This window comes from Phytobacter sp. RSE-02 (assembly GCF_040578655.1).
GTDB classification, from domain to species: domain Bacteria; phylum Pseudomonadota; class Gammaproteobacteria; order Enterobacterales; family Enterobacteriaceae; genus Phytobacter; species Phytobacter diazotrophicus.
Genome location: NZ_JBEULY010000016.1, coordinates 1 through 88,813 on the forward strand (window position 1 = coordinate 1; position 88,813 = coordinate 88,813).

An 88,813-nucleotide genomic window follows, 5' to 3' on the forward strand; every position below is an offset into this window, starting at 1 on the left:
AGGCCCGAAGGTCCCCCTCTTTGGTCTTGCGACGTTATGCGGTATTAGCTACCGTTTCCAGTAGTTATCCCCCTCCATCGGGCAGTTTCCCAGACATTACTCACCCGTCCGCCACTCGTCACCCGAGGAGCAAGCTCCTCTGTGCTACCGTTCGACTTGCATGTGTTAGGCCTGCCGCCAGCGTTCAATCTGAGCCATGATCAAACTCTTCAATTTAAAAGTTTGATGCTCAATGAATTAAACTTCGTAATGAATTACGTGTTCACTCGTTGAGACTTGGTATTCATTTAGTGTCCGAAGACATCAAGAATCCATGTCACTTTGAGTGCCCACACAGATTGTCTGATAAATTGTTAAAGAGCAGTGCAACGCGGCTTTTGCTCACCGTTGCGAGGTGGCGTATATTACGCTTTCCTCTTTCAGAGTCAAGCGTTTATTTTCGCTTTTCTCTGCCGGGACTCTCAGGAGAACCCCGCTGACCCGGCGGCTTGTTTGCCGTTGTTCCGTGTCAGTGGAGGCGCATTATAGGGAGTTCTTGTGAAGTGACAAGCATAAATTTCAAAAAAGTTTTTAACCGTCTCTTTTTTCAACAAGGCGCGGTAAAAAGCACCGTAAAAGGCCTGTTTTGCTGTTTTTGCCACCACAGGAATAGCCCCGGTGGCATACTAAAGAGTGAATAAGAATAAAAGGAAGCGATAAATGTCTTTGAACGCACAACAGCTTGCCGCGCAAAAAAACCTCTCATGGGTGCTGGCGGAGAAACTGGCACAACAAATTCTGAGAGGCGAATATGCCCCGGGCTGCATTTTGCCTGGTGAGATAGAATTGGGTGAGCAGTTCGGTGTAAGCCGCACGGCGGTCAGGGAGGCGGTAAAGACATTAACGGCGAAAGGTATGGTGCTTCCTCGCCCGCGCATCGGTACCCGGGTTATGCCCAGAGAGAACTGGAATTTCCTTGATAAAGAATTACTGGTCTGGTGGATGAGCGAGGATAACTTTCATGAAGTCATCCAGCACTTCCTTATTATGCGTAACAGTCTCGAACCACAAGCTTGCCAGTTGGCAGCACAATTAGGCAGCGCGGAGCAAAAAGCACACCTCAATACATTAATGGAAGAGATGGTGTATCTGAAAAAGCACTTTAACCGTGATCGCTGGATTGAAGTTGATATGTCCTGGCACGAACATATTTATACGATGAGTGCTAATCCTTTTCTTATCTCTTTCGCTACGCTGTTCCATTCTATATACCATACCTACTTTACTTCCATCACTCAGGACCAGGCCATAAAGCTCGATCTGCATCAGGCTATTGTTGATGCGATTCAGGAAAGTGATGGGGATAGTGCCTTTCAGGCCTGCCAGACTCTGTTGAAGACGCCAAACGCGCCAACGGCAAAATAACAGGACAAAGAATGACTGAAAAGAAAGCTCGCAGTATGGCCGGATTGCCGTGGATTGCGGCCATGGCCTTCTTTATGCAGGCGCTGGACGCCACCATTCTGAATACCGCACTACCCGCTATCGCACAGAGCCTTGATCGTTCTCCTCTTGCTATGCAGTCCGCCATTATCAGTTATACCCTGACGGTCGCCATGTTGATTCCGGCAAGCGGCTGGCTGGCGGACCGTTTTGGCACCCGGCGTATCTTCATGCTGGCCGTCACGCTCTTTACGCTGGGTTCACTGGCCTGCGCACTCTCGACGTCGCTCGGGGCACTGGTATGCTTTCGCGTGATTCAGGGAATAGGCGGCGCAATGATGATGCCAGTTGCACGTCTGGCACTGCTACGCGCCTATCCGCGCAGTGAGCTTCTGCCGGTACTTAACTTTGTCACTATGCCAGGCCTGGTAGGCCCCATCCTCGGCCCGGTATTGGGTGGCGTGCTGGTAACCTGGGCAAGCTGGCACTGGATCTTCCTTATTAATATTCCGATTGGTATAGCCGGAATTTTATATGCACGTAAATATATGCCCAACTTCACCACACCGCGTAAAGGCTTCGATACCGGCGGCTTTTTCCTCTTCGGCCTGAGCCTGGTCCTGTTTTCCAGTGGCATGGAGTTGTTTGGCGAGAAAATTGTCGCAAGCTGGCTGGCATCGGCCGTGATACTGAGCGGCGTGCTGTTATTTCTTCTTTATATTCGCCACGCGCGCCGTCACCCCACGCCGCTCATCTCGCTCAATCTGTTTAAGACACGCACCTTCTCTGTGGGCATTATCGGTAATATTGCTTCGCGACTGGGGACGGGCTGTGTGCCATTTTTGATGCCGCTGATGCTACAGGTTGGGTTTGGCTATCCAGCACTGATTGCCGGATGCATGATGGCGCCGACGGCAATGGGGTCCATTCTGGCAAAATCTATGGTCACCCAGGTATTGCGCCGCCTGGGTTACAGGAAAACCCTTGTAGCCATTACCCTGTTTATCGGTTTGATGATTGCGCAATTTTCTCTGCAATCACCGTCAATGGAAGTGTGGCTGCTGATATTACCGCTGTTCATCCTGGGGATGGCCATGTCCACACAATTCACCGCCATGAATACCATTACGCTTGCCGACCTGACTGACGAAAACGCCAGTAGCGGGAATAGTGTGCTGGCCGTAACGCAACAACTCTCTATCAGCCTTGGTGTCGCCGTCAGTGCGGCAGTGTTGCGGTTTTACGAAGGGTTTGACAGCGCGAATACCGTGGAACAGTTTCACTATACCTTTGTGACGATGGGCGCCATCACCCTGGTATCCGCCCTGACCTTTATGCTGTTAAAGCCGAAAGATGGTCGTAACCTGATAAAAGAAAAGCATTAATACTACGCTGAGCCACGCTCCATCAACACCGGCGTAAGCTGTAGCCGCTGTTGTTGTTGCGTAGGGTCAGAGATACGGTGAATCAGCACATCGATCGCCAGCTCCCCCAGTTCATCTTTCGGCTGATGAATGGTGGTGAGCGGCGGCGTCATATACTGCGCCAGTTCAATGTCGTCATAACCAACAATGGCAATATCCTGCGGCACACGCAGCCCGGCCTGATATAGTGCCAGGTAAGCCCCGACAGCCATCGCATCATTACAAATAAATACCGCCTGCGGTCGCGCTTCCAGTGCCAGCAGCATCTGCATTGCTTCAAAGCCGCCGCTAAACTCAAAGTTGCCAATAATTTCATCACCGTCATGGATGGTCAGGCCCGCGCGAGCCATCGCATCACGATAACCTTCGAGGCGCAGGCGGGCAGGCGTTTTATCTAGCGGGCCAGCAATACAGGCAATATGGGTATGGCCTTTATTGATCAGGTACTGCGTCGCCATGTCGCCGCCGAGCAGAGAATTATCCTGAATAAGGTCACTGTCCCCATCAAACGGAGCCCAGTCCATCATCACCGTGGGCACCGAGGGATAGCGCTGCAGAATTTCCCGGGAAGGCTGATGCGTTTCCGTACATAAAAGCAGCAGACCATCGACACGCTTTTGCATCAGCGTTTCCAGATTGCTGTTCATGCGCTGCTCATCCCCTTCGGTGTTGCATAACACCAGGCTATAACCGCGCTCAAAGCAGCTACGTTCCACGCCACGTACCAGTTCAGAGTAGAAAGGGTTTGTACTGGCGGTAATCAACATCCCGATAGTGCGGGTTTGATTGATTTTCAGGCTGCGCGCCAGTGCAGACGGCGCATAGTTGAGCGCCTTGATCGCGGACTCCACCTTTTCGCGGATGGCTTCACTGACAAAGCGATCTTTATTGATGACATGCGAAACGGTTGACGTCGATACGCCCGCCATCCGGGCCACATCCTTCATCGTAGCCAATCATCACCCCTGCTCAGCCAGGAAATCGTCAATTTCTTTGCGCCACGGAACAGACGGTTGCGCGCCTTTGCGGGTGACAGCAATGGCCGCCGCCGCATGAGCAAAACGAATAGCGTCATCCAGCGCGAGGTCTTCCAGCAGTGCGGTCATCAGAGCACCATTAAAGGTATCCCCGGCTGCAATGGTATCAATGGCTTTCACTTTAAAACCCGGAACACGACGACCGTCGCCTTTCACGCTAGCCCAGACACCACGGCTTCCCAGCGTAATGATGACCGTATCAATGCCTTTGGCGTGTAGTACCTGCGCCGCGCGCGCCGCATCTTCATCGCTGGCAACATTAATACCCGTCAGTTTTTCGGCTTCGGTTTCATTCGGTGTGATGATGTCCACCAGCGCCAGCAACTCATCAGAAAGCTCACGTGCCGGAGCGGGGTTGAGCGCCACAATGGTCTGGTTCGCATGGGCAATACGCGCTGCGGCCAGAACGCTTTCTACCGGGGATTCAAGTTGCATTAACAGCGCGGAAGCCTGTGCAATACGCTCCTGCTGGGCATCAACAAGTGCCGGAGAGAGCGCCGCGTTCGCACCCGCATGAATACCGATCACATTCTCACCTTCGCCATTAACAAAAATCAGCGCCACGCCGGTCGACTCATTAGCAATCACGCTAACAGGCGCCACATCAATGTTGTCGCTAATTAGTTGCTGGCGGACACGTTCACCGGTGTCGTCATCACCCGTGCAGGCAATGAAGGCAATATCCGCACCGCTGCGCCCGGCAGCCACCGCCTGGTTTGCACCTTTACCGCCGAATGCAATCTGATATTGCGTGCCGGTAACGGTCTCCCCGGGGGTTGGGAATGATTCAAGGTTAAGAATGTGATCGGCATTAATACTACCGAGGACAACAAGTTTGCCTGTGGTTTTCATGATGAGCTTGTCCATTAAAATGCGCCACCCGCCAGCGGGTGGCGCGAGCTCTGCTTTTCTTGATGCTTTTTTCAGGCTATCCCGGTGAGATAGCCTGACGATTTTTATTGTTTGATAACCAGTTTCAGGTCTACCGGGATTTTGGCGTGGACTTTTTCACCTTTCAGCACCTGTGCTGCGGTGTCTACGCCTTTCGCGCCAATCATTTCCGGAAGCTGAGCAATCGTCGCCGCCATTTTGCCGTCATTTACGGCTTTTACGCCATCAGGCGTACCGTCAAACCCAACCACCATCACATCTGTTTTACCTGCAGTTTGCAGGGCGCGCATCGCACCCAGCGCCATTTCATCGTTCTGTGCAAACACCGCCTGTACATCCGGGTGCGCCGTCAGCAAGTTCTGCATAACGTTCAGGCCTTTTGTACGGTCAAAGTCAGCCGGCTGGCTCGCCAGGACGTTAAATTTATGGGCGGCAACAGCCTGCTGGAAGCCTTCGCCACGCTCACGGGCAGCAGATGTCCCCGCAATACCCTGCAATTCGATAACTTTCGCGCCTTCACCGGCTTTCTTGGCAATGTAATCGCCAGCAATTTTACCGCCCAGCACGTTATCCGAAGCGATGTGGCTTACCACTTCGCCTTTCGCAGCAGCACGGTCAAGGGTGATAACCGGAATATTTGCCTGATTCGCCATCTTCACGGCGTTACCTACAGCGTCGGAATCAGTCGGGTTGATAAGCAGCAGTTTGGTACCGCGTACCGTTAAGTCCTGAACGTTAGCCAGCTCTTTTGCCGGGTTATTTTGTGAATCCAGCACAACCAGATCGTAACCCAGTTTGTCCGCTTCTTTTTGCGCGCCATCTTTAAGGCTAACGAAGAACGGGTTGTTCAGCGTGGAAATAACCAATGCAATCGTGTCTTTCGCCATCGCGTTCGCGCTTACGGTGGCGCTCAGTGCAACAGCAGAAACCAGAGTAGCCAGTTTTTTCATGTTCATATCATGATGTCCTGTAGTGTAGGTAATTACTGCTTTTTGTTGTCTACCAAGACCGCCAGCAGAATCACCACTGCTTTAACGATCATCTGGTAATAGGAGGAAACACTTAACAAATTCAATCCATTATTCAGGAAGCCGAGAATCAATGCGCCGATCAATGTCCCAACGATGCGCCCTTTACCGCCAGCAAGACTGGTACCGCCCAACACTACCGCAGCGATAGCATCCAGCTCATAGCCAGTACCTGCGGTCGGTTGCCCTGAGGAGAGGCGCGCAACTTCAATGATGCCCGCCAGCGACGCCAAAAGCCCACACAAAGAGTAGACAATCACTTTGACTTTATCGACGCTGATACCGGACAAGCGTGTTGCGGCTTCATTTCCCCCGAGCGCATAGATATAGCGGCCCAAACGGGTGTGATGCAGTAAGTACCAGGTGGCGATAAAGACAATTGCCATGAGCCATACTGGTGTCGGGATCCCCAGCGGGCGACCAATACCAAACCAGCCAAAGATATCTGCATTGTCCGTAAAACCGGTGTTGATCGGGCTCCCATTGGTGTACACCAGCGTCACACCGCGCAGTAAGAGCATCATGACCAGGGTTGCGATAAATGCCTGCACTCGCCCTTTCGCCACGATAGTCCCGGTTACCGCGCCAATAGCAGCCCCCAGCGCCAGAGCGGCGGCGACAGCCACCAGTGCATTCACCTCCATACCGACGAGCGACGCGGCAACCGCACCGGTCAACGCCAACAGAGAACCAACGGACAGATCGATCCCGGAAGTTAAAATGACCAGCGTCATGCCAACCGCCATAATGGCGTTCACAGAGGTTTGCTGCAGGATATTCAACAGGTTATTGACGGTAAAAAAGTTCGGACTCATGGTCGACACAATGGCAATCAGCACCAGCAAGGCGATCAGCGATTTTTGTTCCATCAACCACGCTTTGGTGAAATAGCGGCGACCAGAAACAGCCTGGGTAGTCATCTTTTTTACTCCTGATTCACACGATTAAGCTTGCCCACTGCGGCAGCCATCAATACTTCCTGAGTGGCCTGCTCGCGCGTGAATTCACCGCCGAGATGCCCTTCATGCATCACCATGATGCGATCACTCATACCTAAGACTTCTGGCATCTCCGATGACACCAGAATGATACTCAGGCCGTCGGCCTTGAACTGGTTAATAAGCTGATAAATCTCTTTTTTCGCCCCGACATCAACGCCGCGGGTCGGCTCATCAAGGATCAGCACTTTCGGGCGCGTCATCAAACCGCGTGCGATAGCCACTTTCTGCTGGTTACCACCAGAAAGCAGGCCAATAGCCTGTTCCATTGATGGCGTTTTGACATTGAACAGACGAATGAAATCACTCACCGCCTGCTGCTCTTCTTTATGTTTTAAATTGCCACCCGGACGGCTGAAATAACCCAGCGCCGTCAGCGACATATTCTCTTTAACCGACATACCCAGCACTAAACCATCACGCTTGCGGTCTTCGGAGATGTAGACGATACCGTTCGCCAGGCCATCCTGCGGTGAACGGGTAACAACTTCATGGTCATCCAGCGTGACGCTTCCGCTGGTGCGCGGCAGCGCGCCATAAAGCACTTTCATCAGTTCGGTACGCCCGGCGCCCATCAGGCCCGCCACGCCCAGAATCTCCCCTTTGCGTAGGGTAAAACTCACATTGTTCACGCCTGGGCCGCACAGGTTATCGACTTTCAGACGGATATCGCCCGGCGCTTTATCGAGGCGCGGGTATTGATCTTCCAGTTTGCGTCCAACCATCATTTCGATAAGCGTATCTTCGGTCAGCGTTGCAACTTCACGCTCGGCGATAAACTGGCCGTCGCGGAACACGGTCACATCATCGCAAATCTCGAAGATCTCTTTCATACGGTGAGAGATATAGACAATCCCGCGCCCTTGCGCTTTCAATTCCCGAATGACGCGGAAAAGGGATTCAGTTTCGGTATCAGTCAGGGCATCGGTCGGTTCATCCATAATGATGACCTGCGACTCATAACTCAGGACCTTCGCAATCTCGACCATCTGTTGATCGCCAATGGAAAGCTCCCCCACCAGCCTGTCGCTTTTAAAGCGGAGATTCAGTTTAAGCAGCAGCTTATCGGCTTCGGCATACATCTTTTTCCAGTCGATTTTGCCAAAGCGGTTCACGAATTCACGGCCGATAAAGATATTTTCGGCAATGGTGAGCTGGGGGATCAGGTTGAGTTCCTGGTGGATAATGCCGATGCCGGCTTCTTGCGAGGATTTAGGTCCGGTAAAGGTGGTCTCTTTACCCAGCCACAGTAATGAACCGGCATCACGGGTATAGATGCCGGTCAGGACTTTCATCATCGTGGATTTGCCCGCGCCATTTTCGCCGACCAGCGCCATGACGCGGCCGGGATAAACATTTAACGCGGCGCCAGACAGGGCTTTAACGCCCGGGAACGCTTTATCGATCCCTTTGAGTTGCAGTAATGCGTCCATGATGGCCTCAGAAGGTGACGCCAGCACAGAGAATGATATTCGCATACGGGGAACATTCCCCGCTGCGAATCACCGCCTGACTGTCCGCGGTGTGTTTTTTAAATTGTTCGTGTGAAACATAACGAACTTCTATGGTATTCCCCTGGTGTTGCTGCAGCTGCTCAATGTGATTGAGCAACGTTTCGTGGAGCTGTGGATTCTGCTGTTCGATTTCCGACGCGAGGATAGCTGCTTCAACCTGCATCTCGGCGGTGACCACCTCCAGTACCTGCATAAAGGATGGAACCCCCTGGGTTAATGCCATATCAATACGCGCGGTGCTTTTCGGCACAGGCAAGCCTGCATCACAAACCACCAGCGTATCGGTATGCCCAAGACGGGAGATGACCGACGAGATTTCAGCGTTGAGAACAGTACCTTTTTTCATTTTATGCTCCATTAGCGAAACGTTTCGCTGATCTCAGTGTAGACCTGAGAATGTTCAGAAAACCACCATGGCATTACAGAAGTGTGATCGAAATCGAAACGTTTCGCGCGCGTTGCAGAAAGAAAACACAAGTAATCTTACTTATATAAAATTGCAGACGAGAAATAGCAAAAACCCCTCACGAAGAGGGGTTTAAAAGGCGTTAAATTTCGACCTGTGTACCGAGTTCGATAACCCGGTTGGGTGGGATTTCAAACTGGTCCGGCGCACGCAGCGCATTGCGTTGCAACAGGAGGTATAACTTGCCGCGCAGCCGTAGATACCAGGGCCGTTTACCCACAATCAGCGACTCATGAGACATAAAGAAGGATGTCTCCATCATACGGCAACTGAGCCCTTCCAGACCGCAGCGGTGGAACACCTCTTCCACATTTGGCGTTTCGCGCCAGCCATAGCTGGCCACCACGCGCCAGAACGTCGGCGAGAGTTGCTCAATCTGCACACGACGCACATTGTGCACATAGGGCGCATCTTCTGTACGCAGCGTCAGCAGGATCACGCGTTCATGCAGTACTTTGTTATGTTTCAGGTTATGCAACATAGCAAACGGAATTACATTCAGCGCGCGGGACATATATACCGCCGTACCCGGAACTCGCACCGGCGGCGATTTTTCCAGCGAAGCAATCATCGCTTCCAGTGAGTTGCCATGCTCATGCATGCGGCGCAGCAGGCGGAAACGCTCGCTCTTCCATGTGGTCATCACGATGAACATGACCAGACCCAGACTCAATGGCAACCAGCCACCGGACAGCAACTTATCGAGGTTAGCCGAGAAAAGCGGCACATCTATACACAGGAACATGGTAAGCAACAGACCGACAACCATTTTGTTCCAGTGCCAGTTCTTGCGCGCCACGGTCATAGAAAGAATCGACGTCAGCACCATTGTACCGGTCACCGCAATACCATAAGCCGCCGCCAGGTTACTGGAGTGTTCAAAACTCACGATCACGATAACAACCGCGAAGTAGAGCAGCCAGTTAATAAAGGGAATGTAGATCTGCCCGGATTCCATCTCCGACGTATGGATAATGCGCATTGGCGAGAGATAACCCAGACGCACTGCCTGACGCGTCAGAGAGAACACGCCCGAAATAACCGCCTGAGACGCGATGACCGTCGCCAGCGTTGCAATGATCAACATCGGAATCAGAGCCCATTCAGGAGCCAGCAGGAAGAACGGGTTTTTGATCGCTTCCGGGGTTTTCAGCAGCAACGCCCCCTGACCAAAGTAATTCAGCGCCAGTGATGGCAACACCACGATAAACCACGCAAGGCGAATGGGCAGCTTCCCGAAATGGCCCATATCCGCATACAACGCCTCTACCCCGGTGATAGAAAGCACCACCGCGCCCAACGCAACAAACGAGACGGCTTTGTATTGAAGGAAGAAATTGACCGCCCACGCCGGGTTAAGCGCCTGCAGCACCTCAGGATTACTGATAATACCGCGCGCACCCAGCACCGCCAGGATTAAAAACCAGGCGAGCATAATAGGAGCAAAGAGTTTGCCCACCAGCCCTGTGCCGTGCTTTTGGATCATAAACAGCAGCGTGAGCACCAAAATGGACAACGGAACAATCCACGTATCCAGCGATGGTGCGACGATTTCGAGCCCTTCTATAGCCGACATCACTGAGATGGCAGGTGTAATGACCACTTCACCATAGAAGAAACTGCCGCCAATAAGCCCCATGATAACAAGCACGGAGGTCATTCTGGCGGAGGTATTGCGTCCTGCCAGCGACATCAGCGTTAAGATCCCACCTTCACCCGCGTTATCTGCACGCATAACAAAAGTTAGGTATTTAACCGAGACGACCAGTATCAGCAGCCAGAAGATGAGCGACAAAAAACCGAAGACGGCGTCACGTTCAACCCCAAAACCAAATTGACCTGACAAACATTCACGAAGTGTATAAAGCGGGCTGGTGCCGATATCACCGTAGACAACCCCAATAGCCGCGAGTGTTATCGCGGGCAACGATTGCTTATTATCAGTGCTCATAGACTAATCTTTTGTTTGAATGACAAATGTGTGCTTAGTCCCTTGGCCCACAAAAAGCGCACAGTATGCACGATTATTTATGAAATCGTACCCCCTAATTGCGACCGTATTAACCTGGCGCAAAGAAAATGATGCCGTTGTTCAGTCTATTACAAGCCTTTATCGAAACGTCTATACTCGCAGTTGCAAGCCGGAATCGCGGCGAAAGGATGCAAATCAATTATGGCTCACTCACATTTATTAGCAGAAAGAATTTCCCGCTTAAGTAGCGCGCTGGAAAAAGGTCTTTTTGAGCGTAGCCACGCTATTCGCCTGTGCCTGCTGGCCGCGTTAAGTGGTGAAAGCGTCTTCCTGCTCGGCCCGCCGGGTATCGCCAAAAGCCTGATCGCCCGCCGCCTGAAATTCGCCTTTAAAAATGCCCGCGCTTTTGAATATCTGATGACCCGCTTCTCCACACCCGAAGAGGTGTTTGGTCCTCTTTCTATTCAGGCGCTGAAAGATGAAGGGCGTTATGAACGTTTAACACATGGCTATCTGCCGGAAGCGGAGATTGTGTTTCTGGACGAAATCTGGAAAGCCGGCCCGGCGATCCTGAATACGCTATTAACCGCGATTAACGAACGTCGCTTTCGCAACGGCGCGCTGGAAGAGAAAATCCCCATGCGCTTGCTGGTGGCAGCGTCTAACGAACTGCCCGAGGCTGACAGCAGCCTCGAAGCACTCTATGACCGCATGTTGATTCGCCTGTGGCTCGATAAAGTGCAGGATAAGAGTAACTTCCGCTCAATGCTCATCAGCCAGCAGGATGAAAGCGATAATCCGGTGCCAGTTGATCTGCAAATCAGCGATGAGGATTATGCGCGCTGGCAGCAGGAAATCGTGCAGGTGAAGCTACCCGATGCCGTTTTTGAGCTGATTTTCATGCTACGCCAGCAGCTTGATAACTTACCTACTGCGCCTTATGTCTCTGACCGTCGCTGGAAAAAGGCCATTCGCCTGCTTCAGGCCAGCGCCTTTTTCAGCGGACGCGATGCGGTGGCCCCGGTGGATTTGATCTTGCTGAAAGACTGCCTGTGGCATGACGCTGAAAGCATGCGTCTGATGCAAAATCAGCTTGAAATATTGATGACCGGGCACGCGTGGCAGCAGCAATCCATGCTGACGCAACTGGGCGCGATTGCGCAGCGCAACATCCAGCTCCAGCAGCAGCACAGCGACAAAACGGCCCTCAAAGTTTCGCGCCAGGGCGGCATGTTCAGCCGTCGTCCGCATTACGATTTGCCGGAAGATCTGCAAGACAGCACGCTGACATTGTTGCTCCAGCAACCGTTAAAATTACATGACATGCAGGTCATTCATGTGACTATCGAACGTGCCGCGCTGGCCCAGTGGCTGGCAAAAGGCGGGGAGATCCGAGGAAAACTTAACGGCATTGGCTTCGCGCAGATCCTTAACCTTGAAGTCGACACCAGTTTGCATCTGTTGATCCGCGATATCAGCCTGCAGGGTTCCCGTCTTGCTTTACCGGGTGGAACGGCAACCCATGTGCCGGAAGAGATAAAGCAGCAACTGGAAGCGCTCGACACGCTCTGGCACCAGCAGCACACCCGTTTTAGCGAACAGCAAAAATGCCTGTTCATTCCTGGCGACTGGCTGGGTCGCATTGAAGCCAGCCTGCAGGACGTTCGCGCGCAGATACAACAGGCGCTTCAATGCTGACGCTGGATGCACTAAATGCCCTGCTGGCCATCAGTGAGGAGACGATAGTTGAAGAGCTTATCGTCGCCTTACTGGCCTCCCCCCAGTTGGCTGTTTTCTTTGAAAAATTCCCCAAACTCAGGCACGTCATTACCGAAGATGTCCCCCGCTGGCGCGAAGCGCTGAAAAATCACCTGAAAGAGACACAGGTGCCGCCAGAACTTGCTGAAGAAGTGCTCTGCTATCAGCAAAGTCAGTTGCTTTCCACTTCACAGTTCGTCGTTCAGTTGCCGCAAATTCTGACGCTTCTTGATAAGCTTCGCTCGCCGTTTGCCGCTCAGGCAAACGCAATGGTGAAGGACAACCCGACCTTTACCCCGGCGTTACAAACGCTTTTCTTACAGCGCTGGCGGTTAAGCCTGGTGGTACAGACAACCGCGTTTAATCAGCAACTCCTGGAAGAGGAACGCGAGCAGTTACTCAGTGAAGTACAGGAACGCATGACCCTAAGCGGCCAGCTTGAACCGGTGCTGATTGAAAACGAAAATGCCGCCGGGCGGTTATGGGATATGAGCGCCGGGCAAATTAAGCGCGGCGATTACCGACTTATCGTGCAATACGGTGACTTCCTGACCGAGCAGCCGGAACTCAAGCAACTGGCGGAACAACTTGGGCGATCCCGTGAGGCAAAATCCGTTCCGCGCAAAGATGCCCCCATGGAAACCTTCCGTATGCTGGTGCGCGAACCCTCTACCGTGCCGGAGCAGGTTGACGGGCTGCATCAAAGTGACGATATCCTGCGTCTGTTGCCGCCGGAACTGGCGACGCTGGGTATTACCGAACTGGAATATGAGTTCTACCGTCGGCTGGTAGAAAAACAACTGCTAACCTACCGCCTGCATGGCGATGCCTGGCGGGAAAGAGAAGTTGAGCGCCCGGTTATTCATCAGGATTTCGATGAACAGCCGCGCGGGCCGTTTATTGTGTGTGTGGACACATCCGGTTCGATGGGCGGGTTCAATGAACAGTGCGCAAAAGCCTTCTGCCTGGCGCTGATGCGCGTGGCGCTGGCAGACAAACGACGCTGCTTTATTATGCTGTTTTCCAGCGAGGTCGTGCGTTACGAGCTGACCTGCCAGCAAGGGCTGGAGCACGCTATCCGCTTTCTGAGCCAGCGTTTTCGCGGCGGAACGGATTTAGCGAGCTGCTTTCGCGCCATTATTGAACGCATGCAGGGCGGGGAGTGGTATGACGCCGATGCGGTGGTTATCTCTGACTTTATCGCCCAGCGCCTGCCGGACGATGTGATAGGCAAGGTCAAGGAACTACAGGCTGTACACCAGCACCGTTTTCACGCCGTTGCGATGTCAGCACACGGAAAACCCGGCATCATGCGCATCTTCGATCATATCTGGCGCTTTGATACCGGGATGAGAAGCCGTTTGCTCAGGCGCTGGCGCCGCTAATTACAGCAACGCGTCGACGGTCTCGCGAACCTGTGCAGGCCATACGCCACACTGGACCTGGCCGATGTGCGGCAGTTGCAGTAGCAGCATCGTCAAACGAGACTGGCCAATACCACCACCGATCGTTTGCGGCATCTCACCGCGCAACAACGCCTGGTGCCAGTCGAGACGCAGACGATCTTCATCACCCGTGATGTTAAGCTGACGTTTCAGTGCATCAGCATCTACGCGGATCCCCATAGAAGAGAGCTCAAGCGCATCTTCCAGTACCGGGTTCCATACCAGAATATCACCGTTCAGGCCGTGCAAGCCTGTCTCACCGGGCGTACTCCAGTCGTCGTAATCTGGTGCGCGGACATCGTGTCGCTTACCGTCGCTGAGTTTCCCGCCAATCCCCATCAGAAAGACTGCGCCCAGATCTTTGGCTACTGCGCGTTCACGCCCTTTTGCGTCCAGCCCCGGATAACGGCTCAGTAGCTCTTCGCTGTGCACAAAGTGGATCTGCGCTGGCAGGAAGGGCGTCAGGCCAAACTCTTTGCTCACTGCCGCTTCGGTTGCTTTGATCCCGGCATAGATGGCTTCAACTGTTGATCTCAGCGTGCCGGTGTGGCGTTCGCCATCACCCAGTACGCGTTCCCAGTCCCATTGATCAACATAAACAGAATGGATTGGGGAGAGGCGGTCTTCATCCGGACGCAGGGCTTTCATGTGCGTGTACAGCCCTTCGCCAGCGCTGAAATCGTGTTGTCCCAGCGTCTGACGTTTCCATTTGGCCAGCGAGTGGACAACTTCAAATTGCGCATCCGGCAGGTTTTTGACTTTTACCTGTACCGCTTTTTCACAGCCCGACAGGTTATCCTGAGTCCCATCTCCTACACGGCTTAGAATCGGTGCCTGAACTTCAATTAGCCCCAGTTTTTCTTCAAGCTGGCGGGAAAAATGCGACTTCACGAATACGATCTGACGTTGTTTGCTGATGTAAGCGGATTTCATTTTTTAACTCCTTTGTTCTGTTGCAAACGATTAAGCAACAAAATCTCGCCTTTATTCAATAATCAACAACAAAAAAGCCGGAGGGAGTTTTGATTCGTTAAAATGAGCCGCTAAAATAGGAAGAATGTTTATTCATCATAAGAAAAACCTATGGAAAATTATCAGATCGACAATCTGGACCGAGGCATCCTTGACGCCTTAATGGCGAATGCGCGTACTGCTTACGCTGAGCTTGCCAAGCAATTCGGTGTAAGCCCGGGGACAATTCACGTTCGCGTAGAGAAAATGAAACAGGCGGGGATTATTACCGGCGCGCGAATTGACGTCAGCCCCAAACAATTAGGTTATGACGTCTGCTGCTTTATCGGCATTATCCTTAAAAGCGCAAAAGACTACCCCTCCGCGTTAGCCCGCCTGGAAAGCCTGGAAGAGGTAACAGAAGCCTACTACACCACCGGCCACTACAGCATTTTTATTAAAGTCATGTGCCGCTCGATCGATGCTCTGCAACAGGTGCTTATCAACAAGATCCAAACAATTGATGAAATCCAGTCCACTGAAACGCTGATCTCTTTGCAAAACCCCATCATGCGTACGATCCGCCCGTAACAGGGCGTTTTACCCCACCGTTAATACCCATATTGTCCACAGGTAGATCCCAGCCCATTCACAGCGTACAATACGCAACTCATAACCGGAGTGGACCTGATGGCAGATATTACGCTTATTAGTGGCAGCACCCTGGGTGGCGCAGAATATGTAGCGGAACACCTGGCGGAAAAACTGAAAGAAGCAGGCTTTACAACCGAAACCCTGCACGGCCCGTTACTGGAAGATCTGCCGCAGGCAGGAACCTGGCTGGTGGTGAGTTCTACCCATGGCGCAGGCGATCTGCCGGATAACATCCAGCCGTTTTATGACGATCTTAATGAACAAAAACCTGACCTTTCTGCCGTACGCTTTGGCGCGATTGGCATCGGCAGCCGCGAATACGACACCTTTTGCGGTGCGATTGAAAAACTCGAGGTTTCATTGAAAGCCTGTGGGGCAAAACAGTTAGGTGAAACAGCGAAGATCAACATCCTTGATCATGACATTCCTGAAGATCCGGCTGAAATTTGGCTCGGATCCTGGATTAATTTACTCAATATCGATTAAAGATCGCGCGATCGAGTGTGGATAACTATGCTTAAAAGCGTTGATCAACCGGTAGTTATCCAAAGTATAACCGTTGCTTAGTTTTTGAGTTGTGTATAACTGCCCATTCTGATCCCAGCTTATACTGACCTGGATCACCGATCATTCACAGCTAATGATCCAGGCTAACATCATGATCTTCATATCAGGATCCGGGTTATCCACAAGACAGGGCGATCCTAATAAGAGATCACAGTAAAACAGATCTCTCTATATAAAGATCTTCTTTTTAATACCCGGGATCCTGATGCTTTCTCACTGAGCTAAAGTTGAGTAGAATCCACGGCCCAGGCATCAATCCACTTTCTAACCGCTTTACGCGAGGCAATACACCATGTTTTATCCGGATCCTTTTGACGTCATCATCATTGGCGGGGGTCATGCAGGCACTGAGGCCGCGATGGCCGCAGCGCGTATGGGTCAACAGACTCTGCTTTTGACACACAATATCGACACGCTGGGGCAAATGAGTTGCAACCCGGCCATTGGCGGTATTGGGAAAGGACACCTGGTAAAAGAAGTGGATGCACTCGGCGGTCTGATGGCAAAAGCGATCGATCAGGCGGGTATCCAGTTTAGGATACTAAACGGCAGTAAAGGGCCGGCAGTTCGTGCGACCCGAGCACAGGCAGATCGCGTACTTTACCGTCAGGCTGTGCGTACCGCGCTGGAAAATCAGCCGAATTTGATGATCTTCCAGCAGGCGGTAGAAGATCTGATTGTGGAAAACGATCGCGTGGTGGGTGCAGTTACCCAGATGGGCCTGAAATTCCGCGCTAAAGCGGTCGTTTTGACCGTCGGGACATTCCTTGACGGCAAAATTCACATCGGGCTGGATAACTACAGCGGTGGCCGTGCAGGCGATCCGCCGTCCATTCCCCTTTCTCGTCGTCTGCGTGAACTACCGCTGCGCGTAAGCCGCCTGAAAACCGGTACGCCGCCGCGCATTGACGCTCGTACCATTGATTTTAGCGTCCTGGCGCAGCAGCACGGCGATAATCCGATGCCGGTCTTCTCGTTTATGGGCAATGCCGCGCAACACCCGCGTCAGGTGCCGTGCTACATCACCCACACTAACGAGAAAACCCATGAAGTTATTCGCAATAACCTCGATCGCAGCCCGATGTATGCTGGCGTGATCGAAGGGATCGGGCCACGCTACTGCCCGTCGATCGAAGACAAAGTGATGCGCTTTGCCGATCGTAACCAGCACCAGATCTTCCTGGAGCCGGAAGGGCTGACCTCTAACGAAATTTACCCAAACGGTATCTCCACCAGCCTGCCGTTCGATGTACAGATGAAAATCGTCCGCTCGATGGAGGGGATGGAAAACGCCAAAATCGTTCGCCCTGGCTATGCCATTGAGTACGATTTCTTCGACCCGCGTGACCTGAAACCGACCCTGGAGAGTAAATATATCCATGGACTGTTCTTTGCCGGCCAAATCAACGGCACCACTGGCTACGAAGAGGCAGCGGCCCAGGGGCTGTTGGCTGGTCTGAACGCAGCACGCTTCTCTGCCGAGAAAGAGGGTTGGGCGCCGGCACGTTCTCAGGCTTATCTGGGCGTACTGGTTGACGATCTTTGCACACTGGGTACCAAAGAACCGTACCGCATGTTCACCTCCCGTGCCGAATATCGCCTGATGCTGCGTGAAGATAACGCCGATCTGCGTCTGACCGAAATCGGCCGTGAGCTTGGCCTCGTGGACGACGAACGCTGGGCGCGCTACAACGAGAAACTCGAAAATATCGAACGTGAACGTCAGCGTCTGAAATCTATCTGGGTGAACCCAACCTCGGAAGCTGCGCCGGAAGTGAATAAAAACCTGACGGCACCGCTGTCTCGTGAAGCCAGCGGTGAAGATCTGTTGCGTCGTCCGGAAATGACTTACGACCAACTAGTACAACTGGCACCGTTCGTTCCAGGTCTGAGCGACGAACAGGCGGCTGAGCAGGTTGAGATTCAGGTGAAGTACGAGGGCTATATCGCGCGTCAGCAGGATGAAATTGAAAAACAGCAGCGTAACGAGAATACGCTGTTACCTGCATCGCTGGATTACCGTCAGGTCAGCGGCCTGTCGAATGAAGTGATCGCGAAACTAAACGATCACAAACCGGCCTCCATCGGACAGGCATCGCGTATTTCCGGGATCACACCTGCCGCGATCTCCATTCTGCTGGTCTGGTTGAAAAAACAGGGTATGCTGCGCCGTAGCGCCTGATGCTCTTCACGCAACATGTGCTGACAGAGAGTGCGTTGCCTGTCAGCACAACAGATTTAAAGCCCGGTAAGCGTTAACGCCACCGGGTATATTTTTCAGACAGGTAATCACCGTGCTCAATAAACTTTCTCGTCTGCTCGATGAAGCAGGTATTTCGCTCACCGATCACCAGAAAAACCAGCTGGTAGCCTATGTCGAAATGCTCAACAAATGGAACAAAGCCTACAACCTGACTTCTGTACGTGACCCGAACGAGATGCTGATTCGCCATATCCTCGATAGCATCGTGGTTGCGCCGCACTTGCAGGGGGAGCGGTTTATCGATGTCGGAACGGGGCCAGGCCTGCCGGGGATCCCGTTATCCATTGTTTTTCCTGATGCACACTTCACCCTGCTGGATAGCTTGGGTAAACGCGTCCGTTTTCTGCGCCAGGTTCAGCATGAGCTTCATTTGCCGAACATCACTCCCGTACAGAGCCGCGTCGAAGATTTTCCGGCCGAGCCGCCTTTTGATGGCGTCATCAGCCGGGCATTCGCATCATTGAATGACATGGTGAACTGGTGTCAGCATCTGCCTGGAACACAAGGCAAGTTCTATGCCCTTAAAGGGTTGATTCCAAATGATGAAATTGACACGCTGCCTGCTCAGTTTTCAGTAGAATCTATCGTCAAATTAGACGTGCCTCACCTTGAGGGGGACCGACATCTAGTGGTCATTAAGGCAAACAAAATTTAATTTTTATCAAAAAATGTAGAATTCGTGCTGTTTTCTGAATGTTAAAAAACGGCGTAAAAAACAGTGATACGTTCGGTTACATTTAACGCATATTTCACTTCGTTTTTTCTAAGTTTTAACGCCGTAATTTTGCTTAACCATGAAAATAGTCAACAGCGAAAATATCAGTCTGCTAAAAATCGACATTCGCACGTATTGATGAATGTTAAATGATTATTATAAATGTCAATGAAAGGTTTTTATTGTATACCGAGCTGTTTTAAAAAGAGTTGTCAGTAATCATCTGTAATATCAAAAAGATGAAAAGGCGCAAATTCCCGATGGCAATATTTTGGCGAGAGCATAAATGTTTAATTTGTGATCTGGTGCACGCTTTAGCAACAGGTATTTCGCGTTATTCAACATTGTGTCTGATGGTTCACAGTTTCGCTAAAAGTTGAAAAATAGCCCTCGGGAAAATTATTTAAACATTTATTCACCTTTTCGCTACTTATTGTTTGAAATCACGAGGCCGCACCGTATAATTTGACCGCTTTTTGATGCTTGACTCCGGGCCTTAAAGAACGTTTTATACGACACGCGGCCTACCTCGAAGTGAGCAGGAGTTAAAAGTGATGTCTGTGTCGCTCTTGGGTCGAAATGTTGCTCGCAGGCTTCTGCTTATTCAGTTTCTGGCGGTAATAGCAAGCGGATTGCTGTTTAGCCTCAAAGACCCCTTCTGGGGCACTTCCGCTGTGTGCGGCGGTATGGCAGTCTTTCTGCCGAATATGTTGTTTATGATTTTTGCCTGGCGTCATCAGGCGCATACACCAGCCAGAGGCCGAGTGGCCTGGTCCTTTGCCTTCGGCGAAGTGTTCAAGGTGTTAGCAACATTCGTGTTGCTGGTGATGGCGCTGGCAGTTTTAAAGGCGGTGTTTTTACCGCTGATAGTCACGTGGGTTTCGGTGCTGGTTGTTCAGATACTGGCACCCGCTGTAATTAACAACAAAGGGTAAGAGGCATCATGTCTGCAGGAGAAATCTCAACACCGCAGGAGTACATAGGCCACCATCTGAATAACCTTCAGATTGACCTTCGTACGCTTTCGCTGGTGGATCCGCATAACCCCCCGGCCACCTTCTGGACTCTCAACATTGACTCCATGTTTTTCTCGGTGGTTCTGGGTCTGTTGTTCCTGGTGATGTTCCGTAGCGTAGCCAAAAAGGCCACCAGCGGCGTCCCGGGGAAATTCCAGACCGCGATTGAGCTGGTTATTGGTTTTGTCCACGGTAGCGTGAAAGACATGTACCACGGCAAAAGCAAGCTTATCGCGCCACTGGCCCTGACGATTTTCGTCTGGGTATTCCTGATGAACCTGATGGATTTGCTGCCTATCGACCTGCTGCCGTACATTGCTGAGCATGTACTGGGTCTGCCTGCGCTGCGTGTGGTGCCGTCTGCGGACGTGAACATCACCCTGTCGATGGCGTTGGGCGTATTTATCCTGATTCTGTTCTACAGCATCAAAATGAAAGGCCTGGGTGGTTTTGCTAAAGAGCTGACACTCCAGCCGTTCAACCACCCGGTGTTTATCCCGGTCAACCTTATCCTGGAAGGTGTTAGCCTGCTGTCCAAACCGGTTTCTCTCGGTCTGCGACTGTTCGGCAACATGTATGCCGGTGAGTTGATTTTCATTCTGATTGCTGGTCTGTTGCCGTGGTGGTCACAGTGGATCCTGAATGTGCCATGGGCCATTTTCCACATCCTGATTATTACGCTGCAAGCCTTCATTTTCATGGTTCTGACGATCGTCTATCTGTCGATGGCGTCTGAAGAGCATTGATTTTTAACAACACTACTACGTTTTAACTGAAACAATCTGGAGACTGTCATGGAAAACCTGAATATGGATCTGCTGTACATGGCTGCCGCTATTATGATGGGTCTGGCGGCAATCGGTGCTGCGATCGGTATCGGCATCCTCGGGGGTAAATTCCTGGAAGGCGCAGCGCGTCAACCTGATCTGATTCCTCTTCTGCGTACTCAGTTCTTTATCGTTATGGGTCTGGTGGACGCAATCCCGATGATCGCTGTAGGTCTGGGTCTGTACGTGATGTTTGCTGTCGCGTAGTAAGGGTTGCTTTTTACAGCAAGTATTTAGAACGTTAACCAGATAAGAGGCATTGTGCTGTGAATCTAAACGCAACAATCCTCGGCCAGGCCATCGCGTTTGTCCTGTTCGTTCTGTTCTGCATGAAGTATGTATGGCCGCCATTAATGGCAGCCATTGAAAAACGTCAGAAAGAAATCGCTGACGGTTTGGCTTCTGCGGAACGAGCTAAGAAGGATTTGGACCTTGCACAGGCCAATGCGACCGACCAGCTGAAAAAAGCGAAAGCAGAAGCTCAGGTCATCATTGAGCAGGCGAACAAACGCCGCGCTCAGATCCTGGACGAAGCGAAAGCAGAAGCCGAGCAGGAACGTAACAAAATCGTGGCGCAGGCTCAGGCGGAAATTGACGCCGAGCGTAAACGTGCTCGCGAAGAGCTGCGTAAACAAGTGGCTCTGCTGGCTGTTGCCGGCGCCGAGAAGATCATCGAGCGTTCCGTGGATGAAGCTGCTAACAGCGACATCGTGAATAAACTGGTCGCTGAACTGTAAGGAGGGAGGGGCCGATGTCTGAATTTGTAACGGTAGCTCGCCCCTACGCCAAAGCAGCTTTTGACTTTGCTGTCGAACACCAGGGTGTTGATCGCTGGCAGGATATGCTGGCGTTCGCGGCCGAGGTGACGAAAAACGAACATATGGCAGAGCTTCTCTCCGGTGCTATTGCGCCGGAAACGCTTGCCGAGTCGTTTATCGCAGTCTGTGGGGAGCAACTTGACGACAACGGTCAGAACCTGATTCGGGTGATGGCTGAAAATGGTCGTCTTAAAGTGCTTCCTGATGTTCTTGAGCAGTTTGTTCAATTGCGTGCAGCCAGCGAGGCTATCGCAGAAGTCGAAGTGACCTCTGCGACCGCACTGAGTGAAGAACAGCTTTCGAAAATCAGCGCCGCGATGGAAAAACGTCTGTCACGCAAAGTTAAGCTGAATTGCAAAATCGATAAGTCTGTAATGGCAGGTGTTATCATCCGTGCGGGTGATATGGTCATTGATGGTAGCGTACGCGGCCGTCTTGAACGCCTCGCAGACGTCTTGCAGTCTTAAGGGGACTGGAGCATGCAACTGAATTCCACCGAAATCAGCGAACTGATCAAGCAGCGCATTGCTCAGTTCAGTGTTGTGAGTGAAGCTCACAACGAAGGTACTATTGTTTCTGTAAGTGACGGTGTTATCCGCATTCACGGCCTGGCCGATTGTATGCAGGGTGAGATGATTTCCCTGCCGGGTAACCGTTACGCTATCGCACTGAACCTGGAGCGCGACTCCGTGGGTGCAGTTGTGATGGGTCCGTATGCTGACCTCGCCGAAGGCATGAAGGTTAAATGTACGGGTCGTATCCTGGAAGTTCCGGTTGGTCGTGGTCTGCTGGGCCGCGTTGTGAACACTCTGGGTGCACCGATTGATGGTAAAGGTCCGCTGGAGCATGACGGCTTCTCCGCTGTTGAAGCTATCGCACCGGGCGTTATCGAACGTCAATCCGTTGATCAGCCTGTACAGACTGGTTATAAATCCGTTGACGCCATGATCCCAATCGGTCGTGGTCAGCGTGAACTGATCATCGGTGACCGTCAGACCGGTAAAACCGCGCTGGCCATCGACGCCATCATCAACCAGCGTGATTCTGGCATCAAGTGCGTCTACGTGGCCATCGGCCAGAAAGCGTCAACCATTTCTAACGTGGTACGTAAACTGGAAGAACACGGCGCGCTGGCAAACACCATCGTTGTGGTTGCAACCGCATCTGAATCTGCCGCACTGCAATACCTGGCTCCGTATGCAGGCTGCGCAATGGGCGAATACTTCCGTGACCGCGGTGAAGATGCGCTGATCATTTATGATGATCTGTCTAAACAGGCCGTTGCTTACCGTCAGATTTCCCTGCTGCTCCGTCGTCCGCCAGGACGTGAAGCATTCCCGGGCGACGTATTCTACCTCCACTCTCGTCTGCTGGAGCGTGCTGCGCGTGTTAACGCCGAATACGTTGAAGCCTTCACCAAAGGTGAAGTGACTGGGAAAACCGGCTCTCTGACCGCTCTGCCGATTATCGAAACACAGGCGGGTGACGTTTCCGCGTTCGTTCCGACCAACGTAATTTCGATTACCGATGGTCAGATCTTCCTGGAAACCAACCTGTTTAACGCCGGTATTCGTCCTGCGGTTAACCCGGGTATCTCCGTATCCCGTGTTGGTGGCGCAGCGCAAACCAAGATCATGAAGAAACTGTCCGGTGGTATCCGTACCGCGCTGGCGCAGTATCGTGAACTGGCAGCGTTCTCCCAGTTTGCATCTGACCTTGACGATGCAACCCGTAAACAGCTTGACCACGGTCAGAAAGTGACCGAGCTGCTGAAACAGAAACAGTATGCGCCGATGTCCGTTGCGCAGCAGTCTCTGGTTCTGTTCGCAGCAGAACGTGGTTATCTGGCGGATGTAGAACTGGCGAAAATCGGTAGCTTCGAAGCCGCTCTGCTGGCTTACGTTGACCGTGACCACGCTCCGTTGATGCAAGAGATCAACCAGTCCGGTGGCTATAACGACGAAATCGAAGGCAAGCTGAAAGGCATCCTCGATTCCTTCAAAGCAACCCAGTCCTGGTAACGTCTGGTGGCCTGCCTTAGGGCAGGCCGCAAGGCATTGAGGAGAAGCTCATGGCCGGCGCAAAAGAGATACGTAGTAAGATCGCAAGCGTCCAGAACACGCAAAAGATCACTAAAGCGATGGAAATGGTCGCCGCTTCCAAAATGCGTAAATCGCAGGATCGCATGGCGGCCAGCCGTCCTTATGCAGATACCATGCGCAAAGTGATTGGTCACCTTGCGAACGGTAATCTGGAATATAAGCACCCTTACCTGGAAGAACGCGACGTTAAGCGCGTGGGCTACCTGGTGGTGTCGACCGACCGTGGTCTGTGTGGCGGCTTGAACATTAACCTGTTCAAGAAAGTACTGGCGGATATGAAAGCATGGTCCGATAAAGGCGTTCAGAGCGACCTCGCGATGATCGGCTCGAAAGGCGTGTCTTTCTTTAATTCCGTTGGTGGCAACGTTGTCGCCCAGGTGACCGGTATGGGTGATAACCCATCTCTGTCCGAACTGATCGGCTCGGTTAAAGTGATGTTGCAGGCCTACGACGAAGGTCGTCTGGACAAGCTTTATATTGTCAGCAACAAATTTATCAACACCATGTCTCAGGTTCCAACCATCACTCAACTGCTGCCATTACCGGCAGAAGAAGATGAAGAGTTGAAGCGTAAATCCTGGGATTATCTGTATGAACCTGATCCGAAGGCGCTGCTGGATACTCTCCTGCGTCGTTATGTGGAATCTCAGGTTTATCAGGGTGTTGTTGAAAACCTGGCCAGCGAGCAGGCCGCACGTATGGTGGCGATGAAAGCCGCGACCGATAATGGCGGCAGCCTGATTAAAGAGCTGCAGTTGGTTTACAACAAAGCTCGTCAGGCCAGCATTACTCAGGAACTCACCGAGATCGTCTCGGGGGCCGCCGCGGTTTAACCAGGTTTACGAATTTCGTAGAGGATTCAAGATGGCTACTGGAAAAATTATCCAGGTAATCGGCGCCGTGGTGGACGTCGAGTTCCCTCAGGATGCCGTACCACGAGTGTACGATGCACTTGAGGTAAAGAATGGTGAAGAGCGTCTGGTGCTGGAAGTTCAGCAGCAGCTCGGCGGTGGCGTTGTACGTACCATCGCAATGGGTTCTTCTGATGGTCTGCGTCGTGGTCTGGAAGTAACAGACCTGGCTCACCCGATCGAAGTCCCGGTAGGTAAAGCAACACTGGGTCGTATCATGAACGTACTGGGCGAACCAGTAGACATGAAAGGCGACATCGGTGAAGAAGAGCGTTGGGCGATCCACCGCGCAGCACCTTCCTACGAAGAGTTGTCAAACTCTCAGGAACTGCTGGAAACCGGTATCAAAGTAATCGACCTGATGTGTCCGTTCGCTAAGGGCGGTAAAGTAGGTCTGTTCGGTGGTGCGGGTGTAGGTAAAACCGTAAACATGATGGAGCTGATCCGTAACATCGCGATCGAGCACTCCGGTTACTCCGTATTTGCGGGCGTAGGTGAACGTACTCGTGAGGGTAACGACTTCTACCACGAAATGACCGACTCCAACGTTATCGACAAAGTATCCCTGGTGTATGGCCAGATGAACGAGCCGCCGGGAAACCGTCTGCGCGTTGCGCTGACCGGTCTGACCATGGCAGAGAAATTCCGTGACGAAGGTCGTGACGTACTGTTGTTCGTCGACAACATCTATCGTTACACCCTGGCCGGTACAGAAGTATCTGCACTGTTGGGTCGTATGCCTTCAGCGGTAGGTTATCAGCCGACTCTGGCGGAAGAGATGGGTGTTCTGCAAGAACGTATCACCTCCACCAAAACCGGTTCTATCACCTCCGTACAGGCGGTATACGTACCTGCGGATGACTTGACTGACCCGTCACCAGCCACCACCTTTGCTCACTTAGATGCAACCGTGGTACTGAGCCGTCAGATCGCGTCTCTGGGTATTTACCCGGCCGTTGACCCGCTGGACTCCACCAGCCGTCAGCTGGATCCTCTGGTTGTTGGTCAGGAGCACTACGACACTGCGCGTGGCGTACAGTCTATCCTGCAGCGTTACCAGGAACTGAAAGACATCATCGCCATCCTGGGTATGGATGAGCTGTCAGAAGAAGACAAACTGGTGGTAGCACGTGCGCGTAAGATCCAGCGCTTCCTGTCCCAGCCGTTCTTCGTGGCAGAAGTATTTACCGGTTCTCCGGGCAAATACGTCTCCCTGAAAGACACCATCCGTGGCTTTAAAGGCATCATGGAAGGCGAATACGATCACCTGCCGGAGCAGGCGTTCTACATGGTCGGTTCCATTGACGAAGCCGTGGAAAAAGCCAAAAAACTTTAACGCCTTAATCGGAGGGTGATATGGCAATGACTTACCACCTGGACGTCGTCAGTGCAGAGCAACAAATGTTCTCTGGTCTGGTCGAGAAAATCCAGGTAACGGGTAGCGAAGGTGAGCTGGGGATTTACCCTGGTCACGCGCCGCTGCTCACCGCCATTAAGCCTGGTATGATCCGCATCGTGAAACAGCACGGTCATGAAGAGTTTATCTATCTGTCCGGCGGCATTCTTGAAGTGCAGCCTGGCAACGTGACCGTACTGGCTGATACCGCTATTCGTGGCCAGGATCTCGACGAAGCGCGAGCGCTGGAATCGAAACGTAAAGCCGAAGAGCACATTAAGAGCTCGCACGGCGACGTGGATTACGCTCAGGCGTCTGCCGAACTGGCGAAAGCTATTGCGAAACTGCGCGTTATCGAGTTGACCAAAAAAGCGATGTAACACCGGCTTAAAGTCAAAAAGCCAGTCTGATTATCAGGCTGGCTTTTTTTATGGGCAAATTCTGTACAATTATTGGATACATGAATGTTTTGCTCAGGACTTTATTCATGGCTAAAAAAAATAGCAAAAACATTGTCCTGCTCACGATACCCGTGCAGGAAGCACCATTTTTGAATATAAAGTACCATGTAAAAGCCAAAAAAATGCCCTAAATTACGATCTGGTAAGGCAGGTTGTGCATTTTACTTTCTTGCCATTTTGCGTTGAAAAAAATGTAGAATTTTCAAGGTGAAACAGTAAAACTTCCACTCAAATTAAAGTCAGGACGCGTATGTTGAACACGAAAATGAGCGTGGTGATCCTTGCCGCTGGCAAAGGCACACGCATGTATTCCGATCTTCCGAAAGTGCTGCATACCCTTGCAGGGAAAGCGTTGGTTCAGCATGTCATTGATGTGGCGAATAATCTAGGCGCCGATCATGTACACCTTGTCTATGGGCACGGCGGCGATCTGTTAAAACAAACGCTGCCTGACGAAAAACTTAACTGGGTGTTACAGGCTGAACAACTGGGCACCGGGCATGCAATGCAGCAGGCTGCGCCATTCTTCGCCGACGACGAAGATATCCTGATGCTGTATGGCGATGTGCCGCTAATATCGATCGATACCCTTACCCGTCTGCGTGAAGCGAAGCCGCAGGGTGGCATTGGTCTGCTCACCGTGAAGCTGGATGATCCAAGTGGATACGGCCGTATCACGCGTGAAAACGGTAAAGTAACCGGCATTGTTGAACATAAAGATGCGACTGAGCAGCAGCGCCAGATTCAGGAAATCAATACCGGTATTTTGATAGCTAACGGCGGCGATATGAAACGCTGGCTGAGTCAGCTCACCAATAATAATGCGCAGGGTGAATATTACATCACCGATATTATTGCTCTTGCTTATCAGGAAGGCCATGAAATCGCAGCCGTCCATCCGCAGCGCCTGAGCGAAGTGGAAGGCGTGAACAACCGCCTCCAGCTCTCCCGCCTCGAACGTGTATATCAAACTGAACAGGCTGAAAAATTACTTCTCGCAGGCGTGATGCTGCGCGACCCGGCCCGCTTCGATCTGCGTGGAACGCTGACGCATGGGCGGGATGTTGAGATTGATGCTAACGTGATTATTGAAGGTGACGTCAAACTCGGCAACCGCGTGAAAATTGGCGCAGGCTGTGTCATCAAAAATAGCGTTATTGGCGATGGCTGTGAAATCAGTCCTTATAGCGTGCTGGAAGATGCCACGCTTGAAGCCGCCTGTACGATTGGCCCGTTTGCCCGCCTGCGTCCGGGGGCTGAGTTGCAGGAAGGCGCGCACGTAGGCAACTTCGTTGAGATGAAAAAAGCGCGTCTGGGCAAAGGCTCGAAAGCGGGTCATCTGACTTACCTTGGCGACGCGGAAATTGGCGACAACGTCAATATCGGCGCGGGAACCATAACCTGCAACTACGATGGCGCCAATAAACACAAGACCATTATTGGTGATGATGTGTTTGTTGGATCCGATACCCAACTGGTGGCGCCGGTGAGCGTGGGTAAAGGGGCAACCATTGCGGCAGGTACGACGGTTACCCGCAATGTCGCCGATAACGAACTGGTCTTAACCCGTGTGCCGCAGGTCCATAAAAAAGGCTGGCAGCGCCCGGTGAAGAAAAAGTAATTTTCATGCCGGAGTAATCCGGCAACAGGGGATGAGGGGATAACATAATCCCCCGCCCGACAAGCAGTACCATAAAAATAACCCCACTCTCTACAAGGCTCGGGGCGCCCGTAAAGGGCAAACAGGTCAGCGACAACGCATGGCACAATGCCATAATCAGGAAATCTAACTATGTGTGGAATTGTTGGCGCAGTTGCGCAGCGTGATATTGCTGAAATCCTTCTGGAAGGCTTACGTCGTCTGGAATACCGTGGTTATGACTCTGCCGGTCTGGCAGTGGTTGATGCAGAAGGTCATATGACCCGTCTGCGTCGTCTCGGTAAAGTACAGATGCTGGCTCAGGCTGCGGAAGAGCATCCGTTACACGGTGGTACCGGTATTGCTCACACCCGTTGGGCGACCCACGGGGAACCTTCAGAAGGCAACGCACACCCGCATGTGTCTGAACACATCGTCGTAGTACACAACGGCATTATCGAAAACCACGAACCGCTGCGCGAAGAACTGAAAGCGCGTGGCTACACTTTTGTGTCTGAGACCGATACAGAAGTGATTGCTCACTTAGTGCACTGGGAGCTGGCGAAAGGCGGTACGCTGCGTGATGCTGTGCTGCGTACTATCCCGCAACTGCGTGGCGCGTACGGCACGGTTATCATGGATTCCCGCGATCCGAGTACACTGCTGGCTGCACGTTCTGGTAGCCCGATGGTTATCGGTCTGGGCATGGGTGAAAACTTTATCGCGTCCGATCAACTGGCTCTGTTGCCGGTAACCCGTCGCTTTATCTTCCTTGAAGAGGGGGATATCGCTGAGGTAACACGTCGCAGCGTGACGGTATTTGATAAAACGGGCGAGCTGGTTAAGCGCCAGGAGATTGAATCCAATCTGCAATATGACGCAGGCGACAAAGGCGCTTACCGTCACTATATGCAGAAAGAGATCTATGAACAGCCGAATGCGATTAAAAACACCCTGACCGGGCGTATCAGCCACGGTGAAGTGGATTTAAGCGAGCTGGGCTCCCATGCGAATGATCTGCTGAGCAAGGTTGAGCATATTCAGATCATTGCCTGCGGTACCTCATACAACTCCGGCATGGTTTCTCGTTACTGGTTTGAATCGCTGGCCGGTGTACCCTGTGATGTGGAAATCGCCTCCGAATTCCGTTACCGCAAATCTGCCGTGCGTCGCAATAGTCTGATGATTACGCTCTCTCAGTCTGGCGAAACGGCAGACACCCTGGCGGGGCTGCGTTTGTCTAAAGAGCTGGGCTATCTGGGCTCGCTGGCTATCTGTAACGTTCCTGGCTCCTCGCTGGTACGTGAATCCGATCTGGCCATCATGACGAATGCGGGTACGGAAATTGGCGTGGCGTCCACCAAAGCCTTCACGACTCAGCTAACGGTTCTGTTGATGCTGGTGGCGAAACTGAGCCGTCTGAAAGGGCTGGATGCCTCAATCGAACATAGCATTGTCCATGGCCTGCAGACGCTGCCGAGCCGCATTGAACAGATGTTGTCTCAGGATAAACGTATCGCGCAATTGGCCGAAGACTTTTCTGACAAGCATCACGCGTTGTTCCTGGGGCGTGGCGATCAATACCCGATTGCCCTGGAAGGCGCGCTTAAGCTCAAAGAGATTTCCTACATCCATGCAGAGGCCTATGCCGCCGGTGAACTGAAACACGGCCCACTGGCCCTGATTGACGATGATATGCCGGTTATCGTTATTGCGCCGAACAATGAACTGTTGGAAAAATTGAAATCCAACATTGAAGAGGTTCGCGCGCGCGGCGGTGTACTGTATGTCTTTGCCGACCAGGATGCCGGCTTTGTTGGCAGCGACACTATGCATATCATTGATATGCCGCACGTTGATGAAGTTATCGCTCCTATCTTCTACACTGTTCCGTTGCAATTGCTGGCCTACCACGTGGCGTTGATTAAAGGCACCGACGTGGATCAGCCGCGTAATCTGGCAAAATCAGTCACTGTGGAATAAAGGCGTAACCACGTCATAACGCATAAAAGAGGTTGCCTGGTGGCAGCCTCTTTTTTTTCAGGATGATGATGAATCTGTTGAAACGCATAATCGGGCTTAAATTTTTGGCGCTCATCGACTACTGCGACAAGGTGGAAGCGGGGATATCGGGCCGTAAACTGGCGCAATTAAAAGCGCTGGCGGAGGCCTTTCAGGAAATGCCGAAGGCTTACTATATCCGTGGGACGACATATTTCGCCAGCATATTGGTGTTGTTCTATACGTTGCTGTTGAGCTATGCCTGTCTTGCCATTGCGTTCAGAACCGTTACCGGCGGCTGGGGCGTTATCGCAGGTCTTGTTATCTTCATTCTGCTTGTGGTGGCGTTATCAGGAGCAGAGAAAGGAAGAACATTACCCCTGAGATTATTTTTAGCCGTCTGGTCGGCGTTATGTGTTTGTAATGTACTGGCGGCAGGATGGCTGTTGTTCGCCTCTTTCTCATGGCTAAGTGTCGGGTGTTGGGCCGGGAGTTTGCTTCTCTTATGGCTGACGCGACAGGTCATGAACGGACCAGAACTGACGAAACTAATACGGTGGCGTGCGTCACTCAGAATAGCCCTGTATCGACGTCAGGCATTGACGCAACCCAGGCGAAAATGAATTGATCTAAGGCTACTTTTTATCGCTTTTTTCTGGGACATCTCGTCAGCATCTACTACTTTTTTAGTGTCATAAAACTAACATCTTGCTGACATCTCACGGCCATTAATCACGTTATCTTGCTGATAAATCATACAAGATAGGGTTAATCTACGTGAAAACCGTCATTGTCATCAAACAGTAACAATCATTGCATATAACTGTCATCAAAGTGTCCTATTTTGCTCGTCGTAGCCACTTAAACAACGATTTACGATCCTTGCAGGAGACATTATGAACGTTATGCGTACCACTGTCGCAACTGTTGTCGCCGCGACCTTTTCACTGAGTGCATTTGCAGTTAACGCCGCTGCAAGCCTGACAGGTGCGGGTGCAACTTTCCCAGCGCCGGTGTATGCCAAATGGGCCGATACTTACCAGAAAGAAACGGGTAATAAGGTTAACTACCAGGGTATCGGTTCTTCTGGTGGCGTAAAACAGATCACTGCAAACACCGTTGACTTCGGCGCTTCTGATGCTCCGCTGGCTGACGACAAACTGGCTCAGGAAGGCCTGTTCCAGTTCCCTACCGTAATCGGTGGCGTTGTCCTGGCTGTTAACCTGGAAGGTTTCAAATCTGGCGAGCTGGTGCTGGATGGCAAAACGCTGGGCGATATCTACCTGGGCAAAATCAAAAAATGGGATGATGCGGCAATTGCTAAGCTGAACCCGGGCAAAAAACTGCCTTCTCAGAATATCGCTGTCGTACGTCGCGCTGATGGTTCTGGTACATCTTTCGTATTTACCAGCTACCTGGCGAAAGTTAACGAAGAGTGGAAATCGTCTGTAGGCGCTGGCTCTACTGTTAACTGGCCGACCGGTCTGGGCGGTAAAGGTAACGACGGTATCGCTGCATTCGTACAGCGTCTGCCGGGCTCCATTGGTTATGTTGAATATGCTTACGCTAAGCAGAATAACCTGACCTACACCAAGCTGCTGTCTGCTGATGGCAAACCGGTTAGCCCGACCGAAGCAAACTTCTCCAATGCGACGAAAAACATCGACTGGAGCAAATCCTTCGCGCAGGACCTGACCAACCAGAAAGGTGCTGATGTATGGCCGATTACGTCCACCACCTTCATCCTGGTTCACAAAGAGCAGAAAAACCCTGAGCAGGGCGCAGAAGTGCTGAAATTCTTCGACTGGGCATACAAAAACGGCGGCAAACAGGCTAATGAGCTGGACTACGCTACCCTGCCTGAGAGTGTTGTTGCACAGATTCGCGCTGCATGGAAAACCAACGTGAAAGACAGCAGCGGTAAAGCGCTGTACTAATACCCGCCATACTTCGAGCCGTAGCAGTGTTGGTGTTGGCTGCAACTCGAATTAGTTAGGGTATGGCATTACGTTAGCCAGGAAGCACGATAAAATGCGCGCTTCCTGGCCCAAACTTAAAGAGTGATTTATGGCTGCAACCAAGCCGGCTTTTAGCCCCCCGGGTAAAAAAGGTGACATGATTTTCAGCGCGCTGGTAAAACTGGCTGCGCTGATTGTGCTATTGCTGCTCGGCGGCATTATCGTGTCTCTGATTTTCTCCTCCTGGCCGAGTATCCAGAAATTTGGTTTTTCCTTCTTGTGGAACAAAGAGTGGGATGCGCCGAATGAGACCTTTGGTGCTCTGGTTCCGATTTACGGCACGCTGGTAACGTCTTTAATCGCGCTACTGATCGCTGTCCCGGTAAGTTTTGGTATCGCCCTCTTCCTGACGGAGCTGGCGCCTGGCTGGCTGAAACGTCCTCTTGGGATCGCGATTGAACTGCTGGCGGCGATTCCCAGTATCGTTTACGGCATGTGGGGTCTGTTTATTTTCGCCCCGCTGTTTGCCAAATATTTCCAGGAACCGGTCGGCAACGTTATGTCCGCGATCCCGTTTGTTGGTGCCCTCTTCTCTGGCCCGGCATTTGGTATTGGTATCCTGGCCGCGGGGGTTATCCTCGCCATTATGATCATTCCGTACATTGCCGCCGTTATGCGCGATGTATTCGAACAAACCCCGGTGATGATGAAAGAGTCTGCCTACGGCATCGGCTGCACCACGTGGGAAGTTATCTGGCGTATTGTTCTGCCGTTCACCAAAAATGGTGTTATCGGCGGCATTATGTTGGGGTTGGGTCGTGCACTGGGCGAAACCATGGCGGTGACTTTTATCATCGGCAACACCTACCAGCTCGACAGCGCATCACTCTATATGCCGGGTAACAGTATTACCTCCGCGCTGGCGAACGAATTCGCCGAAGCGGAATCCGGTCTGCACGTTGCAGCCTTGATGGAGCTGGGTCTGATCCTCTTCGTCATTACCTTTATTGTGCTGGCGATTTCTAAGTTCATGATCATGCGTCTGGCGAAAAATGAGGGGGCCCGCTAATGGCTACGCTTGAAATGCAAACCACCGCAGAGCTGGCTGAATCCCGTCGCAAGATGCAGGCGAAGCGCCGTACCAAAAACCGTATCGCCCTGACGCTCTCGATGGCGACCATGGCGTTTGGTCTGTTCTGGCTGGTCTGGATCCTCCTGTCGACCATTAGTCGTGGTTTTGATGGGATGTCACTGGCGCTCTTTACCGAAATGACGCCGCCGCCGAACACGGCGGGTGGTGGGCTGGCGAATGCGCTGGCGGGAAGTGCGCTGCTCATCTTCTGGGCGACCGCTGTCGGTACGCCGCTGGGTATCATGGCCGGGATCTACCTGGCTGAGTACGGGCGTAAATCGATTCTGGCCGAAATTATCCGTTTTATTAACGATATTCTGCTTTCCGCACCGTCTATTGTTGTTGGCCTGTTCGTTTACACCATTGTGGTGGCGCAGATGCAACACTTCTCTGGCTGGGCAGGCGTGATTGCGCTGGCGCTGCTGCAGGTGCCCATCGTGATTCGTACCACAGAGAACATGCTGAAACTGGTGCCGGATAGCCTGCGTGAAGCGGCTTATGCGCTGGGGACACCGAAGTGGAAGATGATTTCCGCCATTACCGTGAAAGCTTCTGTCTCCGGGATCATGACCGGCGTGCTGCTGGCGGTTGCGCGTATCGCGGGTGAAACCGCACCGCTGCTGTTTACCGCGCTGTCGAACCAGTTCTGGAGTACGGACATGATGAGGCCGATTGCAAACTTGCCGGTCACCATCTTTAAGTTCGCGATGAGCCCGTTTGCTGAATGGCAGCAACTGGCCTGGGCTGGTGTTCTGATTATCACGCTGTGTGTGCTGCTATTGAACATTCTGGCGCGTGTCATTTTCGCGGCGAAGAAACACTAATTTTTGCGGCGCGGTGAAACGCGGTGCCGAGTGAGGAAAGAGATAAATGAGTATGGTTGATACAACGCCGGGCAAAATTCAGGTTCGCGATTTGAACTTCTATTACGGCAAATTCCATGCCCTGAAAAACATCAGCCTGGACATTGCTAAAAACCAGGTAACGGCGTTTATCGGGCCGTCAGGCTGCGGTAAGTCCACGCTGCTGCGTACATTCAATAAAATGTTTGAACTGTACCCGGAGCAACGCGCGGAAGGTGAAATCCTGCTGGATGGGGATAACATCCTCACCAATACCCAGGATATTGCCCTGCTGCGCGCAAAGGTTGGGATGGTTTTCCAGAAGCCAACGCCGTTCCCGATGTCGATTTATGACAACATCGCCTTCGGTGTGCGTCTGTTTGAAAAGCTGTCTCGTGCCGATATGGACGAACGTGTGCAGTGGGCCTTGACCAAGGCCGCATTATGGAATGAAACCAAGGATAAATTGCACCAGAGCGGGTACTCTCTTTCCGGTGGTCAGCAGCAGCGTCTGTGTATCGCTCGTGGGATTGCGATCCGTCCGGAAGTCTTACTGCTGGACGAACCTTGCTCGGCGCTCGACCCCATTTCGACTGGTCGTATCGAAGAATTGATCACCGAGTTGAAGCAGGATTACACCGTCGTCATCGTTACCCACAACATGCAGCAGGCTGCGCGTTGTTCCGATCACACGGCGTTTATGTATCTCGGCGAATTGATTGAGTTCAGCAACACGGATGATCTGTTCACCAAGCCGAAGAAAAAGCAAACCGAAGATTATATTACTGGCCGCTACGGTTGATTTGCCATATTGCTTTCAGGCTCTAACTGTGTTGGCTGCCTTTGTTCACCCCGGTCGTGCCATATGATGCGCCCCGGGGATTCGCTCAGTTGCCGCCTTGTTATAGCCCAAAAATAGTTGGGCATCAGGAGACACCATGGACAACCTCAATCTTAACAAACATATTTCCGGCCAGTTTAACGCCGAGCTGGAAAGTATCCGCACTCAGGTGATGACCATGGGTGGGATGGTAGAGCAACAACTTTCTGACGCGATCACTGCGATGCATAACCAGGACAGCGAGCTGGCTCAGCGCGTTGTTGAGGGTGATAAGCAGGTGAACATGATGGAAGTCGCTATCGACGAAGCCTGTGTGCGTATTATTGCCAAGCGCCAGCCGACCGCCAGCGACCTGCGTCTGGTGATGGCGATTATCAAAACGATCGCTGAGCTGGAACGTATTGGCGATGTTGCCGATAAAATCTGCCGCACAGCGCTGGAGAAATTCTCCTCGCAGCACCAGCCGCTGCTGGTAAGCCTGGAATCTCTGGGCCGCCATACCGTGCAGATGCTGCACGACGTACTGGATGCTTTCGCGCGTATGGATATTGACGAAGCGGTACGTATCTACCGTGAAGACAAGAAAGTGGATCAGGAATATGAAGGTATCGTGCGCCAACTGATGACCTACATGATGGAAGATCCGCGCACCATTCCAAGCGTGTTAACCGCGCTATTCTGCGCCCGTTCCATTGAGCGTATCGGCGACCGTTGCCAGAATATTTGCGAATACATTTTCTATTTTGTTAAAGGCCAGGATTTCCGTCATGTTGGCGGTGATGAACTGGATAAACTGCTCGCCGGAAAAGACCCGAAAGAGTGATTTCCGCGCTCAGCAAATAAAAACGCCAGCGACATATCTGCTGGCGTTTTTTTGCTGATTTGCAGGAGAGTGTCAGATGTAACGCACTGTTTATTTATAATCCCCACAGGCCTTCCCATTTCTTTCTCCTGAAAACCCACCGTTCTGATTCTGGAATAAATTAACGACGTTTCTGTATCAGGCCGGAACCGGAATCTGGCCCATAAAAATGTACCGCTGCTGAAATGGTGAACTAAAAACTCGTGGTAAATCACAGTTTATTATTTTGCGCATTGCCGGTGGGTTAAAAATCGCTATGTTGTGGGCTGAAACTGGATTGCTACCGCTTTGCGGGCTAAACCTGACATCTCCCTTCTGGAGGTGCCAGGTTTTTTGTTTTTAGGGCTGAGTAAAAAACAGCCAGCCGCAAAGATGTGTCCAGTACAGGATTGTTACTGCTTTCGACAGGCAAAACCTGAACTCACACCCGATTCATCTCGGGTGGGTTCAGGTTTTTTTTTATCCAAAAAATGGTTGGATGGAAACCATGAAAAAAACAATACCCTTAATTCTGGCATCATCATTTTTATACTCAGTTACCCCTGCGATGGCCGCAACCGGAAATATGACCATCGAACAGCGCCTTGCGGCGCTGGAGAAAGATCTCAGCGAAACAAAAAAGGAATTACAGCGCTACAAGGATGAAGAGAAGAATAAGCAGGCGGTTTACTTTGCGCAGACCGCTTCTGCGCCTGCGCCCGCATCTGCGACGGCAAGTACAGCGAAAACGACATCGGCCCCTGCTGCTGTGCTGGTTCAGACAGCGCCAGCGCCGGGTGCTCAGCCGTCTAAAACTGAAGATGTTTCATCCATGTCGATGAAAGATCTCAGTAAGTTCGTCAAAGACGAAATTGGCTTTAGTTACAACGGTTATTTCCGCTCGGGATGGGCGACCACCACGAACGGATCGCCCAAATCCTGGGCTATCGGCTCGTTGGGGCGTTTTGGCAACGAATACACCAGTTGGTTTGATTTGCAGTTCTCCCAGCGTGTCTATAACGAAAATGGTAAGAGCGCTAAAGCTGTCGTCATGCTCGATGGTAACGTTGGGCAGTCCTATTCTGCTGGCTGGTTTGGCGACAACAGCACCAATGAAAACTACCTGCAGTTCTCTGATATCTACCTGACCACCACCGGTTTCCTGCCGTTCGCCCCGGAAGCGGATATGTGGGTGGGTAAGCACCAGCTTCCCAAATATGAAGTACAGATGCTCGACTGGAAAACGCAGCGTACTGATGCCTCCGGCGGCGTTGGGATTGAAAACATGAAGCTTGGCAGCGGTAAGCTTGATATCGCGCTGCTGCGTGAAGATATTGATCAATACGACCGCTCACTAAGCCACTCACAGAAACTTAACACCAACACGGTTGATGTCCGCTACAAAGCCATTCCGTTGTGGGATAAAGCAGAACTGATGGTCAATGGTCGTTACGCGATGGCGAACTCGACGGATACGCAGAAAGAGAACGTGAACGACAACGGGTATTACAAATGGAAAGACACCTGGATGTTTGGCACGGCGTTAACGCAGAAATTTAAAAACGGTGGTTATAACGAATTTAGCTTCCTGATGGCCAATAACTCACTGGCAAGCAGCTTTGCCCGTTACAGCGGTTCCAGCCCGTACATCGCGTTCAATGGTCGTTACTATGGCGATCACACCAACGGTACGGCGATTCGTCTGGTCTCGCAGGGCGAAACCTATTTGCGTGACGATGTGATCGTGGCCAATGCGCTGGTCTATTCACGAGGCGAAGATGTCTATAGCTATGAGACTGGCGCTCACAGTGACTTCACCAGCTATCGCGCGGTGGTACGTCCGGCGTATATCTGGGACAAATACAACCAGACGGGCGTAGAACTGGCGTATTTCAACCAGCAGAACAAAAATCAATACGGCGCGAAGTTCAAAGAGGCAGGGTATAAAACCACGCTTTACCATACGCTTAAGGTCAACACCAGTATGCTGACATCCCGCCCGGAAATTCGTTTTTATGGTACCTACATCCATGCGCTGGATAACGAACTGGATAATTTCAGCTTCGCTGATGAGAAAAATAACCAGTTTGCCGCAGGCGTTCAGGCTGAGGTCTGGTGGTAATGCCCGCTTAATAACTCTGCATGAACGACAAAAAAATACGAGGGATTTGATATGAAAAGAAACATCGCCTGTCTGACACTCGCCATCACCGCACTGCTTGGCAGCGCGGCGATTCCCGCCATTGCTGCCCCTTTTCCGGCAACCCCGGATTTGTCGGTGCCGGTCAGCCAGTATGTGACCCAGGTGAATGCCGATAAAAGCATTACCTTTCGCCTGTTTGCGCCAGCAGCAAAACGGGTGTCGGTGGTTACCGGTTCCACCCCGGACAGCTTTGTCTCCCATGATATGAGCAAAGATGAGAGCGGCGTCTGGTCCTGGAAAAGCGAATCTCTGGCGCCGAATCTGTACGAATATTACTTTGATGTGGATGGGTTTCGTTCGGTAGACACGGGAAGCCGTTTTCAGAAACCGCAGCGTCAGGTCAATACCAGCCTGATCCTGGTTCCGGGAAGTATTCTCGACGATCGCGCCGTACCGCATGGCGATCTCTTGACGGTGACTTATCACTCGAAAGCATTGAGCTCAGAGCGTCGCGTCTATATCTGGACACCGCCAGGTTATAACGGCAAAGGCGAGCCGCTGCCGGTCCTCTATTTCTATCATGGTTTTGGTGACACCGGTCTTTCGGCTATCGATCAAGGGCGCCTGCCGCAGATCATGGACAACCTGCTGGCCGAAGGGAAAATCAAACCAATGCTGGTGGTCGTGCCGGATACGGAAACCGACATCGCGCAGGCGATTGCGGAAAACTATCCGCCGAAAGAGCGTCGCAAAACTTTCTATCCGCTGAATGCTAAAGCGGCCGATCGCGAACTGATGCATGACATCATCCCGATGGTCGATGCGCGGTTTAACGTGCGCAAAGATGCAAGCGGGCGCGCGCTGGCCGGGTTATCACAGGGCGGTTATCAGGCGCTGGTCTCAGGTATGAACCATCTTGATAGCTTTGGCTGGCTGGCGACCCTGAGTGGCGTAACGACCACAACCGTTCCGGATGCAGGTGTTACCGCTCAGCTTAACAAGCCTCAGGAGATCAACAAGCAACTGCATAACTTCACGGTGGTGGTCGGTGAAAAAGATTCCGTCACGGGCAAAGACATTGCCGGTCTGAAAAGCGATCTTGAGAAGCAGGGCATTAAATTCGACTACAAGATGTACCCGGGCCTGAACCACGAAATGGATGTCTGGCGTCCGGCGTATGCCGAGTTTGTGCAGAAACTGTTTAAGTGATGCATTACGCCTCTCCTGTTAAGGAGAGGCGTTTACCGTTAGCGCGTAATGTTCCAGCCGCGCGCTTTCCACAATGCCGGGAGCTGCGACAGCTCGGTGAACGTGGTCACCTGCGGATGGTCGATCGGTTTGTTATGCGGATCGGCACAGAAATAAAAGACTTCCATGCCTGCAGCAATACCCGACTGTGCGCCCGCCACCGAATCATCAATCAGAATGCAGCGCGTTGTATTCACATTCAGCGCTTTTGCCGCATGGAACATCAGTTCCGGGTCGGGCTTCCAGCGTTGAATATCGTAGCCGCTGAACAGCAGATTCGGGAAATGGTGCAGAAGACCGGTTTTGCCAAGTGAATGCTCCATTTTGCTTACCGGGCCGTTAGAGACCACACAGACAGGCACGGTGACTGCATCAAGCAGCTCTTTCGCCCCCGGAATGATTTCCAGCTCGGAATCAAACAGCCGCGCCACTTCGCTGCGAAATACTGGCTCCAGTTTGGTTTTGTCCAGCGTCACGCCGTGTTCTTCGCCTGTCACCTCGATTATCTCGTAGAGTTTCATGCCTTTGAAACGTTTGAACACCTCTTCAAGATCGAGCGTGATGCCAAATTCTTTAAACATATGCACATATGCGCGCGAACAGATGACTTCACTGTCGACCAGGGTGCCGTCACAGTCGAAAAATACTGCTTCAATTTGGGACATGCCGTTTCCTGTATATTGCAAGTTTATCGTTTACTTAAGGCAGATTACCCCACGCAATCGTTGCCGTATAAGCAAATTCAATGAAAAAAAGTGTGTGATAACCGTCAACATTGTCTCATTTTGGTATAGGATAGCGACGAATTTTCCCTCCTTGTTCGGAAATTGATAATGAGCCAACAACACACTACCCAGGCGTCGAGCCAAGGGTTGCTTGAGCGCGTGTTTAAACTGCGTGAACATGGCACGTCGGCACGCACCGAAGTGATCGCCGGTTTCACCACGTTTTTGACGATGGTCTACATCGTTTTTGTTAACCCGCAGATTTTGGGTGTCGCCGGGATGGACACCAGTGCGGTCTTCGTCACCACCTGTCTGATTGCCGCGTTCGGCAGTATCCTGATGGGTCTGTTTGCTAACCTGCCGGTTGCACTGGCACCCGCGATGGGCCTGAACGCCTTCTTTGCGTTTGTAGTGGTGGGCGCGATGGGGCTCTCCTGGCAAATTGGGATGGGCGCGATTTTCTGGGGTGCGGTAGGTCTGCTGTTGCTGACTATTTTCCGCGTTCGTTACTGGATGATTGCCAACATTCCGGTGAGCCTGCGTGTGGGCATCACCAGCGGTATTGGTCTGTTTATCGGTATGATGGGCCTGAAAAACGCCGGTGTGATTGTGCCGAACAAAGATACGCTGGTGGCCATTGGTAACCTGACGTCTCACAGCGTCCTGCTGGGTGTTCTGGGCTTCTTTATTATTGCTGTTCTGGCTTCCCGCAATATTCATGCTGCGGTACTGATTTCTATCGTCGTGACCACTTTGCTGGGCTGGATGATGGGCGATGTGCAGTATCACGGGATTATTTCTGCGCCGCCGAGCGTGGCGAGCGTAGTGGGTAATGTTGATCTGGCCGGGTCGTTCAACATTGGCCTGGCAGGCGTTATCTTCTCCTTTATGCTGGTTAACCTCTTTGACTCCTCCGGTACCCTGCTCGGTGTGACCGACAAAGCGGGTCTGGTTGATGAGAACGGTAAATTCCCGCGCATGAAGCAGGCGCTGTATGTCGACAGTATCTCTTCCGTGGCGGGTTCGTTCATCGGTACCTCTTCGGTGACCGCCTATATCGAATCCTCATCCGGTGTCTCTGTTGGTGGCCGCACAGGTCTGACTGCTGTTGTCGTCGGCATCCTGTTCCTGCTGGTTATCTTCCTGTCGCCGCTGGCCGGAATGGTTCCCGCCTATGCTGCTGCGGGCGCGCTGATTTATGTTGGCGTTCTGATGACATCCAGCCTTTCTCGCGTGAAGTGGGATGATCTGACCGAAGCGGTTCCGGCGTTTATTACTGCCGTGATGATGCCGTTCAGCTTCTCAATTACCGAAGGGATCGCGCTGGGCTTTATCTCTTACTGTGTGATGAAGCTGTTCACTGGGCGCCTGCGTGACCTCAGCCCGTGTGTGGTTGTGGTTGCGGTGCTCTTCGTGCTGAAAATCGTCTTTATCGACGCCAAATAAGCAGTAAGCCCTTTTCGAAGAAAAGGGCTTTAGTGTTTGCTCCCTCTCCCCGTGGGAGAGGGCCTGGGTGAGGGCATCAGGCCGCACTTCGCTTACGCTTTTACCCGCTGAATATAGTCGCCAAAGGCCGTCAACTGCCCGGTCAGATGATCGAGCGTGCTTTGATCCACCACTTCTCCCGTCTGCTGATCGACTTTGCTTTGAATCACACCGCCCATAAATTCTGGTTTGTTCATTACCATGGCATCAAGGAAGACCAGGATTTGCCGCAGGTGATACTGGCAACGCGCGCCGCCAATTGCTCCCATAGAACTGGTCTGGATAAGTACCGGTTTACCGGACAGCGGCTGTTCAGGAAGACGTGAAAGCCAGTCAATGGCGTTTTTCAGCCCACCGGGTACGGAATAGTTATATTCCGGGGTCACAATGACCACGCCATCCGCTTCGCGAATCTGTTGTGCAATCTCTTCGATACGGGCGGGAAAGCCCTCTTCCTGCTGCAAATCGGCGTCATACAGCGGAATGTCCCCGATGGAAGGCAAAGGTAAGACCTCCATGCCCGCCGGGGCCAGTTTGGGTAGCGTCCGCGCAACCATCGCGTTAAACGATCCTTTACGCAGACTACCCAGTAACGTCACAACGTTAAGTGATGCAGACATAATGACTCCTTGCGATCGGGTCAGTTAATAATAAGGGCTTTTTCTGCTGGCAAACTGGTGAAGCGCATCAGGCGGGAGACGGGATCGTTCGCGCGTGTCTGCACGTCTGGCAGAAAGCGCCACCCATTTTTGCTATCAAACTCCCAGATCTTGAGGCTCTCGATGGCCGGCGTCACCGCAACCGACCAGATCAAGACGTCCTCAGCATCACATAAAACTTCGACCTGAGCCAGTTGGGGAACGCGCAGTCGTCCGGCGCCAGGTAGCAGTTGCAACATGCCGGGGGAATCCTGCATTTGATTGAGAAGCTTAAGCACGCTTTGTCTCAGGGTTGAGAGCTGCGCCTGTGCTTCGTTGGGATCGTTCTGGTTGTTGATCCATAGCTGTTCGTTGCTGCTGAACTGCCAGGATTTTTGTGCATGGGGGCTGTGAAAACTGCGTGTGGCGCGCTGTAACTCCATGTCCAGACCACACTCGCCTTCGGTAGTGATCGCCACGCCAACCATATTTCCGGCGTATGCCAGGGAGAAATGTGGCAGGCCAGGATCGGAAAATTTCGGGCGTCCGCTGGATTCAATTATGATGTCCGGGAGTTCGCTGATGCCATAAAGCATAAACATCATTTCAGCGAGCAGTGCCCGTGAAGCCAGATAGCGCGACTGCTGGTGTTCAGGAAGTTGCCGGGCGCTGTTATGACAGGCCTGGGAGAGTCGCGTTGAAACTAAACATCCCTCCGAGAGGATCCCTCGTGCAAAATGCGTTGCCATTTTCCCTCCGTGATAATGGTCTGATGCAGGAAACGATAATCAACATTATCGCGCATACCGCATAGGTTTTAATGCGGAAAAACGCCGCTGAAAAGGCCAATCTGGCCACATTTACAATAAATTTAGTCAATATGTGCCCATCTACATATTTCCTGCACAATTCATTCAATCGGCAGCACGCGTGTCCAGTTGTAATTCACCTGAGCCAGTTTCAGAGTCCCTTCTACGCTGCCGTAGCGTTGCTGGCGATTTGCGAGGTAAAAGTGCCGTAATGATGGGGGCAGGTATTGTGCCTGATAACGTAATAGCGTTGTGTGCCAGAATGGCGGTGGTAGTGGGGTATGCGCATGGCGGTCAATCAGATGATTGCGCCAGGGGGAGGCCAGTAGTGCGTCGCAAAATTGCTGGCGTGCCTGTTGGCTTTTTTCATCAGGAATACCAGCCAGCAAAATCTGACCCGGTAGCGCAACCAGCCGCAGTTCATTTATGCGAACGGTATGTTGCCGCCAGTGCTGCCAGAGTGTCAGTAAAGAGGCCATATTCTCAGGCGGCTCTGCGGCGGTATAAAGCGGCAGCGTGATCGGGAGAAAGGTAAAGTGCAGGCCGTCGGCGGGCATGACATCGGCCAGTGTATCATCGCTCACTCGTATCGCGAGCTGCTGGCGCAGCGAGGCGATGGCAGTGGGTATGGAGGGCTGAATCCCGCTCGCCAGCGCCAGTTTGTGCGGGTCGTAATATGCTTGTTGCATGATCTCGCCGCAATCAGGCGCCTTCTGCCAGGCGACCAGCGTGCGTTCACTGGTCGCTTCGTAGAGGGCGGACAGGGTATCGGCCGTCTGGCTCATTTACCGATACAGAAGCTGGAGAAAATACGGCCCAGCAGATCGTCGGAGGTAAACTCACCGGTGATCTCACTCAATGCCTGCTGTGCCAGTCTCAGCTCTTCTGCCAGCAGTTCGCCTGCCCAGGCACCCAGTAGCTGCGCTTTACCCTGTTCAAGGTGACTGGCGGCGTCTGAGAGCGCTTGCAGATGGCGACGACGTGCCAGGAAGCCGCCTTCCATATTGGTATCAAAGCCCATGCTCTGCTTGAGATGATTACGCAAATCATCCACGCCTTCGCCAGTACGTGCCGACAGGCGGATAAGTGAGTGACCATTTACATCGCTGATGCCTGGCGTTTCACCGGTCACATCCGCTTTGTTACGCACCACGGTAATGGGCAATTTGGCGGGCAGACGTGCAATAAAGTCCGGCCAGATTTCCGCCGGGTCAACGGCGCTGGTGGTAGTGCCATCCACCATAAACAGTACGCGGTCTGCCTGCTCAATCTCCTGCCAGGCTCGTTCAATACCGATACGTTCGACTTCGTCGCTGGCATCGCGCAGCCCGGCGGTGTCGATGATATGCAGCGGCATGCCATCGATGTGGATATGCTCGCGCAGCACGTCGCGGGTAGTGCCGGCGATGTCGGTCACGATCGCCGCCTCACGGCCTGCCAGTGCGTTCAGCAGGCTCGATTTCCCGGCATTTGGGCGTCCGGCAATCACTACCTTCATCCCTTCGCGCAGCAGGCTGCCCTGGCGCGCTTCGGCGCGCACGGCATCCAGATCGCCCATCACGCTGTTGAGCTGAGCTTCAATTTTGCCGTCAGACAGGAAATCGATTTCCTCATCCGGGAAATCAATGGCCGCTTCCACGTAGATACGCAGGTGAGTGAGTGCTTCCACAAGGTGATTAATGCGTGCGGAAAACGCCCCCTGCAGCGAGTTCAGCGCCGAGCGTGCCGCCTGTTCTGAACTGGCGTCAATCAGATCGGCAATGGCTTCCGCCTGGGCTAAATCGAGCTTGTCATTAAGGAATGCTCGTTCGGAGAACTCCCCCGGTTTCGCAATGCGTACGCCCGGAAGCGTCAGAATACGTTTGAGCAGCAGATCGAGGATCACCGGGCCGCCGTGGCCCTGTAGTTCCAGCACGTCTTCGCCAGTGAATGAATTCGGGCCCGGAAACCACAGCGCAATGCCCTGATCTAACGCGGTGCCGTCGGCATCCCTAAACGGCAGATAATCGGCGTAGCGCGGTTTTGGCAGCTTACCCAGCACGGCTTGCGCGACATCGCGCGCGTTGAGGCCGGAAATACGCAGGATACCAACGCCACCGCGTCCCGGTGGGGTAGCCTGGGCGACGATCGTGTCGTTATGGCTCATGATATGTCTCATTGAATCCCAATAAAAAGGGCGGTCATGAGACCGCCCTGTCATTACTATTCTGATTACCGGGTGGCGCTACGCTTACCCGGCCTACACCGAATCAGGAGCTTTTCTTTTCGCGGCTATGCAGCCCACGTTTCTCCAGACCACGGTAAATTAGCTGCTGCTGAATAATGGTCACCAGGTTGCTGACGATATAGTACAGCACCAGACCTGACGGGAACCACAGGAAGAACACCGTGAAGATGACCGGCATAAAGGTCATGATCTTCTGCTGCATCGGGTCGGCCACGGTGGTCGGAGACATCTTCTGAATGAAGAACATCGTCACGCCCATCAGGATCGGCAGGATGTAGTACGGGTCTTGTGCAGACAGGTCATGGATCCACAGGGCGAACGGCGCATGGCGCAATTCAACGGAACCCATCAGCATGTAGTACAACGCAAGGAAGATTGGCATCTGGATAACCAGCGGGAAGCAACCGCCCAGCGGGTTAACTTTCTCTGCTTTGTACAGCGCCATCATTTCCTGGCTCTGACGCTGTTTGTCATCGCCCAGACGCTCACGCATTGCCGCAATCTTCGGCTGCAGCATACGCATTTTCGCCATGGAGGTGTACTGCGCTTTAGTCAGCGGGTACATGATGCCACGAACGATAAAGGTAATTGCGATGATGGAGAAGCCCCAGTTACCCAGGAAGCTGTGGATCCATTTCAGCAGTTTGAACAGCGGCTGAGAGATAAACCACAGCCAGCCGTAATCCACGGTCAGATCCAGGTGCGGCGCAACGGCAGCCATTTTATCCTGGATTTCCGGGCCGACCCACAGGGTGCTGCCCAGCGTACTGGTTTGACCCGGCTGAACCAGAACCGGTTCAGATTTATAACCGATAGCGGCAATACCGTTGCCCAGGTTCGCCGTGTAGAAGTTATTGGTGCCTTCGTTACGCGGAACCCATGCGGTAGCGAAATACTGCTGCAGCATGGAGACCCAACCGCCTTTTGCGCTGACGTTCAGGTTTTCGTTATCGGCGATGGTGTCAAATTTGTATTTTTCATACTTCGCGTCCGGCGTGGAGTACGCAGCGCCACGGAAAGTATGCAATGCAAAGTTGCTGCTGCCGGTGTCGCGGTGCGACGGCAGATTGATGGACTGTTTCAACTGACCGAAAGTAGCGACTTCCAGCGGTTTCTCGCCGGCGTTCTGCACGTTGTAACCTACGTTCACCGCATATTCACCGCGTTTCAGGGTGAAGGTTTTGGTGAAGGTGTTACCAGCAGCATCGGTATAGGTCAGCGGAATGGCCAGTTCGTTCTGGCCATCAGCCAGCACAAACGCATCTTTTTCGCTGTTGTACAGAGGACGTGGGCCGTTTGCCGGATTATCCGGGCCGTCGCGACCGGTCAGACCGCTCTGCGCCTGATAGATAAACTGCGGGGTCGTTTCCAGTAACTGGAACGGCTCGCTGGAACCCAGCTCTTTCGGATAACCCAAAAGCTGTGCCTGCTCGACATCACCACCACGGGTGTTGATAGTCAATTCCAGCACGTCGGTTTTAACCGTAATCAGTTTCCCCTGGCCACTGGCTGGTACGCCCTGGTCGGCTGCGCTACCCGCTGCGGTGGTCGTAGTCTGCGTGGTCTGCTGCTGAGGCTGAGGATTTTTATCCTGCTCCCAGGCTTGCCAGATCATGAAAGACACGAACAACAAAGCGATGACAAAAAGATTGCGTTGCGAATCCATCGTTAGTGTTCTCTGGTATTAAAGGGTCCTGGCGGGACGGGGTCGTCTCCACCCGGGTGTAAAGGGTGGCATTTTAATACGCGTTTCACTGTCAACCAACTGCCTTTTATCACTCCAAACCTGCGCAATGCCTCAATTCCATAGCGAGAGCATGTCGGGTTGAAACGGCAACGCGGCCCGAGTAGCGGACTAATCAGGATTTGATAGACCCGAATCAGGCCTATCAGGAGCCGAGTGCCAGGCGACAATGGCGGCGCCATAATTTTTCCAACGCTTCCGAAAGAGCACGGTTATCGAGGTCAGCAACCCCCTTTTTCGCCACTACCACGAAATCCATTGCGGGAAGTTCATGTTGACGCAAACGAAAACTTTCACGCGTCAGACGTTTAATCCGATTGCGTTCATGTGCGCGTTTGACGTTTTTCTTAGCGACGGTAAGACCGATACGGGGATGCCCCAGCGAATTCAGGCGGCCGAGGATGGTGATTTGCGGCGTGCCAGCCCGTTGTGGCTGCTGGAAGACGAAAGTGAAATGACTGGGAGTTAACAAACGTAACTCCCTGGGAAATGCGAGCTTAACCACTCAGGGTTAGCTTTATTACTTGGAAACGGTCAGACGTGCGCGGCCTTTAGCGCGACGACGAGCCAGAACCTGGCGACCATTTTTAGTAGCCATACGAGCACGGAAGCCGTGAGAACGGTTGCGCTTCAGTACGGACGGTTGAAAAGTGCGTTTCATGGCGATTTCTACCTAAACTTGAATAAATTCAATGGCTTTTTTGGATACCCGAACGAATATCGTACGACGGACGCCGAAGCCATGGGTGATTAAAGAGGCCGGATTGTAATAATTGTACACTCCGGAGTCAATTCTCTTTCCTTATAACACGCTTATTTTTGCACAGTTTCGCGTAAAAAATAAGCAGTGCTCGACGACTAAAAACGAGCAAAGCACGCCGGGTGGTGGATTATACGGCCTGGCGGGCAAAGCGCAAGGATCCGCCAGGATCTTCATTAGATCGATTAAGCAGGAAATTGGCATTACTCATTAAATTTTCCAATATGCGGCCTAAATCGTCCCGCACTGCACCTGGGATCGATTACACTTACCCGATTCCGAATCCCCCTGTGGATAAATCGTGAAGAATCTGTGATAAACAGAAGATCTCTGACGCAGTTTAGGCTATGATCCGCGGTCCCGATCGCGATCCGTGGATCGTGAACAGGGCAAAGTACACTTTCCTCAACGGTGCAATGATGCAGCCAGAAGGAAGCGTGTAAAACCGCAGATAGCGGTTCGCACGTCACCCTCGTTGGGTCTGATCGACGTGTGTCAACAATCATTAATGTTTCTGCCTTTTATTTATCGATTTTTGTTCGAGTGGAGTCCGCCGTGTCACTTTCGCTTTGGCAGCAGTGTCTTGCCCGATTGCAGGATGAGTTACCAGCCACAGAATTCAGCATGTGGATCCGCCCGTTGCAGGCGGAACTGAGCGATAACACGCTGGCTTTGTATGCGCCAAACCGTTTTGTGCTCGATTGGGTAAGAGACAAGTATCTCAATAATATCAATGGGCTGCTGAACGATTTCTGCGGTGCGGACGCCCCGCAACTGCGCTTTGAGGTCGGTACGAAGCCCGTCACGCAGGTCCACAGAGAACCTGCTCATGTCGCCGCGCCAGTACAGACGACTCACGTTCAGCCGCAGCGCGCTGCGCCGGCAGTACGCCCTGGCTGGGACAACGTTCCCGCACCGGCGGAACCGACCTACCGCTCCAACGTTAACCTTAAGCACACCTTTGATAACTTCGTCGAAGGTAAGTCGAACCAGCTGGCGCGCGCGGCGGCGCGTCAGGTGGCGGATAACCCAGGCGGCGCCTACAATCCACTATTCCTTTATGGCGGAACGGGTTTGGGTAAAACTCACCTGTTGCACGCGGTGGGTAATGGCATCATGGCGCGCAAACCCAACGCCAAAGTGGTGTATATGCACTCCGAGCGTTTTGTCCAGGACATGGTAAAAGCCCTGCAAAACAATGCGATCGAAGAGTTTAAACGCTACTACCGATCCGTTGACGCGTTGCTTATCGATGACATCCAGTTCTTTGCCAATAAAGAACGATCGCAGGAAGAGTTTTTCCACACGTTTAATGCGCTGCTGGAAGGAAATCAACAGATCATCCTGACTTCGGATCGTTATCCTAAAGAGATCAACGGCGTTGAAGATCGTCTTAAATCCCGCTTCGGTTGGGGACTTACGGTCGCGATCGAGCCGCCTGAGCTGGAAACCCGCGTGGCGATCCTGATGAAAAAGGCCGACGAGAATGACATTCGTCTGCCGGGCGAAGTGGCCTTCTTTATTGCCAAGCGTTTACGCTCTAACGTGCGTGAACTGGAAGGGGCACTGAACCGCGTTATTGCCAATGCCAACTTTACGGGCCGGGCGATTACTATCGATTTCGTGCGTGAAGCGCTGCGTGATTTGCTCGCGCTGCAGGAAAAACTGGTCACCATCGACAATATTCAGAAGACGGTGGCAGAGTATTACAAGATTAAGGTCGCAGACCTGCTGTCGAAGCGTCGCTCCCGTTCAGTCGCGCGTCCGCGTCAGATGGCGATGGCGCTGGCGAAAGAGCTCACCAACCACAGTCTGCCGGAAATTGGTGATGCGTTTGGTGGCCGTGACCATACTACCGTGCTACACGCCTGCCGCAAGATTGAGCAGTTGCGTGAAGAGAGCCACGATATCAAAGAAGATTTTTCCAATTTAATCAGAACATTATCATCGTGACGCTATGAAATTTACCGTTGAACGTGAACATCTTTTAAAGCCGGTGCAACAAGTTAGCGGCCCGCTGGGCGGCCGCCCGACGTTGCCCATTCTCGGTAATCTGCTGCTTCAGGTTGCAGACGGTACGCTTTCGCTGACCGGTACCGATCTTGAAATGGAAATGGTGGCCCGTGTTGCGCTTGTTCAGCCGCATGAGCCCGGCGCGACTACCGTCCCGGCGCGGAAATTCTTTGATATCTGCCGTGGTTTGCCGGAAGGCGCGGAAATCGCCGTCCAGCTCGAAGGCGAGCGTATGCTGGTACGTTCTGGTCGCAGCCGCTTCTCCCTTTCCACGCTGCCTGCCGCCGATTTCCCGAATCTGGATGACTGGCAAAGCGAGGTGGAGTTCACCCTGCCGCAGGCCACGATGAAACGTCTGATTGAAGCCACCCAGTTCTCGATGGCGCATCAGGATGTGCGTTACTACTTAAACGGCATGCTGTTTGAGACCGAAGGTGAAGAGCTGCGTACCGTGGCAACGGACGGCCACCGTCTTGCGGTCTGCTCTATGCCTGTCGGCGTGAGTTTGCCAAACCATTCGGTGATCGTGCCGCGTAAAGGGGTGATTGAGTTGATGCGTATGCTCGACGGCGGGGACAACCCGCTGACCGTGCAGATCGGCAGCAACAACATCCGTGCGCATGTTGGTGATTTTATCTTCACATCGAAGCTGGTTGACGGTCGTTTCCCGGATTATCGCCGCGTATTACCGAAAAACCCGGACAAACATCTGGATGCGGGTTGCGACATTCTTAAGCAGGCTTTTGCCCGTGCCGCCATTCTCTCGAACGAGAAATTCCGCGGCGTGCGTCTGTATGTCAGCGAAAACCAGTTGAAAATCACCGCTAACAACCCGGAACAGGAAGAAGCGGAAGAGATACTGGATGTGACCTACTCCGGTAGCGAAATGGAGATTGGTTTTAACGTTAGTTATGTGCTGGACGTACTTAACGCGCTGAAATGCGAAAATGTGCGCATTATGCTGACGGATTCCGTTTCGAGCGTGCAGATTGAGGATGCGGCTTCGCAATCCGCAGCTTACGTCGTCATGCCTATGAGGCTGTAGAAAATATCGGGCTATCTTACTTGTTATTCTGGCTCCGGGCAGTGCTCGCAATCCTCACGTACTTTAGTACGCTCCGGTTGCTGCGCGCTGGCCGTAACCAGACTAACTGCGCCGATAACGCCCTGGTTATGAGCTGATATGTCGCTATCCCGACTTTTAATCAAAGACTTCCGCAATATTGAAAATGCGGATCTCGCCTTATCTCCCGGCTTTAACTTCCTGGTTGGCGCGAACGGCAGCGGCAAAACCAGCGTGCTGGAAGCTATCTATACGCTTGGTCATGGCCGGGCGTTTCGCAGTTTGCAAATTGGCCGCGTCATTCGCCATGAGCAGGAGTCATTTATTCTGCACGGGCGTTTGCAGGAGGCGGAGCGGGAAATCGCCATTGGTCTGACGAAAGACAAACAAGGCGACAGCACCGTGCGTATCGACGGAACGGATGGCCACAAGGTGGCCGAACTGGCGCTGCTGATGCCAATGCAGTTGATTACGCCTGAGGGGTTTACATTACTCAACGGCGGCCCCAAATACAGAAGAGCGTTCCTTGATTGGGGATGCTTCCACAACGAAGCCGGTTTCTTTACCGCCTGGAGCAACCTTAAGCGGCTGCTCAAACAGCGTAATGCCGCGCTACGGCAGGTAAGCCACTACGGCCAGTTGCGCCCGTGGGATAAAGAACTGATTCCGCTGGCGGAACAAATCAGCCTGTGGCGTGCCGAATACAGTGCCGGTATCGCCGAAGATATGGCCGATACCTGCAAACAATTTTTACCGGAGTTCTCTCTGACCTTTTCTTTCCAGCGCGGCTGGGAGAAAGAGACGGATTATGCCGAGGTGCTGGAGAAGAACTTCGAACGCGATCGCCTGTTAACTTACACCGCACACGGCCCGCACAAAGCGGATTTCCGTATACGTGCCGACGGCGCGCCGGTGGAAGATACGCTTTCCCGTGGGCAGTTAAAACTCCTGATGTGTGCGCTACGTCTGGCGCAGGGGGAGTTTTTAACCCGCGAGAGCGGTCGCCGCTGTTTGTACCTGATAGATGATTTTGCCTCGGAGCTGGATGATGCGCGTCGCGGACTGCTTGCCAGCCGCTTAAAAGCCACGCAATCACAAGTTTTCGTCAGCGCCATCAGCGCTGAACACGTACTGGACATGTCGGACAAAAATTCGAAGATGTTCACCGTGGAAAAGGGTAAAATAACGGATTAACCCAAGACAAAATGAGCGAGAAACGTTGATGTCGAATTCTTATGACTCCTCCAGTATCAAAGTCCTGAAAGGGCTGGATGCGGTGCGTAAGCGCCCGGGTATGTATATCGGCGATACGGATGACGGCACCGGTCTGCACCACATGGTATTCGAGGTGGTAGATAACGCTATCGACGAAGCGCTCGCAGGTTACTGTAAAGACATCGTTGTCACGATCCACAGCGATAACTCCGTCTCCGTACAGGATGATGGTCGTGGGATCCCAACCGGTATTCACCCGGAAGAGGGTGTCTCAGCAGCCGAAGTCATCATGACCGTGCTGCACGCGGGCGGTAAGTTCGATGATAACTCGTATAAAGTGTCCGGTGGTCTGCACGGCGTAGGCGTTTCGGTTGTAAACGCCCTGTCGCAGAAACTGGAGCTGGTTATCCAGCGTGATAATAAAGTTCACCGTCAGATCTACGAACACGGTGTGCCGCAGGCGCCGCTGGCCGTGACCGGTGATACAGAAAAAACCGGTACCATGGTGCGTTTCTGGCCGAGCTATGAAACCTTCACCAACGTCACCGAATTTGAGTATGAAATTCTGGCGAAACGTCTGCGCGAGCTGTCCTTCCTGAACTCCGGCGTATCCATCCGCCTGAAAGACAAGCGCGACGGCAAAGAAGACCATTTCCACTACGAAGGCGGTATCAAGGCATTTGTTGAGTATCTCAACAAGAATAAAACGCCGATCCACCCGAATATCTTCTACTTCTCCACCGAAAAAGACGGTATTGGCGTCGAAGTGGCGCTGCAGTGGAACGATGGTTTCCAGGAAAACATCTACTGCTTTACCAACAACATTCCGCAGCGCGACGGCGGTACCCACCTTGCAGGCTTCCGTGCGGCGATGACCCGTACCCTGAACGCCTACATGGATAAAGAAGGCTACAGCAAAAAAGCGAAAGTCAGCGCCACCGGTGACGATGCCCGTGAAGGCCTGATTGCGGTCGTTTCCGTGAAGGTGCCAGACCCGAAATTCTCCTCGCAGACCAAAGACAAGCTAGTCTCTTCCGAGGTGAAATCGGCGGTGGAACAGCAGATGAACGAACTGCTGAGCGAATACCTGCTGGAAAACCCGTCCGATGCGAAGATCGTGGTTGGTAAAATTATCGACGCGGCACGTGCCCGCGAAGCGGCGCGTAAAGCCCGTGAAATGACCCGCCGTAAAGGCGCACTCGACTTAGCGGGCCTGCCGGGTAAACTGGCGGACTGTCAGGAACGCGACCCGGCGCTGTCTGAACTGTACCTTGTGGAAGGGGACTCTGCGGGCGGCTCTGCGAAGCAGGGGCGTAACCGTAAGAACCAGGCGATTCTGCCGCTGAAAGGTAAAATCCTTAACGTTGAGAAGGCGCGCTTCGACAAGATGCTCTCTTCTCAGGAAGTGGCGACGCTCATCACCGCGCTCGGCTGCGGTATCGGTCGCGACGAGTACAACCCGGACAAATTGCGTTATCACAGCATCATTATCATGACCGATGCGGACGTCGACGGCTCGCACATCCGTACGCTGCTGTTGACCTTCTTCTATCGTCAGATGCCGGAAATCATTGAGCGTGGCCATGTCTATATTGCCCAGCCACCGCTGTACAAAGTGAAAAAAGGCAAGCAGGAACAGTACATTAAAGACGATGAGGCGATGGATCAGTATCAAATCGCTATCGCTCTGGACGGTGCGACCCTGCACGCGACCGAAGGCGCACCTGCGCTGGCCGGTGAAGCGCTGGAAAAACTGGTCTCTGAATACAATGCCGCGCAGAAGATGATTGGCCGTATGGAACGTCGCTTCCCGCGCGCACTGCTGAAAGAGCTGGTGTATCAGCCAACGCTGGCCGAAGCCGATCTGAGCAACGAGCAGGCCGTCACTCGCTGGGTGAATGCGCTGGTCACCGAGCTGAACGAGAAAGAGCAGCACGGTAGCACCTGGAAGTTCGATATTCGCGAAAATGCGGAACTGAACCATTTCGAGCCGATTATTCGCGTGCGTACCCACGGTGTCGATACGGATTATCCGCTGGATAATGAATTTATCGCCGGTGGCGAATATCGCCGTCTCTGCACGCTCGGTGAAAAACTGCGTGGTCTGATCGAAGACGATGCGTTTATCGAACGCGGTGAACGTAAGCAGCCGATCGCCAGCTTTGAGCAGGCGCTGGACTGGCTGGTTAAAGAGTCCCGTCGTGGTCTTGCTATCCAGCGTTATAAAGGTCTGGGCGAGATGAACCCGGATCAGCTGTGGGAAACCACCATGGATCCGGAAAGCCGCCGCATGCTGCGCGTGACCGTTAAAGATGCGATTGCCGCCGACCAGTTGTTCACCACCCTGATGGGTGATGCCGTTGAACCGCGCCGTGCCTTTATCGAAGAGAACGCCCTGAAAGCGGCGAATATCGATATCTAATTATCGTTATACAGCTATATCTGAGCCGCGCTTTAAGCGCGGCTTTTTTATGGGATCCGGAAAATCCAGTGACATCGCCGCCGGTAAGCGGCTCACCAGCGTGTCTATGGCAATTCTCACCCTCAGCGGCAGATGCGGCGTCTTCTGCCAGACTGCATGAACGTCAAAGCGCACATTCGGCGCCTGCCTGAAAAGCAGGGCGAGTTTTCCATTTTGAATCTCTTTGCTTGCCATCCAGCAGGGCAACCATGCAATGCCGTGTCCGGCTATTGCTGCGTCGCAGATCGCCTGTAAATCATCCATATTGAGTGATGACCGCAGAACAAGGGTTTGCGGCTTTCCTTCGTTGTCCGCAAGCTGCCAGGGTAAAATTCTGCCTGCCTGCAAATAGTTAATGGCCGTATGCTGACGTAAATCGGCAACGGTTTCAGGATGGCCTTTTCTCTTCAGATAATCCGGCGCGGCGCACAGAACCATTTGGTGCTCTCCCAGCCTTCTGGCGGCCAGCACGGTGCTGTCTGCCAGTGTGCCGTTACGCACCGCCATATCGAATCCTTCCTCCACGAGATCCACCACCCTGTCGCTGAATGACATTTCCAGCTCAAGCCCCGGATGCTCTTGCGCCAGCGTGATCAGCAGCGGAGCGACGCACTGACGACCAAAGAGCACCGGCATCGCTACACGCAGGCGGCCACTCACCTGCTGTTTCCCTGTTTCCAGTAGCGATTCTGCGCTACGGATCTCCTCCAGTGCGCGCAGGCAACGCTCGTAAAAAAGCGCGCCGTTATCGGTCAGCCGCTGGCTGCGGGTGGTGCGCTGAAACAGACGCACCCCCAGCCGTTGTTCAAGCCGGGCGATACTTTTCCCCACTGCCGAGCGCGATAAATGCAGACGGACAGCGGCCTGAGCAAAACTGCCCGCTTCAACGGCCGCCACGAAAACCGGAATGTCCTTTAGCGTATCGCTCATCAATTGTATCCATTATGGCATCAATAAAGAGAAAACTTATCGCCACTGGTGACATTGAGTCAACGATAGACTGTCGATACTGAAACTCATTTGATGGCAGGAGAAATACGATGACAGAGACGATACAACGCTGGTCAATGGACGCCCTCGGGCGCGAAAACCTCAGACTTACCGAGGTACCCCTTCCGCAACCAGGCCCCGGTGAAGTCCGTGTACGGGTGAATGCCGTTGCGCTCAACTATCGCGATAAAATGGTCATTGAAGGCAACATGCCAATTTCGCGCTCCTTCCCCTTTACGCCGGCTTCTGACATGGCGGGCGTCGTGGACAGTACGGGCGAGGGCGTCACACGTTTCAAATCCGGGGCTCGCGTCATCTCCAGCTTCTTCCCGGAGTGGATCGACGGCAAGCCAAAAGCGGACGCACGCCATTTGCCCTACCGAACCCTTGGCGGTTACTTCCAGGGCATGCTGGCTGAGTACGTGATTATGAATGAAAACTGGCTGGTTGCCGCCCCGGAAACTCTGGATGACGCAGAGGCCAGCACCTTGCCTTGTGCAGGGTTAACGGCCTGGTTCGCGCTGGTGGAGCGAGGAAATTTACGCGCCGGTCAGTCGGTGCTGGTGCAGGGGACGGGCGGTGTGGCGATATTCGCGCTGCAAATCGCTAAAGCGCATGGTGCGCACGTGTTTGTCACGTCCGGCAGTGATGAAAAACTGGTGCAGGCCAAAAAGTTGGGGGCTTATCAGGGGGTTAACCGGCTAAAAGGCGACTGGGCAGAGGCGATTCTTACGCTGACCGACGATCGCGGTATTGACCATATTATTGAAACCGTGGGCGGGGAAAATCTGAAGCATTCCCTGCGAGCCGTGGCAGTTCATGGGCGAATCTCGGTCATTGGTGTGCTGGCCGGAAATGAAATATCGCTCTCTGCCAGCGAGCTGTTGCTGAAATCGCCGGTGGTTCAGGGGATTGGTGTCGGTCACCGTCGTGCGCTGGAAGATCTTGTGCGCGCTGTTGATGTCAACGGACTGAAACCTGTTATTGAGCACCGTTACCACTTTAACGAGCTTGAAAGGGCGCTTGAACACCTCGACCGCGGTGCGTTTGGCAAAATAGTTCTCACCCGCGAGTAAGCCGTCGCTCCCTGGGATAGGTGTAAAAGGGGTGCTTTTGTTGCGCAATGTAGCTCTATTTTTGTGGGCTAAATCGCGTTAGCATGAGGCAGCACTCATTTATCCCGGGGAACTCATGGCTATCAAACTTATTGCAATCGACATGGACGGAACGCTGTTGTTGCCGGACCACACCATCTCGCCAGCGGTTAAAAACGCCATTGCGGCTGCACGCGAACGTGGAGTGAAAGTGGTGCTGACGACAGGCCGCCCTTACGCCGGGGTTCATGCCTACGTCAAAGAGCTGCACATGGAACGGGAAGGTGATTACTGCATCACTTATAACGGCGCGCTGGTGCAAAACGCCCATGACGGCAGCACGGTGACGCAAACGGCGCTGAGCTATGACGATTACCGCTATCTGGAAAAACTGTCTCGTGACGTTGGTTCGCACTTTCATGCGCTTGACCGCAATACGCTCTACACCGCCAACCGTGATATCAGCTACTACACGGTTCACGAATCCTACGTCGCCACTATTCCGCTGGTCTTCTGCGAGCCGGAAAACATGGATCCGAACACCCAGTTCCTCAAGGTGATGATGATTGATGAGCCGGAAATCCTCGATAAAGCCATTGCCCGTATCCCGGCAGAAGTGAAAGAGAAATACACCGTGCTGAAAAGCGCGCCGTACTTCCTCGAAATGCTCGATAAGCGCGTCAATAAAGGAACTGGGGTGAAATCCCTGGCCGACGTGCTGGGTATCAAACCCGAAGAGATCATGACCCTTGGCGATCAGGAAAACGATATCGCCATGATCGAGTATGCGGGTGTAGGTGTGGCAATGGGTAACGCCATTCCGTCGGTGAAAGAAGTGGCCAACTTTGTCACCAAATCCAACCTTGAAGATGGCGTAGCGTATGCCATTGAGAAGTTTGTACTGAATTAATCTGCCGCCAGGCAGGGGCGATTATGCCCTTGCCTGAGTAGGCGTCTGCTGCTGCACCGGGATATGACCAATCCCACTTTTCATGATCAGACTGCGTATCCAGGGTGTCGTCAGGCAGCGGTTTTTGATGACTTTTCCCAGCAGCTTCATGCGTAATCGACGCGTTTTCTTCCAGTATGCCGCGTTGAGGTTTTGTGTTTCTCCGCGCAGTACCTCTGCCAGGATTTCCGCGCTATCCAGTGCATAGCTTATGCCTTCCAGCGAACTGGCGCTGATAAACCCCGCCGCTTCGCCAATCAGAAACGCATTCTCTTTTCCGCAGACAAAATCTGCCCAGCGGGACGGGCACAGCACTGTGCATTTCTCTGTTTTCACCGCGTCGCCAAAGCGGAAATCGAACGGTTCAAGGCGCTGCTTGAGGTGGCTAAAATTCTCCCTGCCATCCTTCATGGCAAATGCCCCACCGAAAATGAAATAACCGTCTTTGCAGATACTCCATGAATAACAATCGGTTGTCTCATTATCAAACACACAGGAATAGAACGGCGACGGGTGACGGTCTTTGAACCACTGCTGCAGCGAGACGTATTTGCGGATCTCATGATCGGGATATAGCAATCGCCGTACCATCGAGTTAGCACCATCGCCGCCCACCAGGTAATCTGCCGTCGCTTCATGGGTTTTACCGTCAACCGCATACGTCAAATGCCAGAGTTTGCCCTGTCGGCAGACCTTCTTGCACAAGGCGTCGTGGTGAACGGTGACCGAAGCGGGGATCAATGATTTCATCCATAAATCAAAGGCGTGTCGGTCGATATTAACGTAACTGCGTTGATAGTTACGTGTTATCCCCGTTTGCATATCCAGTGTTTGTACGCTGAAAATTTGCGGATCGGCCATCACCTGCACCGGCAGCGTAATCCCCGCACGGATAAACGAACGTTGCGCGTCCGGGGCCAGCAATCCGCCACACGGCTTCATAAATCCGCCCGTACCCTGCTGCTGTTTTTTGTCTAACGCCAGCACGCTCATCCCGCCTGCTAACTGCCGCGCCAGCGCTGCTCCCGCAGGCCCCAGACCAATAATCGCCACATCAAAATGCTGCATATCCCCTCCTCATGTTGATAAGGACGATAAGCGGCTCGGGTGAAGTTACGGTGAAGTGAAGGGGGTTAATTTTGTGATCTGTCGTTCATTTTGCGATCTAAATTGTAGTACAACAATAAATAATTGTACTACATTCAGCTACAGCAAAAGAAAAGTACGCTCTGTTTGTACTGCAAGGATGAGGTGAAAATCGCCGGTCGAGGTAAAGTAGGCATGCATACACAGTGAATAAGGGCATGCCATGACTCTCACCAAAACCGACCGTATCGTCATCACGTTAGGGCACCAAATTGTGAGCGGGAAATATGTCCCCGGCTCAGCGCTTCCGTCAGAAGCAGAACTCTGCGAGGAGTTTGAAACCTCGCGCAACATCATTCGCGAAGTCTTTCGCTCCTTAATGGCGAAGAGGCTCATCGAGATAAAACGCTACCGCGGTGCGTTTGTAGCACCGCGTAATCAGTGGAATTACCTCGATACCGAAGTACTGCAGTGGGTGCTGGAAAACGACTATGACCCGCGGCTCATCAGCGCGATGAGCGAGGTGCGAAATCTGGTAGAGCCTGCCATTGCCCGCTGGGCGGCGGAGCGCGCTACCTCAAGCGATCTGGCGCAAATAGAGGCGGCGCTCAACGACATGATTGCGAACAACCAGAATCGCGATGCCTTCAATGAGGCGGATATTCGTTATCACGAAGCGGTGCTGGAGTCGGTACATAACCCGGTGTTACAGCAACTGACCGTGGCGATCAGCTCGCTTCAGAGAGCGGTATTTGAACGAACCTGGATGGGCGATGAAGCCAACATGCCAAAAACGCTCCAGGAACATAAGGCGCTGTTCGATGCGATACGGCATCAGGACGGCGATGCAGCAGAGCAGGCGGCGCTCACCATGATCGCCAGCTCTACCCGAAGGCTTAAGGAAATCACATGACATCTCGCTACATCGCAATTGACTGGGGGTCGACCAACTTACGCGCCTGGCTTTATCAGGGGGCGGAATGCCTGGAGAGCAGGCAATCAGAAGCCGGTGTTACGCGCCTGAATGGCAAATCCCCACAAGCGGTGTTAGCAGAAATTACCCACGGCTGGCGCGATGAAAAAACGCCCGTCGTGATGGCAGGTATGGTGGGCAGCAATGTTGGCTGGAAAGTGGCGCCATACTTACCCGTTCCTGCCTTTTTCTCCGCCATTGGCGAGCAGTTGACTGCCGTTGGCGACAATGTCTGGATTATTCCCGGCCTGTGCGTTTCTCGTGACGATAACCACAACGTGATGCGTGGCGAAGAGACGCAACTGCTGGGCGCTCGCGAACTTTCCCCTTCTTCTGTTTATGTCATGCCGGGCACCCACTGCAAATGGGTGCGCGCAGATGCACAGCAAATCCATGATTTTCGCACCGTGATGACCGGTGAATTGCACCATCTATTGCTGCGCCATTCGCTGGTGGGGGCGGGCTTGCCCGAGCAAGAACCGTCATCGGCGGCTTTTACATCCGGGCTTGAACGCGGCCTCGCTATCCCCGGCATTCTGCCGCAACTGTTCGAGGTCCGTGCTGCTCACGTGCTGGGCAATCTGCCGCGCGAACAGGTTAGCGAGTTTTTATCGGGCCTGCTGATTGGCGCCGAAGTCGCCAGCATGGCTGAGTACGTTATCGATCATCAGGTCACCATCGTTGCGGGAAAGGCACTGTCCGGCCGCTATCAACAGGCGCTGGAGGCGATTGGCCGCAAAGCTGTGGTCATTTCTGGCGACACCGCATTTCAGACAGGAATAAGGAGCATCGCTCATGCAGTGGCAAACTAACCCTCCGCTCATCGCAATATTACGTGGCGTTACCCCCGATGAAGCGCTGGCGCATGTCGGCGCGGTCATTGACGCGGGATTCGATGCGGTAGAGATCCCGCTCAACTCGCCGCAATGGGAAAAAAGTATTCCGGCCATCGTCGCGGCGTATGGCGACAAGGCGCTGATTGGCGCGGGTACCGTCCTTAAGCCGGAGCAGGTTGACCAACTGGCTGAGATGGGCTGCAAACTGATCGTCACTCCCAATATTCAGCCCGAGGTTATTCGCCGCGCGGTGAGCTACGGCATGACGGTCTGCCCGGGCTGTGCGACTGCCAGCGAAGCTTTTACCGCGCTCGATGCGGGTGCGCAGGCGCTGAAAATTTTCCCCTCTTCGGCCTTTGGACCGGACTATATCAAAGCGTTGAAAGCAGTCTTGCCATCGGACGTACCGGTCTTTGCCGTGGGTGGGGTGACGCCAGACAACCTGGCGCAATGGATTAAGGCTGGCTGCGTGGGGGCAGGGCTGGGCAGCGATTTGTATCGTGCCGGGCAGCCCGTGGAACGCACCGTGCAGCAGGCAATCTCATTTGTTAACGCGTATCGAGAGGCAGTGAAATGAAAATAACGAAACTCACCACTTACCGTTTACCCCCGCGCTGGATGTTCCTGAAAATCGAGACCGACGAAGGGGTGGTTGGCTGGGGAGAGCCGGTCATAGAAGGTCGTGCCCGCACGGTAGAAGCGGCAGTGCATGAACTGAGTGATTATCTGATTGGCCAGGACCCGGCGCGCATCAATGACTTATGGCAGGTAATGTACCGCGCCGGTTTTTACCGTGGCGGCCCGATTCTGATGAGCGCGATTGCCGGTATTGACCAGGCGCTGTGGGATATCAAAGGCAAAGTCCATAACGCGCCGGTCTGGCAACTGATGGGCGGCCTGGTACGTGACAAAATCAAAGCGTATAGCTGGGTCGGCGGTGACCGTCCGGCGGAAGTGATCGACGGCATTAAAACCCTGCGCAATATCGGCTTCGATACCTTTAAGCTGAACGGTTGCGAAGAGATGGGCGTGATTGATAATTCCCGCGCGGTAGATGCCGCCGTGAATACCGTGGCGCAAATTCGTGAAGCCTTTGGCAATCAAATTGAATTCGGTCTCGATTTCCATGGTCGTGTCAGTGCGCCAATGGCAAAAGTATTAATTAAAGAACTCGAGCAGTATCGCCCGTTATTTATTGAAGAACCGGTGCTGGCGGAGCAGGCGGAATATTATCCGCGACTGGCGGCGCAAACGCATATTCCGATTGCCGCAGGCGAACGTATGTTCTCGCGTTTTGAATTTAAACGCGTGCTTGAAGGCGGTGGTATTTCTATATTGCAGCCGGATTTATCCCACGCTGGCGGGATTACCGAGTGCTATAAAATTGCCGGAATGGCCGAAGCCTATGATGTGGCACTGGCACCGCACTGCCCGCTCGGCCCGGTGGCGCTGGCGGCCTGTCTGCACGTGGATTTCGTTTCCCACAATGCGGTATTCCAGGAGCAGAGTATGGGCATTCACTACAATAAAGGCGCTGAATTGCTCGACTTCGTGAAAAATAAAGAAGATTTCAATATGGAAGGTGGTTTCTTTAAACCATTGATGAAACCAGGGCTGGGTGTGGATATTGATGAAGAGAAAGTCATTGCGTTAAGTCAGAATGCGCCGGACTGGCGTAATCCGGTTTGGCGGAATGAAGACGGCACCGTCGCCGAATGGTAAATGCGCTTCATACTTCGCACTGGTGGCGCGTTGGCTGCGTTTTCTTACCCCGGTCACATACTTTTGTATGCTCCCGGGGATGCGAAAACTTGCCGCCTCGCCCCTTTGGGGCCAGCGCAAGCGCTGTTCAAAAACGCTAATGCGTTTTTGTCCCCCAGCACGAATTATTTAGCGCATTACGTGTAGCATTTTAATTAATAAATAAATTCAAACACCCTCTGTAAATTACCGGGCATGGTGAGCGGCCTCGCTATGCCCAAAATCTGGAGACAGATTGCGATGGATATTTCAGTTACTGCTGCAAAAGTCGGTCGTCGGCGTTATCTGACGCTGGTGATGATCTTTATTACGGTTGTTATTTGTTATGTCGACAGGGCCAACCTCGCGGTGGCCTCCGCGCATATTCAGCAAGAGTTCGGTATTACCAAAGCGGAAATGGGCTATGTCTTTTCTGCCTTTGCCTGGCTTTATACTTTGTGTCAGATCCCCGGCGGTTGGTTCCTCGACCGGGTCGGCTCTCGCCTTACTTATTTTATCGCCATCTTTGGCTGGTCGGTGGCGACCCTGTTCCAGGGCTTTGCGACAGGATTAATGTCGCTGATTGGTCTGCGCGCCATCACCGGGATTTTTGAAGCGCCCGCCTTTCCGACCAACAACCGCATGGTGACAAGCTGGTTCCCGGAACACGAACGCGCTTCCGCCGTGGGCTTTTATACCTCCGGTCAGTTTGTCGGCCTGGCATTTCTTACCCCGCTGCTTATCTGGATTCAGGAACTGCTGAGCTGGCACTGGGTATTTATCGTTACCGGCGGGATTGGCATCATCTGGTCGCTAATCTGGTTTAAGGTCTATCAGCCGCCGCGTCTGACTAAAAGCGTCACCCATGAAGAACTGGAATACATTCGCGAAGGCGGTGGTCTGGTAGACGGCGATGCGCCTGTGACCAAGGAGGCGCGCCAGCCGCTCACCAAAGCCGACTGGAAACTGGTGTTCCACCGTAAACTGGTCGGTGTTTACCTGGGACAATTCGCCGTCACCTCTACGCTGTGGTTCTTCCTGACCTGGTTCCCGAACTATCTGACCCAGGAGAAAGGTATCACCGCGCTGAAAGCCGGGTTTATGACCACGGTACCGTTCCTCGCCGCGTTCTTTGGCGTGCTGCTCTCTGGCTGGCTGGCGGACAGGCTTGTGCGCAAAGGCTTCTCCCTTGGTGCGGCACGTAAAACGCCCATCATCTGCGGCCTGCTGATTTCCACCTGCATTATGGGCGCGAACTACACCAATGACCCGGTGTGGATCATGACGCTGATGGCCATCGCGTTCTTTGGCAACGGCTTCGCCTCTATCACCTGGTCGCTGGTCTCCTCTCTTGCGCCGATGCGTCTTATCGGGCTGACGGGTGGCGTCTTTAACTTTGTCGGCGGTCTGGGTGGTATCACCGTGCCGCTGGTGATTGGTTACCTGGCACAGAGCTACGGCTTTGCCCCGGCGCTGGTGTATATCTCCGTGGTAGCGTTGATTGGCGCACTCTCCTACATCCTGCTGGTCGGCGACGTAAAACGGGTAGGTTAATCCCCCCGCCTTGCGCTACCCTGATGCCAAATAGGGCATCAGGGTATCCGCATGAAGCAAATCACTCGCGCGTCGCGCAACCATCAACTCACCAATATTCACACCTGGACACCGGACAGTCAGTGGCTGGTGTTTGATGTACGCCCCTCCGGCGCGTCTTTTACCGGTGAAACCATTGAACGCGTCAATATCCATACGGGCGCCGTTGAGGTTATCTATCAGGCGAAAGAGGGGGCACACGTTGGCGTAGTGACCGTTCATCCTCATGAAGAGAAATACGTTTTTATCCACGGCCCGGAAAACCCGGATGCTGACTGGCATTATGATTTTCACCATCGTCGCGGCGTCATCCACGCCGACGGAAAAACCGCCAATCTGGACGCGATGGACATCACCCCCCCTTTTACGCCGGGCGCGCTGCGCGGCGGTAGTCATGTGCATGTCTTTAGCCCCAACGGTGAGAACGTCAGTTTTACCTATAACGATCATGTTATGCATGAGCTGGACCCGGCTCAGGATTTGCGTAACGTCGGTGTCGCGGTACCTTTTGGCCCGGTACACCCCCCGCTCATACATCCACGCGAGTATGCGGGTAGCCACTGGAGCGTGTTGGTAAGCCGGACCACGCCAGCGCCTGTTCCCGGCAGCGATGAGATCAACCGTGCGTATGAAGAAGGTTGGGTGGGTAACGATAAGCTGGCCTTTATTGGCGATACGCTGTCATTAACAGGCGAGAAAGTGCCGGAGCTGTTTATCGTTGATCTGCCGAAAGCGGTGCAGGGTTGGAAGCAGCCAGGCGATACGCCGCTACAGGGTACGCCGACAAGCCTGCCTGCTCCACCCGCCGGGGTTTTGCAACGGCGCCTGACCTTTACCCATCAACGTGCCTTTCCTGGGCTGGTTAACGTACCGCGCCATTGGGTGCGCAGTAACCCGCAGGGCACTGCGATTGCGTTTTTAATGCGTGATGATGCGGGTATTGTCCAGTTTTGGCTGATCTCGCCACGGGGGGGCGAACCGCAGCAGTTAACCCACACGGAAACGGGCATTCAGTCTGCCTTTAACTGGCATCCTTCGGGGGCGGCGTTGGGCTTTGTGCTGGATAATCGTATCGCGTTGTGCGATGCCGCTTGCGGCAACATCACCTTTTTGACAACCGATCACGGCAATCCGCCGTCTGCAGACGCCGTCGTATTCTCGCCGGACGGTCGGTCTATCGCCTGGATGGAAGATATTGCGGGTTTCCGCCAGATCTGGGTGACGGAAACGGGTATGTAATTACTGCTTAGCCATGGGGGCGGGTGGAATCACATTGTCCGTCGCCATGGTGGCCTTTTCGCTTTTCTCAACGCGAGATTTAACGGAGCTGTCGGTGCGGAACATATCCCACGGCAGCAGTATTGTGTCCATGACCGCGGTAAAAGGCATATCCAGAACCACCAGGGATTTCATACCGATATTGGTGTCATCGTCGGATAACATCGTGGAGCTTGCTTTCATACCCGGATACAGGCCTTCCTTGCCCCCGGTATGCGACATCACGCTGGAGCAACCACTGAGTAACACCATTCCACTAAGCAGCGTCGAAATAAACAGAGTATTTTTCATCATTCATTAATCATCGTTATAGGCAGTATGAAGACTGCTGCTGGCGTTATATCTGTCCTGCGCCGAAATAAACAGCCTCCATGCTGCGCTCTGTGGCGACATTCGCACTTTCACCTTTTGTGCTGTGATCCCAGTCTATGCAAAGCGCGAGAAACTGCAAAAAAAAGTCAGAAAAAGACCCTTGAAAACATCAACGTCACCCCTATTTTAAGAATGTAGCCGGAAGACACGCCGGAAGGGTGTTGGGCTACCGCAGCCTGTCCATTGTGGAAGGCAAACGACAATCTCGCTGATTTCAGGAGCTTTATTTATGCGTAACTTCGATCTTTCTCCGCTTTATCGTTCAGCTATTGGTTTCGACCGTCTGTTCAACCTGCTGGAAAACAATCAAAACCAAAGCAACGGCGGCTATCCTCCGTACAACGTTGAATTAGTTGACGAAAACCATTATCGCATCGCGATCGCGGTAGCGGGGTTCGCGGAAAGCGAACTGGACATCACCGCGCAGGACAACCTGCTTATCGTGAAAGGCGCGCACGCGACCGAACAGAAAGAACGTACCTACCTCTACCAGGGCATCGCCGAACGTAACTTCGAGCGCAAATTCCAGCTTGCCGAAAACATTTATGTTAAAGGCGCAAATCTGGTGAATGGCCTGCTGTACGTTGATCTTGAACGCGTTATTCCGGAAGCAAAGAAACCGCGTCGCATTGAGATTAACTAATTACCTGAACTGAATGCTTGCCGTCAGGGAGCATATGCGAGCCACCGGCTTGCAGGAACTTACTCGCTTCTTAGAAGGAGAAATATCATGCGTAACTACGATTTATCCCCGCTGCTGCGTCAGTGGATCGGTTTTGACAAACTGGCTAACGCGCTGCAAAGCACCACTGAGCAACAGACATTCCCGCCCTATAACATTGAAAAGGGCGATGACAACCATTACCGCATTACGCTGGCTCTGGCCGGATTCAACCAGCAAGAGCTGGATATTCAACTGGAAGGCACCCGGTTAGTGATCAAAGGTTCGCCGGAAAAACCGGCCAATGAGCCTAAATGGTTGCACCAGGGGCTGGTTATCCAACCTTTTACCCTGAGCTTTACACTGGCAGAAAATATGGAAGTCTCTGGCGCGACCTTCGCTAACGGCTTACTCCATATTGATCTGACCCGTAACGTGCCGGAAGCCATTGCGCCACAACGGATCGCCATTAGCGAACGTCCTGCGCTAAACAGCTAATACCTGTTATGGCAGGTGCCCAAACCGGGCGCCTGCGCTCTTTCACATCGAGAGGGCGCAAACACCAAAACGGTCACCTCAGGGTGGCCGTTTTGCGTTTACTTTGCTGCCATTTCGGCGGGGCTTTTTTGTGCGCCAAAGCCCATACATCCTGCTATAGCTCTGAGAGAATCCTTGATAATTACAATGTTATTCACAGGGAGCCATCATGAGTGATATAGCGTTAACCGTAAGCATGCTGGCGCTGGTTGCGGTCGTCGGTTTGTGGATCGGCAATGTAAAAATACGCGGTGTGGGTTTTGGGATTGGTGGCGTGCTTTTCGGCGGTATTATCGTCGGCCATTTTGTTGATCAGGCTGGGATTACCCTGAGCAGCCCGATGCTGCATTTCGTGCAGGAGTTCGGCCTTATCCTCTTCGTCTATACCATCGGTATTCAGGTCGGGCCGGGCTTTTTTGCCTCGCTGCGCGTTTCCGGGCTACGCCTGAACCTGTTTGCCATTCTGATTGTGATACTTGGCGGCCTGGTCACCGCTATTTTGCACAAACTCTTCAATATTCCGCTGCCAGTCATTCTGGGGATTTTCTCTGGTGCGGTCACCAACACCCCGGCTCTTGGGGCCGGGCAGCAGATCCTGCATGACCTGGGAACACCGTCTAACGTTCTCGATCAGATGGGGATGAGCTATGCGATGGCCTACCCGTTTGGCATCTGCGGCATTTTACTGACCATGTGGCTGATTCGCGTCGGTTTTCGCATCAACGTTGAGCAGGAAGCGCAACTGCATGATGCGGGCGTTAGCTCGGGTAACTCGTTGATCAAGACCATCAATATTCGCGTGGAAAACCCGAACCTGAACAATATGGCGATTCAGGATGTGCCGATGCTGAACAGCGATAAAATCATCTGTTCGCGCCTGAAACGCGATGAATTGCTGATGGTACCTTCGCCGGGCACCATTATTCAGGTTGGCGACCTGTTGCACCTGGTTGGTCTGCCGAAAGACCTGCATAGCGCGCAACTGGTGATGGGCCAGGAGGTGGACACCTCGCTCTCAACGCGGGGGACCGACCTGCGCGTTGAGCGTGTGGTCGTCACCAACGAAAAAGTCCTTGGGAAACGCATCCGCGATCTGCATTTCAAAGAGCGCTATGACGTGGTGATTTCCCGTCTTAACCGCGCCGGTGTCGAACTGGTAGCCAGCAGTGATTCCAGCCTGCAATTCGGTGACATTCTCAACCTTGTCGGGCGTCAGGCGGCCATTGATGCGGTGGCTTCTGAGGTGGGGAACGCGCAGCACAAACTCCAGCAAGTCCAGATGTTGCCTGTCTTTATCGGTATTGGATTGGGGGTGTTGTTGGGGTCGATTCCCGTCTTTGTTCCCGGCTTTCCGGTGGCATTAAAACTGGGGCTCGCGGGCGGGCCGCTTATCATGGCGCTGATCCTTGGGCGTATCGGCAGCGTGGGTAAGCTCTACTGGTTCATGCCGCCCAGCGCCAACCTTGCTCTGCGTGAGCTGGGTATCGTGCTGTTCCTCGCGGTGGTTGGACTGAAATCTGGGGGTGATTTTATCGCGACGCTGACCCACGGCGATGGGTTTAACTGGATGTGCTACGGGATTTTTATTACCGCTATTCCCTTGCTGACCGTCGGGATTCTGGCGCGGTTGTTTGCGAAGATGAACTATCTGACCCTGTGCGGCATGTTGGCCGGTTCGATGACCGATCCCCCGGCGCTGGCTTTTGCCAACGGCCTGCATGCTACCAGCGGGGCCGCCGCGCTCTCGTATGCTACGGTTTATCCACTGGTGATGTTCTTACGTATCATCACGCCGCAATTGCTGGCCGTACTGTTCTGGGGCGTCAGTTAGCACTTTTCCGGGTGGATACGCCGCAGATGGTAGTCCACCTGGTAATCACGAGTATTACGGAACATAACGGAATAATTCAGGAACTCGCCGCTGTCACTGTAGGAAAGGGAAGTGATTCTCAGCAGCGGCGTCTGTTCCGGAACATTCAGATATCCTCCCAACGATTTATCTGCCAGCACGGGAGTCAGACTCTCATAATTACCGCTGATGGTTATCCCACACTCCTTCTCAATGTAATCAAATTTCGACCCCTCAAGATGCGCCAGTGACAGATTGCGAAACAGCTTCACGGGCATAAAGCTATCCTCCAGCATCAGGGGTTTCCCTTCCACATAACGCATCCGGCGTGAAAAGTAGATCCGCTCATCCACCTGAATCCGCAGCAGGCTGGCAATGGCTGGCGGCGCGGGCATCACCTCGAATTGCAGAACCTTACTCTGTACCTCTTTACCCTGCTGGCGCAGCACCTCCACCAGCCCGGTCAGATTGGTGGTTTCATGGTGCACATCCTTGCGTGCAACAAATGTCCCGCTGCCATGGCGGCGTTCAACCAGCCCCCAGCCCACCAGCAGATCTAACGCCTTGCGAATTGTCATTCGCGCCACGCCAAACTCTTGCGCCAGTGCTTTTTCTCCCGGAAGCGGGCTGCCGATATTGTAGTCCGACGAATTCAGCCGCAGCCGTAACCTGTCGGCGATGGATTTATAGATCACCAGTAGACCTCTCTGCCCTTATCAGGCCGTGGATGCGGTTATGACACGTCCATATTTATAACCAAAAGTAGACCTGAGAGGTCAAATTAAAACCATGAATGTGATCACGAATCGCAGCGGCACGCCATGTTCGCGTATGAGTAAATTCTTATGCTCACTCCAGGCCAGCAAAAAACCATAAAGGCCTCTACTCCCTACAGGTTGTTACGTGAGGATTTAAAAATGCTCAGTCAAATACAACGTTTTGGCGGTGCCATGTTTACCCCGGTATTACTGTTTCCGTTTGCCGGGATCGTGGTGGGAATCGCTATCATGCTTAGCAACCCGCTGTTTGTCGGCGAGGCCTTAACCGCCCCGGATAATCTGTTCGCTCAAATTGTTCACATCATTGAAGAGGGCGGCTGGGCTGTATTTCGCAATATGCCGCTGATTTTTGCCGTCGGTTTACCGATTGGCCTGGCGAAACAGGCGCAGGGCAGAGCCTGTCTCGCAGTGTTGATTAGTTTCCTGACCTGGAATTACTTCATCAACGCGATGGGGATGACCTGGGGGCATTTCTTTGGCGTTAACTTCTCAGCAGAACCCGTAGCCGGAAGCGGGCTGACGATGATCGCGGGTATCAAAACGCTCGATACCAGCATCATCGGGGCTATTATCATTTCAGGCATCGTTACCGCTATTCACAACCGCTTTTTCGACAAGCCGCTTCCGGTTTTCCTGGGGATTTTCCAGGGCACCTCGTTTGTCGTTATCCTCGCGTTTTTCGTGATGATCCCCTGCGCCTGGCTCACCCTGATGGGCTGGCCAAAAGTACAGATGGGCATCGAATCCCTGCAGGCTTTCTTACGCTCCGCTGGCGCGTTGGGCGTGTGGGTTTACACCTTCCTGGAACGTATTTTGATCCCCACCGGATTACACCACTTTGTCTACGGTCCGTTCATCTTTGGCCCGGCGGCGGTAGAAGGCGGTATCCAGGTCTACTGGGCGCAGCACCTGCAAGAATTCAGCCAGAGCACCTTGCCGCTGAAAACGCTGTTCCCGGAGGGCGGATTTGCGCTGCACGGCAACTCCAAAGTGTTCGGCTCAGTCGGGATTGCGCTGGCAATCTGGTATACGGCGTCAGCGGAAAACCGCGTTAAGGTCGCGGGCCTGCTGATTCCGGCCACGCTTACCGCCGTGCTGGTGGGCATTACTGAACCACTTGAATTCACTTTCCTGTTTATCTCGCCGCTGCTGTTTGCCATTCATGCCGTGCTGGCGGCATCAATGGCGACAACGATGTATGTTTTTGGCGTTGTGGGCAATATGGGCGGCGGACTGCTTGACCAGTTCCTGCCCCAGAACTGGATTCCGATGTTCCACAACCACGCCTCAATGGTCTTCACCCAGATTGGTATTGGCGTCTGCTTTACCGGTCTCTATTTCGTAGTTTTCAAAACGCTGATTGAACGACTGAACCTCAAAACCCCTGGTCGGGAAGAGAGCGAAATCAAACTCTACAGCAAGGCTGATTATAAAGCGGCGCGCGGGCAAACCACCGCACCGGCCGCAGCCAGCCAACAGATCGGTCAAGCCGCCGGATTCTTACAGGCTCTTGGCGGCGCGGCAAACATCGAAAGCATCAACAACTGCGCCACCCGCTTACGCATCGCGCTGGTTGATATGGCGCAAACCCAAAGCGATGAAGTCTTTAAAGCCCTGGGCGCACACGGTGTGGTGCGACGCGGCAACGGCATTCAGGTGATTGTCGGTCTGCATGTTCCCCAGGTGCGCGACCAGCTTGAATCGCTGATGAAAACCCCTTTAACGAACGAACAAACCACCATGACGGAGGCTGTATCATGAAAAAATTCTCAGTTGTCATTGCAGGCGGCGGTAGTACTTTTACTCCCGGTATTGTCCTGATGTTATTAGCTAACCGTGATCGCTTCCCGCTGCGCGCTCTGAAATTCTATGACAACGATGGCGCACGTCAGGAGACCATCGCGGAGGCGTGCAAAATCATCCTCAAAGAACAGGCGCCGGAGATTGCCTTTAGTTACACCACCGATCCGAAAGCGGCCTTTACCGATGTCGATTTTGTGATGGCGCATATCCGCGTGGGTAAATACCCGATGCGCGAAAAAGACGAGAAAATCCCGCTGCGCCATGGCGTGCTGGGCCAGGAAACCTGCGGACCGGGTGGAATTTCCTACGGTATGCGCTCTATCGGCGGTGTGCTGGAACTGGTGGACTATATGGAGCAGTATTCTCCGAATGCCTGGATGCTGAACTACTCCAACCCGGCGGCTATTGTCGCGGAGGCGACTCGCCGTCTGCGCCCGAACGCCAAAATTCTCAACATTTGCGATATGCCGATCGGCATTGAAGGACGTATGGCTCAGATTGTCGGACTGAAAAACCGCAAAGAGATGCGTGTGCGTTACTATGGTCTGAATCACTTTGGCTGGTGGACGTCGATTGAAGATCTAAACGGTAATGATTTGATGCCAAAGTTGCGGGAATATGTGGCGAAAAACGGTTATGTGCCGCCATCTGACAACGCCCATACAGAAGCCAGTTGGAATGATACCTTTGCTAAAGCAAAAGACGTGCAGGCGCTCGATCCCGATACCATGCCAAACACTTACCTGAAATATTATCTCTTTCCGGATTACGTGGTGGCGCACTCCAATCCAGAACGCACCCGTGCCAATGAAGTAATGGATCATCGTGAGAAGCATGTTTTCAGCGCTTGCCGGGCGATTATTGAAGCCGGTAAATCCTCCGCCGGGGAGCTGGAAATCGATGAGCATGCGTCGTATATCGTCGATCTGGCGACCGCGATTGCGTTCAATACCCAGGAGCGCATGTTGTTGATTGTGCCGAATAACGGCGCAATTCATAACTTTGATGCTGACGCGATGGTGGAAATCCCCTGCCTGGTCGGTCATAACGGCCCAGAGCCACTCACCGTGGGGGATATCCCACACTTCCAGAAAGGGTTGATGAGTCAGCAAGTGGCGGTGGAAAAACTGGTGGTGGATGCCTGGGAGCAGCGCTCGTATCAGAAATTATGGCAGGCGATCACGCTGTCCAAAACCGTACCGAGCGCCTCGGTTGCGAAAGCGATTCTGGATGACCTGATTGAAGCCAATAAAGAGTATTGGCCAGAACTACACTAATCTTCCCGACCGGCATCACCCGATGCCGGTTTTTTGTCCTTGTCGATTTACGCTATGCTGATGCCAGCCTGAGCATGACAAGGAGCCTTCATGAAAATTTCCCACCTCGGTGAAGCGCCGGATTACCGCTTTTCACTGGCCAATGAGCGCACTTTCCTGGCGTGGATACGCACCGCACTGGGCTTTCTGGCTGCAGGGGTCGGGCTTGATCAACTGGCGCCGGAGTTTGCCACGCCGCTGATTCGTCAGGTGCTGGCGCTGCTGCTCTGTCTGTTTGCTGGCGCGCTGGCGGTTTACGGCTATATGCGCTGGCTCCGCAATGAAAAAGCGATGCGCCTGAAAGAAGACCTGCCCTATACGCGAAGTCTGCTGGTGATAAGCGCCGTTCTGTTGACGGTGGCTACCGTGGTGATGGGACTGGTGCTGTATGGCGGATAACCGCAAGGCGCGCCGCGCGGCAGATCCAGGGCTACAGCCGGAGCGCACTTCGCTTGCCTGGCTGCGTACCTTTTTTGGCTATATTGCCCTGCTTGCCTTTGCGGTGAAGCACAACTGGCAGCACTCGGGGATCACCTTCTGGATCTCGCTGGTGGTGCTGCTGTTGGTCGGCGGTATGCTGTGGCGTTATACGCGCAAACGCACCCTGATGGATGTAGAAAGCAGCGATTTCGCAAAGCCTGGCGCGATCCGCGATAAGTTGCTGATTGCACTGGCTGTGCTCTCTCTTTCACTGCTATTTGGGCTAACGCATATCCGCCATATCCTGAATTCTCTGTAAGCGTCAGAGCTGCCGGGCTTTTGCCAGATACTGCGTCATCTCTTCTTCTGGCACCATGCCACCTCCGGTCGCCCAGACGATGTGGGTGGCGTTGTCTAACTGTTGCGCCGTAACCCGCTGTAAACACTGATATTCCTCGCTCGCGCAAACGCGCTGTGGCCCCGCCATTCCTGCCAGTGCGGAAGGCTCAAGGCGGATATTTTCTTCCTGCGCCAGCATACCGAGCAGGTCATACATCGTTTGATCGTCGAGCGTATAAAAGCCATCCAGCAGTCGTTGCATGGCGCGGCCCACAAACCCGGACGCTCTGCCTACCGCCAGGCCGTCTGCCGCAGTGACATTATCAATACCTAAATCCTGAACGGAAATAGCATCGTGCAGCCCGGTATACACCCCCAGCAGCATGCAGGGGGAATGGGTCGGCTCAGCAAAAAAGCAGTGCACGTTATCACCGAACGCCAGTTTCAGGCCGAAGGCCACACCGCCAGGACCGCCGCCCACACCGCACGGCAGATAGACAAACAGCGGGTTTTCGGCATCCACCACGCGGCCTTGCTCTTTAAGCTGCGTTTTCAGACGCTGCCCGGCAACTGCATAGCCCAGAAAAAGCGTGCGCGAATTTTCATCATCAATAAAGAAACAGTTTGGGTCGGACTGTGCTGCTTTGCGCCCCTGCTCTACGGCCACGCCGTAATCTTCCTCATATTCGACGACAATCACGCCGTGGCTGCGTAGTTTGGCTTTTTTCCAGGCGCGGGCGTCGGCAGACATATGTACCGTGACCTTAAAGCCGATACAGGCGCTCATAATGCCAATCGATAGCCCCAGATTACCGGTCGAGCCGACGGCAATGCTGTACTGGCTAAAGAACTGTTTGAATTCAGGGGAGAGCAGCACGCTGTAGTCATCGTCGATACTCAGCAAACCGGCTTCCAGCGCCAGTTTTTCCGCGTGGGCCAGCACTTCATAAATGCCGCCACGGGCTTTGATGGAGCCCGAGACCGGCAGATGGCTGTCTTTTTTCAGCAGCATTTCACCACTGATACGCTGTCCATATACTTTTTCCAGCCGCTTTTGCATCGCCGGAATGGCAACCAGTTCAGATTCAATGATGCCGCCAGAGGCTGCGGTTTCAGGGAAGGTCTTCGCCAGATAGGGCGCGAAACGGCTGAGACGTGCATGGGCATCCTCAACGTCCGCCTGCGTGAGGCCGACATAAGGCAGCCCCTGCTCAAGAGAGGTCGTGGCCGGGTTAAACCAGGTCGTTTCCTGCAAATCTATCAAGGCTTGTAGCTGTGGGAATGTCGCGATGAGTGTCTGTATTTGGTCAGGATTCATGTTAATTTCTGCACAATAAACGAAAGGTGTATGCTCTACAGTGGTCGATTTTTTTTATAAGCGCCAGCATCGACAACGTTTACGACGGTATATCCGGGCATAATCTTCATATTCTGTCGCATAACTGCGAATTTATTACGTTTATACGCTACGTATTCGGCGATAAATCATGCTAAATACATGTAATCACCACCGATTTTGGCAAGGTCAATTGTGTTAAAACCACTGTTAGCGATTGCTCTTCTTCTGGCGGGCATGCCTGCGTTTGCTGCTGATACGCCGCTTACGGCGACACGCTACGCTCAGGAACTGGGCGTGGGGATGGATGTCGACTGGGCGCGAACCGAGCGCGGTATCCGCGAGTTCGATCCGCTTATCGTCCGTGATTTCTATGCGGAGGGGATTCGCCACGTACGTATCCGGGTGGCCGATCCGTTAACCGAAGCCCGCCTCATTCACCTGCGTAAGCTGGTGGAGGCCTGCGAAAAATACGGTGTGATCCCGATAATCTCCTACCAGGCAGATACCTTTAAGGCTGAGCCGGTCGCAAAAAACGAAGCCCAACTGGTCGCCTGGTGGTCAACGATGGCGAACTACTTTGGCACCGAACATCCAATGCTGGGTTTCGACCTGATTTATGAGCCTTCGGATAAGCTCAATCACGATCTCTCTGCGCTTAACCGTGCGTATGAAAATATCATCAAGACCATCCACGACATCGATCCGCAGCGCATGATTTTTATTGCGCCGCGTCTGCGGGCCGCGCCTGAGGATTTAATGTCGTTGAAATTGCCAGGGCGTAGCCAGAACTACCTGCTGGCAGAGTGGCATATCTTCCCGTGGGGGCCACTGAAAAATAATGGCAAGTACCCGTGGACATCGGGTACGGCGGCTGAGAAAGCGGCAATCAGAGCACGCATTAACACCGCGGTGCATTGGCAGCAAAAAACCGGTCACGCAACCTGGGTTGGCGGCTGGTCGGTGGGTGAAACCATTAAAAGCCCGCCAGGTGAATCGCAACTGGCGTTCGCCGCGTTTATGGCCTGCGAACTGAATAAGGCGCAGATCCCCTTCGCCCTCAATGCGGATACGCAATTTTATGATGGCGAAGAGGGGGCGTGGCGTCCAACAACCGAACCGTTGCTGAAAGCGATTATTTCACCGGACTGTGAGAAGGCTGATGCGAAGCCGGATCGCCGGGAAGGGAAGCCGCCTGTTCATGTTCATGGCGCTTCTGGCGCAGCGCCAGCGGCAGCCAGCTCAGCACAATCAAAAGCCCTGCCAGCGTCATCAGCATCCCAAGGCTAAACTGGCTGGTCTGGGGAAGCTGAGCGGAAAACCAGGCAAGGGCGCCTGATCCCATATTTTGCATGCCGCCCACCAGCGCCCCCGCCGTGCCCGCCAGAAAAGGGAACGGCTCCATTGCGCCACTGGTCGCCAGTGGAAAGAGCATGCCCGCCCCGAAGAAGAACAGTGCGGCGGGAACCAGCAGCGTCCAGACCGTCATCACGCCAAACCAGCCGGGGATCCACATCATTACGCCTGCCAGTAGACAACTGGCGACCGCCTGCCACATCAATGTGGAGAAGCGCGCGTTTTGCCGCCCGGCGAACCAGGCACCGAAAAAGGCGGCCGGAATGGGCAGAATAAACAGGATACTGACCGCCATACTCGAAAGCCCAAGCGTAGCGCCCATCAGCACGCCTGAGCAGGCCTCAAACACCGCGATACCCGCCAGCCCGCCAATCAGCATCAGCAAATAGCAGTTAAACATGCCGTTACCCAACAGGGTTTTATAACGGGCAATCAGGCCCATTTTTACGGTACCGGTCGGGCGCGTTTCCGGCATCCATCGCGCCATGCTGTACGTGACGCCAGCACAGAGCACCAGCAGGAAAGCAAAACAGGCGCGCCAGCCCCAGAGGGTAGTCAGCAAGCCGCCAATCAACGGCGCAAGCAGCGGGCTTACCAGAATGCCCATATTCAGCAAACTGTTAGCGTGGCGTAATTCGGTGCCGGAATAGAGATCGCGCGGCAGGGTACGTGCCATGACGCCGCCGACGCCGGTCCCCATGCCCTGAAAGGCGCTGGCGACTATCAGCACGGTCAGGCTGTGGGTCGTGACAGCGACCAGTGTTGCCAGCATAAACACCGTTAAGCCGCAGAGGATCGCCGGACGGCGGCCAAAACGGTCGGCTAACGGGCCGTAAAAGAGTTGTGATACGCCATAGGTGAGCAGATAGGCGGCCATGACATTCTGCACCGCCCCTTCACGGGCACTGAGATCCTGCGCCATACCGGCAATCGCGGGAATATAAATGGTTTGCGCCATCTGTCCCACTGCCACCAACAGGACCAGCATCAAGAGTAAACTGACATTACGCTGTCTTTTCATTTCGCTGAATACGTTTTAAAAATAGATAAATAAAGAATATGGTGCTGCCATAACCGTAAAATGCGAGAGGAATCTACCACAGTAATGTGACACAACAAGATGCGGGGTCAGAAAGAGCGACCGCCGCCAGGCAGGATTTGTAAACAATCATCGGCAACATTTGTTGCCAGCGTGATCAGGACAGGCGCAGCAAAATAGCCCCCGCAGCGATGCCACAGGCGGCAACGATGCGTAATCCGGCAACCTTTTCTTTGAGCATTAAAAAGGCGAGCAGCGCGCCAAAGAGAATGGAGGTTTCACGCAGTGCGGCGACCACCGCCAGCGGTGCCTGCGTCATCGCCCATAGCGCCAGCCCGTACGAGCCCATGGTACCAATGCCGCCAGGCAGCCCTTTTTTCCAGTTATTCACCAGATAGTGAGAGACTTCACGGCGGCGAGCGATCATCGCCCAGGCCAACAGGCAAAAACCATTCATGAAAAAGGTCCAGAGGGTGTAACCGAACGCGCTACCCGCAAGGCGTACACCTGTACCGTCCACCAGCGTGTACCCGGCGATAAAACAGGAGTTCAGCAGCGCAAGCCAGATCCCACGCGTTGAGCTGTGTCGCCCGTTACAAGCCATGCCAAGAATGGACAGACAAATGACCGCGATACCGAGCCAGGCAAAGGTGGATAATGTATCCCCGAGGAACAGAACGCTGATCAGGGCTACCAGAAGTGGCGCGGTGCCGCGCATCAACGGGTAGGTCTGACTCATATCGGAAACTTGGTACGTTTTAGCGACCAGCACCGTATAGACAACCTGTAGCAGGCAGGAAACGGCGAGATAAGGCACGCTGGCAAGCGACGGCTGCGGTGAGAAGGGCAGCATGACCAGGGCGATTAAAGCCGCAGAGCCGCTGACGCAGATGGCGGAATAGAGTTTGTCGCTGCCCGCTTTAACAATCGCGTTCCAGCTCGCATGTAGAAGTGCGGCAAACAGCAGAATACAAAAAACAGTAACAGTCATGAGTATGCAGTGTCAGTGGGCGGCGTAAAAACGTACCATGAAAGCATTGATCGGAGCGACTATTCTGTGCGGTGACGAAGACAGCCTGCGTTTATTAAAGAGGGGCGGCTGCCCGCCCCTCTTAGGTACGACTTGAACCTGAATTACCGCAGTAATTTCAGGACAGCTTCAAGCAGTTGCAGCAAGGCAACTATGAGTTTCAGGATAAGGATAACCATATCCATTTCGCCCATACGTTTCTCCTTTGGCAAGGAGCACGACCGGCTGGCGTACCTTTCCGCTGCCTGTAACCAGCCGTTTTGTTGGCGTAACACAGTGTGCTCTCAAGGGGTTAAGGCACTGACGGCACCACCCGTTTCAGCCAGGACTTTATGTGCGCCCGTATCATAGCGGTCCCCTCATACACCGTGGTCGGCAAGATCATTATAAATTCATACTGTAAATATATACAGTGATTTCTGGACGAAATTTGCATCCTGTTTCATACTCAAACTGCTCGTAGTGTGTGCATAATTTGCGCGCAGGATTAATTGATCGTATAGTTTCACTGTTGACGTAACACAGTGTGCTTGCGGCCACCAACTGCAAAAACCTGCTAAAAACCTCGCTCCGGCGGGGGATAACGGACGGCATTCTCTGCTGTCCGTTTTTATTTTGTGCCATGCACCTCTCTCCACACGATTCCGATGGCTCCTTTTTCATATCAGCACATGCCTTTCTCTGTTATTTAACAGGTCGTTTATATGCTTATAAAATTCGGTTTTTTAAACATATGGTCGTGACATGTCGTTGCTATCGACATATTATGAATATATGTCGATAAAATGGGATTTTTTAAACATGTCATGGATGCCCGAACGCTCATATAACCAGCTTCCGCCACTCCCACCTGATACAGCGCTCGTCGAGACGCGTAAGGTACTGAAAGCTTGCATTAAGGCACGAGCTGCTTTAGCTGAACTGAATACATCTGGCGAACTGCTGCCCGATCAAAGGCTATTGATAAACTTGCTGCCAATGCTGGAAGCGAAAGATTCCTCTCGCATTGAAAATATTGTCACAACCAGCGATCAGCTTTTCCAATACGCCGATCGTATGGAAGGTGCTGACCCTGCAACAAAAGAAGCGTTACGTTATCGCACTGCGCTGTATAAAGGCGTTAATCTTTTACAGGACTACCCGCTGTGTTCTGGCACAGCTATGGAAATCTGCACAACGCTGAGAGCCATTGAAACTGACGTGAGAAAAACGCCAGGCACAGTGCTGCGCGATCAAAATAAGAACGTGGTATACACCCCACCTGATGGCGAAACGTTAATTCGTGACCTGTTATCTAATTGGGAACACTTCATCCATTCAGATATTGATTTAGATCCTTTGATAAAAATGGCCGTAGCCCATTATCAATTTGAATGCATTCACCCCTTCTCCGACGGAAATGGTCGTACGGGCCGCATCCTGAATATCCTCTATTTAATGGACTGTGGCGTGTTGTCGCAACCGATTCTCTATCTGTCTCGCTTTATCCTGGAAAGGCGGAGCGATTACTACACCTTGCTTCGTAACGTTACGGCTAAGAATGATTGGGAGCCCTGGGTTCTCTTTATGCTGGAAGCCGTGGAAGACACGGCAAAATGGACGACTGAAAAAATCGCTGCTCTGCGGAAATTAATAGAAGAAACAGCAGTATGGATCCGTGAAAAGCTGCCCAAAATCTATACGTGGGAGCTTAACCAAACGCTATTTTCTCAGCCCTATTGTCGCATTGAAAACCTGGTCGATAATGGGATTGCAAAGCGGCAGACGGCCTCAATTTACCTTAAGTCACTTGTTGAGATAGGTGTACTGGAAGAAAAAATTGCCGGGCGTGAAAAACTGTACCTCAATACACGCCTTTTGCAGGAACTGAACAGCCAATAGAAACGTGATCTTCGGCTCATTTTTGCGCTGATGAATAATTTTCCATTGTTTCATTTCGCGAGCTGTGTTTGTATAAATCCTGTTAATTATTCAAACACGAGTCCCCAATGAACGCTTCCACTATGACGATGAACCTACTAAAAACCGCGCATAACGCCGCGGTGGTCGTCGTGCGTGTGGTGGTGGTCGTCGGCAATGCGCCGTAGGGACTGGAACAACACACGATTCCAAAACCCCGCCGGCGCAAACCGGCGGGGTTTTTCGTTCAAAGCCTCCCGGAAAGTCGGCCCAGAAGAAAAGGACTGGAGCATGGCAAGTTCGGGCACAACACAAACGACACGCTTTACCGGCGCACAATTGATCGTTCATTTACTGGAGCGCCAGGGCATTACCACGGTAGCAGGTATTCCTGGCGGGACCGTTCTCCCACTGTATGACGCATTAAGTCAGAGCACGCAAATTCGCCACGTCCTGGCACGCCACGAGCAAGGCGCCGGGTTTATCGCCCAGGGCATGGCCCGTACCGAAGGCAAACCCGCCGTCTGTATGGCCTGTAGCGGGCCAGGCGCCACCAACCTGGTGACCGCCATCGCCGATGCGCGTCTCGATTCCATTCCGCTGGTATGTATCACCGGCCAGGTGCCTGCCTCCATGATCGGCACCGATGCGTTCCAGGAAGTCGACACTTACGGTATCTCTATCCCCATCACTAAGCACAATTACCTGGTTCGGGATATCGCCGAACTTCCACAGGTGATGAGCGACGCGTTTCGCATTGCGCAATCTGGTCGTCCCGGCCCGGTGTGGATAGATATTCCTAAAGATGTTCAGACCGCGACCATCGAGCTGAGTGAGTTGCCGGAGCCAGGCGGTAGAGCGCCAGCTCCGGCGTTTGACGCGAAAAGTGTGCAGGAAGCGGCGGCGATGATTAATGCCGCACAGCGTCCGGTGCTGTACCTGGGCGGCGGGGTGATTAACGCGCCGGAACAGGTGCGCGCCCTGGCGGAAAAAGCGAATCTGCCGACCACCATGACCTTGATGGCGCTGGGCATGTTGCCAAAAGCGCATCCGCTGTCGCTGGGGATGTTGGGTATGCACGGCGCGCGTAGTACCAATTTTATTCTGCAAGAGTCTGATTTGCTGGTTGTTCTTGGAGCACGTTTTGATGACCGGGCGATTGGTAAAACCGAGCAGTTCTGCCCGAATGCGAAAATCATTCATGTGGATATCGACCGCGCCGAACTGGGTAAAATCAAACAACCGCACGTTGCCATTCAGGGCGATGTGGGTGAAGTGCTGGCACAGTTGCTGCCGCAAATTGACGCGCAGCCGCGTGAGGAGTGGCGTGGTCTGGTGGCGCAATTACAGCAGGAATTCCCGTCTGCCATTCCGCAGGGCGGTGACCCGCTGACCCATTACGGCCTGATCAATGCCGTTGCCGCCTGCGTCGATGACGAGGCGATCATCTCCACCGACGTGGGCCAGCATCAGATGTGGACCGCACAGGCCTATCCGCTCAATCGACCACGTCAGTGGCTGACCTCCGGCGGGCTGGGCACTATGGGCTTCGGCCTGCCTGCGGCGGTAGGTGCTGCGCTGGCGAACCCGCAACGCAAAGTGATCTGCTTCTCCGGAGACGGTAGCCTGATGATGAACATTCAGGAGATGGCCACCGCCGCAGAAAATAATCTGGATGTAAAAATCATTCTGATGAACAACGAAGCGTTAGGTCTGGTGCATCAACAGCAGAGCCTGTTTTACAAGCAGGGTGTGTTCGCGGCGACGTATCCGGGAATGATTAATTTTATGCAGATTGCCGCCGGTTTTGGCCTGCAAACCTGTGATCTCAACAGCGAGGCTGACCCGCATGCCGCGCTGCAGGAGATCATTGCTCGCCCTGGTCCGGCGCTCATCCACGTGCGCATCGACGCCGAAGAAAAAGTGTATCCGATGGTGCCGCCAGGTGCGGCAAATACTGAGATGGTGGGGGAATAAGCCATGCAACAGACAGTTTCTGACAACGTAATTCTCGAACTCACCGTGCGTAACCATCCGGGTGTGATGACCCACGTCTGCGGCCTGTTTGCCCGCCGCGCGTTTAACGTGGAAGGCATTCTCTGTTTGCCGATCAAAGACAGCGAGCAGAGTCGCATCTGGCTACTGGTGAATGACGATCAGCGTCTGGAGCAGATGATTAGCCAGATTGAGAAGCTGGAAGACGTAGTACAGGTCGTGCGTAACCAGTCTTCACCAGGGATGTTCAACAAACTGGCCGTGTTCTTCGAGTAAGGCGACACCAGGCTCGCTTAGCGGGCCTGATCGTTTTCTGAGTCCGGTGTAATCACTTTCACAAACCCGTTACGGCAATGGGTCGGGTAATCCGCCGGTAATGGACGGTCGCTAATTAACACATCAAACCCGGACAGCGGCGCAATGCTCGCCGGGGCGACCTCATCAAACAGGGCATGGCGTGCCAGCAGAATTTTGCGCATGCCGTGCTCCATCGCCTTTCGCTTCATGGGCAAATCATCCAGGTTAAACCAGGTTACGCCGTGGTGTTCGTGCACGCCGCTGGCGGAAATAAACACTTTTCGCGGGTTTAATGAATCTAACAGCGAGGGATTATTCGGATCGTAAAAGGCATCGCTTTTGGCGCGCCAGGTGCCACCGCAGAGCATAGCCGTTGCGTTAGGCTTGGCGGTAAGCGCGACAAATACCTGATGGGAATAGCAGATGCCCGTAAAGGTAATGTCATCCGGGATCATGCTGATAACCAGCGGCATTTCCGGCCCATTATCAAAAAAGACCAAATCGTTCTCGCTCACCAGTCCGGCGGCAAGGATGGCGACAGGTAAATCATCACGATGGTGGGGGCGTAGGGTAGGTTGGGGTGCGGCGATGGGGGCGGATGGTTTGTTCACCATCACGATATAGCCACCCAACAGCGCTAACGGCAGCGGTTCGTCGTCCTGACTAAAGTCCCTGCGAATGGTCATGACAGACACTTCCAGCATACGCGCGGCATCTTTTAAGTGGATCCGGTCGGTCTTTTTCAGTAACTCCACCAGACGTCGGATACGTTCTTTTTGCTTCGTTTCCACTCTCTTTCTCCGCTCTGCTTTGGTCTGCTGTGTTTCTAAAGTAACATTTTCCATCAATCAGGAACACGTAATGATATCAACACTATAATCCTGTTACCCGGCAAATAAAAGTGATGTGGCGCGGTATGTCAGGGATTTTGCAGTGTTGGAGGGTAACAAATGTGATTCTCTAATCGCGATCATGGTCACAAATGGTACTAAAATAACATGTTAATGTTACTAAAATATCATTGTTATGTGATTGTTTCTGAGAGGTAGCAAAATGGATATCGCAGTCATCGGCTCCAATATGGTGGATCTCATCACCTATACCAACCAGATGCCGAAAGAGGGAGAAACCCTTGAAGCCCCTGCCTTCAAAATCGGTTGCGGTGGTAAAGGCGCGAATCAGGCGGTGGCCGCCGCTAAAATGAATTCGAAAGTGATGATGTTGACCAAAGTGGGTGATGATATCTTTGCGGACAATACCATCCGTAATCTGGAGTCCTGGGGAATTAACACCACCTATGTGGAAAAAGTCCCCTGTACCAGCAGCGGCGTCGCGCCGATTTTTGTCAATCCCAACTCCAGCAACAGTATTTTAATTATTAAAGGCGCAAACAAGTTTCTCTCTCCGGAAGATATCGATCGTGCTGCCGAAGATTTGAAAAAATGCCAGTTAATTGTCCTGCAACTGGAGGTACAATTAGAAACGGTATATCACGCCATCGAATTTGGTAAAAAGCACGGTATTAAGGTGTTATTAAATCCTGCCCCCGCACTGCGTGAACTGGATATGACCTACGCCTGTAAATGTGATTTCTTTATTCCCAATGAGACCGAACTTGAAATTCTGACCGGCATGCCGGTCGACACCTACGATAATATTCGTACGGCGGCGCGGAGCCTGATTGATAATGGCCTTAATAATATTATCGTGACCATGGGTGAAAAGGGTGCTCTGTGGATGACCCGCGAGCGCGAAGTTCACGTTCCGGCGCATAAGGTCAACGCCATTGATACCAGTGGCGCGGGCGATGCCTTTATCGGCTGTTTTGCCCACTACTATGTCCAGGGCGGCGATGTCGAAGCGGCGATGAAAAAAGCCGCGCTGTTCGCTGCTTTTAGTGTGACCGGCAAAGGCACACAATCGTCTTACCCCAGCATTGAACAATTTAATGAGTACCTGGCTTTACATGAATAATAACCGCTGAGTTTATTCTGTAGCAGGCGCATTGCCGCCTGCTGTCCGGAATAAGACAGTGATAAACCCTGCACATTGAAAGGTAGCACTATGAACGAAAAAAATATCGTTCAGATGCCCGATGGGTATTTGAATAAAACCCCTTTGTTCCAGTTTATTTTGTTATCCTGTTTATTCCCGTTATGGGGATGCGCCGCTGCGTTAAATGATATTCTCATTACGCAATTTAAAAGTGTGTTCTCATTAAGTAACTTTGCCTCTGCGTTAGTGCAGAGTGCGTTTTATGGCGGCTATTTTTTAATTGCGATCCCGGCTTCTCTGGTTATTAAAAAGAGCAGCTATAAAATTGCGATATTAATCGGGCTGACTCTTTATATCGTCGGCTGTTCACTGTTCTTCCCGGCCTCGCATATGGCGACCTATACCATGTTCCTGGCGGCGATATTTGCCATCGCCATTGGGCTGAGTTTTCTTGAAACCGCGGCCAATACGTACAGTTCGATGCTGGGGCCCAAATCACATGCAACTCTGCGCCTGAACATCAGCCAGACCTTCTACCCGATTGGCGCGGCGGCGGGCATTTTGCTCGGTAAGTACCTGGTTTTCTCCGAAGGTGAGAGTCTGCAAAAGCAGATGACCGGGATGACACCCGAGCAGATTCATAATTTTAAAGTGTTGATGCTCGAAAACACCCTTGAGCCCTATAAATACATGATTATGGTGCTGGTGGTTGTCATGGCGCTGTTTATGTTCACCCGCTTCCCGAAATGCAAAGTGGCGCAAACGGAGACCCATAAACGCCCGACCGCTATGGAAACACTGCGTTATCTGGCACAGAATGCCCGTTTTCGCCGTGGTATTGTCGCGCAATTCTTGTATGTCGGCATGCAGGTGGCGGTGTGGTCGTTCACCATTCGTCTGGCACTGGAACTGGGTGATATCAACGAACGCGATGCGTCAAACTTTATGGTCTATAGCTTCGCCTGCTTCTTTATTGGCAAGTTCGTCGCCAACATTCTGATGACGCGGTTTAACCCGGCCAAAGTGTTAATCCTCTATTCTGTGATTGGCGCCCTGTTCCTGGCATACGTGGCGCTGGCCCCCAGCTTTAGCGCGGTGTACGTGGCGGTGGCAGTCAGTATCCTGTTTGGACCATGCTGGGCGACCATCTATGCCGGCACGCTGGATACCGTGGATAACGAACATACGGAGATGGCAGGCGCGGTAATTGTGATGGCGATTGTAGGCGCGGCGGTGGTCCCGGCGATTCAGGGCTATGTGGCAGATATGTTCCATTCGCTGCAACTGTCGTTCCTCGTTTCCATGCTGTGCTTTGTCTACGTTGGCGTCTATTTCTGGCGCGAAAGTCGAGTGCGTCGCGAACTGACCGAAGCGACCGCTTCCTGAGGAGAGGGACGATGGCAACACGATTGACTCTGTGGCGTGAGCTGTTCACCCAACAGCCGCGTACCTTACTGGAAAACAGCGATTTTACCGTCACCGCGTTCCGCTACCCGAGCGGCGTGGAGGCTGTACGGCTGGAGAACGCCCGTGGGCACCTGGTCGTACTGCCCTGGCTTGGACAGATGATCTGGGATGCGACCTTCGACGGGCACGACCTGACGATGCGTAACATGTTCAGCCAGCCCAAACCGGCGAATGTGATTGTTGAAACATACGGCTGTTTTGCTTTTCATTCCGGGCTGCTGGCGAACGGCTGTCCGTCAGCGGAAGATACTCACGCGCTGCACGGCGAAATGGCCTGCGCCACGATGGATGAGGCGTGGCTGGAGCTTGACGGCGACGCGCTGCGTCTGGGCGGGCGCTATGAGTATGTGATGGGTTTTGGCGATCACTACCTTGCACAACCGTCGGTCACGCTGCATAAAGCGAGCGCGCTGTTTGATATCGCCATGGATGTTACCAATCTGGCGTCGGTGCCGATGCCGCTGCAGTACATGTGCCATATGAATTACGCCTATGTTCCGCAGGCGACATTTAGCCAGAACATTCCGGATGAAGCGTTAATGCTGCGCGAATCCATCCCGGCGCATGTGAAACCGACGGAGCAGTGGCTGGCATTCAATCGCCGCGTACAGCAGGGCGAAGCGACGGTCACTGCGCTGACGGAGCCGGAATTCTACGATCCGGAAATCGTCTTCTTTGCCGACAGGCTTGACCGCCACACGGATAAGCCTGAATTTTGTATGCATGCACCTGATGGCACCACCTTTGTGACGCGTTTTTCCAGTGAGCAGTTTAATTACGTCACGCGCTGGATCCTTTACAACGGCGATCAGCAGGTCGCGGCGTTTGCCCTTCCGGCAACCTGTCGCCCCGAGGGGTTTCTTGCTGCGAAGCGTAGCGGCAGTTTACTCAGCCTTGCGCCACAGCAAACCCGCCATTTTAGCGTCACCACGGGCATTGCCTGATGGCCTTACCTGAGCCCGGTTCGCCGGGCTTTGCTGTGTGTTCTCATCAATAAAATCAGCCATCTGCGTGATCCCGTGCACTACGAAAAACCAGTAAGCTCACGCTTCGACTGTCCATTTTGTGCATTTTGACTTTATGATGTGCCTCCTGAGATGTGGCGGGAGCTTTCATGATTTGGTTAACACTGACGACACTGGTTGTGGTTTTTATTATTGGTTTCAGGGTATTAACGTCTGACTCACGTCGCGCGATCCGCCGGTTGAGTGAACGGCTGTCAATCACGCCGGTGCCGGTGGAAACCATGATTGATCAGATGGGAAAAAGCGCAGGGGCGGAGTTTATTCAGTATCTGGCTCGCCCGGATGAAGCACATCTGCAAAATGCCGCCCAGATGCTCTTTATCTGGCAGGTTTTTATTGTCGATGGCAGTGAACAGCATCTGCAATCCTGGCATCGCATTTTGCAAAAGGCCCGGCTGGCCGCGCCCATTACCGATGCGCAAGTCCGTCTCGCGCTGGGCTTTTTACGCGAACTCGAGCCGGATGTTGCTGAGCTTAATGCCTTCCAGATGCGCTATAACACCTTGTTTGCCCCTGAGGAAGGGGTGCACTGGTTACACTGATCTTACTGTCCGACGGTGTAAATGGTTGCGTAAATGTTAAATGAATCACACTGTTGTTTGTTACACTACACGGCTTTCACAATAAAACATGAAGCCGGGTGTAAAAATGATGGAAATGCAGCGGACGCAGCCTGCAACAGGCGGCGTAAGTCGCCCAAACTGGTCGGCGGTATTTGCCGTCGCCTTCTGTGTGGCGTGCCTGATCACCGTGGAGTTTCTGCCGGTGAGTCTGTTGACGCCCATGGCGCAGGATTTGGGCGTGTCGGAAGGTGTTGCCGGTCAATCGGTGACGGTAACGGCATTTGTCGCCATGTTCGCCAGCCTGTTTATCACCCATATCATCGGCAAAACGGACCGCCGTCTGGTGGTTATTGCCTTTTCCGTGTTGCTGACGCTCTCGTGTCTGCTGGTCTCGTTTGCCAATAATTTTACCTTGCTGCTGCTCGGGCGTGCTTGCCTTGGGTTAGCGCTGGGCGGTTTTTGGGCGATGTCTGCCTCCCTGACTATGCGACTGGTGCCTGCCCGCACTATTCCGAAGGCGCTGTCGGTCATCTTCGGTGCGGTCTCCATTGCGTTGGTGATTGCGGCGCCGTTAGGCAGTTTTCTCGGCGGGATCATTGGCTGGCGGCATGTTTTTAACGGCGCAGCGCTGATGGGGTTCGTCTGTATTGGCTGGGTGTGGATGGCGCTGCCGTCGATGCCGGGACAGACGGAACATCATCAGAATATGTTTGGTTTGTTGAAGCGCCCTGGCGTGCTGGCCGGGATGCTGGCGATTTTTATGGCTTTCGCCGGGCAGTTCTCGTTTTTCACCTACATTCGTCCGATCTTTATGACCCTCGCCGGCTTTGATGTTGATGGCCTGACGCTGGTGTTATTGAGCTTTGGTATTGCCAGCTTTGTGGGTACTTCGCTTTCCTCACATATCTTAAAGCGCTCGGTAAAACTGGCGCTGGCCTGTGCGCCGCTGATCCTTGCGGTGAGTGCGCTGGTGCTGATTTTGTGGGGCAGTAATAAAGTGGTTGCTGCGGGGATTGCCATCGTCTGGGGATTATCGTTCGCACTGGTGCCGGTGGGTTGGTCGACGTGGATCACCCGCTCGCTTGCCGATCAGGCGGAAAAGGCGGGGTCGATTCAGGTAGCAGTTATTCAACTGGCAAATACCTGCGGCGCGGCGGTTGGCGGCTATGCGCTGGACAACCTGGGCCTGCTTTCACCGCTGGTGCTGTCCGGGGCGCTGATGCTACTTACCGCGCTGCTGGTGGCAGGAAAAGTGAAGGTGAAGTGATTTTCCTCTCACTCTTATCCGGGTTACGAATTGACCCTCTCCCTATGGGGCTGAGGAATCCCCACAAAAATGCGAGCACGATCGGTCCCCTCTCCTCTTTGGGGAGAGGGTTAGGGTGAGGGGGGAAAATGCGGCTCTGATGGTCATTCCGTTCACCTTATGTTCCTTGCTTTTCTGTCGCGACAGAACCCGTGAACGTGCCAGGGTGGCTCACCGCCACCACCCTGGCGACCCGGGCTCCCGGCCAGGAAAATCGCCGCTGGCGCGGTCCATGATGCTTATGTCGTCTGACTTTCGGGTCGGGGACCAGCCTGCGTCCTTGCAGGCTATCCCCTCCGCCCGCTTCCCTGCGGGCGGCCCCGGTCAGCCGCCAACGCCTCCTCGATTTTCAGCCGGACCCTGTCATCGCTGTCACTGTTTTATTCTTATTAAGCGGCGTTGTCGCTGTAAAAGGTAAGATTACTGGGGATTCCTCAGCCCTATGGGGTGAGGGGGAAAATGCAGCCCG

Annotated in this window: 82 protein-coding genes, 1 rRNA gene, 2 pseudogenes and 1 other annotated feature; of the genes and pseudogenes, 57 read left to right on the forward strand and 28 right to left on the reverse strand. The window is 53.1% G+C overall.

All coding sequences use genetic code 11. The annotated features are described in order from the left end of the window. Together ABU190_RS23015 and ABU190_RS23020 are read right to left on the reverse strand one after the other, a co-directional pair. Positions 1–216 (reverse strand): 16S ribosomal RNA (locus ABU190_RS23015); the annotation flags it as partial. A gap of 245 nt (positions 217–461) precedes the next feature. Continuing rightward, positions 462–644, reverse strand: coding sequence for a hypothetical protein (locus ABU190_RS23020; protein WP_354692485.1), 183 nt, complete (start codon positions 642–644; stop codon positions 462–464). 55 nt (positions 645–699) lie between these two features. Between ABU190_RS23020 and ABU190_RS23025 the strand changes: the two genes are divergently transcribed. Both ABU190_RS23025 and mdtD read left to right on the forward strand, forming a co-directional pair. Then, positions 700–1,404 (forward strand): FadR/GntR family transcriptional regulator, encoded by a 705-nt coding sequence (locus tag ABU190_RS23025; protein ID WP_193794762.1) that lies wholly within the window; start codon positions 700–702, stop codon positions 1,402–1,404. 11 nt (positions 1,405–1,415) lie between these two features. Next, a pseudogene (gene mdtD, locus ABU190_RS23030) lies at positions 1,416–2,844 on the forward strand (multidrug transporter subunit MdtD). On the opposite strand, the gene rbsR reads toward mdtD, so the two are convergent. The 7 genes from rbsR to kup all read right to left on the reverse strand — a co-directional run bounded on the left by rbsR (position 2,810) and on the right by kup (position 10,731). Then, positions 2,810–3,802 carry a ribose operon transcriptional repressor RbsR gene (rbsR, locus tag ABU190_RS23035; RefSeq protein ID WP_103245128.1) on the reverse strand — a complete coding sequence of 331 codons (993 nt, stop codon included), beginning with the start codon at positions 3,800–3,802 and terminating at the stop codon, positions 2,810–2,812. The pseudogene mdtD and the gene rbsR sit on opposite strands and share 35 nt — an antisense overlap. 3 nt (positions 3,803–3,805) lie before the next feature. Further along, positions 3,806–4,735 carry a ribokinase gene (gene rbsK, locus ABU190_RS23040; RefSeq protein ID WP_071195161.1) on the reverse strand — a complete coding sequence of 310 codons (930 nt, stop codon included), beginning with the start codon at positions 4,733–4,735 and terminating at the stop codon, positions 3,806–3,808. Positions 4,736–4,839: 104 nt separating this feature from the next. Continuing rightward, entirely contained in the window at positions 4,840–5,730 is an 891-nt protein-coding gene (gene rbsB / locus ABU190_RS23045) for a ribose ABC transporter substrate-binding protein RbsB (RefSeq protein ID WP_039079989.1), read from the reverse strand. A gap of 26 nt (positions 5,731–5,756) precedes the next feature. Next, the gene (gene rbsC / locus ABU190_RS23050) at positions 5,757–6,722 is read right to left on the reverse strand and encodes a ribose ABC transporter permease (RefSeq protein WP_039079990.1); all 966 of its coding nucleotides are present in this window, start codon (positions 6,720–6,722) and stop codon (positions 5,757–5,759) included. A 5-nt stretch (positions 6,723–6,727) separates the two neighbouring features. Beyond that, positions 6,728–8,233 (reverse strand): ribose ABC transporter ATP-binding protein RbsA, encoded by a 1,506-nt coding sequence (gene rbsA, locus ABU190_RS23055; RefSeq protein WP_354692506.1) that lies wholly within the window; start codon positions 8,231–8,233, stop codon positions 6,728–6,730. 7 nt (positions 8,234–8,240) lie between these two features. Continuing rightward, positions 8,241–8,660, reverse strand: coding sequence for a D-ribose pyranase (gene rbsD, locus ABU190_RS23060; RefSeq protein ID WP_039079992.1), 420 nt, complete (start codon positions 8,658–8,660; stop codon positions 8,241–8,243). Between the two features lie 202 nt (positions 8,661–8,862). Next, on the reverse strand, positions 8,863–10,731 hold the full coding sequence (kup, locus tag ABU190_RS23065) for a low affinity potassium transporter Kup (protein ID WP_039079993.1): 1,869 nt from the start codon (positions 10,729–10,731) through the stop codon (positions 8,863–8,865). Between the two features lie 222 nt (positions 10,732–10,953). Here kup and ravA point away from each other — a divergent pair, with 222 nt between their 5' ends. Beyond that, positions 10,954–12,450 carry an ATPase RavA gene (gene ravA / locus ABU190_RS23070; RefSeq protein WP_071195150.1) on the forward strand — a complete coding sequence of 499 codons (1,497 nt, stop codon included), beginning with the start codon at positions 10,954–10,956 and terminating at the stop codon, positions 12,448–12,450. Continuing rightward, the gene (viaA, locus tag ABU190_RS23075) at positions 12,444–13,895 is read left to right on the forward strand and encodes an ATPase RavA stimulator ViaA (protein ID WP_039079995.1); all 1,452 of its coding nucleotides are present in this window, start codon (positions 12,444–12,446) and stop codon (positions 13,893–13,895) included. The genes ravA and viaA overlap by 7 nt, the downstream gene beginning before the upstream one ends. Here viaA and asnA read toward each other — a convergent pair whose 3' ends face one another. Continuing rightward, positions 13,896–14,888, reverse strand: a complete 993-nt coding sequence (gene asnA / locus ABU190_RS23080; RefSeq protein ID WP_354692486.1) for an aspartate--ammonia ligase — start codon at positions 14,886–14,888, stop codon at positions 13,896–13,898. Between the two features lie 150 nt (positions 14,889–15,038). On the opposite strand from asnA, the gene asnC reads away from it, so the two are divergent. From asnC to ABU190_RS23195, 23 genes are all read left to right on the forward strand, one after another. Further along, positions 15,039–15,497, forward strand: a complete 459-nt coding sequence (gene asnC / locus ABU190_RS23085) for a transcriptional regulator AsnC (protein ID WP_039079997.1) — start codon at positions 15,039–15,041, stop codon at positions 15,495–15,497. Between the two features lie 99 nt (positions 15,498–15,596). Continuing rightward, on the forward strand, positions 15,597–16,046 hold the full coding sequence (gene mioC / locus ABU190_RS23090) for an FMN-binding protein MioC (protein WP_354692487.1): 450 nt from the start codon (positions 15,597–15,599) through the stop codon (positions 16,044–16,046). Between the two features lie 373 nt (positions 16,047–16,419). Continuing rightward, entirely contained in the window at positions 16,420–18,309 is a 1,890-nt protein-coding gene (gene mnmG, locus ABU190_RS23095) for a tRNA uridine-5-carboxymethylaminomethyl(34) synthesis enzyme MnmG (protein WP_039079999.1), read from the forward strand. Between the two features lie 112 nt (positions 18,310–18,421). After that, positions 18,422–19,045, forward strand: a complete 624-nt coding sequence (gene rsmG, locus ABU190_RS23100) for a 16S rRNA (guanine(527)-N(7))-methyltransferase RsmG (RefSeq protein ID WP_354692488.1) — start codon at positions 18,422–18,424, stop codon at positions 19,043–19,045. Between the two features lie 614 nt (positions 19,046–19,659). Further along, entirely contained in the window at positions 19,660–20,040 is a 381-nt protein-coding gene (gene atpI, locus ABU190_RS23105; protein WP_354692507.1) for a F0F1 ATP synthase subunit I, read from the forward strand. A gap of 8 nt (positions 20,041–20,048) precedes the next feature. Then, positions 20,049–20,867, forward strand: coding sequence for a F0F1 ATP synthase subunit A (gene atpB / locus ABU190_RS23110; protein WP_039080002.1), 819 nt, complete (start codon positions 20,049–20,051; stop codon positions 20,865–20,867). A 48-nt stretch (positions 20,868–20,915) separates the two neighbouring features. Further along, positions 20,916–21,155 (forward strand): F0F1 ATP synthase subunit C, encoded by a 240-nt coding sequence (atpE, locus tag ABU190_RS23115; protein WP_004393045.1) that lies wholly within the window; start codon positions 20,916–20,918, stop codon positions 21,153–21,155. Positions 21,156–21,214: 59 nt separating this feature from the next. Further along, on the forward strand, positions 21,215–21,685 hold the full coding sequence (gene atpF / locus ABU190_RS23120) for a F0F1 ATP synthase subunit B (RefSeq protein ID WP_007369369.1): 471 nt from the start codon (positions 21,215–21,217) through the stop codon (positions 21,683–21,685). Positions 21,686–21,699: 14 nt separating this feature from the next. After that, complete coding sequence (gene atpH / locus ABU190_RS23125) at positions 21,700–22,233, forward strand: F0F1 ATP synthase subunit delta (protein WP_039080003.1); 534 nt, start codon at positions 21,700–21,702, stop codon at positions 22,231–22,233. Between the two features lie 12 nt (positions 22,234–22,245). Further along, on the forward strand, positions 22,246–23,787 hold the full coding sequence (gene atpA, locus ABU190_RS23130; RefSeq protein ID WP_039080004.1) for a F0F1 ATP synthase subunit alpha: 1,542 nt from the start codon (positions 22,246–22,248) through the stop codon (positions 23,785–23,787). 50 nt (positions 23,788–23,837) lie between these two features. Then, positions 23,838–24,701, forward strand: coding sequence for a F0F1 ATP synthase subunit gamma (gene atpG / locus ABU190_RS23135; RefSeq protein ID WP_039080005.1), 864 nt, complete (start codon positions 23,838–23,840; stop codon positions 24,699–24,701). 31 nt (positions 24,702–24,732) lie between these two features. Beyond that, positions 24,733–26,115: a F0F1 ATP synthase subunit beta gene (atpD, locus tag ABU190_RS23140; protein WP_039080006.1), complete on the forward strand. Its 1,383-nt coding sequence runs from the start codon at positions 24,733–24,735 to the stop codon at positions 26,113–26,115. A 20-nt stretch (positions 26,116–26,135) separates the two neighbouring features. Further along, positions 26,136–26,555, forward strand: coding sequence for a F0F1 ATP synthase subunit epsilon (locus ABU190_RS23145; protein ID WP_039080007.1), 420 nt, complete (start codon positions 26,136–26,138; stop codon positions 26,553–26,555). Positions 26,556–26,886: 331 nt separating this feature from the next. Further along, a complete protein-coding gene (glmU, locus tag ABU190_RS23150; RefSeq protein WP_354692489.1) occupies positions 26,887–28,257 on the forward strand; it encodes a bifunctional UDP-N-acetylglucosamine diphosphorylase/glucosamine-1-phosphate N-acetyltransferase GlmU in 1,371 nt (456 codons plus the stop codon). 171 nt (positions 28,258–28,428) lie between these two features. Next, complete coding sequence (gene glmS, locus ABU190_RS23155) at positions 28,429–30,258, forward strand: glutamine--fructose-6-phosphate transaminase (isomerizing) (RefSeq protein WP_039080009.1); 1,830 nt, start codon at positions 28,429–28,431, stop codon at positions 30,256–30,258. Between the two features lie 68 nt (positions 30,259–30,326). Further along, positions 30,327–30,899 carry a hypothetical protein gene (locus tag ABU190_RS23160; protein WP_354692490.1) on the forward strand — a complete coding sequence of 191 codons (573 nt, stop codon included), beginning with the start codon at positions 30,327–30,329 and terminating at the stop codon, positions 30,897–30,899. 273 nt (positions 30,900–31,172) lie between these two features. Next, positions 31,173–32,213, forward strand: a complete 1,041-nt coding sequence (pstS, locus tag ABU190_RS23165; protein ID WP_271849151.1) for a phosphate ABC transporter substrate-binding protein PstS — start codon at positions 31,173–31,175, stop codon at positions 32,211–32,213. Positions 32,214–32,343: 130 nt separating this feature from the next. Next, complete coding sequence (pstC, locus tag ABU190_RS23170; protein WP_193794748.1) at positions 32,344–33,303, forward strand: phosphate ABC transporter permease PstC; 960 nt, start codon at positions 32,344–32,346, stop codon at positions 33,301–33,303. After that, the gene (gene pstA / locus ABU190_RS23175; RefSeq protein WP_039080013.1) at positions 33,303–34,190 is read left to right on the forward strand and encodes a phosphate ABC transporter permease PstA; all 888 of its coding nucleotides are present in this window, start codon (positions 33,303–33,305) and stop codon (positions 34,188–34,190) included. Before pstC ends, pstA begins: the two co-directional genes overlap by 1 nt. Positions 34,191–34,236: 46 nt before the next feature. Then, positions 34,237–35,010 (forward strand): phosphate ABC transporter ATP-binding protein PstB, encoded by a 774-nt coding sequence (gene pstB / locus ABU190_RS23180; RefSeq protein WP_039080014.1) that lies wholly within the window; start codon positions 34,237–34,239, stop codon positions 35,008–35,010. Positions 35,011–35,146: 136 nt separating this feature from the next. Beyond that, positions 35,147–35,872 (forward strand): phosphate signaling complex protein PhoU, encoded by a 726-nt coding sequence (gene phoU, locus ABU190_RS23185; RefSeq protein WP_039080015.1) that lies wholly within the window; start codon positions 35,147–35,149, stop codon positions 35,870–35,872. A 586-nt stretch (positions 35,873–36,458) separates the two neighbouring features. Continuing rightward, positions 36,459–38,012, forward strand: coding sequence for a carbohydrate porin (locus ABU190_RS23190; protein WP_271849257.1), 1,554 nt, complete (start codon positions 36,459–36,461; stop codon positions 38,010–38,012). A 51-nt stretch (positions 38,013–38,063) separates the two neighbouring features. Further along, positions 38,064–39,242 (forward strand): alpha/beta hydrolase-fold protein, encoded by a 1,179-nt coding sequence (locus ABU190_RS23195; protein ID WP_039080017.1) that lies wholly within the window; start codon positions 38,064–38,066, stop codon positions 39,240–39,242. Between the two features lie 38 nt (positions 39,243–39,280). On the opposite strand, the gene yieH is transcribed toward ABU190_RS23195, so the two are convergent. After that, a complete protein-coding gene (gene yieH / locus ABU190_RS23200) occupies positions 39,281–39,946 on the reverse strand; it encodes a 6-phosphogluconate phosphatase (protein WP_039080018.1) in 666 nt (221 codons plus the stop codon). A 168-nt stretch (positions 39,947–40,114) separates the two neighbouring features. Between yieH and ABU190_RS23205 the strand changes: the two genes are divergently transcribed. Continuing rightward, complete coding sequence (locus ABU190_RS23205; RefSeq protein WP_039080019.1) at positions 40,115–41,452, forward strand: NCS2 family permease; 1,338 nt, start codon at positions 40,115–40,117, stop codon at positions 41,450–41,452. A gap of 92 nt (positions 41,453–41,544) precedes the next feature. Here the strand turns inward: ABU190_RS23205 and ABU190_RS23210 are convergent, their stop codons facing one another. The 8 genes from ABU190_RS23210 to rpmH form a co-directional block, all read right to left on the reverse strand. After that, positions 41,545–42,111, reverse strand: coding sequence for an NADPH-dependent FMN reductase (locus tag ABU190_RS23210; RefSeq protein WP_071195141.1), 567 nt, complete (start codon positions 42,109–42,111; stop codon positions 41,545–41,547). A 20-nt stretch (positions 42,112–42,131) separates the two neighbouring features. Then, a complete protein-coding gene (locus ABU190_RS23215; RefSeq protein WP_354692491.1) occupies positions 42,132–42,878 on the reverse strand; it encodes a hypothetical protein in 747 nt (248 codons plus the stop codon). A 161-nt stretch (positions 42,879–43,039) separates the two neighbouring features. Next, positions 43,040–43,723 (reverse strand): hypothetical protein, encoded by a 684-nt coding sequence (locus tag ABU190_RS23220; RefSeq protein WP_354692492.1) that lies wholly within the window; start codon positions 43,721–43,723, stop codon positions 43,040–43,042. Next, on the reverse strand, positions 43,720–45,084 hold the full coding sequence (gene mnmE, locus ABU190_RS23225) for a tRNA uridine-5-carboxymethylaminomethyl(34) synthesis GTPase MnmE (protein ID WP_354692493.1): 1,365 nt from the start codon (positions 45,082–45,084) through the stop codon (positions 43,720–43,722). Before mnmE ends, ABU190_RS23220 begins: the two co-directional genes overlap by 4 nt. A 103-nt stretch (positions 45,085–45,187) precedes the next feature. Continuing rightward, entirely contained in the window at positions 45,188–46,831 is a 1,644-nt protein-coding gene (yidC, locus tag ABU190_RS23230) for a membrane protein insertase YidC (protein WP_039080024.1), read from the reverse strand. 2 nt (positions 46,832–46,833) lie between these two features. After that, positions 46,834–47,091 carry a membrane protein insertion efficiency factor YidD gene (yidD, locus tag ABU190_RS23235; protein WP_071845955.1) on the reverse strand — a complete coding sequence of 86 codons (258 nt, stop codon included), beginning with the start codon at positions 47,089–47,091 and terminating at the stop codon, positions 46,834–46,836. Then, positions 47,055–47,414, reverse strand: a complete 360-nt coding sequence (rnpA, locus tag ABU190_RS23240) for a ribonuclease P protein component (protein WP_071195137.1) — start codon at positions 47,412–47,414, stop codon at positions 47,055–47,057. Before rnpA ends, yidD begins: the two co-directional genes overlap by 37 nt. A 15-nt stretch (positions 47,415–47,429) precedes the next feature. After that, on the reverse strand, positions 47,430–47,570 hold the full coding sequence (rpmH, locus tag ABU190_RS23245) for a 50S ribosomal protein L34 (protein ID WP_000831330.1): 141 nt from the start codon (positions 47,568–47,570) through the stop codon (positions 47,430–47,432). Positions 47,571–48,224: 654 nt separating this feature from the next. Between rpmH and dnaA the strand changes: the two genes are divergently transcribed. The 4 genes from dnaA to gyrB all read left to right on the forward strand — a co-directional run bounded on the left by dnaA (position 48,225) and on the right by gyrB (position 54,382). Further along, entirely contained in the window at positions 48,225–49,622 is a 1,398-nt protein-coding gene (dnaA, locus tag ABU190_RS23250) for a chromosomal replication initiator protein DnaA (protein WP_296415095.1), read from the forward strand. 4 nt (positions 49,623–49,626) lie between these two features. After that, positions 49,627–50,727 carry a DNA polymerase III subunit beta gene (gene dnaN, locus ABU190_RS23255; protein WP_354692494.1) on the forward strand — a complete coding sequence of 367 codons (1,101 nt, stop codon included), beginning with the start codon at positions 49,627–49,629 and terminating at the stop codon, positions 50,725–50,727. 138 nt (positions 50,728–50,865) lie between these two features. Next, positions 50,866–51,939, forward strand: a complete 1,074-nt coding sequence (gene recF, locus ABU190_RS23260; RefSeq protein WP_039080028.1) for a DNA replication/repair protein RecF — start codon at positions 50,866–50,868, stop codon at positions 51,937–51,939. Positions 51,940–51,967: 28 nt separating this feature from the next. Then, the gene (gene gyrB / locus ABU190_RS23265) at positions 51,968–54,382 is read left to right on the forward strand and encodes a DNA topoisomerase (ATP-hydrolyzing) subunit B (protein WP_354692495.1); all 2,415 of its coding nucleotides are present in this window, start codon (positions 51,968–51,970) and stop codon (positions 54,380–54,382) included. Positions 54,383–54,388: 6 nt separating this feature from the next. Here gyrB and ABU190_RS23270 read toward each other — a convergent pair whose 3' ends face one another. Continuing rightward, on the reverse strand, positions 54,389–55,351 hold the full coding sequence (locus ABU190_RS23270; protein WP_354692496.1) for a LysR family transcriptional regulator: 963 nt from the start codon (positions 55,349–55,351) through the stop codon (positions 54,389–54,391). A 110-nt stretch (positions 55,352–55,461) separates the two neighbouring features. On the opposite strand from ABU190_RS23270, the gene ABU190_RS23275 reads away from it, so the two are divergent. Next, complete coding sequence (locus ABU190_RS23275; protein WP_354692497.1) at positions 55,462–56,487, forward strand: NAD(P)-dependent alcohol dehydrogenase; 1,026 nt, start codon at positions 55,462–55,464, stop codon at positions 56,485–56,487. A gap of 115 nt (positions 56,488–56,602) precedes the next feature. Continuing rightward, complete coding sequence (gene yidA / locus ABU190_RS23280; protein WP_039080032.1) at positions 56,603–57,415, forward strand: sugar-phosphatase; 813 nt, start codon at positions 56,603–56,605, stop codon at positions 57,413–57,415. Between the two features lie 21 nt (positions 57,416–57,436). Here the strand turns inward: yidA and ABU190_RS23285 are convergent, their stop codons facing one another. Then, the gene (locus tag ABU190_RS23285) at positions 57,437–58,522 is read right to left on the reverse strand and encodes an FAD-binding protein (RefSeq protein WP_354692498.1); all 1,086 of its coding nucleotides are present in this window, start codon (positions 58,520–58,522) and stop codon (positions 57,437–57,439) included. 241 nt (positions 58,523–58,763) lie between these two features. On the opposite strand from ABU190_RS23285, the gene dgoR reads away from it, so the two are divergent. The 6 genes from dgoR (at position 58,764) to ABU190_RS23315 (ending at position 64,921) form a co-directional block, all read left to right on the forward strand. Then, the gene (gene dgoR / locus ABU190_RS23290; protein WP_039080034.1) at positions 58,764–59,453 is read left to right on the forward strand and encodes a D-galactonate utilization transcriptional regulator DgoR; all 690 of its coding nucleotides are present in this window, start codon (positions 58,764–58,766) and stop codon (positions 59,451–59,453) included. Then, positions 59,450–60,325 carry a 2-dehydro-3-deoxygalactonokinase gene (locus ABU190_RS23295; RefSeq protein WP_354692499.1) on the forward strand — a complete coding sequence of 292 codons (876 nt, stop codon included), beginning with the start codon at positions 59,450–59,452 and terminating at the stop codon, positions 60,323–60,325. Before dgoR ends, ABU190_RS23295 begins: the two co-directional genes overlap by 4 nt. Next, complete coding sequence (locus tag ABU190_RS23300) at positions 60,309–60,926, forward strand: 2-dehydro-3-deoxy-6-phosphogalactonate aldolase (protein WP_354692500.1); 618 nt, start codon at positions 60,309–60,311, stop codon at positions 60,924–60,926. The genes ABU190_RS23295 and ABU190_RS23300 overlap by 17 nt, the downstream gene beginning before the upstream one ends. Continuing rightward, entirely contained in the window at positions 60,923–62,071 is a 1,149-nt protein-coding gene (gene dgoD / locus ABU190_RS23305) for a galactonate dehydratase (protein WP_039080037.1), read from the forward strand. Before ABU190_RS23300 ends, dgoD begins: the two co-directional genes overlap by 4 nt. A 234-nt stretch (positions 62,072–62,305) precedes the next feature. Further along, positions 62,306–63,643, forward strand: a complete 1,338-nt coding sequence (locus ABU190_RS23310; RefSeq protein ID WP_071845957.1) for an MFS transporter — start codon at positions 62,306–62,308, stop codon at positions 63,641–63,643. A 51-nt stretch (positions 63,644–63,694) separates the two neighbouring features. After that, positions 63,695–64,921, forward strand: coding sequence for a DUF3748 domain-containing protein (locus tag ABU190_RS23315; protein WP_354692501.1), 1,227 nt, complete (start codon positions 63,695–63,697; stop codon positions 64,919–64,921). On the opposite strand, the gene ABU190_RS23320 is transcribed toward ABU190_RS23315, so the two are convergent. Further along, positions 64,922–65,254: a YceK/YidQ family lipoprotein gene (locus ABU190_RS23320; RefSeq protein ID WP_143348914.1), complete on the reverse strand. Its 333-nt coding sequence runs from the start codon at positions 65,252–65,254 to the stop codon at positions 64,922–64,924. Between the two features lie 239 nt (positions 65,255–65,493). Continuing rightward, positions 65,494–65,568, forward strand: a sequence feature (ROSE (Repression Of Heat Shock gene Expression) occurs in the 5'-region of heat shock genes and acts as an RNA thermometer to modulate expression.). Here ABU190_RS23320 and ibpA point away from each other — a divergent pair. From ibpA to ABU190_RS23335, 3 genes are all read left to right on the forward strand, one after another. Further along, positions 65,562–65,975, forward strand: a complete 414-nt coding sequence (ibpA, locus tag ABU190_RS23325; RefSeq protein ID WP_039080040.1) for a small heat shock chaperone IbpA — start codon at positions 65,562–65,564, stop codon at positions 65,973–65,975. Its footprint overlaps the feature before it by 7 nt. Before the next feature lie 87 nt (positions 65,976–66,062). Next, a complete protein-coding gene (gene ibpB / locus ABU190_RS23330) occupies positions 66,063–66,491 on the forward strand; it encodes a small heat shock chaperone IbpB (protein ID WP_039080041.1) in 429 nt (142 codons plus the stop codon). A gap of 208 nt (positions 66,492–66,699) precedes the next feature. Next, positions 66,700–68,361: a putative transporter gene (locus tag ABU190_RS23335; RefSeq protein ID WP_039080042.1), complete on the forward strand. Its 1,662-nt coding sequence runs from the start codon at positions 66,700–66,702 to the stop codon at positions 68,359–68,361. On the opposite strand, the gene ABU190_RS23340 is transcribed toward ABU190_RS23335, so the two are convergent. Further along, a complete protein-coding gene (locus tag ABU190_RS23340) occupies positions 68,358–69,074 on the reverse strand; it encodes a GntR family transcriptional regulator (RefSeq protein WP_039080043.1) in 717 nt (238 codons plus the stop codon). The two genes, ABU190_RS23335 and ABU190_RS23340, sit on opposite strands and share 4 nt — an antisense overlap. A gap of 222 nt (positions 69,075–69,296) precedes the next feature. Here ABU190_RS23340 and ABU190_RS23345 point away from each other — a divergent pair, with 222 nt between their 5' ends. The 4 genes from ABU190_RS23345 (at position 69,297) to ABU190_RS23360 (ending at position 73,016) form a co-directional block, all read left to right on the forward strand. Beyond that, positions 69,297–70,919 carry an alpha-glucoside-specific PTS transporter subunit IIBC gene (locus tag ABU190_RS23345; protein WP_354692502.1) on the forward strand — a complete coding sequence of 541 codons (1,623 nt, stop codon included), beginning with the start codon at positions 69,297–69,299 and terminating at the stop codon, positions 70,917–70,919. Beyond that, complete coding sequence (locus ABU190_RS23350; RefSeq protein ID WP_039080045.1) at positions 70,916–72,238, forward strand: 6-phospho-alpha-glucosidase; 1,323 nt, start codon at positions 70,916–70,918, stop codon at positions 72,236–72,238. Before ABU190_RS23345 ends, ABU190_RS23350 begins: the two co-directional genes overlap by 4 nt. A gap of 90 nt (positions 72,239–72,328) precedes the next feature. Beyond that, a complete protein-coding gene (locus ABU190_RS23355) occupies positions 72,329–72,676 on the forward strand; it encodes a YidH family protein (RefSeq protein WP_039080046.1) in 348 nt (115 codons plus the stop codon). Continuing rightward, positions 72,666–73,016, forward strand: a complete 351-nt coding sequence (locus ABU190_RS23360) for a DUF202 domain-containing protein (RefSeq protein ID WP_110295995.1) — start codon at positions 72,666–72,668, stop codon at positions 73,014–73,016. Before ABU190_RS23355 ends, ABU190_RS23360 begins: the two co-directional genes overlap by 11 nt. Positions 73,017–73,019: 3 nt before the next feature. Here ABU190_RS23360 and dsdA read toward each other — a convergent pair whose 3' ends face one another. Then, positions 73,020–74,354, reverse strand: a complete 1,335-nt coding sequence (gene dsdA, locus ABU190_RS23365) for a D-serine ammonia-lyase (protein WP_354692503.1) — start codon at positions 74,352–74,354, stop codon at positions 73,020–73,022. A 321-nt stretch (positions 74,355–74,675) separates the two neighbouring features. Here dsdA and ABU190_RS23370 point away from each other — a divergent pair. Further along, positions 74,676–75,341: pseudogene (locus ABU190_RS23370) on the forward strand (cellulase family glycosylhydrolase); the annotation flags it as partial. A gap of 166 nt (positions 75,342–75,507) precedes the next feature. Here the strand turns inward: ABU190_RS23370 and emrD are convergent. The 3 genes from emrD to tisB form a co-directional block, all read right to left on the reverse strand. Beyond that, positions 75,508–76,749, reverse strand: coding sequence for a multidrug efflux MFS transporter EmrD (gene emrD / locus ABU190_RS23375; RefSeq protein ID WP_079496862.1), 1,242 nt, complete (start codon positions 76,747–76,749; stop codon positions 75,508–75,510). Between the two features lie 175 nt (positions 76,750–76,924). Next, positions 76,925–77,758, reverse strand: a complete 834-nt coding sequence (locus ABU190_RS23380) for a DMT family transporter (protein WP_039080050.1) — start codon at positions 77,756–77,758, stop codon at positions 76,925–76,927. Between the two features lie 143 nt (positions 77,759–77,901). Then, entirely contained in the window at positions 77,902–77,991 is a 90-nt protein-coding gene (gene tisB, locus ABU190_RS23385; protein ID WP_064572414.1) for a type I toxin-antitoxin system toxin TisB, read from the reverse strand. Positions 77,992–78,598: 607 nt separating this feature from the next. Between tisB and fic the strand changes: the two genes are divergently transcribed. The 4 genes from fic to ilvN all read left to right on the forward strand — a co-directional run bounded on the left by fic (position 78,599) and on the right by ilvN (position 81,967). Then, positions 78,599–79,678 carry a protein adenylyltransferase Fic gene (gene fic / locus ABU190_RS23390; protein WP_354692508.1) on the forward strand — a complete coding sequence of 360 codons (1,080 nt, stop codon included), beginning with the start codon at positions 78,599–78,601 and terminating at the stop codon, positions 79,676–79,678. Positions 79,679–79,785: 107 nt separating this feature from the next. Beyond that, entirely contained in the window at positions 79,786–79,884 is a 99-nt protein-coding gene (gene ivbL / locus ABU190_RS23395) for an ilvB operon leader peptide IvbL (RefSeq protein WP_103281084.1), read from the forward strand. A gap of 103 nt (positions 79,885–79,987) precedes the next feature. Then, on the forward strand, positions 79,988–81,673 hold the full coding sequence (gene ilvB, locus ABU190_RS23400; RefSeq protein ID WP_354692504.1) for an acetolactate synthase large subunit: 1,686 nt from the start codon (positions 79,988–79,990) through the stop codon (positions 81,671–81,673). A gap of 3 nt (positions 81,674–81,676) precedes the next feature. Beyond that, positions 81,677–81,967 (forward strand): acetolactate synthase small subunit, encoded by a 291-nt coding sequence (gene ilvN / locus ABU190_RS23405; RefSeq protein ID WP_071195124.1) that lies wholly within the window; start codon positions 81,677–81,679, stop codon positions 81,965–81,967. Between the two features lie 17 nt (positions 81,968–81,984). Here ilvN and ABU190_RS23410 read toward each other — a convergent pair whose 3' ends face one another. Next, positions 81,985–82,779, reverse strand: coding sequence for a DeoR family transcriptional regulator (locus ABU190_RS23410; RefSeq protein ID WP_039080053.1), 795 nt, complete (start codon positions 82,777–82,779; stop codon positions 81,985–81,987). A gap of 262 nt (positions 82,780–83,041) precedes the next feature. On the opposite strand from ABU190_RS23410, the gene rbsK (ABU190_RS23415) reads away from it, so the two are divergent. The 5 genes from rbsK (ABU190_RS23415) to nepI all read left to right on the forward strand — a co-directional run bounded on the left by rbsK (ABU190_RS23415) (position 83,042) and on the right by nepI (position 88,305). Continuing rightward, positions 83,042–83,962, forward strand: coding sequence for a ribokinase (rbsK, locus tag ABU190_RS23415; RefSeq protein ID WP_039080054.1), 921 nt, complete (start codon positions 83,042–83,044; stop codon positions 83,960–83,962). 90 nt (positions 83,963–84,052) lie between these two features. Continuing rightward, positions 84,053–85,369 carry an L-fucose:H+ symporter permease gene (fucP, locus tag ABU190_RS23420; protein ID WP_039080055.1) on the forward strand — a complete coding sequence of 439 codons (1,317 nt, stop codon included), beginning with the start codon at positions 84,053–84,055 and terminating at the stop codon, positions 85,367–85,369. 11 nt (positions 85,370–85,380) lie between these two features. After that, a complete protein-coding gene (locus ABU190_RS23425; protein ID WP_354692505.1) occupies positions 85,381–86,394 on the forward strand; it encodes an aldose 1-epimerase family protein in 1,014 nt (337 codons plus the stop codon). Positions 86,395–86,564: 170 nt separating this feature from the next. Next, positions 86,565–87,017: a DUF1198 domain-containing protein gene (locus ABU190_RS23430; protein ID WP_335254477.1), complete on the forward strand. Its 453-nt coding sequence runs from the start codon at positions 86,565–86,567 to the stop codon at positions 87,015–87,017. Positions 87,018–87,123: 106 nt separating this feature from the next. Beyond that, positions 87,124–88,305 (forward strand): purine ribonucleoside efflux pump NepI, encoded by a 1,182-nt coding sequence (gene nepI, locus ABU190_RS23435; RefSeq protein WP_071195120.1) that lies wholly within the window; start codon positions 87,124–87,126, stop codon positions 88,303–88,305. The last annotated feature ends 508 nt before the right edge of the window (positions 88,306–88,813 follow it).

Coding starts and splice junctions, on each gene's coding strand:
- ABU190_RS23025 (WP_193794762.1), top strand. CDS start 700: ATGTCTTTGAACGCACAACAGCTTGCCGCGCAAAAAAACCTCTCATGG.
- rbsK (WP_071195161.1), bottom strand. CDS start 4,735: ATGAAAACCACAGGCAAACTTGTTGTCCTCGGTAGTATTAATGCCGAT.
- rbsB (WP_039079989.1), bottom strand. CDS start 5,730: ATGAACATGAAAAAACTGGCTACTCTGGTTTCTGCTGTTGCACTGAGC.
- rbsC (WP_039079990.1), bottom strand. CDS start 6,722: ATGACTACCCAGGCTGTTTCTGGTCGCCGCTATTTCACCAAAGCGTGG.
- rbsA (WP_354692506.1), bottom strand. CDS start 8,233: ATGGACGCATTACTGCAACTCAAAGGGATCGATAAAGCGTTCCCGGGC.
- rbsD (WP_039079992.1), bottom strand. CDS start 8,660: ATGAAAAAAGGTACTGTTCTCAACGCTGAAATCTCGTCGGTCATCTCC.
- kup (WP_039079993.1), bottom strand. CDS start 10,731: ATGAGCACTGATAATAAGCAATCGTTGCCCGCGATAACACTCGCGGCT.
- ravA (WP_071195150.1), top strand. CDS start 10,954: ATGGCTCACTCACATTTATTAGCAGAAAGAATTTCCCGCTTAAGTAGC.
- viaA (WP_039079995.1), top strand. CDS start 12,444: ATGCTGACGCTGGATGCACTAAATGCCCTGCTGGCCATCAGTGAGGAG.
- asnA (WP_354692486.1), bottom strand. CDS start 14,888: ATGAAATCCGCTTACATCAGCAAACAACGTCAGATCGTATTCGTGAAG.
- asnC (WP_039079997.1), top strand. CDS start 15,039: ATGGAAAATTATCAGATCGACAATCTGGACCGAGGCATCCTTGACGCC.
- mioC (WP_354692487.1), top strand. CDS start 15,597: ATGGCAGATATTACGCTTATTAGTGGCAGCACCCTGGGTGGCGCAGAA.
- mnmG (WP_039079999.1), top strand. CDS start 16,420: ATGTTTTATCCGGATCCTTTTGACGTCATCATCATTGGCGGGGGTCAT.
- atpI (WP_354692507.1), top strand. CDS start 19,660: ATGTCTGTGTCGCTCTTGGGTCGAAATGTTGCTCGCAGGCTTCTGCTT.
- atpB (WP_039080002.1), top strand. CDS start 20,049: ATGTCTGCAGGAGAAATCTCAACACCGCAGGAGTACATAGGCCACCAT.
- atpE (WP_004393045.1), top strand. CDS start 20,916: ATGGAAAACCTGAATATGGATCTGCTGTACATGGCTGCCGCTATTATG.
- atpH (WP_039080003.1), top strand. CDS start 21,700: ATGTCTGAATTTGTAACGGTAGCTCGCCCCTACGCCAAAGCAGCTTTT.
- atpA (WP_039080004.1), top strand. CDS start 22,246: ATGCAACTGAATTCCACCGAAATCAGCGAACTGATCAAGCAGCGCATT.
- atpG (WP_039080005.1), top strand. CDS start 23,838: ATGGCCGGCGCAAAAGAGATACGTAGTAAGATCGCAAGCGTCCAGAAC.
- atpD (WP_039080006.1), top strand. CDS start 24,733: ATGGCTACTGGAAAAATTATCCAGGTAATCGGCGCCGTGGTGGACGTC.
- ABU190_RS23145 (WP_039080007.1), top strand. CDS start 26,136: ATGGCAATGACTTACCACCTGGACGTCGTCAGTGCAGAGCAACAAATG.
- glmU (WP_354692489.1), top strand. CDS start 26,887: ATGTTGAACACGAAAATGAGCGTGGTGATCCTTGCCGCTGGCAAAGGC.
- glmS (WP_039080009.1), top strand. CDS start 28,429: ATGTGTGGAATTGTTGGCGCAGTTGCGCAGCGTGATATTGCTGAAATC.
- ABU190_RS23160 (WP_354692490.1), top strand. CDS start 30,327: ATGAATCTGTTGAAACGCATAATCGGGCTTAAATTTTTGGCGCTCATC.
- pstS (WP_271849151.1), top strand. CDS start 31,173: ATGAACGTTATGCGTACCACTGTCGCAACTGTTGTCGCCGCGACCTTT.
- pstC (WP_193794748.1), top strand. CDS start 32,344: ATGGCTGCAACCAAGCCGGCTTTTAGCCCCCCGGGTAAAAAAGGTGAC.
- pstA (WP_039080013.1), top strand. CDS start 33,303: ATGGCTACGCTTGAAATGCAAACCACCGCAGAGCTGGCTGAATCCCGT.
- pstB (WP_039080014.1), top strand. CDS start 34,237: ATGAGTATGGTTGATACAACGCCGGGCAAAATTCAGGTTCGCGATTTG.
- phoU (WP_039080015.1), top strand. CDS start 35,147: ATGGACAACCTCAATCTTAACAAACATATTTCCGGCCAGTTTAACGCC.
- ABU190_RS23190 (WP_271849257.1), top strand. CDS start 36,459: ATGGCCGCAACCGGAAATATGACCATCGAACAGCGCCTTGCGGCGCTG.
- ABU190_RS23195 (WP_039080017.1), top strand. CDS start 38,064: ATGAAAAGAAACATCGCCTGTCTGACACTCGCCATCACCGCACTGCTT.
- yieH (WP_039080018.1), bottom strand. CDS start 39,946: ATGTCCCAAATTGAAGCAGTATTTTTCGACTGTGACGGCACCCTGGTC.
- ABU190_RS23205 (WP_039080019.1), top strand. CDS start 40,115: ATGAGCCAACAACACACTACCCAGGCGTCGAGCCAAGGGTTGCTTGAG.
- ABU190_RS23210 (WP_071195141.1), bottom strand. CDS start 42,111: ATGTCTGCATCACTTAACGTTGTGACGTTACTGGGTAGTCTGCGTAAA.
- ABU190_RS23215 (WP_354692491.1), bottom strand. CDS start 42,878: ATGGCAACGCATTTTGCACGAGGGATCCTCTCGGAGGGATGTTTAGTT.
- ABU190_RS23220 (WP_354692492.1), bottom strand. CDS start 43,723: ATGAGCCAGACGGCCGATACCCTGTCCGCCCTCTACGAAGCGACCAGT.
- mnmE (WP_354692493.1), bottom strand. CDS start 45,084: ATGAGCCATAACGACACGATCGTCGCCCAGGCTACCCCACCGGGACGC.
- yidC (WP_039080024.1), bottom strand. CDS start 46,831: ATGGATTCGCAACGCAATCTTTTTGTCATCGCTTTGTTGTTCGTGTCT.
- yidD (WP_071845955.1), bottom strand. CDS start 47,091: ATGGCGCCGCCATTGTCGCCTGGCACTCGGCTCCTGATAGGCCTGATT.
- rpmH (WP_000831330.1), bottom strand. CDS start 47,570: ATGAAACGCACTTTTCAACCGTCCGTACTGAAGCGCAACCGTTCTCAC.
- dnaN (WP_354692494.1), top strand. CDS start 49,627: ATGAAATTTACCGTTGAACGTGAACATCTTTTAAAGCCGGTGCAACAA.
- recF (WP_039080028.1), top strand. CDS start 50,866: ATGTCGCTATCCCGACTTTTAATCAAAGACTTCCGCAATATTGAAAAT.
- gyrB (WP_354692495.1), top strand. CDS start 51,968: ATGTCGAATTCTTATGACTCCTCCAGTATCAAAGTCCTGAAAGGGCTG.
- ABU190_RS23270 (WP_354692496.1), bottom strand. CDS start 55,351: ATGAGCGATACGCTAAAGGACATTCCGGTTTTCGTGGCGGCCGTTGAA.
- ABU190_RS23275 (WP_354692497.1), top strand. CDS start 55,462: ATGACAGAGACGATACAACGCTGGTCAATGGACGCCCTCGGGCGCGAA.
- yidA (WP_039080032.1), top strand. CDS start 56,603: ATGGCTATCAAACTTATTGCAATCGACATGGACGGAACGCTGTTGTTG.
- ABU190_RS23285 (WP_354692498.1), bottom strand. CDS start 58,522: ATGCAGCATTTTGATGTGGCGATTATTGGTCTGGGGCCTGCGGGAGCA.
- dgoR (WP_039080034.1), top strand. CDS start 58,764: ATGACTCTCACCAAAACCGACCGTATCGTCATCACGTTAGGGCACCAA.
- ABU190_RS23295 (WP_354692499.1), top strand. CDS start 59,450: ATGACATCTCGCTACATCGCAATTGACTGGGGGTCGACCAACTTACGC.
- ABU190_RS23300 (WP_354692500.1), top strand. CDS start 60,309: ATGCAGTGGCAAACTAACCCTCCGCTCATCGCAATATTACGTGGCGTT.
- dgoD (WP_039080037.1), top strand. CDS start 60,923: ATGAAAATAACGAAACTCACCACTTACCGTTTACCCCCGCGCTGGATG.
- ABU190_RS23310 (WP_071845957.1), top strand. CDS start 62,306: ATGGTGAGCGGCCTCGCTATGCCCAAAATCTGGAGACAGATTGCGATG.
- ABU190_RS23315 (WP_354692501.1), top strand. CDS start 63,695: ATGAAGCAAATCACTCGCGCGTCGCGCAACCATCAACTCACCAATATT.
- ABU190_RS23320 (WP_143348914.1), bottom strand. CDS start 65,254: ATGATGAAAAATACTCTGTTTATTTCGACGCTGCTTAGTGGAATGGTG.
- ibpA (WP_039080040.1), top strand. CDS start 65,562: ATGCGTAACTTCGATCTTTCTCCGCTTTATCGTTCAGCTATTGGTTTC.
- ibpB (WP_039080041.1), top strand. CDS start 66,063: ATGCGTAACTACGATTTATCCCCGCTGCTGCGTCAGTGGATCGGTTTT.
- ABU190_RS23335 (WP_039080042.1), top strand. CDS start 66,700: ATGAGTGATATAGCGTTAACCGTAAGCATGCTGGCGCTGGTTGCGGTC.
- ABU190_RS23345 (WP_354692502.1), top strand. CDS start 69,297: ATGCTCAGTCAAATACAACGTTTTGGCGGTGCCATGTTTACCCCGGTA.
- ABU190_RS23350 (WP_039080045.1), top strand. CDS start 70,916: ATGAAAAAATTCTCAGTTGTCATTGCAGGCGGCGGTAGTACTTTTACT.
- ABU190_RS23355 (WP_039080046.1), top strand. CDS start 72,329: ATGAAAATTTCCCACCTCGGTGAAGCGCCGGATTACCGCTTTTCACTG.
- ABU190_RS23360 (WP_110295995.1), top strand. CDS start 72,666: ATGGCGGATAACCGCAAGGCGCGCCGCGCGGCAGATCCAGGGCTACAG.
- dsdA (WP_354692503.1), bottom strand. CDS start 74,354: ATGAATCCTGACCAAATACAGACACTCATCGCGACATTCCCACAGCTA.
- emrD (WP_079496862.1), bottom strand. CDS start 76,749: ATGAAAAGACAGCGTAATGTCAGTTTACTCTTGATGCTGGTCCTGTTG.
- ABU190_RS23380 (WP_039080050.1), bottom strand. CDS start 77,758: ATGACTGTTACTGTTTTTTGTATTCTGCTGTTTGCCGCACTTCTACAT.
- tisB (WP_064572414.1), bottom strand. CDS start 77,991: ATGGGCGAAATGGATATGGTTATCCTTATCCTGAAACTCATAGTTGCC.
- fic (WP_354692508.1), top strand. CDS start 78,599: ATGTCATGGATGCCCGAACGCTCATATAACCAGCTTCCGCCACTCCCA.
- ivbL (WP_103281084.1), top strand. CDS start 79,786: ATGAACGCTTCCACTATGACGATGAACCTACTAAAAACCGCGCATAAC.
- ilvB (WP_354692504.1), top strand. CDS start 79,988: ATGGCAAGTTCGGGCACAACACAAACGACACGCTTTACCGGCGCACAA.
- ilvN (WP_071195124.1), top strand. CDS start 81,677: ATGCAACAGACAGTTTCTGACAACGTAATTCTCGAACTCACCGTGCGT.
- rbsK (WP_039080054.1), top strand. CDS start 83,042: ATGGATATCGCAGTCATCGGCTCCAATATGGTGGATCTCATCACCTAT.
- fucP (WP_039080055.1), top strand. CDS start 84,053: ATGAACGAAAAAAATATCGTTCAGATGCCCGATGGGTATTTGAATAAA.
- ABU190_RS23425 (WP_354692505.1), top strand. CDS start 85,381: ATGGCAACACGATTGACTCTGTGGCGTGAGCTGTTCACCCAACAGCCG.
- ABU190_RS23430 (WP_335254477.1), top strand. CDS start 86,565: ATGATTTGGTTAACACTGACGACACTGGTTGTGGTTTTTATTATTGGT.
- nepI (WP_071195120.1), top strand. CDS start 87,124: ATGATGGAAATGCAGCGGACGCAGCCTGCAACAGGCGGCGTAAGTCGC.